General features: G+C 66.8%; 104 protein-coding genes (1 of these 104 running past the window's edge). 55 read left to right on the top strand and 49 right to left on the bottom strand.

The features are described from left to right. On the bottom strand, positions 1-275 hold the 5' portion of the coding sequence (locus BMZ45_RS08090) for a hypothetical protein (protein ID WP_139215440.1). 211 nt of this gene lie to the left of the window's left edge; 275 of the gene's 486 nt are visible here — the first part of the coding sequence; its start codon is at positions 273-275; its stop codon lies off the left edge, out of view. Positions 276-693: 418 nt separating this feature from the next. Here BMZ45_RS08090 and BMZ45_RS08085 point away from each other — a divergent pair, with 418 nt between their 5' ends. From BMZ45_RS08085 to BMZ45_RS08070, 4 genes are all read left to right on the top strand, one after another. After that, the gene (locus tag BMZ45_RS08085; RefSeq protein ID WP_139215439.1) at positions 694-2,685 is read left to right on the top strand and encodes a M13 family metallopeptidase; all 1,992 of its coding nucleotides are present in this window, start codon (positions 694-696) and stop codon (positions 2,683-2,685) included. A gap of 555 nt (positions 2,686-3,240) precedes the next feature. Continuing rightward, on the top strand, positions 3,241-3,786 hold the full coding sequence (locus BMZ45_RS08080; RefSeq protein ID WP_091634856.1) for a hypothetical protein: 546 nt from the start codon (positions 3,241-3,243) through the stop codon (positions 3,784-3,786). A 218-nt stretch (positions 3,787-4,004) separates the two neighbouring features. Then, complete coding sequence (locus BMZ45_RS08075; RefSeq protein ID WP_091634853.1) at positions 4,005-5,891, top strand: AAA family ATPase; 1,887 nt, start codon at positions 4,005-4,007, stop codon at positions 5,889-5,891. An 87-nt stretch (positions 5,892-5,978) separates the two neighbouring features. Further along, positions 5,979-8,042, top strand: coding sequence for an AAA-like domain-containing protein (locus tag BMZ45_RS08070; protein ID WP_091634850.1), 2,064 nt, complete (start codon positions 5,979-5,981; stop codon positions 8,040-8,042). Positions 8,043-8,654: 612 nt separating this feature from the next. On the opposite strand, the gene BMZ45_RS21965 is transcribed toward BMZ45_RS08070, so the two are convergent. Then, positions 8,655-9,134 carry a transposase gene (locus tag BMZ45_RS21965; protein ID WP_256374551.1) on the bottom strand — a complete coding sequence of 160 codons (480 nt, stop codon included), beginning with the start codon at positions 9,132-9,134 and terminating at the stop codon, positions 8,655-8,657. A 589-nt stretch (positions 9,135-9,723) separates the two neighbouring features. Between BMZ45_RS21965 and BMZ45_RS08060 the strand changes: the two genes are divergently transcribed. The 6 genes from BMZ45_RS08060 (at position 9,724) to BMZ45_RS08035 (ending at position 19,219) form a co-directional block, all read left to right on the top strand. Beyond that, positions 9,724-13,956: an RHS repeat protein gene (locus BMZ45_RS08060; protein ID WP_175488992.1), complete on the top strand. Its 4,233-nt coding sequence runs from the start codon at positions 9,724-9,726 to the stop codon at positions 13,954-13,956. A gap of 719 nt (positions 13,957-14,675) precedes the next feature. Continuing rightward, positions 14,676-15,050 (top strand): SCO4402 family protein, encoded by a 375-nt coding sequence (locus tag BMZ45_RS08055; RefSeq protein WP_091634848.1) that lies wholly within the window; start codon positions 14,676-14,678, stop codon positions 15,048-15,050. 133 nt (positions 15,051-15,183) lie between these two features. Further along, a complete protein-coding gene (locus BMZ45_RS08050) occupies positions 15,184-16,299 on the top strand; it encodes an XAC2610-related protein (RefSeq protein ID WP_091634845.1) in 1,116 nt (371 codons plus the stop codon). Positions 16,300-16,365: 66 nt separating this feature from the next. Then, entirely contained in the window at positions 16,366-18,009 is a 1,644-nt protein-coding gene (locus BMZ45_RS08045; RefSeq protein ID WP_091634842.1) for a peptidoglycan-binding protein, read from the top strand. Positions 18,010-18,162: 153 nt separating this feature from the next. Beyond that, positions 18,163-18,729 (top strand): hypothetical protein, encoded by a 567-nt coding sequence (locus BMZ45_RS08040; protein WP_091634839.1) that lies wholly within the window; start codon positions 18,163-18,165, stop codon positions 18,727-18,729. Between the two features lie 97 nt (positions 18,730-18,826). After that, on the top strand, positions 18,827-19,219 hold the full coding sequence (locus BMZ45_RS08035; RefSeq protein ID WP_091634836.1) for a GFA family protein: 393 nt from the start codon (positions 18,827-18,829) through the stop codon (positions 19,217-19,219). A 56-nt stretch (positions 19,220-19,275) separates the two neighbouring features. Here BMZ45_RS08035 and BMZ45_RS08030 read toward each other — a convergent pair whose 3' ends face one another. The 3 genes from BMZ45_RS08030 to BMZ45_RS08020 form a co-directional block, all read right to left on the bottom strand. Further along, positions 19,276-19,953: a DUF2306 domain-containing protein gene (locus BMZ45_RS08030; protein ID WP_091634834.1), complete on the bottom strand. Its 678-nt coding sequence runs from the start codon at positions 19,951-19,953 to the stop codon at positions 19,276-19,278. Positions 19,954-20,218: 265 nt separating this feature from the next. Next, on the bottom strand, positions 20,219-20,839 hold the full coding sequence (locus BMZ45_RS08025; protein ID WP_091634831.1) for an FMN-binding negative transcriptional regulator: 621 nt from the start codon (positions 20,837-20,839) through the stop codon (positions 20,219-20,221). A 60-nt stretch (positions 20,840-20,899) separates the two neighbouring features. After that, on the bottom strand, positions 20,900-21,256 hold the full coding sequence (locus BMZ45_RS08020; RefSeq protein ID WP_091634828.1) for a hypothetical protein: 357 nt from the start codon (positions 21,254-21,256) through the stop codon (positions 20,900-20,902). A 207-nt stretch (positions 21,257-21,463) separates the two neighbouring features. Between BMZ45_RS08020 and BMZ45_RS08015 the strand changes: the two genes are divergently transcribed. Next, a complete protein-coding gene (locus BMZ45_RS08015; protein ID WP_091634825.1) occupies positions 21,464-21,712 on the top strand; it encodes a hypothetical protein in 249 nt (82 codons plus the stop codon). Between the two features lie 153 nt (positions 21,713-21,865). After that, entirely contained in the window at positions 21,866-22,054 is a 189-nt protein-coding gene (locus tag BMZ45_RS08010; protein ID WP_091634822.1) for a hypothetical protein, read from the top strand. Positions 22,055-22,213: 159 nt separating this feature from the next. Here BMZ45_RS08010 and BMZ45_RS08005 read toward each other — a convergent pair whose 3' ends face one another. The 4 genes from BMZ45_RS08005 to BMZ45_RS07990 form a co-directional block, all read right to left on the bottom strand. After that, positions 22,214-23,731 (bottom strand): hypothetical protein, encoded by a 1,518-nt coding sequence (locus BMZ45_RS08005; RefSeq protein ID WP_139215438.1) that lies wholly within the window; start codon positions 23,729-23,731, stop codon positions 22,214-22,216. Positions 23,732-23,894: 163 nt separating this feature from the next. Then, entirely contained in the window at positions 23,895-24,365 is a 471-nt protein-coding gene (locus BMZ45_RS08000) for a hypothetical protein (RefSeq protein WP_091634816.1), read from the bottom strand. Positions 24,366-24,369: 4 nt separating this feature from the next. Beyond that, positions 24,370-24,591 carry a helix-turn-helix domain-containing protein gene (locus BMZ45_RS07995; RefSeq protein WP_057162955.1) on the bottom strand — a complete coding sequence of 74 codons (222 nt, stop codon included), beginning with the start codon at positions 24,589-24,591 and terminating at the stop codon, positions 24,370-24,372. Position 24,592: 1 nt separating this feature from the next. After that, positions 24,593-25,105 carry a DUF2975 domain-containing protein gene (locus tag BMZ45_RS07990; RefSeq protein ID WP_091634813.1) on the bottom strand — a complete coding sequence of 171 codons (513 nt, stop codon included), beginning with the start codon at positions 25,103-25,105 and terminating at the stop codon, positions 24,593-24,595. 369 nt (positions 25,106-25,474) lie between these two features. Between BMZ45_RS07990 and BMZ45_RS07985 the strand changes: the two genes are divergently transcribed. From BMZ45_RS07985 to BMZ45_RS07970, 4 genes are read left to right on the top strand one after another with little or no spacing between them, the layout of a single operon-like run. Beyond that, on the top strand, positions 25,475-26,662 hold the full coding sequence (locus BMZ45_RS07985) for an efflux RND transporter periplasmic adaptor subunit (protein ID WP_091636334.1): 1,188 nt from the start codon (positions 25,475-25,477) through the stop codon (positions 26,660-26,662). A 12-nt stretch (positions 26,663-26,674) separates the two neighbouring features. Continuing rightward, complete coding sequence (locus BMZ45_RS07980; protein WP_091634811.1) at positions 26,675-29,869, top strand: efflux RND transporter permease subunit; 3,195 nt, start codon at positions 26,675-26,677, stop codon at positions 29,867-29,869. Further along, entirely contained in the window at positions 29,862-31,301 is a 1,440-nt protein-coding gene (locus BMZ45_RS07975; RefSeq protein ID WP_091634808.1) for an efflux transporter outer membrane subunit, read from the top strand. The genes BMZ45_RS07980 and BMZ45_RS07975 overlap by 8 nt, the downstream gene beginning before the upstream one ends. Then, the gene (locus tag BMZ45_RS07970) at positions 31,298-31,915 is read left to right on the top strand and encodes a TetR/AcrR family transcriptional regulator (RefSeq protein WP_091634806.1); all 618 of its coding nucleotides are present in this window, start codon (positions 31,298-31,300) and stop codon (positions 31,913-31,915) included. The genes BMZ45_RS07975 and BMZ45_RS07970 overlap by 4 nt, the downstream gene beginning before the upstream one ends. 73 nt (positions 31,916-31,988) lie before the next feature. On the opposite strand, the gene BMZ45_RS07965 is transcribed toward BMZ45_RS07970, so the two are convergent. Next, positions 31,989-32,831: a class I SAM-dependent methyltransferase gene (locus BMZ45_RS07965; protein WP_091634803.1), complete on the bottom strand. Its 843-nt coding sequence runs from the start codon at positions 32,829-32,831 to the stop codon at positions 31,989-31,991. A 157-nt stretch (positions 32,832-32,988) separates the two neighbouring features. Further along, positions 32,989-33,564, bottom strand: a complete 576-nt coding sequence (locus tag BMZ45_RS07960) for a hypothetical protein (protein WP_091634800.1) — start codon at positions 33,562-33,564, stop codon at positions 32,989-32,991. 52 nt (positions 33,565-33,616) lie between these two features. On the opposite strand from BMZ45_RS07960, the gene BMZ45_RS07955 reads away from it, so the two are divergent. Beyond that, positions 33,617-34,027: a winged helix-turn-helix transcriptional regulator gene (locus BMZ45_RS07955; protein WP_175488990.1), complete on the top strand. Its 411-nt coding sequence runs from the start codon at positions 33,617-33,619 to the stop codon at positions 34,025-34,027. A gap of 79 nt (positions 34,028-34,106) precedes the next feature. Here the strand turns inward: BMZ45_RS07955 and BMZ45_RS07950 are convergent, their stop codons facing one another. The 9 genes from BMZ45_RS07950 to BMZ45_RS07910 all read right to left on the bottom strand — a co-directional run bounded on the left by BMZ45_RS07950 (position 34,107) and on the right by BMZ45_RS07910 (position 45,174). Further along, positions 34,107-35,288, bottom strand: a complete 1,182-nt coding sequence (locus tag BMZ45_RS07950) for a S1 family peptidase (protein WP_175488989.1) — start codon at positions 35,286-35,288, stop codon at positions 34,107-34,109. 190 nt (positions 35,289-35,478) lie between these two features. Continuing rightward, a complete protein-coding gene (locus tag BMZ45_RS07945; RefSeq protein ID WP_091634795.1) occupies positions 35,479-36,699 on the bottom strand; it encodes a S1 family peptidase in 1,221 nt (406 codons plus the stop codon). Positions 36,700-36,833: 134 nt separating this feature from the next. Next, positions 36,834-38,066: a S1 family peptidase gene (locus tag BMZ45_RS07940; protein WP_175488988.1), complete on the bottom strand. Its 1,233-nt coding sequence runs from the start codon at positions 38,064-38,066 to the stop codon at positions 36,834-36,836. A gap of 283 nt (positions 38,067-38,349) precedes the next feature. After that, the gene (locus tag BMZ45_RS07935; protein ID WP_175488987.1) at positions 38,350-39,225 is read right to left on the bottom strand and encodes a sialate O-acetylesterase; all 876 of its coding nucleotides are present in this window, start codon (positions 39,223-39,225) and stop codon (positions 38,350-38,352) included. A gap of 849 nt (positions 39,226-40,074) precedes the next feature. Next, a complete protein-coding gene (locus BMZ45_RS07930; RefSeq protein WP_091634788.1) occupies positions 40,075-40,995 on the bottom strand; it encodes a sialate O-acetylesterase in 921 nt (306 codons plus the stop codon). A gap of 88 nt (positions 40,996-41,083) precedes the next feature. Then, positions 41,084-42,805, bottom strand: a complete 1,722-nt coding sequence (locus BMZ45_RS07925; protein WP_091634786.1) for a sialate O-acetylesterase — start codon at positions 42,803-42,805, stop codon at positions 41,084-41,086. Between the two features lie 139 nt (positions 42,806-42,944). After that, positions 42,945-43,898 carry a sialate O-acetylesterase gene (locus BMZ45_RS07920; RefSeq protein WP_175488986.1) on the bottom strand — a complete coding sequence of 318 codons (954 nt, stop codon included), beginning with the start codon at positions 43,896-43,898 and terminating at the stop codon, positions 42,945-42,947. A 563-nt stretch (positions 43,899-44,461) separates the two neighbouring features. After that, complete coding sequence (locus tag BMZ45_RS07915) at positions 44,462-44,812, bottom strand: hypothetical protein (RefSeq protein WP_091634782.1); 351 nt, start codon at positions 44,810-44,812, stop codon at positions 44,462-44,464. Between the two features lie 131 nt (positions 44,813-44,943). Then, complete coding sequence (locus tag BMZ45_RS07910) at positions 44,944-45,174, bottom strand: DUF4287 domain-containing protein (RefSeq protein ID WP_091634779.1); 231 nt, start codon at positions 45,172-45,174, stop codon at positions 44,944-44,946. Between the two features lie 292 nt (positions 45,175-45,466). Between BMZ45_RS07910 and BMZ45_RS07905 the strand changes: the two genes are divergently transcribed. Continuing rightward, positions 45,467-46,387: a M14 family metallopeptidase gene (locus BMZ45_RS07905; protein WP_091634776.1), complete on the top strand. Its 921-nt coding sequence runs from the start codon at positions 45,467-45,469 to the stop codon at positions 46,385-46,387. A gap of 101 nt (positions 46,388-46,488) precedes the next feature. On the opposite strand, the gene BMZ45_RS07900 is transcribed toward BMZ45_RS07905, so the two are convergent. Then, entirely contained in the window at positions 46,489-47,394 is a 906-nt protein-coding gene (locus BMZ45_RS07900; protein ID WP_343124202.1) for a class I SAM-dependent methyltransferase, read from the bottom strand. Positions 47,395-47,414: 20 nt separating this feature from the next. Here BMZ45_RS07900 and BMZ45_RS07895 point away from each other — a divergent pair, with 20 nt between their 5' ends. From BMZ45_RS07895 to BMZ45_RS07885, 3 genes are all read left to right on the top strand, one after another. After that, positions 47,415-47,828 (top strand): helix-turn-helix domain-containing protein, encoded by a 414-nt coding sequence (locus tag BMZ45_RS07895; RefSeq protein ID WP_091634769.1) that lies wholly within the window; start codon positions 47,415-47,417, stop codon positions 47,826-47,828. Positions 47,829-47,950: 122 nt separating this feature from the next. Next, positions 47,951-48,385 carry a hypothetical protein gene (locus BMZ45_RS07890; RefSeq protein ID WP_091634767.1) on the top strand — a complete coding sequence of 145 codons (435 nt, stop codon included), beginning with the start codon at positions 47,951-47,953 and terminating at the stop codon, positions 48,383-48,385. Continuing rightward, positions 48,382-48,753 carry a cell envelope integrity protein TolA gene (locus BMZ45_RS07885; RefSeq protein WP_139215437.1) on the top strand — a complete coding sequence of 124 codons (372 nt, stop codon included), beginning with the start codon at positions 48,382-48,384 and terminating at the stop codon, positions 48,751-48,753. The genes BMZ45_RS07890 and BMZ45_RS07885 overlap by 4 nt, the downstream gene beginning before the upstream one ends. 122 nt (positions 48,754-48,875) lie before the next feature. On the opposite strand, the gene BMZ45_RS07880 is transcribed toward BMZ45_RS07885, so the two are convergent. After that, entirely contained in the window at positions 48,876-49,988 is a 1,113-nt protein-coding gene (locus BMZ45_RS07880; RefSeq protein WP_091634762.1) for an alpha/beta fold hydrolase, read from the bottom strand. Between the two features lie 213 nt (positions 49,989-50,201). Further along, positions 50,202-51,344, bottom strand: coding sequence for an extracellular native short-chain-length polyhydroxyalkanoate depolymerase PhaZ7 (locus tag BMZ45_RS07875; protein ID WP_175488985.1), 1,143 nt, complete (start codon positions 51,342-51,344; stop codon positions 50,202-50,204). A gap of 267 nt (positions 51,345-51,611) precedes the next feature. Between BMZ45_RS07875 and BMZ45_RS07870 the strand changes: the two genes are divergently transcribed. The 3 genes from BMZ45_RS07870 to BMZ45_RS07860 all read left to right on the top strand — a co-directional run bounded on the left by BMZ45_RS07870 (position 51,612) and on the right by BMZ45_RS07860 (position 56,869). Further along, positions 51,612-52,544, top strand: a complete 933-nt coding sequence (locus BMZ45_RS07870; RefSeq protein ID WP_091634756.1) for a hypothetical protein — start codon at positions 51,612-51,614, stop codon at positions 52,542-52,544. A 141-nt stretch (positions 52,545-52,685) separates the two neighbouring features. Further along, a complete protein-coding gene (locus BMZ45_RS07865) occupies positions 52,686-55,235 on the top strand; it encodes an MAC/perforin domain-containing protein (RefSeq protein ID WP_091634754.1) in 2,550 nt (849 codons plus the stop codon). Between the two features lie 176 nt (positions 55,236-55,411). After that, positions 55,412-56,869: a hypothetical protein gene (locus tag BMZ45_RS07860; protein WP_139215436.1), complete on the top strand. Its 1,458-nt coding sequence runs from the start codon at positions 55,412-55,414 to the stop codon at positions 56,867-56,869. Position 56,870: 1 nt separating this feature from the next. Here BMZ45_RS07860 and BMZ45_RS07855 read toward each other — a convergent pair whose 3' ends face one another. Further along, positions 56,871-57,713: an alpha/beta hydrolase gene (locus BMZ45_RS07855; protein WP_091634749.1), complete on the bottom strand. Its 843-nt coding sequence runs from the start codon at positions 57,711-57,713 to the stop codon at positions 56,871-56,873. Between the two features lie 186 nt (positions 57,714-57,899). On the opposite strand from BMZ45_RS07855, the gene BMZ45_RS07850 reads away from it, so the two are divergent. After that, a complete protein-coding gene (locus BMZ45_RS07850; protein WP_175488984.1) occupies positions 57,900-58,760 on the top strand; it encodes a restriction endonuclease in 861 nt (286 codons plus the stop codon). 42 nt (positions 58,761-58,802) lie between these two features. Then, positions 58,803-59,738 carry a lipase family protein gene (locus BMZ45_RS07845; protein WP_091634744.1) on the top strand — a complete coding sequence of 312 codons (936 nt, stop codon included), beginning with the start codon at positions 58,803-58,805 and terminating at the stop codon, positions 59,736-59,738. Positions 59,739-59,849: 111 nt separating this feature from the next. Here BMZ45_RS07845 and BMZ45_RS07840 read toward each other — a convergent pair whose 3' ends face one another. From BMZ45_RS07840 to BMZ45_RS07830, 3 genes are all read right to left on the bottom strand, one after another. Continuing rightward, a complete protein-coding gene (locus tag BMZ45_RS07840; RefSeq protein WP_091634741.1) occupies positions 59,850-60,359 on the bottom strand; it encodes a hypothetical protein in 510 nt (169 codons plus the stop codon). Between the two features lie 202 nt (positions 60,360-60,561). Further along, positions 60,562-61,608 (bottom strand): pyridoxal-phosphate dependent enzyme, encoded by a 1,047-nt coding sequence (locus BMZ45_RS07835; protein ID WP_091634739.1) that lies wholly within the window; start codon positions 61,606-61,608, stop codon positions 60,562-60,564. 112 nt (positions 61,609-61,720) lie between these two features. Then, positions 61,721-62,197: an Lrp/AsnC family transcriptional regulator gene (locus tag BMZ45_RS07830; protein ID WP_091634736.1), complete on the bottom strand. Its 477-nt coding sequence runs from the start codon at positions 62,195-62,197 to the stop codon at positions 61,721-61,723. Positions 62,198-62,313: 116 nt separating this feature from the next. Here BMZ45_RS07830 and BMZ45_RS07825 point away from each other — a divergent pair, with 116 nt between their 5' ends. Together BMZ45_RS07825 and BMZ45_RS07820 are read left to right on the top strand one after the other, a co-directional pair. After that, positions 62,314-63,786 carry a M20/M25/M40 family metallo-hydrolase gene (locus BMZ45_RS07825; RefSeq protein ID WP_091634733.1) on the top strand — a complete coding sequence of 491 codons (1,473 nt, stop codon included), beginning with the start codon at positions 62,314-62,316 and terminating at the stop codon, positions 63,784-63,786. Continuing rightward, positions 63,786-64,403: a glutathione S-transferase family protein gene (locus BMZ45_RS07820; RefSeq protein WP_091634730.1), complete on the top strand. Its 618-nt coding sequence runs from the start codon at positions 63,786-63,788 to the stop codon at positions 64,401-64,403. The genes BMZ45_RS07825 and BMZ45_RS07820 overlap by 1 nt, the downstream gene beginning before the upstream one ends. Before the next feature lie 48 nt (positions 64,404-64,451). Here BMZ45_RS07820 and BMZ45_RS07815 read toward each other — a convergent pair whose 3' ends face one another. The 3 genes from BMZ45_RS07815 to BMZ45_RS07805 are packed head-to-tail and all read right to left on the bottom strand — an operon-like array spanning position 64,452 to position 67,056. Further along, positions 64,452-65,039, bottom strand: coding sequence for a hypothetical protein (locus BMZ45_RS07815; protein WP_091634727.1), 588 nt, complete (start codon positions 65,037-65,039; stop codon positions 64,452-64,454). A gap of 22 nt (positions 65,040-65,061) precedes the next feature. Beyond that, a complete protein-coding gene (locus BMZ45_RS07810) occupies positions 65,062-66,519 on the bottom strand; it encodes a T6SS phospholipase effector Tle1-like catalytic domain-containing protein (protein ID WP_091634725.1) in 1,458 nt (485 codons plus the stop codon). Positions 66,520-66,531: 12 nt separating this feature from the next. Further along, positions 66,532-67,056, bottom strand: coding sequence for a hypothetical protein (locus tag BMZ45_RS07805; RefSeq protein ID WP_091634722.1), 525 nt, complete (start codon positions 67,054-67,056; stop codon positions 66,532-66,534). Positions 67,057-67,473: 417 nt separating this feature from the next. Here BMZ45_RS07805 and BMZ45_RS07800 point away from each other — a divergent pair, with 417 nt between their 5' ends. The 6 genes from BMZ45_RS07800 (at position 67,474) to BMZ45_RS07775 (ending at position 73,151) form a co-directional block, all read left to right on the top strand. After that, positions 67,474-67,740: a DksA/TraR family C4-type zinc finger protein gene (locus tag BMZ45_RS07800; protein WP_091634720.1), complete on the top strand. Its 267-nt coding sequence runs from the start codon at positions 67,474-67,476 to the stop codon at positions 67,738-67,740. A gap of 201 nt (positions 67,741-67,941) precedes the next feature. Further along, complete coding sequence (locus BMZ45_RS07795; RefSeq protein WP_139215435.1) at positions 67,942-69,009, top strand: hypothetical protein; 1,068 nt, start codon at positions 67,942-67,944, stop codon at positions 69,007-69,009. Positions 69,010-69,222: 213 nt separating this feature from the next. Further along, positions 69,223-69,708: a hypothetical protein gene (locus BMZ45_RS07790; RefSeq protein WP_091634714.1), complete on the top strand. Its 486-nt coding sequence runs from the start codon at positions 69,223-69,225 to the stop codon at positions 69,706-69,708. Between the two features lie 99 nt (positions 69,709-69,807). Continuing rightward, the gene (locus tag BMZ45_RS07785; protein ID WP_091634711.1) at positions 69,808-70,476 is read left to right on the top strand and encodes a hypothetical protein; all 669 of its coding nucleotides are present in this window, start codon (positions 69,808-69,810) and stop codon (positions 70,474-70,476) included. Between the two features lie 117 nt (positions 70,477-70,593). Continuing rightward, entirely contained in the window at positions 70,594-70,965 is a 372-nt protein-coding gene (locus BMZ45_RS07780) for a hypothetical protein (protein ID WP_091634708.1), read from the top strand. Beyond that, positions 70,962-73,151 (top strand): hypothetical protein, encoded by a 2,190-nt coding sequence (locus tag BMZ45_RS07775; RefSeq protein ID WP_091634705.1) that lies wholly within the window; start codon positions 70,962-70,964, stop codon positions 73,149-73,151. Before BMZ45_RS07780 ends, BMZ45_RS07775 begins: the two co-directional genes overlap by 4 nt. A 12-nt stretch (positions 73,152-73,163) precedes the next feature. Here the strand turns inward: BMZ45_RS07775 and BMZ45_RS07770 are convergent, their stop codons facing one another. Both BMZ45_RS07770 and BMZ45_RS07765 read right to left on the bottom strand, forming a co-directional pair. Further along, positions 73,164-73,364, bottom strand: a complete 201-nt coding sequence (locus BMZ45_RS07770) for a hypothetical protein (protein WP_091634702.1) — start codon at positions 73,362-73,364, stop codon at positions 73,164-73,166. A gap of 108 nt (positions 73,365-73,472) precedes the next feature. After that, complete coding sequence (locus tag BMZ45_RS07765; RefSeq protein ID WP_091634700.1) at positions 73,473-73,796, bottom strand: hypothetical protein; 324 nt, start codon at positions 73,794-73,796, stop codon at positions 73,473-73,475. Positions 73,797-74,190: 394 nt separating this feature from the next. Between BMZ45_RS07765 and BMZ45_RS07760 the strand changes: the two genes are divergently transcribed. From BMZ45_RS07760 to BMZ45_RS07745, 4 genes are all read left to right on the top strand, one after another. Beyond that, positions 74,191-75,333, top strand: coding sequence for an acyltransferase family protein (locus tag BMZ45_RS07760; protein WP_091634697.1), 1,143 nt, complete (start codon positions 74,191-74,193; stop codon positions 75,331-75,333). 83 nt (positions 75,334-75,416) lie between these two features. Continuing rightward, positions 75,417-77,966, top strand: coding sequence for an alpha/beta hydrolase family protein (locus BMZ45_RS07755; RefSeq protein WP_139215434.1), 2,550 nt, complete (start codon positions 75,417-75,419; stop codon positions 77,964-77,966). Between the two features lie 138 nt (positions 77,967-78,104). Continuing rightward, entirely contained in the window at positions 78,105-78,944 is an 840-nt protein-coding gene (locus BMZ45_RS07750; protein ID WP_091634692.1) for an alpha/beta hydrolase, read from the top strand. A gap of 8 nt (positions 78,945-78,952) precedes the next feature. After that, the gene (locus BMZ45_RS07745; RefSeq protein ID WP_254776579.1) at positions 78,953-79,675 is read left to right on the top strand and encodes a hypothetical protein; all 723 of its coding nucleotides are present in this window, start codon (positions 78,953-78,955) and stop codon (positions 79,673-79,675) included. Positions 79,676-79,754: 79 nt separating this feature from the next. Here the strand turns inward: BMZ45_RS07745 and BMZ45_RS07740 are convergent, their stop codons facing one another. The 6 genes from BMZ45_RS07740 to BMZ45_RS07715 all read right to left on the bottom strand — a co-directional run bounded on the left by BMZ45_RS07740 (position 79,755) and on the right by BMZ45_RS07715 (position 83,517). Then, complete coding sequence (locus BMZ45_RS07740; RefSeq protein ID WP_091634690.1) at positions 79,755-81,038, bottom strand: RNA polymerase sigma factor; 1,284 nt, start codon at positions 81,036-81,038, stop codon at positions 79,755-79,757. 29 nt (positions 81,039-81,067) lie between these two features. Then, positions 81,068-81,592: an SRPBCC family protein gene (locus BMZ45_RS07735; protein WP_091634687.1), complete on the bottom strand. Its 525-nt coding sequence runs from the start codon at positions 81,590-81,592 to the stop codon at positions 81,068-81,070. Positions 81,593-81,607: 15 nt separating this feature from the next. Next, positions 81,608-82,030 carry a YciI family protein gene (locus BMZ45_RS07730; protein ID WP_091634685.1) on the bottom strand — a complete coding sequence of 141 codons (423 nt, stop codon included), beginning with the start codon at positions 82,028-82,030 and terminating at the stop codon, positions 81,608-81,610. A gap of 151 nt (positions 82,031-82,181) precedes the next feature. Next, positions 82,182-82,601: a VOC family protein gene (locus BMZ45_RS07725; protein WP_091634682.1), complete on the bottom strand. Its 420-nt coding sequence runs from the start codon at positions 82,599-82,601 to the stop codon at positions 82,182-82,184. Positions 82,602-82,633: 32 nt separating this feature from the next. Beyond that, the gene (locus tag BMZ45_RS07720; RefSeq protein ID WP_091634680.1) at positions 82,634-82,984 is read right to left on the bottom strand and encodes a YciI family protein; all 351 of its coding nucleotides are present in this window, start codon (positions 82,982-82,984) and stop codon (positions 82,634-82,636) included. A 107-nt stretch (positions 82,985-83,091) separates the two neighbouring features. Next, positions 83,092-83,517 (bottom strand): YciI family protein, encoded by a 426-nt coding sequence (locus BMZ45_RS07715; RefSeq protein WP_091634677.1) that lies wholly within the window; start codon positions 83,515-83,517, stop codon positions 83,092-83,094. A 196-nt stretch (positions 83,518-83,713) separates the two neighbouring features. Between BMZ45_RS07715 and BMZ45_RS07710 the strand changes: the two genes are divergently transcribed. The 5 genes from BMZ45_RS07710 to BMZ45_RS07690 all read left to right on the top strand — a co-directional run bounded on the left by BMZ45_RS07710 (position 83,714) and on the right by BMZ45_RS07690 (position 87,087). Next, positions 83,714-84,292, top strand: coding sequence for a YceI family protein (locus BMZ45_RS07710; protein WP_091634675.1), 579 nt, complete (start codon positions 83,714-83,716; stop codon positions 84,290-84,292). 40 nt (positions 84,293-84,332) lie between these two features. After that, positions 84,333-84,818, top strand: a complete 486-nt coding sequence (locus tag BMZ45_RS07705) for a DUF1579 domain-containing protein (protein WP_175488983.1) — start codon at positions 84,333-84,335, stop codon at positions 84,816-84,818. A gap of 96 nt (positions 84,819-84,914) precedes the next feature. Further along, positions 84,915-86,336, top strand: a complete 1,422-nt coding sequence (locus BMZ45_RS07700) for a M20/M25/M40 family metallo-hydrolase (RefSeq protein WP_091634670.1) — start codon at positions 84,915-84,917, stop codon at positions 86,334-86,336. Positions 86,337-86,400: 64 nt separating this feature from the next. Next, positions 86,401-86,658: a hypothetical protein gene (locus tag BMZ45_RS21585; protein WP_091634667.1), complete on the top strand. Its 258-nt coding sequence runs from the start codon at positions 86,401-86,403 to the stop codon at positions 86,656-86,658. Positions 86,659-86,742: 84 nt separating this feature from the next. Then, a complete protein-coding gene (locus BMZ45_RS07690; RefSeq protein ID WP_091634665.1) occupies positions 86,743-87,087 on the top strand; it encodes a RidA family protein in 345 nt (114 codons plus the stop codon). A 32-nt stretch (positions 87,088-87,119) separates the two neighbouring features. On the opposite strand, the gene BMZ45_RS07685 is transcribed toward BMZ45_RS07690, so the two are convergent. Continuing rightward, positions 87,120-87,905, bottom strand: coding sequence for a gamma-glutamyl-gamma-aminobutyrate hydrolase family protein (locus BMZ45_RS07685; protein WP_091634662.1), 786 nt, complete (start codon positions 87,903-87,905; stop codon positions 87,120-87,122). A gap of 23 nt (positions 87,906-87,928) precedes the next feature. Continuing rightward, positions 87,929-89,062, bottom strand: coding sequence for a carboxylate-amine ligase (locus BMZ45_RS07680; protein ID WP_091634659.1), 1,134 nt, complete (start codon positions 89,060-89,062; stop codon positions 87,929-87,931). 135 nt (positions 89,063-89,197) lie between these two features. On the opposite strand from BMZ45_RS07680, the gene BMZ45_RS07675 reads away from it, so the two are divergent. Further along, positions 89,198-89,563 carry a DUF6164 family protein gene (locus BMZ45_RS07675; protein WP_091634657.1) on the top strand — a complete coding sequence of 122 codons (366 nt, stop codon included), beginning with the start codon at positions 89,198-89,200 and terminating at the stop codon, positions 89,561-89,563. 21 nt (positions 89,564-89,584) lie between these two features. On the opposite strand, the gene BMZ45_RS07670 is transcribed toward BMZ45_RS07675, so the two are convergent. Then, on the bottom strand, positions 89,585-90,100 hold the full coding sequence (locus BMZ45_RS07670; RefSeq protein WP_091634654.1) for a M48 metallopeptidase family protein: 516 nt from the start codon (positions 90,098-90,100) through the stop codon (positions 89,585-89,587). 106 nt (positions 90,101-90,206) lie between these two features. On the opposite strand from BMZ45_RS07670, the gene BMZ45_RS07665 reads away from it, so the two are divergent. The 4 genes from BMZ45_RS07665 to BMZ45_RS21580 all read left to right on the top strand — a co-directional run bounded on the left by BMZ45_RS07665 (position 90,207) and on the right by BMZ45_RS21580 (position 93,590). Further along, positions 90,207-91,268, top strand: a complete 1,062-nt coding sequence (locus BMZ45_RS07665; RefSeq protein ID WP_139215433.1) for a sel1 repeat family protein — start codon at positions 90,207-90,209, stop codon at positions 91,266-91,268. After that, the gene (locus BMZ45_RS07660) at positions 91,252-91,728 is read left to right on the top strand and encodes a hypothetical protein (RefSeq protein ID WP_139215432.1); all 477 of its coding nucleotides are present in this window, start codon (positions 91,252-91,254) and stop codon (positions 91,726-91,728) included. The genes BMZ45_RS07665 and BMZ45_RS07660 overlap by 17 nt, the downstream gene beginning before the upstream one ends. Positions 91,729-92,230: 502 nt before the next feature. Then, a complete protein-coding gene (locus BMZ45_RS07655; RefSeq protein WP_139215431.1) occupies positions 92,231-93,133 on the top strand; it encodes a sel1 repeat family protein in 903 nt (300 codons plus the stop codon). 16 nt (positions 93,134-93,149) lie between these two features. After that, the gene (locus BMZ45_RS21580; protein ID WP_091634642.1) at positions 93,150-93,590 is read left to right on the top strand and encodes a hypothetical protein; all 441 of its coding nucleotides are present in this window, start codon (positions 93,150-93,152) and stop codon (positions 93,588-93,590) included. A 25-nt stretch (positions 93,591-93,615) separates the two neighbouring features. Here BMZ45_RS21580 and BMZ45_RS21825 read toward each other — a convergent pair whose 3' ends face one another. Then, on the bottom strand, positions 93,616-95,442 hold the full coding sequence (locus BMZ45_RS21825; RefSeq protein WP_091634639.1) for an extracellular catalytic domain type 1 short-chain-length polyhydroxyalkanoate depolymerase: 1,827 nt from the start codon (positions 95,440-95,442) through the stop codon (positions 93,616-93,618). Between the two features lie 221 nt (positions 95,443-95,663). Here BMZ45_RS21825 and BMZ45_RS07640 point away from each other — a divergent pair, with 221 nt between their 5' ends. Next, positions 95,664-96,875, top strand: a complete 1,212-nt coding sequence (locus tag BMZ45_RS07640; protein WP_091634637.1) for a glycosyltransferase — start codon at positions 95,664-95,666, stop codon at positions 96,873-96,875. Between the two features lie 200 nt (positions 96,876-97,075). On the opposite strand, the gene BMZ45_RS07635 is transcribed toward BMZ45_RS07640, so the two are convergent. Together BMZ45_RS07635 and BMZ45_RS07630 are read right to left on the bottom strand one after the other, a co-directional pair. Then, entirely contained in the window at positions 97,076-98,479 is a 1,404-nt protein-coding gene (locus BMZ45_RS07635; RefSeq protein WP_091634634.1) for an MFS transporter, read from the bottom strand. Then, entirely contained in the window at positions 98,476-99,525 is a 1,050-nt protein-coding gene (locus tag BMZ45_RS07630; protein WP_217643171.1) for an NADP-dependent oxidoreductase, read from the bottom strand. Before BMZ45_RS07630 ends, BMZ45_RS07635 begins: the two co-directional genes overlap by 4 nt. Positions 99,526-99,588: 63 nt before the next feature. Here BMZ45_RS07630 and soxR point away from each other — a divergent pair, with 63 nt between their 5' ends. From soxR to BMZ45_RS07615, 3 genes are all read left to right on the top strand, one after another. Then, positions 99,589-100,038: a redox-sensitive transcriptional activator SoxR gene (gene soxR, locus BMZ45_RS07625; protein WP_256374549.1), complete on the top strand. Its 450-nt coding sequence runs from the start codon at positions 99,589-99,591 to the stop codon at positions 100,036-100,038. Positions 100,039-100,243: 205 nt separating this feature from the next. Continuing rightward, on the top strand, positions 100,244-100,753 hold the full coding sequence (locus BMZ45_RS07620) for a DUF1993 domain-containing protein (RefSeq protein ID WP_091634631.1): 510 nt from the start codon (positions 100,244-100,246) through the stop codon (positions 100,751-100,753). A 75-nt stretch (positions 100,754-100,828) separates the two neighbouring features. Continuing rightward, complete coding sequence (locus BMZ45_RS07615; RefSeq protein ID WP_091634629.1) at positions 100,829-101,125, top strand: DUF6916 family protein; 297 nt, start codon at positions 100,829-100,831, stop codon at positions 101,123-101,125. Between the two features lie 138 nt (positions 101,126-101,263). Here BMZ45_RS07615 and BMZ45_RS07610 read toward each other — a convergent pair whose 3' ends face one another. The 4 genes from BMZ45_RS07610 to BMZ45_RS07595 are packed head-to-tail and all read right to left on the bottom strand — an operon-like array spanning position 101,264 to position 103,486. Next, positions 101,264-101,827 carry a GNAT family N-acetyltransferase gene (locus tag BMZ45_RS07610; protein ID WP_091634626.1) on the bottom strand — a complete coding sequence of 188 codons (564 nt, stop codon included), beginning with the start codon at positions 101,825-101,827 and terminating at the stop codon, positions 101,264-101,266. Positions 101,828-101,831: 4 nt separating this feature from the next. Next, complete coding sequence (locus tag BMZ45_RS07605; protein WP_091634623.1) at positions 101,832-102,365, bottom strand: phage tail protein; 534 nt, start codon at positions 102,363-102,365, stop codon at positions 101,832-101,834. 35 nt (positions 102,366-102,400) lie between these two features. After that, positions 102,401-102,931, bottom strand: coding sequence for a phage tail protein (locus BMZ45_RS07600; RefSeq protein ID WP_091634621.1), 531 nt, complete (start codon positions 102,929-102,931; stop codon positions 102,401-102,403). Between the two features lie 30 nt (positions 102,932-102,961). Beyond that, positions 102,962-103,486, bottom strand: coding sequence for a phage tail protein (locus BMZ45_RS07595; RefSeq protein WP_091634618.1), 525 nt, complete (start codon positions 103,484-103,486; stop codon positions 102,962-102,964). 294 nt (positions 103,487-103,780) lie between these two features. On the opposite strand from BMZ45_RS07595, the gene BMZ45_RS07590 reads away from it, so the two are divergent. The 3 genes from BMZ45_RS07590 to BMZ45_RS07580 all read left to right on the top strand — a co-directional run bounded on the left by BMZ45_RS07590 (position 103,781) and on the right by BMZ45_RS07580 (position 111,745). Further along, on the top strand, positions 103,781-110,461 hold the full coding sequence (locus tag BMZ45_RS07590) for a putative Ig domain-containing protein (RefSeq protein WP_175488982.1): 6,681 nt from the start codon (positions 103,781-103,783) through the stop codon (positions 110,459-110,461). A 138-nt stretch (positions 110,462-110,599) separates the two neighbouring features. Then, the gene (locus BMZ45_RS07585; protein ID WP_217643170.1) at positions 110,600-110,974 is read left to right on the top strand and encodes an excalibur calcium-binding domain-containing protein; all 375 of its coding nucleotides are present in this window, start codon (positions 110,600-110,602) and stop codon (positions 110,972-110,974) included. Between the two features lie 159 nt (positions 110,975-111,133). After that, complete coding sequence (locus BMZ45_RS07580; RefSeq protein ID WP_254776578.1) at positions 111,134-111,745, top strand: HD domain-containing protein; 612 nt, start codon at positions 111,134-111,136, stop codon at positions 111,743-111,745. Positions 111,746-112,149: 404 nt separating this feature from the next. Here BMZ45_RS07580 and BMZ45_RS21820 read toward each other — a convergent pair. Next, positions 112,150-112,407, bottom strand: a 258-nt coding sequence (locus BMZ45_RS21820) for a hypothetical protein (RefSeq protein ID WP_217643169.1), incomplete at its 5' end; no start/stop codon positions are given.

The following is a 112,407-nucleotide window of genomic DNA, read 5'->3' as shown; positions in this document are numbered from 1 at the left end:
ACCATCTGGTCGTAATTCATCAGGCCGAACCACAGGGTGCAGTAGCGATTCGCGCAACGCGCACCGTCGATCTGCACGCCCTCCGGCAGCGGCACCGACTCAGGCCAGCCGTCCGGGCGCGCCGCGACTGCGGCACCCACGCCGACCTTGGTCACACGCTCCGACATCGGAACGCCAGCCTCGGCATCCCGTCCCGCCGACGCATAGCCCGTCAGCGCGCACAGCCCAACCGCCGCCATCACCGCCAGACCGCGGCCACTCAAGTATCGATTCATCTCATTCCCCTGTTGTATGCATCCACGCAAACGGCTGCCTGCGTAGCCTTACCTGTCGACAGCGGCAGCCAGTAGGCGCGGCCCGGAACGCCACGAGCTTAAGCGAGAAGCCAGCCCAGACGAGGCCGCTTCCCGTGCTCCCTGTAGGAGCGGCGCAAGCCGCGACCCGTCACCCCACACACCGCGCCCTTCCCATCTCGCAGCTTTGGGGTAGGAGCGGCGTAAGCCGCGACCGCCAACTCCATATGCCGACGCAAGCCTCCGCAGGCCCGGCTCCCGCCCCACGCCGCACCTACCCACAGCAAGGCCACCCCAGCCAGGACTTCTGGGACGGGCCCCCCTCCAGCCCCTGGCTATAGTGGCCCTACCTTCCAGCAGGGACGTTGCCGTGATCAGGTCTAGCCTTCCGCTCGTCGTATTGCTCGCCGCCTCCACCACCGCCTCCGCAGGCGCCGTGCACGGCATCCAGCCCGCCGACATCAATCGCGCCGGCGACCCCTGTACCGACTTCTTCGACTACGCCAACGGCGCCTGGCGCAAACAGAACCCGATCCCGGCCTACATGGACCGCTGGAGCCGGCGCTGGCAATCCGGCGAGGTCAACAAGGAGCACGTGCGCGACATCCTCACCGAACTGTCCGCGCGCACCGACTGGCCCAAGGGCAGCGCCGGCCAGCTGGCCGGCGATTTCTACGCCGCCTGCATGGACGAATCCCGCATCGACGCGCTGGGCGGCCAACCGATCCAGCCCTGGATGGCCGAGATCAGCAGCCTTAGCGGCAAGGACGGCGTGCAGCGCATGATCGGCAAGCTGCACGACGTCGGCGTGCCCGTGCCCTTCGGCGTCTTCGCCGGCGAGGACCTGCACCAGCCTTCGCGCACCATCGCCCACCTCTACGCCGGCGGCCTGGGCATGCCCGACCGCGACTACTACCTGAAACCGGAGCCGCGCTTCGTCGAAGCGCGCGCCAAGTACCTCGTGCACGTGGCCAAGCTGTTCGAGCTGGCCGGCTTGCCGGTGGAGCAGGCCAAGCAGAACGCCCAGGTCGTGTTCGACTTCGAAAAGCGCCTGGCCGAAGCGTCGCTGGACAACGTGCAACTGCGCGACCCGAAACTGCAGGACAACACCACCGCCTTCGCCGACCTGGCCAAGCTCGCGCCCAGCTTCGACTGGGGCCGCTACTTCGACGCCGCCGGCATCCCACGCAACGCCGTCAACGTGACCCAGCCCAAGTTCCTGCGCCAGTTCGAAAAGGAGCTGGCCACCACCTCGGTCGCGCAATGGCAAACCTACCTGGAGTGGCAGCTGCTCAACTACGCCGCCGACTCCCTGTCCACCCCGTTCGTCGAGGAGAACTTCGCCTTCAACGGCAAGTTCCTCACCGGCGCCACCGAGATCAAGCCGCGCTGGAAGCGCTGCGCCGAACTCACCGACAACCAGCTGGGCGAAGCGCTGGGCCAGAAGTACGTCGAAAAATACTTCCCGCCCGAAGCCAAGGCGCGCATGCAGGAGATGGTCAAGAACATCCTGCTGGCCATGGACGACACCATCCGCGAACTCGACTGGATGGACGACGCCACCAAGCAAAAGGCCCTGGAAAAGCGCGCCACCTTCTTCCCCAAGCTGGGCTACCCGGACAAATTCAAGGACTACCAAGGCGTGGTCGTCTCGCGCGCATCGGCCTGGGACAACCTCGTCGCCGCCCAACGCTGGAACGTCACCGACGGCCGCAGCCAGATCGGCAAGCCGACCGATCGCACGCGCTGGGGCATGACCCCGCCCACCTCCAACGCCTACTACAACCCGCTGCAGAACGAGATCGTCTTCCCCGCCGGCATCCTGCAACCGCCCGCGTTCGACGTCACTGCCACCGACGCCGTCAACTACGGCGCCATCGGCGTGGTCATCGGCCACGAGATCAGCCACGGCTTCGACGACCAGGGCGCCCAGTTCGACGCCCAGGGCCGCCTGGCCAACTGGTGGACGCCCGCCGACGGCAAGCAGTTCGCCGCCAAGGGCCAATGCGTGGTCGACCAATTCGAGGGCTACTTCATCGAACCCGGCGTCCACCACAACGGCAAACTGGTGCTGGGCGAATCCATCGGCGACCTCGCCGGCGCCAAGCTCGCCTACCGCGGCTACCTCAAGTCGCGCGAAGGCAAAGGCCCCGAACCCACCCTGGACGGCTTCACCCCCGAACAGCAGTTCTTCATCGCCTGGGGCCAATGGCGCGGCGACGAAACCCGCCTGGAAACCCAGCGCAGCATGATCCAGGGCGACCCACACCCCATCGCCAAGTACCGCGTCAACGGCCCGCTCTCCAACCTGCCAGCGTTCCAGCAGGCCTTCCAGTGCAAGGCCGACGCCCCGATGGTGCGCCCGGCCAAGGACCGCTGCGAAGTCTGGTGACCCGACCCAACGCGCACGGCGGGCCCCGCCCGCCTTGCGCCCCGTCATCGCCCCCAGGGTGGCCCCGGCCCGTCGCCGCCCCACCTTGCTTCCTGTGGGAGCGGCGTAAGCCGCGATTAGACCCACACACCGCGCCCCTCCCACCCAGCAAGCAGATAGGGAGGCGGCCCACCGGCCAGCGCCCGCCGAAATTTGATCGCGCGCACATTTCGTAGCAGCATGCGGCACTAGGGGTAACACCGGCATACACCACGCAACCCGGCTCCACACGGCCGGGCGGCACGCCGTCATCGAATCTAGGGAGGGGATCGATGCTCATGCGCCTCAACGGTCGGGCTGGACAGCCCGATACGCGTTCGGCGACCGGCTGCGCGGCCGCGCGCCGCACCGGTTCCCGCATCCATCACCACCCTCACCCCGCCGAACACCGCGCAGCCGCGCCATCCACCGCTGCGGCCAACGCGCCGGTCATCGGCCGGCGACGCGTGCCTGCCCACGTCTATCGGCGCTAAGCGCCACCTCCCTTAAAAATCAATCACTTACTCAGGACTCCCCATGCCCATCACCCTACGCAACACCACCCAGTACATCGCCCAGTTCGTGGTGCGCAAAGGCGGCCAAATCATCGCGCGCCTGCCCGGCATCGCGCCCGAAGCGCAGATGACGGTGCCCACCGCAGACAGCTACCAGGTCACCGCCATGACCATCATCGACGGCAACACCTACACCTCCGCCCCGATGGACGTGACCGGCGCCGTCAGCTTCCTGGCCCAAGTGCGGCAAGTGCGCGAGCAAGGCACCTACGAGTTCGAAGTAGTGCAGGGCTACAGCACCCGCCCTGACCAGATGCAGTTCCAAAAGACCACCATAGCGCCGGTCACCTTCACCATTGAAAAGGACGGCGTGCCCCTGCAGGCGGTGGTGGTGGCCGACAGCTTCAACATGCAGTCCCTGGATATCAGCGACACCTTCTATGTCTATGCGGTCGTGAACGGGGTCACCACCGACACGTTCAGCACGGCCAATCCCAATGCGACGGTGACGGCGGTTAGCGATACCAGCACGTTGGAGCAGGGGTACTTCACGCTTGAAACAAGTTGAGGTGGCGTAGGCGCGGCGGGCGGGAGGCGGCGTAGCTAGCCCGTGCTCTATCACTTTTCTCGCGTCGATCGTCAAAGCTATTGCTCAGGAAGGTTCGAGTAATGGCTGTATGGCCTGGATAGCGCAAGGAGCCTGCCAGTTTATCGAGCGAGCTTGATGCATCCTGCAGCACAGTGAAGTCTAGCGATCAAGACATTTGACTAAGTTGGGGGCGGCGTATGCGTTTTGTGAGGTTTAAAATAAATAACTTCAAAGGCATCAAGTCTGCTGAGCTGAATTTGGTTCCGGCAGGAAATAATGTATTTACTCTGATTGGGCTGAATGAAAGTGGTAAGACGACGGTTCTCGAGGCGATTGATGATTTTGGGGCGAATAGTGAAGGGACGGAAGCACTTTACGGAGCGGAAAGGGCATCAGAGCACGCATCGTTTGTGCCAAAGCACCTGAAGGCGAATTTTACGGGAGATGTGACAATTGAGGCTCTGTTGCGCTTTGATGATGGCGAAATAGATGCCGTGATCGAAGAGGTATACCAGAAGGCAGGTGCCAAGATATCAAAAGAGTCAGTTCCGAAGGAGCTCAAGGTCGTTCGTGGCTACAGGTTCGTGAATTCAGATTATGATTCGCGTATACATACATGGGCGACAAATCTTTATGGAAAGAAGAAAGGTGACCGCTCCGAGAAGGAAATACTAATAAATGATGTGGTCGGAAAAGTATTCGTCGCTTCTGTAAATCGACTTGTGCCAAAAGTCGTATATTTCCCGACTTTTTTGTTTTCAACGCCTGCCAAGATAGTTCTAAATCCGGATGGGGATGACGAGAGTGATGTCAATAGGTTGTACCGTCAGATAATTCAAGATATTGCGAGCTCATTGGACAGTCCGCTTGATGTAAAAACTCACATCGTGGATCGAATGCTAAGTGAGCAATCGGCTGTGCAACAACTCTTGAACATGATGATGTTGGCGCCTGATAAGCAACAACAAATTAATGCGACTTTGAATGCATTGTCGGCGCATTTAACGAAAACTGTTTTTGATAGTTGGGGGAAGATATTCTCTGGTAATTTTAAAGGCCGAGAGATATATGTTCGCCTTGGTGTTGATAACTCGGATGGGCGTCAGGAAGTTTATTTGTGGTTTGTGCTCAAGGATGGGGCAACTGAGTACGATGTCTCTGAGCGATCATTAGGATTTAGATGGTTTTTTTCCTTTTTGTTGTTCACTCTTTATCGCGTATATGCAAAAGGATCGCGAGGGTCGACGCTGTTTCTTCTGGATGAGCCTGCCTCAAACTTGCATGCGCGCGCGCAAATGCAATTACTCGATAGCTTTGCTCGAATCGCGGGCCGTTCAAATGGAATTATGTATTCGACTCATAGTCATTATATGATAAAGCCTGAGTGGCTTGATCAAGCTTTTGTGGTTTCAAATAAAGCAATTGATTACGAAGGGCAGGGTGAAGAAAATGGCTTTGTGTCGAACTCGCCAACTGAGGTGATTGTTGAAAGATATCGGGCATTTGTTGCAAAAAATCCGGGTAAGACGACCTATTTTCAGCCAGTTTTAGACAAGCTGGAGGTGGTTCCGAGTCGCCTCGATATTATGCGGCCATCGGTATTGGTTGAGGGGAAGGGGGATTTTTTTATTCTTGAGTATGGGCTTCGAGTTATGTTGAAGCCAAAAAAGAGTCACGTGTCCGTAGTTCCCACAAGGGGAGCTGCCGGTATGGATGAGTTGATCGGGTTATTCCTCGGTTGGGGGGTGAATTTTTTAATTTGCCTTGACGCTGACAAGGCTGGTAAGGAGGCTCGTAAGAGGTATCTGGCAGAATGGGGCCTCTCTTCAAGTAGAGTAATGACACTTGAAGAGGTTGAGGGGGTGCCGAAAGGGGCGAAAATTGAAGATTTGCTCTCGCCGGACGACATCAAGTTAGTGAGCGATCGTCTACAGATTGTTGGTAAACCTACGAAAAGTCAGATCCAGCTTTTTTTTAGCGAGGCTTTGGCTCGTGAAGAACGCTTGCCCATGTCGGATGCTTATTTGAAACGAATCGAAGCATTTCAGCGAGCCGTTAGCGGAGCTCTTATGCCGCCCAAATGAAAATTGGCGGCAAGCTAGAAGGGTTTTATGCCGCGTGAGCCTGCGCGCTAACGTTAGAACGTTGTGGCGAATGGATTGGGAGGGGGTATGAGGCAAGAGATTGTAGACTACGCACGTAGTAGGCCTAAGTGCGAGCGTCTTTTTCGTGCTTTGTCCACATCTTTCGATGTGACATTTGCGACGGATCGAAAATTCCATCGTGCAGAGTTTTATGTTTTCTTTCTAAAGCCTGATGTGGAGGTTGCGCAGGCTTTTGGTTTGAATTACGAGATTCTCGGTGTTTACTCGCCCTTTCCGACGGCACAGCCAAGAATGGCTCAAGCGATTGAGCAAATTATTAACGATGCGCCTGCAAAGGGAAGGGTAGATAGGATTGTTGTGTTCGTGTTTTCGGACGACTTTCAAGTAGCTGAATGGGCCGCCCGCTACGCCATGGACCACCCTGATTCTAGGATAATGATCGCTGCCCACGCGGCCTCTCTTGCGAGTGCCGTAAACCCAAAGAATGCTGTTCGTGACCTGCTGCAGAGTCGTCTGTACCACATCGATTTGTTCGATTATCGCCTCCCGCTCAATAGCGATGCATTCTATTTTGGTCGGAGCCATGATCTAACCAGGATTACTGGTGCGATAGATAGAGGTGAGAACGCTGGTATATTCGGCCTCCGCAAGACTGGGAAGACATCTTTTATTTTCAAACTTCGTAGGGTCTTGGAGGATTCGGATAAGGCCTGGTTCTTTTACTATGATTGCAAACTTCCTGAAGTCCGAAGCTTGCGATGGGACGCGCTTTTAACGCGCATTTCAAAGGATATTGCCCAGAAGTTAGGCGTAAAGTGGAAGGACCCTTCTGCTGATCAGGATGTGACAGTAGTTTTCCGGGATCTCGTGTTGAGGTCTAGGGTGAAGATCGTGCTCGCATTTGATGAAATTGAGTTCATTAGTCCGAATGCAATTCTTGATCCGCATTGGAGGCGAGACTTTGTAGATTTTTGGCAAACCATTTGGGGGGTGCAGTCGCAGATCAGAAAGTTGGTTGCGATTATTTCAGGTGTTATCCCTAAGGTTGCTGAAGTGGAACGCTTTAGTGGCGTTCAGAATCCCTTGTTCTCGATCGTTCGGCCGCATTTCCTTAAGGGCTTCCCAGAGGAAGATGTCGGGAAAATGGTAAAAGCCATCGGCGGCAAGGTTGGAGTGGTCTTTGATGATAATGCCATTAGTCACTTGGTTGGACGGTACGGTGGTCATCCATATCTTACGAGGCTTGCATGTAGCAGTGTCCTTGATGCGCTGGATCTCAAAGGCGCAAAGCGCCCCATCAAAGTTGCAAGCGAGGATTTGATTGCCAATCAGGACGGCCGCGAGCGGCAATTGCTTCCCTATGTTAGGCATATCGTGACGGAGTTGAAAGATTTCTACCCTGTTGAGTATGAAGTTTTAGAGATGCTGAGCCTCAACAAGTACTCTGAGTACCACGATCTGGCGGTTGATCCCGAGTTTGTTGAGCATCTCAGGTCGTTTGGAATTGTTGCTGAGGTGAACGGGCTTGATGAAATTTCTATACCTGTTGCAAAGAAATATATTGCCTCCGAGTGGGGTAAACGTAACGGAGTCAAGTATTCAGTTGAGGTGGTGCCTAATGGCGAGCGTGCGAATTGGTATAGATTGAAATCAAGGGCCATTCTGGACGGTATGCGTCAATTGGCCGACTATTTTAGGCAAACACTCAAGCAGCCATTTCTTCCTGTTGGAGGAGTGTCTGAAGCAGATAAATTTGTCGATGCCCCTTTAGCTAATGATGCCCATTCATATAGTGCTTTTTTCATTATTGCAAATAGATGCTTTGTTGAGTCGATCGAAGTGTTCATGAAGGAAAAAGGTGTGCAAGGCGCCGTCAATGGCCATCTGCATGATGTTCTGCCGCGGTTGGCGATTGCGCTGCAGCGGATAAGAGTTTATAGGCACGATGCCGGGCATATTGAGCTAAGTGTGCCAAATGCAATCAGGTTGCGCGATGACTTCCTGAAAGAAGACCTGGGGGGGCGCCAGCGCGGAACGGTTGAAGACGTCCATTTTGTTCTTCAGCAGTGCGCTGTCGACGGTTTGATGAATGCGATTCAAGCGGAATTAGTGGCTAATAGGCTCGTATAAACCAAGGGGGCGTAGATGCACGGGGGCGCGCGAGTCAGAGTGCATTTTCCAGGCCGGCTCAGGGCCGCTTTAGGCTTGGGCGATCAGAGGGTGTAATTACCGAGTGCTCTGGGCAAGAGTCGGATGTGAGCTCCGTAGTTTTCCCCTATTCGAGTTTTGAATATCGCCAAGGGCCAGATAGCGTTGACCTCACCCAAAGTGTTTGAGGACCACCATGCAAAACGGACGCAACGCCCAGGCAGTCGAACCCCTGAGCTACTCACTCCCCAGAAACAGGGGGCAGAGTGCACTTTCAGCTACAGCGCCCCCGCCAGCTCACGCCTTACGTGGCCGCCCGATTTTCGCCGGTCCGGCGGGACGCTGTAGTTGTTCCTCGATCATCAGAAACAAGGGGTCAGAGTGCACTTTCATCTGCAGCTCCCCGCCAGCTCACGCCTTACGTGGCCGCCCGATCTTCGCTGGTCCTGCGCGACGCTGTAGTTGTTCCTCGATCATGGTGCGGAAGCGATCTCCGCCGAGTGCATGCTGGCGTTGTAGGCGCAGTCGAATGACATCCAACTCTTCTGGGTCGAGCGCTTCTTCGACGAACTCGCGATACGCATGTGCGCGCCGTTAGGGCTGCGGGTCCAATGCTAGGTAGGCAGGGTGCGCGGTGATCAGTGGGGCGTGTTCGCCTAGCGCATTGGCGTGATAGCTAGACCAGCGATACAGGTCAGGCGTGGCCGCCAGCCCAGCCCGTACAGGGTTGAGCTCGATGTCGCGGTAGCACCGCAGTAGGTAATGGTCGCTGTCCACCGGGCAGGCCTTGTAACGCCCCTCCCAAAGCGTACCGGTGCGGTGGTATCGATCGTTCACGTAGCGGACAAAGCGTCGCCCCAGTGCTTGCATCATCGAGCCGACTTGACCCGTCTGGAACGGCGTCACTAGCAGGTGCACATGATTGGTCATCAGGACATAGGCGTGGACCGCGCAACCTATGCGCCCGGCGATATTGCTAAGTTCGCTCAGATAGCGAGTACGATCGATCTCCTCGAAGGAGCAGGGGCGGCGATCATTGCCTCGCTGTACGACGTGTTGAGGGACGTGCGGCAGGTCGAGGCAGGGCTAGCGGGGCATGCGACGTCTCCATGCGAGCTGCGTGCAGTCTCCGAGAATCGCCATTAGACATCCGTAGGCGGGCGTCGGCCGTTTGGGTAGGAAAAGTCCACACTGCCCCGGTTTTCTGGCTGACCTATGCATGCGATCGCGGGACTTGGACGTAGGCACCGGAGCCGAGGCTGCAGACATTCGGGTGATATGGCTAAAGCTGAGTGGGCGGCGGTAGGTTTTTTTACTCACCCGATACACCCCGGAGCGCCGCATACACCCGATTGAAGGCCGGCGCTGCGACCGAGTCCTCGATTCGGACACGGCCGCCCAGCAGGGTCAGCATCGGCGACCCCGCTCCGCCATAAATAGACAAGCCGCGCGCCTTGTGCCGCGTGGGCTCCGACCGCGATCATGTCTGCTGATCGCAACACTTCGGGGACTGGGGATGACACGGATTACACGGGCCTTCGCGCTCGCGCTGCTGCTGCTGTGCGCAACGGCCAACGTTGGGGCGCAGGAGCATACGCTGCCGTCCACCACCATGTACCAGGGCGGTATTGACGGGAAGACCACGTTCTTTACGAATGCGAACGTGGCCTGCCGACTGGTGGGCGACTCCGTCACCCGGAACTCGCCGCAGCCGCCGATCACCTATGCGAATGGTCGATTCGGCACCCATCCGACCGCCGGCATAGGGTGCTACTACGACGAGACCGATCGTTCGACCGGGCAGACGCAATACAACGTTTTCCGCCAGAACTGGGTGGCGCCCAAGCAGGTGTGCCCGGCTGGGTACAACTACCTGAAGAACCAGTTCACCTGTGTGCGCTACTCGTCGGTGGTGGCGCCCGCCAAGGCCTGCCAGCACTGCCCCACGGATGTCGGCAACCCCATCTCCGTCAACAGCGGCGTCAAGATCGAGCGCGCGCGCGATGAGCTGACCGCGCAACTGAGCCTGGCGCGCAGCTACAACTCGTTCCCCACCTTCATCGGCTCACCGAACCCGTATGGCGGCTCGTGGTTCTCCGACCTGACGCGCGAGTTGGTGGTAAGCGAGGCGCGGCCCTCGCAGTTCCAGGCGGCGCTGGTGATGCGCGCGGACGGGCGCTCGCTGGCGTTCACCCATGACGGCAATGGCCAATGGAAGCCCGAGGACGACCTGCGCCAGTACCGGCTCATTCCGTATCAGGTGGGCGGGCAAAGCTTCTGGGAGCTGCGTAAGCCGGGCAACGCACAGGAGATCTACGACGCTCAGGGCCTGATCCAGCGCGATCTGCGCGACGGCCGCGTGGTGGCGACCTACGCGCGTGATGCCAACGGCCGGGTGGCCTCCGTCACCGACGCCAACGGCCGCGTGTCCACGATGACCTACGGCGTCAACGATCAGCTCAGCCGCATCGACCTGCCCGACGGGCAGGCCATCGTCTACGGCTACGACGCCAACGGCCAGCTGGCCAGCGTCACCCAGGGCGCCTCGGTCACGTCCTACAGCTACGTCAAGATTGTCAACAGCTGGTACCTGACCGAAGTGGCGCACAACGGCGTGGCGTACGCCACGTTCACCTACGACGGCAGCGGCCGCGCCATCACTACCGAACATGCCGGTGGTGTCGACCGCTACGTGGTCAACTACGGCGCCGACGGCAGCAACGTCAACGTCACCACGCCGCAGGGTGGCAATACCCAGTTTCAGTTCCAGACCCGGTTCGGCGTGCGGGTGCCGAGCCAGCAGGTGGAGTCGGGGGCAGGTGGGGTGACCATCGCCGCGGGCACCGTCTACGACACCAAATCGAACGTCTCTAACCGCCGCCGCGGCGACTTGCTGACCTGTCTGTATTACGACACCGATTGGCTGCGCGTAATCGCGCGTTACGACTACCCGGCGGCCACTACGGCCCAATGCCCGGCCACCGACGTCTTGGCCGCAGCCAGTACCCGCCTTCGCAGCGAAACCACGGCCTGGGACACCGCCTTGGACCTGCCCACGCTGCGTCAGACCTACACCGCCAGCGGCGCCTTGCTGGCCAAGCAGGATTACAGCTATAACGCACGCGGCCAAGCGCTGACGTCGACCGCCACCGACCCGGCGACACCCGCTAATACCCGTACCGGCACCACCACTTACTGCGAGCAGGGCGACATCACCGCCGGCACCTGTCCGCTGCTGGGCGCGGTCACCTCGGTCAACGGCCCGCGCACGGACGTTGCCGACACCACGCAGTTCACCTACTACGCCAGCGACGACGCCACCTGCGCCAGCGCCCCGACCACTTGTCCGCACCGCAAGGGCGACCTGTGGAAGGTCACGAACGCGCTTGGCCAAGTCACCGAGACCCTGCGTTACGACGGCGCAGGCCGCCCGCTATCTGTTAAGAACCCCAATGGCGTCGTCACCGACATGGAGTACCACCCCCGTGGTTGGCTGACCGCCAGCAAGGTGCGGGGTCCCACTGCCGGCAGCGAAACCGACGACGCGATCACCCGCTACGAGTACACGCCCACCGGCTTGGTCAGCAAGATCACCCAGCCCGATGGCAGCTACACCACCTTCGGTTACGACGCCGCGCATCGCCTGACCACGGTCACCGATAACGCCGGCAACCAGATCGTCTACACCCTGGACAACGCCGGCCAACGCACCAAGGAAGACACCAAGGACAGCGGCGGCGTGCTACTGCGTACCCTGTCGTGGGTCTATAACCAGCTCGGCCAGCTCAGCACCGGCAAGGACGCCTACAACCACGCCACCGGCTACGTCTACGACGCCGCTGGCAACCTAGATACCGTCACTGATGCGTTGAGCACGATCACCGACAACAACTACGACCCGCTGGGCCGTCTGGTGAAGACCCTGCAGGACACCGCCGGGATCAACGCCCAGACCCAGTTTCAGTACGACGCGCTGGACCGCCTGACCCAGGTCACCGATCCCAAGGGCTTGAACACCCAGTACCAGTACAACGGCCTGGGCGACCTGACCCAGCTGAGCAGCCCGGACACCGGCGTCACCGGCTACACCTACGACAGCGCCGGCAACCGGAAGACGCAGACCGACGCCCGCAACGAGACGGCCACCTACAGCTACGACGCCCTCAACCGCGTCGTCGGCATCGCCTACAGCGATACCGCGCTAAACGTCGCCTACACCTACGACACCACCCAGGCCGTTTGCCAGAGCGGTGAGACCTTCAGCGCCGGCCGCCTGACCCGCATGGACGACGGCAGCGGCAATACCCGCTACTGCTACGACCGCCGCGGCAACGTGGTGCGCAAGGTCCAGACCACCAACGGCCAGGTGTTCACCCTGGTCTACGGCTACACCCTGGCCAACCAGCTGTCCTCGGTCACCTATCCCAGCGGAACGCGGGTCGACTACACCCACAACGCCCTGGGCCAGCCCAGCGGCGTGACCGTCACCCAACCGGGCCAGGCCCCGCAGGTGCTGCTGACCAGCGTTACCTACTACCCGTTCGGTCCGGCGGCCGAGCTGGAATACGGCGATGGCCGTCGCCTCAAGCGCACCCACAACCAGAACTACCAGCCGGGCGTGATCGAAGACGTGGGCCCGGACGGCCTGTCCCTGGGCTACGAGTTCGACGCCGTCGGCAATCTGATCAAGCTGCGCAAGGGCGACCAGTCCGAACCGCCGCTGCGCGCTTACGCCTACGACAAGCTCGGCCGCCTGACCGAGACCCGCGACGGCACGACCAATGTGTTGCTGCAGGGCTACACCTACGACGCCACCGGCAACCGCACCAGCAAGACCGACGCGGGCGCTACGCAGACCTACACCTATCCGACCAGCAACCATCGCCTGTCGCAGGTGGGTGCTACGGCTCGCACATACGACGCTGCAGGCAACACGGCGGCCATCGGGGGCACCGCCCAGGAGTTCATCTACACCGCGGCCAACCGCATGGGTCAGGTGAAGCAGGGCGGCAATGCGGTGATGAACTACGCCTACAACGGCCGCGGCGAACAGACGCGCCGTTACCCGACCAACACGTCAACGGCGCAGACCTATGCGAGCTATGACGAGGCAGGTCATACGGTTGGCGTGTACGACCATGCAGGCAATCGCGTCCAGGAAGTCATCTGGCTGGGCGATCTGCCGATCGGCTTGATCGACACCAACAAGCTGCACTACGTCCAAGCCGATCACCTGGGTACGCCGCGCAATGTAATTGATCCGGTCGCGGAGAAATCCGTATGGGCGTGGCAGTTGGGCAATGAGGCGTTCGGCGATAGCGCACCGAATCAAGATCCGGACAACAACGGTGCCGCGTTCGTGTTCGATCTGCGGTTCCCTGGGCAGCGCTATGACGCGATTAGCGGACTGAACTACAACTACTTTCGAGATTACGAGTCGATTACGGGTCGCTACGGCACCAGCGATCCAATTGGCCTCAATGGCGGAGTCAACACTTACTTATACGTCGACGCAGATCCTTTGTCAGTGATCGACAGGCATGGGCTGATGGGCCAGGTCATTGGTCAGGCGGTTTGTGAGTTTGTCGCCAGTATCGGTGGATACTGGCATAAGAGAAAGGAGGATCACTATTCAAGGTATAGCAGTGAGCGCAGGCAGAATGCTGAGAACGAATGCACGCAAATCTATCTAAGCTGCCAGTACAGCCCTAGTCCTTCTTGTGTTCCAGATGCGTTAAAGATATGCGACAAGATAAGGGCTGCTGTCGAGTGTGAGCTGCGCGGAGAGCAGAGAGATCTGGGGCTCGTTGACCCGGTCCCGTGGTGGGACATCGTCGGCGGGCTTTGCAATCTTGGAATAGTCGGTACTAAGCCGCCCAAGAGTCCAGTGCCATGAGGTCCTTGTTCATAATGTTTCTGTTTGGGCTGTGCGCATGCGCCGAGACTGGCGGGCCCGAAGGGTGTGAGCAGCTCTCTGTATTGATATCCGAGCAAAGTGTAGAAGTGGAAAAACTAGACGCTGCCTTTCGAAGGGGCGGGTTTGAATCCAATGAATTTGTTGCTCACATAGAATCTATAGAGGGCAGGCAGCTTCATGTCGTTGATCGTTGCATGTCTTATGCAATGAATGCGGGGGCTAAATGCAGCGAATACCACGATGTGAGGACGCTGCGCGATGTGGGCACAATCATGCGCGCATTGAGGATCGCCGTAGATGGCGAGAAGCCGCCAAGTCGAGTGTTTGTAAGTGGGATGCTTGATGCAGCGAGCGAGGCATTGGCAAGGCCGAAGAAGGGTTCTTCCTGCTTCAATCGAAAGCGATAGAAGAATGTGTCAGATCCGCTTTGGAGAACCGTCGGCGGTCGTTGTTGAAATGAGAGCGAGATTGGGATTGACGACGCCCGCCGAGACAGCGGTCAGTGTCGACTTTTTGAAAAGTCGACACCGGGGAACGGGGGCAGAGTGCACTTTCAGGTGCAGTTCCCCGCAAGCTCAAGCCTTACGCGGCCACCCGATCGCTATCGGTCCGGCGCGATGCATTAGCTGCTGCTCGATCATGGTGCGAAAGCGACCTGCCAAGCGGTGAATGGGTTAAGTGGAGCAGTGGAACAAGCCATGAATGACATCAAGTATCCGCATATGCGGCGGGAATTGATTGACGATCTATGGGCACTCTTCGAACCTACGCGCGCCGCGGATAAATTTGCGCTGCGCTCAACCGCACTAGAACATCTGATCCATTTCTTGTACGACGACACGTCGCTCGGCAGTGATGCTGACGCAGCAATAGGATGGTTTCTTAGAAGTCACGCCGAGGCCGAGGCGATAACGGTTCTGGTGAAGAGCTTCGATCGCTTCTTTTCCTTGTATGGGCTGGAGCCAGATTCCGAGGGGTACTTTGAACCGCCCGAATGGCTGGAAGTGGAGGGGAACGGATTGCTAGCACTGAGCCTGCTCAGAGATGGGGCGTCAAAGGGCAACGGCAGTTAGCCTAAGAAGGCCGGTCCATTTACTTGCCGCGTGGTGTTGTGGAGAAAGTCGAATTACGCCCGTCTTACGGCCGTCCCCAGTTGGTGTGCTATAAGCCCACTTAACCGTCTCTTCTACCCTAAGAAAAGCAGGAATGGCTCGTTACAAGGACGATCTAGCGCAGCGCCGTCGGCGCAGCCGTACACTCATGGTCAGCACGGTGCTGCTGGCCGTGCTGTCGGGCTGCCAAGGCCCGGCGCAGTCGCAGCCTGCGGCCGACGCTGCCGCGTCGGGCCAGGCCGAGAAGGCGGCCGCCACCGCGCCCGCAGCCGCTCCAGTCGCGGCGATTACACGGCTGGATCCGCCGCCCCCACAAGGCAGTCGCAAGTACCGCGATTGCTTGACCGCCGCGCGCGACGACACCCAAGCGCAATCACGTTGCCTGGACGACGAACTGGCCTATCAGGCCCGTGCCTTGGATCAATTATTTCAAGAACGCACCGTCGAGCTGGCCGGCGCGGAGCGTGAAGCGCTGCGCGCGCAACAAGCTGCGTGGGAGGACAAGACCGACCGTCTGTGCACCGCAACTACGCCGGCCTCGGGGCCTGGCGGCGCCGACGGTGGCGAGTGCCGGCTGGAACGCATCATCGAGCGCTTCGACGTACTGGCCGATGAATCGTTCTCTGCTGCACCGGCGCTGAGCGCGCGGGGCGTGCCCGACGCGCAAGGTGCGCTGCGCCTGAAGTTGGGCGATGCCGTCATTACCTTGAGTTCGGAGGGGTGCAGCGGGCAGGGGCGGATGGTGTGCCAAGGCCCCAGCCTGCAGATCAAGGCGCCGGACCTGGCTGAGCCGCAAACGCTGACGCCGGCGCAGGTGGTGGTGGCCTTGCCGCCGCAATCCGGCGCCACCGGCTATCGCGGCCCCCTGGACACGGGCTTTGCCGACGGTTGGCACAGCTTCGCATTGTCGGACCTCAACGCCGACGGGCATGAGGATCTGATGGTCTGGACCGGCTTGGACGGCACTTACGGCGATCCGTCCTACACCTACTATTTGTACGACGCCAGTACTCGGCGCTTGGTCGAAAACCGCGCGCTGGCGGAACTGGTGCGTGGGCAATCGGTGTCGCGCATCGCCGTGGGCCGGCTGTACGTGTGGTCCCGCAGCGGGGCCTGCGAGCGCGGCGAGCAAACCATCGACGCGCGCGCCGGCACGCCCAAGGTCGTGGAACGCAAGCAATACAACACCTGCACCAAAAACGCCCCGTAACACGGGCCGGGGCCGCGCACGACGCGCGGCCCCCAGGAGTTCAAAGACACAAGGAGATAGGACGTCATGAGCGATGGATACGGGCGCAGTGCCGCTTCCCCCATTACCCGCGATCAGGCGGTGCGCCTGATCGTGCAAACCTGCTTGAACGAGGGCGTCACCGACCAGCGCCAGATCGCCTACGTGCTGGCCACGGCCGAGCACGAAAGCCTCAACTTCACCAAGCCCGAGGAAGACTACGGCCGCCAGCAGGCCGCGCGCCTGGGCTACCAGGGCGGCGAGGAGTACTTCGGCCGCGGCTACGCTCACCTCACCCATCGCGACAACTACCAACGCCTGGGCGAAGCGCTGGGGCGCGGCAGCGAGCTGGCGGACACTCCCGCCTTGGCCGCCGATCCGCAAACCGCCTCGCGCGTGCTGGTGATCGGCATGCGCGACGGCCTGTTCACCGAGCGCCGCCTGGACCAATACGTCAACGCCAACACCACCGACTACGACGGCGCGCGCGCCATCGTCAACGGCAGCGACCGCGCCGCCCACATTGCCGGGCTGGCGCGCGGCTGGGAGGGCCAGGTCGCCGACCTGGTGACCTCCGTGCAGCGCGACGGCGTGGACCTCACGCCGGCAGCGCCGGCGCCTGCCGCCGACGCCGTTTTGCGCAGTGGCGACGCCAACGCGCGCGCGTTCGAAATGCAGCAGTACCTGGCGGCGCTGAACGTGCGCGGCACCAATGGTCAAGCGATTTCGCCTGACGGCGATTTCGGCCCGTCCACCGCGCAAGCCGTGCGCAACTACCAGCGCGACGCCGGCATCACCCCGCAGACCGGCACCGTCGACCAGGCGCTGATGGACCGCATGCGCGGCGACGTGCTGCAGGCCGACCCCAACTTCCGCCTCAAGAGCATCACCGACCTCTACGGGCCCTTGAACGACCGCGTGTTGAACACCGGCGACCGCGGCGATCCGGTCGCCGACCTGCAGGGCCAACTGCGCGGCCTGGGCTACCGCGACAACGACGGTCTGCTGGACGTGACCCGCCGCTACGACGCCAACACCCAGGCGGCCGTGCGCCGGTTCCAGCGCGACGAAAACATCGAGCCCGCCAACGGCATCGCCGACGAGCGCACCCGCGACGCGATCAACGCCCGCGCGGTGGAGCGCGGGCTGCCCGAAGCCGCCGAAGCGGTGCGCCGACGCCAGGAAAACGCCGCCGCGCCCGACCCGCAGGCGCCGGCCCAGCAAGCCCCGGGCGCCGCGCCCGTCGCGCCGCCGGCACAGCCGCCCGGCGACCAGCGCCAAGGTGCGGTCCAACCCACCGGCGGCGCGCAAAGCACCTATGCCTCGATGTTTCCGCAGGTGCTGGACCACGTGCACGGCGTCGAGCGCGAACGCGGCATCCCCGCCGGCCAACACAGCGCCAACCTCGCCGGCGTGCTCACCGTGGCCAGCCTGCGCGCGGACATCAATCCGGACCGCGTGGAGTTGAACAACGACGGCTCGCGCGCCCGCGCCGTCGAAGTCAGCCGCGTCAACGACCACCCCGCGTTCAACCGCAGCACCGAAGCGGTCCACACCGCCGCCGCGGTCGCCGTCCCGCAACGCCAGAGCGCCGAGGAAGGCGAGCGCGTGGTGGCCGAGCGCGAGCTGGCGCAACGCACGGCGACTCAGAATCAGACCCAGACGCAGGGCTCGGGCATGAGGATGGCCTAGCCGGGGCGGAGCGCGCTGTCCGAATCGCGCCCCTGTAGCCGGCGCTGCCGCCCGCGGATGCGGTGCGTCGTGCGTTGAGCCGGTGACGCGGCCTCGCGGCGGCGCGCTACAGTCGCGGGCGTGTGCCCTCATCGGATCAAGGAGCGCCGTCTCATGGAAGATGCCACGCGCAAATCGCTGCGTTTCGCAGCGGTGTTTCTAACCGGCGGCCTGTTGCTCTCGATGACCGTCTTGGCGAATCCGCCCGAAGACAGTCCCACCGCGCACTGGTATGCGCAGACCTACGGCGTGTCCATCGCCGAAGCCGAGCGCCGCACCATGCGCGAGCTCGAGATCGGCAAGCTGGGACAGCGCATCGAGGCCGAACGGCCGGACACGTTCGCCGGGCTGTACATCGAGCACCGGCCGACCTATCGCGTGGTGGTGCGCTTCACCGGCGACGCCAAGGCGCAACTCGCCGCCTACAGCGACGATCCTCTGTTCGTGGCGGAAACCGCGCCACGGTCGCTACAAATCCTGCACAGCACCCAGCAACTACTGACTCAGCGCCTGCACGAGGCGGGCATCGAGTTCCTGTCCGAAACCGATCTTAAGACGTCACATGTCGACATCTTCGTGCGAGACGTGGAGCAAGCCGCCGCGTGCCTGGCGGATCTGCCGGTGATGAAGGAAGGCTTCGTCCGGATACACAAGACCAGCGGATTCATCGAGCCGACCTAAGCCGGGTGCGGATCCCGAGCCGATACGCGTGGACACGCGCTTGACTCCGCCGGCGTTACCGTCCGCTGTGGCCGATCTTGCTTAGAGGAGATGCACCATGGAGCGAATCACCGGCAGTTGCCTGTGCGGCGACGTCCGATTGGTGGCCTCGGGCCACCCCTACCGGGTCGGTCTGTGCCATTGCCTCGATTGCCGGAAGCACTCGGGCTCGGTATTCCACGGCTCCGCGATCTTCCCCGAGGACGCGGTGACGGTGGAGGGCGACACCCGCGACTACGCGGGCCGCTTCTTCTGCCCGCGCTGCGGCTCATCGGTGTTCGCGCGCATGGGCGACGAGATCGAGGTGAGCCTGGGCGCTCTGGATGTTCCCGATCGATTGACGCCGACGTACGAGAACTGGACGATCCGCCGCGAGTCCTGGTTGCCGGCGTTTCCATTCAAGCGGCATTACGAACGGGATCGCGAGGGCACGGGGCGCTCCGAGGAGTAGCGCGCGCGGGCAGCGCTACTCGGGCAAGTGCCTGATCCTGTGCAGTACCCGGAGGCTTATGCCAATTCGGCTTGAGGGGTGGGGGCGCGACGTACCCAGCGCGCTATGGCGGACGTCAGCTCGTAGACCAGCAGCGGCGCGGCCCAGCTCAGCCACAGCAGCGTCGGGATCAGCACTGCCGGATGCGCCAGCGCCATCATGCCCGGCACCTGGATCGACAGGCGGAACACCATCGGCGCCAGGGTGACGATGTAGTTGCGCAGCATCCAGCGCCTGTGGTCCTGCGTGCGGCCGGCGCGGATTGCGATATAGCCGGGCAGGGCGGTGCACAGCCAGGCCAGCGCGGTCGCGGCGAACGCGGCCTGCAAGGCGAAACCGCCGGGCGTGGTGGCGATCAGGCCGGCGGCGCCGACGCAAGCCACCAGCATCGCGCTCAGGTATACGCGGCCGGTCCAGCGGTGCGCGCGCGGGTAGGCATTGCGCAGGCGCGCGATGAACTGCCACGGCCCCAGCAGCGCGGTCAGCGTGCCGCCGGCCAAATGCGTCCATAGCCAGGCGCGCCGCGACCAGAACATGCCGTAGGCGTTGGGGTCTTGCGGCGCGTACTTGTGGAAGGTACCCCACAGGAAGTGCAGCACCACGGCCAACGCGAGCAACCACAACACGGCCCACGCGACGCGACGGGCCACGATCGCGGCGGCGACTGAACCTGCTGCACGGCTGGATGGGGCCATGGTGCCTCGCTGGCGAGTAGTCGGTTAGTGCTTGCTGCCCGAATCATAGCCCGCGCGCCTGTAGGTTCCAGAGCGTCGGCGTTCGCTTCGGCGCACCTCGCGCACGGTCCATCGACGCGATAGTGCGTTAGCGCCTACGAGCTTGGCGATGAGGACCTTTCGATGCGGCCTATCGCTCGACCTGGATGAAGTACACCCAAGGCTGCGTTCCCGCACACGAATACTTCGATACGCGGGTTCCGCCACGCAGCGGATCGCGCTCCGCTCAATCGACCGAAGCGCCGGTCCTCAGCATGGCCTCCAGCAACGGCCGCTGTTGCTCCCGTTCCAGGCCGGCGAGGATCTCCGCGAGATCGACAGGCCGCTCGTTCTGGCCCAGCTTGAACTTGGCGTAAGCCGCGATCACGCGGGCGCGGAAGGCGACCACGTAGGGAGCGAGCTTGGCGTAGCGCACGCCCATCTCGGCGACCGACCAGGCGTTCGGGCGACCGCGCTCCATGTGGTCGACCAGGCGATTCAGCGCGTCCTGGGTGGCTTCGTCGCTGTCGTCGAACTCGACTTCGATCTCCAGTTGCACGCTCTCGTAGTTCCAGGTCGGCGCCTGGGTGCGGTCGCTCAGCCACGAGGGCGAGATGTAGCCGTGCTCGCCCTGGAACACCGCCAGCGCCCGCGGCTGCCGGCGCAGCAGCTCGGTATGCGGATGGGTGCGCGGCACGTGGCCCAGCAGGCTCAGCTCGCCGTCGGCACCGCGTTCCAGCAATAGCGGTACCGGCGTGGCCAGCGGTGCGCCCTCGGTGGAGCTGATGACCAGCGCAAAGGGGTGCGCGGCGATCATGCTGTCGATGTCGGCGAGGGAGGCGGGCTTGTAGACGGGATGGGTGTTCATGCGCTCGGGGCGTCGGTGCGATCGGCAATTCTAGAAGCAAAGCGGCGGCGCGGATGCCCGCTACTGCACGAAGATCAGCAGCACGCCGCACGGGTCCCAGACATGCAGCACGCTGGAGTCGTCCACCGGTTCGGGCGGCATGTAGCGCGCCGGCGCATAGCGGCCGCTGGCCACGACCTCCTTGGCGCGTTGGTGCCAGGCCTCGATGTCCGGCACGCCGATCACCATCATGAAGTTCTCGGCCCAGTCCTTGACGTAGTAGTTCTGCAACCGGAAGCAGTGGCCGTTCAAGTCGAAATCGGCGGTGCCGCCCCAGCCCTCGGACAGGGCGAACCCCATGGCCTGGTAGAAGCCTTTGGACACTTCGAAGTCCTGGGCGGGGACGTAGGCTTTGAGGTCGGTGATGCTTAAGGACATCTCTCTCGCTCCTGAGACATGATCTGAGGCCGCTGGCTCGCTTACGAACGCTATTCAACCATCTCCCACATCCGATTGCGTGGTTGCGTTACGTCCCTGTCCAACGCGCGAGGCCATCGGCTTTACGGTTCGATTACCCGCCTTTCACGGTCCCCTCCATGCGCCATGTTCGAATGCGCGCGTCCACTCGGGCACGGGAGAACGAGCATGAGGAAATACTCGATAACGACAGCGCTGGCGCTGCTGTTGATCTGCGGATCCGCCTTCGCGACCGTGGTGACCGTCAGCGGCCACGGGCAGAGCTACGATCCGGGCATCGCCCTGGCGGATGCGCGCGCGGATGCGAATGCCCAATGCATCGCGCAAGGCGGCACGCCGCTGGAAGAGGTCTACAATCACGTCACCCGCGCCAACCTGTGGCTGGCGAGTTCGATCTGGCGTTGCGACGTGCCTTGACGCGGGCGTCGCGACCCCACGTTCCTCGTGCATGGACGGCTAACGTTCGGTAACCGTGAAGAGCGGCGAGCAAGCGCTAGACCCTGCCTTAACCGCCCAACACGCAGCGTGCAGATTAGCCGGACCCCACCCGGCGCTTACGAGGCGATCGACATGGGCAAGGACAACAGCAAGCAAGGCGGCGAAGGCCCGCCGGACGGGCAGGGCCATCAGCCGCTGCCTGGCGAAAATCCGCACGACGGTGAAGGGCAGGCGCGCCGCAAGCATGTACAGAACGCGGATCTACCGGAAGGCGAGGGCCATCAGCCGTTGCCGGGTGAGGATCCGCCTTCGAAGGATTGAGGCCGGTCCGTTCGTTGCGCGCGTCCATTAGACGAGCCGGCGGTGCCGCGCGGCGCAGCCGGTTCGCTGGCGATGCATCGCTTATCGATCGTTTCTTAAGGAGCGGGGCAGAGGATTGCGCGCCCCGTCCTAAGCCCTAGGGACGGTCGGCCAACGCATTCAGTTCGGGCATCCAGTATCGGCCGGATCGATCTTGCAGCGCGCGATGAACTTCAAGATGGCGGTTGCGTTGGTGGCGACCGGCAGGGTGCCTTGGGTCATCCATCGCGGGTAATCGTCGACCTGCGCGCTGGTGACCTTTTTCCATTGCGCAATCATGCGCGGGTCGCTAGGCGGTCCGGGCACGGCGCCGGTGCCCAGTTGCAGCGGGCCGCGCAGGAGTTGGAAGAACACATCATCCGCATTGGCGGTTGGGGCGAGGTCGAGTTTGAAGCGCGCCAGCAAGCCCAGGCCGACGGTGTCGTAGGTGCTGCCGTAGTGATACGGCGCGCAGGCCGGACTAGCCACCCGGCACATGCGAAAGTAGCCCAGCAAGCTCAGGCTGACGTCGTAGTCGGTTTGCGGCAAGCCTTGCTTATCCAGCGCAGGCATGTCGATGAGCTCGGCATAGGCCTGCGTCAGGGCGACGGGATCGTAGCCGTATTCGTGCAGCGCGGCCAAGCCATATTCGGTGCCGTCGGTGCCGGTTGTGGCGTACATGCCGTCGACGCCGCGTGGGCACGGGTCGCCCGCGCGATGCCACTGGCCGTCGGAGTAGGGCGTGGGCGCGTGGCAGTCCGGGCTATAGAACACCTTGTTGACGTAGGGACTGTCCGGCAGGCCGCCGATGGCGTAGTAGTCGTACTGGCTGAGCGCCCCCTCTTTCAAACCGCGCACGATCTTGATGGCGCCGTAGTGGTAGCCGATAACGCCGGTCCGCGCGTACACCTCTTCCAAGAAGGGCGCAGCGGCCAGGTTCCAGGCGCGCATGTTGGCGCGCAGCACGTTCTGTTGCGTGCCGTCGATGGTCTTGCGGTACACGCCGTCGAAGATGCCGTCGCGGGTGGAGCGTCCAGACAAATCGACGCGACCGACATAGTGGGGGTCGGGGTTCTGAAGACGCAGCAGGAACTGCGCGATCTCGATGGCGCGGGTTTCCCACTCGGGCTCGTTCATCGTATCGCTGGCCAGCAGTAGGGCGCGACCGCACACGGCGTTGGGTAGGGTGTCGTAGTTGGCGGTCTCGGGCGAGTCGGGGACCGCGGCGATGGCGCCGTAGTCGAACATGGAAGGAGCGTTCGAGCGCAGGCTTAGGATCAGGCCGACATAGCGCCGCACGCCTAGGCGCACGTGGTGGCGTTCGGTATGACCGTCGTTCAACAGCACCGTAAAGTCCGCGCCGTAGCGCGCGTACAGGGCCAGGAACTCCAGACTTCTGCAGGCTGCGTGATTGTTCAGACGCTCGTAGTCGCTCAGGTCCTGCGCCGCGCCGGGTGCCGACTCGTTGAGCTGGACCGAGCGACGTGCGCCGTTGGGCAGGGCCGGCGCGGACGGATTAGCCGGATCGATGTGCTCTTCCAGCAACCAGGCCGCGGTGTCCTTCAGGACCTGTTTTCCGTCTTGGATCTCCGCGGGTGTTGGATTCAGCGCCGATGCGGCGGCGTGGGAACCGATACCCAGCAAAACGACGGCAAGCATGCAGCGAAGACGCGATACATTCATGACTTCCATGGCAGTTCCGAATGGCGGCGGCAGGCGAAGACTACCCTTCAAACCTGCGCAGCACGGAGTGTTGCAAGGATATTTTCGTCATGCCATCAAGAGTGTGCCGATGGTGAAAGTCGTGAGCACAGTAATGGTGTCAGACGGCATCGCTATGTCGAAATCTCGTCGGCGGCGCATGAGTATTGCGAGCTGGCCAAGCGAAATACGTCCGCCACGCGTAACCCCACGGCACCACCAAGGCCAGCAGCGGCAGCGCCAAAAACGATGCCGCGACTTCGCCGGTGGGCGTGCCCCACAAGGTCCCGGCCTGCCACAGCGGATAGGCGACGAAGCCCAGCCAGATCGCCTTGTAGCCGATGGTGAAGAACATCAGCGGCAACCAGCGCAGCGGACGCAGCAGGCCGAACAGGGCGAGCGCCGGGTAGGTGGCCCACACGGCGAACGCGACCGCGCGCACCGGGTCCCAAGGGCCTTCGTGCGTGAGCAGTGCGCTCCAGGCGGTCGGTGTGACGAAGACCAGCATCAGCCCGAAGAACAGGCGCAGGCCCCAGAGCTGGATCGGGCGCACGCCTTCGTGACGCGGGTCGGGTGCGAACGGGTTGCGCATGGCGTCAGTCCTCGGAGGGCAGCGTGGGATCGAACGCGAGCAGGTCGCCGGGTTGGCATTCCAGCACCGCGCAGATCGCTTCTAGCGTGGAGAAGCGGATGGCTTTGGCCTTGCCGGTCTTGAGGATCGACAGGTTGGCCAGAGTGATGTCGATGCGCGAGGCGAGCTCGGTGAGCGTCATGCGGCGCGCATGCAGTTGTTCGTCCAGGCGGACCAGGATCGCCATGTCACACCGTCCCTTCGAGATCGGCGCGCATGCGGGCGCCGTGGGCGAACACGCCCGACAGCACGAACAGCAGCAGCACCGACAGCCAGGGCGCGAAGGAGAAGGCTTCAATGCGGCCCGGCTCCCACACCGCGGCGGCGATCGCGGCGACGATCAGGCGCAGCACTTCCAGCGCGACCACGCTCCAGGCGATCCGGTCGAGGCGGCGCACGTTCTCGAGGATGAAGGGATCGCCGTTGCGCACGGTGTCGACGATGGCCAGCAACCGGCGCAGCACGGTGTGCACGATCGCGGCGCCGGCGATACCGACCATGACGATGCCGCGCAGGCCGTACGAAGCCTGCGGGTACTTGGCGACCAGGTCGAAACCCAGCGCGCGTTCGGGCCAGCCGTTCATCAGGAAGCTGGCGCTGAGCAGCACGATCAGGCAGGCCAGGTAGATCAGGTTCAAGACCGTCAGGCCCTGGATGACCGGGCGGGCGACGGCGAGGGCGCGGGCGGAGGTGCGGTTCATGGAAGGCTCCCTGCGAGTTATCGTGTAGCGATAATAGACATATCGTTTTACGATAAAAATAGGCCGGAAGACAGGGGCACTCGGCGCGGAGAGCCCAGCGGCAGGGCATTGCGACTGCCGCCGCGACCGCTGCCCGCGGCGTGCCCGAGGGGTCGCCGACGGCTTTGCGATTGTTGGCTGTTCGCTTCGGCCCTGCACAAGGGCACAGGAATTACGGCCAAAAAGGCACTCAAATCGCCGCCTAGCGAGGCGAGGCCGCTTGACCTCGCCTACCAAAGAAAAGAGAATGATCGTTCATTCTATAATGTGGCCGCGGTCTGTCCGACCGCAACAACGACCTGAGGCTCCCCCATGCCGTCGCGCAAGTCCATGACCCATAACGCTATTTCCCGCGTCCCCGCAGTGATCACCGTGGCCGTGCTGGCTCTGTCCCTGGCCGCCTGCGGCAAGGGCGGCGAGCCGCAGGGCGGCCCCGGTGGCCAGAAGGGCCAGGTCACCGTGGTGACCCTGAAGCCTGAGACCGTCACCCTGACCCGCGAACTGCCGGGACGCACCAGCGCCTCGCTGGTCGCCGAGGTGCGGCCGCAGGTGAGCGGCATCGTCCAGCAGCGTCTGTTCGTCGAGGGCGGGCTGGTGCGCGCCGGCCAGCCGCTGTATCAGCTGGACGACAAGACCTACGCCGCCGATCTGGAAACCGCCAAGGCCACGCTCGCACGCGGCGAAGCGGCGCTGAGCTCGGCGCGTTTGAATGCGCAGCGTTCCAGCGACCTGGTCAAGATCGACGCGGTCAGCAAGCAGGACGACGAAACCGCGGTCGCCACGCTCAAGCAGAGCCAGGCCGATGTGGCCTCGGGCCGCGCGGCGGTGCAAAGCGCCGGCGTGATCCTCGGCCGCGCGCGCATCACCTCGCCGATCAGCGGCCGCATCGGCAAATCGACGGTGACCCAGGGCGCCCTGGTCACGGCCAACCAGGCTGACGCCCTGGCGGTGGTGCAGCAGCTCGATCCGGTGCACGTCGACATCAGCCAGTCCAGCGCCGAGCTGCTGGCGCTGCGCAAGCAGATCGCCGCCGGCACGCTCACCGAGGCCGACACGCCGGTGACGATCCTGCTCGAAGACGGCAGCAAGTACCCGCTGCAGGGCAAGCTCGCGTTCTCGGAAGTCACCGTGGACGAAGGCACCGGCAGCTTCCTGCTGCGCGTGGTGGTGCCCAATCCCGACAACCTGCTGATGCCGGGCATGTACGTGCGCGCGCTGATCGGCACCGGCGTGCGCCAGAACGCGCTGCTGGTTCCGCAGCAGGGCATCAATCGCGACCCGAAGGGCAACGCGACCGCGATGGTCGTCAACGCCAAGGGCCAGGTCGAGCCGCGCGAAGTCCAGGTCGGTCAGGCCATCGGCGACAAGTGGCTGGTCGAGAGCGGCCTGAAGGCCGGCGACAAGGTGATCGTCGAGGGCCTGCAGAAGATCGGCCCCGGCATGCCGGTCGATGCGACCGAGAAGGGCGCCGCGGCGGCCAAGCCGGCCGCGGCCCCCGCCGCCGCGCCGAAGCAGTAATCGGAGAAATTCATGGCACGGTTCTTTATCGATCGCCCGATCTTTGCCTGGGTCCTGGCGATCATCATCATGTTGGGGGGCGCGATCGCGATCACCCAGCTGCCGATTTCGCAGTACCCGACCATCGCGCCACCGACCGTATCGGTGAACGCGTCCTACCCCGGCGCTTCCGCCAAGGCCGTCGAAAACTCGGTGACCCAGATCATCGAGCAGAACATGAAGGGCATCGACGGCCTGATGTACATGTCGGCGACCAGCTCGTCCGACGGTCAGTCCGGCGTCACCCTGACTTTCGAAAGCGGCATCGATCCCGATATCGCCCAGGTGCAGGTGCAGAACAAGCTGCAGCTGGCCACCCCTTTGCTGCCGCAGATCGTGCAGCAGCAGGGCGTGAGCGTGTCCAAGGCGAACTCGTCGTTCCTGCAGGTCATCGGCTTCGTGTCCGAGGACGGCAGCATGAACGGCGCCGACATCGCCGACTACGTGGCCGCCAATCTGGTCGATCCGCTCGCGCGCGTGGACGGCGTCGGCAGCACCCAGCTGTTCGGCACCAAGTACGCGATGCGGATCTGGCTGGATCCGGACAAGCTCAACACCTACAAGCTGACCCCGACCGACGTCATCAACGCCCTGAAGGCGCAGAACGCGCAGGTCGCGGTCGGCCAGCTCGGCGGCACGCCCTCGGTGAAGGGCCAGCAGCTCAACGCGACCATCACCGCGCAGGACCGCCTGCAGACCGCCGAACAGTTCCAGAACATCGTGGTGCGTTCCAACAGCAGCGGCGCCGTGCTGAAGCTGCGCGACGTCGCGCGCGTCGAGCTGGGCCAGGAGGACTACAGCACGATCGCCCGCTTCAACGGCAAGCCGGCCACCGGCATCGCGATCTCGCTGGCGACCGGCGCCAACGCGCTGGCCACCGCGCAGGCGGTGCAGGCCGAGCTGGAGCAGCTCAAGCCCTCGTTCCCCAAGGGCCTGAAGGCGGTGACGCCGTTCGATACCACGCCGTTCGTGCGCGTGGCGATCGAGGAAGTGGTCAAGACCCTGCTCGAAGCGATCGTGCTGGTGTTCCTGGTGATGTACCTGTTCCTGCAGAACTTCCGCGCCACCCTGATCCCGACGATCGCGGTGCCGGTGGTGCTGTTGGGAACGTTCGGCCTGCTCGCGCTGTTCGGCTATTCGGTCAACATGCTGACCATGTTCGCGGTGGTGCTGGCGATCGGTCTGCTGGTGGACGACGCCATCGTCGTGGTCGAGAACGTCGAGCGCGTGATGAGCGAGGAGGGGTTGTCGCCGGTCGAGGCCACGCGCAAGTCCATGGATCAGATCACCGGCGCCCTGGTCGGCATCGGCCTGGTGCTGTCGGCGGTGTTCGTGCCCATGGCCTTCCTGGGCGGCGCCACCGGCGTCATCTACCGCCAGTTCTCGGTGACCATCGTCTCGGCGATGGCGCTGTCGGTGCTGGTCGCGATCGTGCTGACCCCGGCGCTGTGCGCGACCATGCTCAAGCAGATCGAGAAGGGGCACCACGCGTCCGACAAGGGCTTCTTCGGCTGGTTCAACAAGAAGTTCGACGCCGGCAACAGCAAGTACCAGGGCGTGGTGCGTGGCATCGTCACCCGCTCGGGCCGCTTCATGATGGTGTTCGCGGCCATGGCGGTGCTGATGGGCGTAATGTTCTTCCGTTTGCCGTCCTCGTTCCTGCCGCAGGAGGATCAGGGCTTTCTGTTCACCATCGTGCAGGCGCCGGTCGGCGCGACCCAGGAGCGCACCGGCGAGGTGCTCAAGAAGGTCGAGGAGCAGTTCCTGTCCGACAAGGCCGTGGATTCGCTGTTCACCGTGCAGGGCTTCAGCTTCGCCGGTAACGGCCAGAACGCGGGCATGGCGTTCTCGCAGCTCAAGCCCTGGGAAGAGCGCGAGGCCACCTGGGGCGACCGCTGGCGCTGGCTGACCAGCTTCGGCAAGACCCCGATGCCGGACAACAGCGTCAACGGCGTGGTCGGGCGCGCGATGGGCAGCTTCATGCAGATCAAGGACGCGTTCGTGTTCGCGCTGGCGCCGCCGGCGGTGTTCGAGCTGGGCAACTCCAACGGCTTCGTGTTCTACCTGAAGGACAACGCCGGTTTGGGCCACGACGCCCTGGTCGCCGCGCGCAATCAGTTCCTCGGCATGGCCGCGCAAAACGAGCTGATGCAAAACGTGCGACCCAACGGCATGGAAGACACGCCGCAGTTCCGCGTCGACGTCGACAATCAGAAGGCGTCGGCGCTGGGTCTGAACATCGCCGACATCAACTCCACCCTGCAGGCGGCCTGGGGCGGTCAGTACATCGACGATTTCGTCGATCGCGGCCGGGTCAAGCGCGTCTACATCCAGGCCGACGCGCCGTTCCGCATGGTGCCCAGCGACTTCAACCGCTGGTACGTGCGCAACGACAAGGGCGAGATGGTGCCGTTCTCGGCCTTCGCCACCACGCGCTGGGAATACGGTTCGCCGCGACTGGAGCGCTACAACGGCGTCTCGGCGCTGGAAATCAACGGCGAGGCCAAACCGGGCGTGAGCTCGGGCCAGGCCATGGCTGAGGTCGAGAAGCTGGTGGCGCAGCTGCCGGCGGGCATTGGCCTGGAATGGACGGGGCTGTCGTTCCAGGAGCGCCAGGCCGGCGCGCAGACGCCGCTGCTGTACACGCTGTCGCTGCTGATCGTGTTCCTGTGTCTGGCGGCGATGTACGAAAGCTGGGCGATCCCGACCTCGGTGCTGCTGATCGCGCCGATGGGCATCCTGGGCACGGTGCTGGCGACCTGGCTGCGCGGCATGGAGCGCGACGTCTACTTCCAGGTGGCGATGCTCACCACGGTGGGCTTGTCGAGCAAGAACGCGATCCTGATCGTCGAATTCGCCAAGGAGAACCTCAAGAACGGCATGGACCTGATCGGCGCCACTCTGGCCGCGGTACGCGACCGCCTGCGCCCGATCATCATGACCTCGCTGGCCTTCGGCCTGGGCGTGCTGCCGCTGGCCCTGGCCACCGGCGCGGGTTCCGGCGCGCAGCGCGCGATCGGTACCGGCGTGCTCGGCGGCATGGTGGTGGGTACCTTCCTGGGTATCTTCTTCGTCCCGTTGTTCTTCGTGGTGGTCGAGAAACTGTTCGTGAGGAAGAAGCACGCGCCGGCTGCGCAGGCTTCGGAAGGAGTGCAGAGCCATGAATAAGCTGTCGATGCATGCCCTGGCGCTGGCGATCGCGTTGGCGACCGCCGGCTGCGTGAGCCTGGCGCCGAAGCTGCCGGTCGCCGACGCGGCGATCCCGGGCGAGTGGCCGCTGCCGCCGACCACCCAGGCCTTCGCCGGCGCGGCGCCGGCGGGCGAGGCCACCGAGGCGGTCTCCACCGCCGCGGTGGCCGACATCGGCTGGCGCGATTTCTTCGTCGACCAGAACCTGCAGACCCTGATCGGGCGCGCGCTGGAGAACAACCGCGATCTGCGCGTGGCCGTGCTGAACGTGGAGAAGGCGCGCGCGCAGTACCGCATCCAGCGCGCCGACCGCGTCCCCGCGGTGGGCGTGAGCGCGCAGCTGCAACGTACCGGCGGCGACAATCAGGTGGTCAGCGATCAGTACACCGCCGGCGTGGGCATCACCAACTTCGAACTGGATCTGTTCGGCCGCGTGCGCAACCTGAGCCAGTCGGCGCTGCAACGCTACTTCGCCGAGGAAGAGGCGCGCCGCGGCGCGCAGCTGAGCCTGATCGCCGAGGTCACCAACGCCTACCTGACCCTGGCCGCCGACCGCGAGCTGCAGTCGGTGTCCGAGGCGACCTTGAAGAACCAGCAGGCGGCCTACGACCTCACCGTGAAACGGCGCGAGCTGGGCGCGGTATCGGGCCTGGAAGTCAGCCAGGCGCGCACCCAGGTCGAGCAGGCGCGCGCGGACGCGGCGCGTTACGCGGGCCAGGTGGCGCAGGACGTCAATGCGCTGAATCTGCTGGTCGGCGAGCCGGTCGATCCGGCCCTGCTGCCGCAGCGCCTGAGCGACGAAGTCAGCGGCATCGCGGCGCTGCCGTCGGGCCTGCCGTCCGAGGTGCTGTTGCGCCGTCCCGACGTGCTGCAGGCCGAGCATACGCTGCGCGCGACCAACGCCAACATCGGCGCCGCACGCGCGGCGTTCTTCCCGTCGATCAGCCTGACCGGCTTGTTCGGCAGCGCCAGCACCGAACTATCGGGCCTGTTCGATGCCAATACGCGGGCCTGGTCGGTCAACCCGGTGATCAACATTCCGATCTTTCAGGGCGGCAAGCTGCGCGCGGGCCTGGACTCGGCCAAGGCCGATCAGCAGATCGCGCTGGCGCAGTACGAGAAGGCCATCCAGGCCGGCTTCCGCGACGTCGCCGACGCGCTGGCGCTGACCCAGACCCTGGCCCAACAGCGCGAGGCGCAACAAGCGTTGGTGGAAGCCGCGGCGCGCGCGGACCAGCTCTCGACCGCGCGCTACAAGGCCGGTCGCGACAGCTACCTCAATCAGCTCGATGCCCAGCGCACCTTGTACGGCGCGCAGCAGGGCCTGGTGACCACGCGCCTGAGCGAACAGGTCAATCGGGTGACGCTCTATAAAGTACTGGGAGGTGGCTGGAACGAGCGCAGCCAATGAGCACGCCCAAGCGTACCGTCAAGGCCGAGGAACGCGCGCTCGCCCAGCGCGAGCGCATCCTGGTCGCCGCGCAGAAATGCTTCGTGATGCATGGCTTCCATGCCGCGAGCATGGCCAATATCGCCGAGACGGCCGGCATGAGCGCCGGCCTGATCTATCGCTATTTCAAGGCCAAGAACGACATCATCCTGGCCATCATCGAGCGCCAGCTCGAGGAGGCCCGGGCCGATGTGGCCAAGCTGCACGCAAGCAGCGACCTGGTCGGCGGCATCGCCGAAGTGTTTCAGCAGTGGCAGGCCAACGATCCCGGCATCACCAATGCGGCGCTGTTTCTGGAGCTCACCGCCGAAGCCACGCGCGATCCCGAAATCGCCGCGGCCACGCATGCTTCCGACAAGGTGTTCCGCGCCGACCTGGCGGCATGGTTCGCGCGCAGCTGCGAGCAGGGCGGCCTGGGCGTGCCCGAGTGCGAGGTCGAAACCCGGGTATTGATCCTGCAGTCGCTGATCGAAGGGCTGGCGATGCGCTCGATCGCGCAACCGGATCTGACCGTGGCGCAGGTAAGGGTGGCGTTGGAACGGATCCTGCCGGGCCTGCTGTCGACCCAGGACTAAGCGGCGCGTGCCGCGGCCTATCGTCCAGCAAACAGCCGCCGTTGGGCGGCTGTCTTGCATTGCAGCGCGGGATTCAGCGCCGCATACCCAGCACGCCATCCAGCGCCAGCTTCGCCTTGAACCCGGCCTTCTCCAGGCGCTTGGCGACTTCGCGCGGGACATCGCGACCGCTGGTGAGCTTGTTTGGACTGCCGGTGTAGTGAAACAGACGGCCGCCGCGGCGCAGCACGCGCGCGAGGTGGTCGTAGAAAGTTTGCGAGTACAACTCGCCGGCGATGCCGAAGCGCGGTGGATCGTGGAGCAGAGCGTCCACCGAGGCGTCGCCGATCTGCGCAATCGCTTTCGACACGTCGGCTTGGGTGAGCTCCAGGCGTCCGCCGCTGGCGGGCGCGTCGGGATCCGGCGACCAGGGATTGAGCGTGCGCAGCCATAGCACGTTCTCGTTCTTCTCGAACGAGACGATGCGCGCGGCGCCCGCCTCCAGGCAGCAGGCGGCGAAGTAGCCCAGGCCGCCGCAGGTATCCAGCACCACCTTGCCGCGCGGTTCGACCAACGCGACTTTGCGCTGGGCGTCGTCGACAGGCGAGGTCTTGGCCGTGGGCAGCATCTTGATGCCGTCGATTTCGAACGTGGGCGCGCCCCATTCGGTCGGCACCAGTTTGATCAGCGAGCCGGCGTAGCGCGATACCGTCGCGTAGTCCTCGCCGTCCCAGTAATAGACGGTGCGGTCCTTGAGCGTGCCCGGGTAGGGATAGGCACGGTCGCGCCAATGCCAGGCGTCCGCTTCCAGCCGCATTGCTTGGTTGGAGCGGCCCAGATCGAGCGAGCCGGCCCAGGTGCTCGCCTTGGCGTCGCGTGCGGCCCGCAATGCGTCGGCGACGGGGCGGGTGAACAAGGGGCCTGAATAATGGGACACGACGGCGGCATCTCGGAGGGCGCGATGATGAGCGCATGCGTCCGGAGCGAGCAGGAGCAGTGCGGCTGTGAGCTGCGGATCGTACCGCGCGCCAGCGCCGTTGTGGCGAGGAAGGGGCGCCGAGCCCGCTATGCGCGTACCCGCGGCGCGCGTGCCCTCACTCGGATGCGCGGATGCGCGTGTCGACGGCGATCCAGTTGCTTTCCCAGGTCCGGCCGCCGTCGGCGGAGTAGGCCTGCTCGAAGCGCGCCGAGTCGGGCGTGATGTCGGAAATCACGAAGCGCACCAGGATCGCGCGGCCGTCCAGGTCTTCGGCACCGTAGAACTCGCCGCGCCCGCCCTGGAAGCCGCCGTACAACGGGCGGGTCAGCATGCCGTTGCCGGCGCTGGCGTAGTTGATGTTCCACTGCCGGGTCTGCGGGTTGTACAGACGCAGGCTGGTGCCGTGGATGCGGCCGCTGGGGCCTTCGATGCGCAGCTCGACCAGATTGGCGCGGTCGTCCAGCACGCCGCGCACCACGCTGGTGCCCGTGTATTCGACCCAGTCCCGCGATCCCGACAAGGGGCGCGTCAGCCGGCGCACCTGGGTCTTCCAGGTGCCGAACTCCCAGTCGAAATCGTGTTGGCCGTCGCGCTGCGCGGTCGCGGCCTGCAGCGGTTGCGCGGACGCCGTCATCGCCAGCAGGGCCAGCAGGCAGGCGCTGTGGCGCCAGTGTCGCAGGGCGTTTTGCATCGCGGGGCTCCGTTTCGCATGATGGCGCACAGATTGCGAGCGCGAGGCGGCCATGAACAAGAACGCACCTGCAGGTAACCGTGCCCGACCCAATCCGCTGCAGGGCTGTCCGCTGGCGGCGGCGTTCGCGGCCATCGGCGGAAAATGGAAGCTCACGATCCTGTACTGGCTGGCCCACGGCGAACTGCATTTCGCCGGCCTGACGCGCCGGGTCGCGCCGATCTCGCACAAGGTGCTGGCGCAGCAGCTGCGCGAACTCGAGGCCGACGGCATCGTGGAGCGCACCCCGACCGGCACGCCACCCGCGCCGGTAATCTATCAACTCACCGCGTATGGCCAGACGCTGCTGCCGCTTATCGAGGGCGTGCGGGTCTGGGGCGAAGGGCACCTACAGCGGAGCGCCATGTCGCCCGCCGCTGCGGAAGGCCTGAGGTGTGGCTCGGCGATCGGACGGGATGCCTAAGGAATAGTCGGTCTTGCGCGGCAGATTGCGTTGATTCGGCGAACCCCTGCGCGGCCGTCGGGCCGCGCAGGGGCGTCGATCACTGGGTCACCGTGAGGGTCAGTCCGTAGCGCTGCAACAAGGGGTTGATCGGCGCGAATCGAGTCACGCGCTGGTTGGCAGGCACGCCGCAATTATTGTCCTGGCCATTCATTTGGCCGCTCGAGGTCACGCCCTGGGCCTGGTCGCCGCTGAACCAGGCACCACCGGAATCGCCCTTGCCCGCGCAGGCATCGGATTCGGTCATGCCACGCGTCGTACCGAAGCCTGGGATGAAGACGGTGACGTTCTTGGCGCGGATATGACCGCATCGGTAGCCGGTCTTGTAGCCCGAGCGACAGACCGCGCCGCCGAGCGGGGTTTCGGCGCTGCCTCGTATCGGTATGAGCGCGCCGAACGCGAAGTAGTCGTTCACGTACGGCATCATGTTATGGCCCGGGAACACCGCAACCCAAGCGCTATCGAAGGCGTTGTCCAGCCGGCTGAAATGGCCGATCCACTCGCCGCCATGGTTCACGTAGCGATTGGGAGCGCCGCAATGCGCGGCGGTGGCAAAGCCGATGTGCGGGCCCTGGGTGACCGAAAAGCCGACCGAGCACGCGCGGGCATAGAAGTTTCCGTCAGCGGCGGTATAACCGTAAGGATTGCCGCCGGCGACGTTCTGTACCAGCAGTTCTTCGCGGCTTTCGGCGGTTTTGAAACGCACGGTGTCGATGTCCGCGCCGCTGGCGGCGACGAAGTCGATGCCGGCCTCGGTGGCGCCAGGCGCGAGGGCGACCACCACGGTGTTGCTTTGCGGGTCGACATGCCAGGATTGAATGCCTTCGGCCAGCGGCTTGCTGATGCCGGGGATGCGCGAACTCGCGTTGCGATCCAACGATTCCTTGGACCGCTCAAGCGCGGCCAGGCTGTGGCGCACCTTGCGTAGTTCCACGCCCGCGCGGCGCAGGCTGGGACCGACGCTGCCGGATGCGGCGACAACCTGACGATAGGAGCCATCGCTCTGTCGCTCGATCCAGGTGCCGGCGAAATTCTTGCCCAATGCGCTTCGCGCCAACGCCTCTTCGCCGGCGGCCGCCTGTTCTACGCTGCGCAGGGCGGTCACCTGTTGGGCGGTCAGGCCCAGGTCGCGTTGCATCGCCTTGCCGATCAGCGGGTGCAGGGGGCCGGCGGCAAGCGCCGTGCCGGAGACGAAGCCGATGCAGGCCAGAGCGGTGGCCATCGCGAGCGGACGGCGTAGCGATGAGCGAGGGGTGCGGCGTTGTGTATGTGACATGGCAAACCTCCGTTGAGTTCGAGTTGAATGTCGTGGCGCGGCGATGTCCTGTTCCGAAGTTCCTGCGCTAGGGGAACTACGTGGTGCGACTTGGATGAGCCCCAGGCATGGCCTCCTGCCATGCCTGGGCGGCCGTTCATTGAGTGACCGTCAAGGTCAGGCCGAAACGGCGCAGCAGCGGGTTGATCGGGGCGAAGTAGGTCTCGCGCCACGCCGCGGGCAGGCTGCAGTTGTCGTTGCCGCCAAGGACAGCGGCCGAAGACACGCCCTGGGCCTGGTCGCGGCTTAGCCAGGAACCGCCGGAGTCTCCCCTTCCGGCGCAGGCATCGGTCTTGGTCAGACCCGACCAGACTTTGCCGTTGGAAAGCGGAGCGGAAACGTTCTTGGCGCGGACGTAGCCGCAGCGGTAGCCGGTGGTCGCTCCAGAGCGGCAGACCGAGGCCCCGATCCCCACTTCGGCGCTGCCTCGGACGGGAAGCAGGGCGCCGAAGGCGAAGTAATCGTTGACGTAGGGCAGCAAGGTATGGCCGGGGAACACCGCTACCCAGGCGTTATCGCTGCCTTCGTCCAGCGCGCTGAAGTGGCCGATCGTTTCGCCGCCATGGAACACATAGCGATTGGGCGCGCCGCAATGCGCCGCGGTGGCGAAGCCGATATGCGGCCCTTGGGTAACCGAGAAACCGACCGAGCAGAACACGCCACCCTTGGCGGAGATCGCATAGCCGTTGCCGCCGGCGATCGTCTGCGCGAGCGGCTCCACCACGCCTTCCCTGGTCTCGAAGCGCACGGTCTGGATATCGGCGCCGCTCGCGGCGACGAAGTCGATGCCTGCCTCGGTAGCGCCCGGGGCCAGCACGATCACCACGGAGTTGGTCTGCGGCTCTACGTACCAGGAGTGAATTCGGCCCGCGATCGGCTTGCTGATGCCGGGGATGCGCGCAAGCGCGTTGCGATCCAACGCGTCTTTCGACCGCTCCAAACTGGCCAGACTGTGCCGTACCTGGCGCAGTTCCGTCCCCGCGCGGCGGACGCTGGGCTTGATGGCTCCGGACGCGGCGACGACTTGGCGATAGGAGCCGTCGGCCTGGCGTTCGATCCAACTGCCGGCGAAGTGAATGCCGAATGCGCGCCGGGCGAGCGCTTCCTCTCCAGCAGCGCCCTTTTCCAGGTTCTGCAGGGCGGTGACCTGATGGAGTGCGAGGCCGAGGTCGCGTTGCATGGCCTGGCTCATCAGCGGGTGCAGGGTATCGGCGGCAACCGCAGTACCGCAGGCGAAGCCGAAGCAGACCAGGGCGGCGGCTCTCGCTGCTTGCCGGCCTAGCGATGAACGATGGGGGTAGCGCTGTGCATGGGACATGGCGAACCTCTCTTACGAGTCGAAATGTCGATAGCGCGGCGATGTCCGTTGCGAAGGCCGCGCGCTTGGGGGCCACTGGGTGGTGCGGCGTCGAAAAGCCCAGGCATGGCCACCCGCCATGCCTGGGCGGCCGTTTACTGCGTGACCGTCAAGGTCAGGCCGTAACGCTGCAGCAAGGGGTTGATGGGAGCGAAGTAGGTTTTGCGGGTCGCTTCGGGCACACCGCAGTTGTCCGTCTTGCCCACTGGGATCTCGCCGCTCGAGGTCACGCCCTGTGCCTGATCGCCGATAAGCCAGGAGCCGCCGGAGTCGCCCTGGCCGGCACAGGTACTGGCTTGGGTCAGGCCCTGAACGACGCCGAAGTTCGTTACATTGAGAGAGACGTTCTTGGCGCGGATGTGGCCGCATTGGAAGCCGGTCTTGTAGCCGGAGCGGCAGACTGCGGAACCGATCCCCGCTTCAACGCTGCCACGTATCTCCAACAGGCGATTGAACGCGAAGTAGTCGTTGACGTAGGGCATCATGTTGTGGCCCGGGAACACCGCCACCCAGGCACTGTCGTAGGCATTGGTGATCTGACTGAAATGGCCGATCCATTCGCCGCCATGGGCCACATAGCGATTGGGGGCCCCGCAATGCGCGGCGGTAGCGAAGCCGATGTGCGGCCCCTGGGTGACCGAGAAGCCGACCGAGCAGCCACCGGTCTTGCCGTCGGGCCGCTGGAAGGCGTAAGGATTGCCACCGGCCACGTTCTGCGCCAGCAATTGCGGGGTGCCTTCACTAGTCTCGAAGCGCACCGTCTCGATGTCGGCGCCGCTGGCGGCGACGAAATCGATGCCGGCCTCGTCAGCGCCCGGCGCCAGCGCGACCACCACGGTGTTGGTCTGCGGATCGACGTGCCAGGAATGGATGCCTGCGTCCAAAGGCTTGCTGATGCCGACGATCTGCGAACGCACACTGCGGTCCAGCGATTCTTTGGACCGCTCTAGTGCGGCCAGGCTGTGCCGCACCTTGCGCAACTCCACGCCCGCGCGGCGGGCGCCGGGCTTCACCGGGCCGGATGCCGCCACGACTTGGCGGTATGAACCGTCGGCCTGTCGTTCGATCCAACTGCCGGCGAAATTGCTGCCCAATGTGCGCTTGGCCAAAATTTCTTCCGAGGCCGCCGCTTTCTCCACGTTACGCAGCGCCGTGATCTGGCGCAGCGTCAGGCCCAGGTCGCGCTGCATGGCCTGACTCATGACCGGATGCAGTTCGCTGGCGCTTACCGACGCACCGCAAGCTAAGCCGATGCAGACCAGTGTCGTGGTGGCGACCAGCGACTGCCGGAGCGCCCCTTTGCGATTGAAACGCGCGGTGTTCGACATGATGTCTCTCCTAAGTGAGGGTGAAGGATGCGAAAGCGCGGTGCCGAGCATCTGTTTTTGCTTGCAGCAAGTGAGGCGAAATTTTCCGATAAGAGAACCTGAGGACGTGGTGCTGCGATCCCGCGTTGAGCGACGCCGAAGCGCGGTTGTGGCGAAAACAGGGACTACGTCTTTGCGAGGTTGCCAGCGGCGCAACTGCCGGCCGGCGATCCGTGTCCGGTCGTCGTGGAGCGAAGACTCGGCATCGCGCCACAGGCGGCGCGATGCTGTTCTGCGGCTCTTACTACCAGGCGACCTGCCCCAGGTTGGCGATGTCGTACAGCGCTTGCAGCGCGAATCGCTGGCCCAGCACGACTTCGCCGCGGGCGGTGTAGTGCATGGGATCGCTGGCGTAGGTCTCCAGCGTCTTGGCATCGATCAGGTATACGTGGGGGTCGGCATCGGCCACGGCTTGCTGCGCGTCCCAGATCAGCTGCCGATAGGTCCAGACCGATGCGTCTTTGATGGTGGCCACGTAGATGTCCAGGTCCGGTTTACCGAGCTTGGTCCTTAGCGTTGAGATGAAGCGCAGCAGATTCGCCTTGTAGTTCTGCGCATAGTTCAGGTCCAACGAATCGCTCTCGCCCTGCATCCAGAACACGCCCTGGATATCGAGCGCGACGTTGCCGACGTTGGCCGCCTGGGTCGAGTTGACGATGGTGTTGATCAGGTAGTCGTAGCAGTTGTTGCCCGGGTTGGTCGGGTCCCAGTCCACCGCCAGCGAGGTGGCGCCCTTCGAGTACTTGATCAGCGCGATCTGCTCCCCGAGGTGGTGGGACAGCTCGCGTCCGATCGCCAGTTCGGGACCGAAGAAGTTGTTGTTGTGCTGATACAGCTCGTACTGGACGCCGAAGGAGGCCTGCAGGTTGCTCCATCCCGGCCCCACGCCGCTGTCGGGATGGCCCTTGTAGACCAGCGCGCGATCGGTATTGGTGAGGTAGTGGCCGTAGCCGAAGCTGTTCAAGTCCTGCTTGGGATTGACGTTGTAGGCCGCGGCATTGCGGCCGATGCCGATGCCCTCGGCATTGGATTGGCCGGCGACGATGTAAGTACGCAGCGTCTTGCTCGGGGCCTGCGCATAAGCGCCCAGACTCGTGGCGAGGATGCAGAGCGACAGCATCAGGCCGGGGAGGGAGCGAATCCGGGCCCGCGGATGATCGGGCCGGCGTTGACACGGCGATGCTTGCTCCAAGATGCGTGAGGCAGATTTTCCAATGAGAGAAATCGGGCTTGTCATACAAACTCACGAGAGGCGTTATGCCTGGCGGCGGGATCCAATGAAATGGCGTTCGAACGCTGGCCTGCGAGCCTGTTTTCTAGGCTCTGCGGTGGTTCGGTCCGCGTCCGTCGGACGAGATCGACGCTAGGAAGGTCGTCCATGACCGTCAAGGCGATCGGCACCTACGCGGAGCCTGAGGGTTATTCCTAGTGCTATGATTTAAATGGGAATTATTGGCACTGCATCGTTAAAACTCCGACCAAAGTATCAGGCTGGGTCAGTTGTTTTCATATTCTGAAATGTGAGCGTCGTACAGATTTGCGCCACGGCTGCGTGGTGCCCACAAAGATCGGCGCACAGAAGGAGTGGTCCCGACCTTCAGATCGAGTGTCCGTTGGTAGTGCCGCAGCACCGATTGTGCTGAAACGCCGATAGCGCTCAGTGGCCCATCATGCGTAAGAGTCACGAGTTCGCACTGCTGGAGTCGGCGGAGATCTGACCGGGCCGTCGACAGAAGAATGTGTCGACGCTCGGTCCCGCGTTGGATCAGGCGTGAAGCACCGAACCCTAGGCCAGCCTTTTTGGCCGGCCATTGGTCTTGTATCGCTGGCCAGGCCGATGAGGATCGTCGTCGTCACCGCGGCCAGAAGGATGCCGCGGCGACGATGCTCTCGCGCGGGTTCGATGTTGGAGTCCGTAAAGCGAGCCATTGCGGCTCGCTTTACGGTGGGGGTCTGGTTGGTTTGGAACTCAGAACTGCCCCAGGCCCCATGCGTCGTACAGCGCCTGCAAGGCGAAACGCTGGCCCAAGGTGACCTGGCCCCGGGCGGTGTAATGCATGGGGTCGTTGTTGTAGGCCTCCAGGTCGCGGCCGTTGACCAGGTAGACATTCGGATCGGCGTCGGCGACGGCTTGCTGCGCGTTCCAGATGTGCTGGCGATAGGTCCACACCGGCGTGTCGCGGATGGTGGCGACGTAGAAATCCAGAGTCGGCTTGTTGAGCTGGGTTCTCAAGGTCGCGATCAGCCGTTCGAGATTGGCCTGGTAGTGCTGGGCGTACTTGATGTCGCCCGAATCGCTTTCGCCCTGCATCCAGAACACGCCCTGGATATCCAGCGCGATGCCGCCTGCGGCCATGGCTTGGGTGGCGTGGTTGATGGTGTTGATCAGATAGTCGTAACGGTTGATGCCGGGATCGGTCGGGTCCCAATCCACCGCGAGCAAGGTCCCGCCTTTGCTGTACTTGATGATCGCGATCGGCTCCTTCAGGTGCGCGGCGACTTCGCGGCCGATTGCCAACTCGGGTCCGAACATGTTGTTGCGGTAGAGCGAATGTTCGTATCCGCTGCCGTAGGCGGGGCGCATCGCGTCCCAACCGGGGCCGACGCCGCTGTCCGGATGACCCTTGTAGATCAGGGCCTGGGTGTAGTCGCTGTCCCAATGGCCGAAGCCGATGGTGTAGAGATCCTGCTGGGGATTCAGGCCGTTGGCCGGATTGTTCCTGCGAACGCCGGTGCCTTCGGCATTGGACTGTCCGGCGACGATGTAGGTGCGCAGGGTCGGCATCGGGGCTTGCTGGGCTTGTGCGCTGGAACTGCCGCCGAACACGCACAGGGCGAGCATGAGGCCGGCACCGCGACGGGCGCGCTGGCGAGAGCTGGAATGCGACATGTGGGGTTGTCCTGTTTGAGGCGCAGACGCCAGCCGGGCACTACGATCGGCTGGCGTCCGACGCTGAGATCGAGATGACGAGACGGCCTTACCAGGGAACCTGGCCCAGGCCCCAGGCGGTGTAGAGCCCTTGCAGCGCGAACCGATTGCCCAGCGTGACCTGGCCTGCCGCGGTGTAATGGGCGGGGTCGTTGTCGTAGGCCTGCAGATCGCGGCCGCTGACCCAATTGACGTTGGGGTCGGCGTCGGCGACGGCCTGCTGTGCATTCCAGATCATCTGACGGTAGGTCCAATGCGGCGTATCGCGGATGGTGGCGAGGTGGAAGGGCAGTTGCGGCTTGCCCAGTCGGGTCCGCAAGGTCGCGATGAACTGCTTGAGATTGGCCTCGTAGGCCTGCGCATACGGCAAGGCGATGGAGTCGCTTTCGCCCTGCATCCAGAACACGCCCTGGATATCCAGTTCGACGCCGGCGGCCTGGGCGGCGGCGGTCGCGTTGGCGATGGCGACCAGCAAGTGGTCGTACTGGTTGGTGCCCGGATCGGCGGGGTTCCAGTCCACCGCCAGGGTGGTGCTGCCCTTGGATTGCTTGATCAGGACGATCTGTTCTTCGAGGTAGTGGGCCATGCTGCGCGCGATGCCCAGTTCGGGGCCGAACAGGTGATAGTTGAGCGGATTGCTTTCGTGCCCGAGGCCGTAGGTCGCGCGCATCACGTCCAGGCGTTGGCCGACACCGCTGTCCGGATGGCCTTTGTAGATCAGGGTCTGGCTGTAGGTGGTGTCGTAGTGGCCGAAGCCGATGGTGTACAAGTCCTGCTTCGGGTTCAGGCCATAAGCCGCGGCGTTTCTGCTGATGCCGACGCCCTCCGCATTGGATTGTCCGGCGACGATGTAGGCGCGCAGCGTCTTGACCTGGCCCTTGCCCCAGGCCGCGTACAGCGCCTGCCGCGCGAAGCGCTGGCCCAGGGTGACCTGGCCACGGGCGGTGTAGTGGGCGATGTCGTCGTTATAGGTTTCCAGGTCTTTGCCATGGACCAGGTAGGCATTCGGATCGGCGTCGGCGACGGCCTGTTGCGCATCCCAGATGAGCTGCCGATGCGTCCACAGCGGCAGATCCTTCAAGCTGGCGATGTGGAACGCCAGGTTCGGCTTGTTGAGCCGGGTCCTGAGCGCGGCGATCAGGCGTTCGAGATTGGCCTTGTAGTTCTGCGAATCCGCCAGGCTCCACGAATCGCTTTCGCCCTGCGTCCAGAACACGCCCTGGATGTCCAGGGTGATGCCGGCGGGCGCGATCGCCTGCTTGGCGTTCTCGATGGTCGCGATCAACTTGTCGTAGCAGTTGATCGCCGGGTCGTCGGGATTCCAGAACTGCGCCAGCGAGGTGCCGCCCTGGCCGTACTTGATGATCGCGATCTGCTCGTTCAAATGCGTGGCGACTTCGTGCCCGATCGCGAGCTCGGGGCCGAACTGGTTGTTCCGATAGAGCGCCTGATCGTAGCCGCCGCCGTAGGCCGGGCGCATGTTGTCCCAGCCGGGGCCGACGCCGGTGTCGGTATGGCCCTTGTAGATCAGCGCCTGCGGGAAATCGGCGTACCAGTGGCTGTAGCCGATGGTGTTGAGGTCCTGCTCGGGATTCCGGCCGCCGGGGTTCTTGCGGGTGCCGCCGCCTTCGGAATTGGATTGCCCGGCGACGATGTAGGCGCGGATGGTTCGGGTTTGCGCTTGCGCGGCCAGGCTGGCGCACAGCACGAACAGCACCAGCAGCAGGCTGCAGGCGCGGCGGAGGCTGCTTGAGGTGTTGGGATGAAACATAGGGACCCCTCTAGGGTGAAGTGCGTGCGCTACGGAACTGCCGGTGATCGGTTGGGCCCCCGTTACGGAGGCCGTGGGCCGCGCCGGGCACGAAGCGAGTTGGCTCGCGTTTCGCGCCCAGGTGGCGACCCGAAGGCGTTTACCAGGCGACCTGACCCAATCCCCAGGCGTCGTACAGCGCTTGCAAGGCGAAGCGCTGGCCCAACGAGACCTGGCCGCGGGCGGTGTAGTGGATGGGATCGCTGGTGTAGGTCTCCAGGTCCCGGCCGTGGACCAGATAGACGTTCGGATCGGCGTCGGCCACGGCCTGTTGCGCGTTCCAGATCTGCTGCCGATACGTCAGGTACGGCGTGTCTTTGATGGTGGCGACGTAGACGTCCAACTGCGGCTTGTTGAGGTCCCGCCGCAAGGCGGCGACGAACTTCTTGAGATTCGCTTCGTAGGCCTGCGCGCGCGCCTGGTCGATCGAATCGGCCTCGCCCTGCATCCAGAACACCCCCTGGATATCCAGGGCGATGTTGGCGGGGGCGATCGCATTTTTGCCGTTGTTAACCGCCGCCAGCAGGTGGTCGTAAAGATTCTGAGCCGGATCGTCCGCGTCCCACATCGAGATGGGCGAGCCGCCGAGGGTGTACTTGATGATCGCGATACGCTGGCCCAGGTGGGTGGACACTTCGCGCCCGATGGCCAGTTCCGGACCGAACATGTTGTTGTTGTACAGGTGCTGCTCGTAGTAGTAACCGTAATGGGCGCGCATGGAATCCCACCCCGGCGCGACGCCGGTGGAGGGGTGGGCTTTGTAGATCAGCGCCTGGTCGGTGGTGCTGTCCCAAGTGCCGAAGCCGATGGTGTACAGGTCCTGCTTGGGAACGACGCTGTTGATGTAGCGGTCCTGGTCGGTATTGTTCTTCGCGGAGAGGGCGATGTTGCGGATGCCGAAGCCTTCGGCGTTGGATTGCCCGGCGACGATGTAAGTACGCAGCGTCACCACCGGGGCCTGCGCATGAGCGCCCACGCTGGCGCCCATTACGCAGAGCGACAGCAGCAGACCGGCGAGGCGGCGGGCGGAGGTTGCGGCGGTGCGTGGCGGCATGTCGTTGCTCCTGCGTGCGAGTAGGCGGGCGGGTTGGCGCAAGCCGGCCGAGGCCTGCTCCGGCGGATGCGAAATCTGTTTTCCAATCGGAGAACGTGCGCCCGTCATAAAGCTCCCGCGCGGTGTCGAGGCAATGGTCTTGGGGTCCTGTGGGGTACCGCGCGAATGCTTGCCTGCGGCTGTGCCAGCGGGCCTGAGCGAGTCGTTCCGCGTCCGGCGGATGGGATCGACGCTAGGAATGCCCGCCCGGACTGTCAAGCCGAAATGGGCGGGTGGTTTTCCTGAGTGTTTTCCCTAGTCGTATGATTCTTATAGGTATTCGGACGTGTTGTGCCGCCACAATTCAGACCAAAGTATCAGGATCGGACAGCGAATTTCCGCGGAAGAAAATGACGGCGCCGGATCAAATGCGCAGCGGCTTCGCGTGGTGCACGAAGACCGGTTCACAGATTGCGTGCCAGCGCTCTGCGCAATCGGCGCCTACAAAACGCAGGCTCAGCACCGACTGCGCGTAGACGCCCAGGGCGCCCGCGCAGTCGGCGATAGGTGGTGGTGTAGCTGGATTACATGCCTGGAATCGGCAGGCACTCCATGACCTCGACGCCGTCGCCGGGGAAAATCGCGAAGTGTGGGTGGTTCTCGAACAGCTTGGCGGCGGCGTCCTGCGACTCGGCGCGCACCACCGTGTAGGCGGCCATGGCGTTGCGGATGTCGGCGATGCCGTCGCCGGTGACGCGCTTGGTTTTGCCCAGCGGGGCGCCGTGGTCGACGATGGCGTCGGCGTTGCGGGTCACCCATTCCTGCCAGGCCTGCATGCCGGCCTGCTCGCGCGCCGCGCGCGTGGCCTCGTCCAGGGTCTTCCAGACGTCCATCGAGGCGGGGGATCCGGTAAAGATCGCCAGATAGTTCTTCATCTTGTGCTCCTGTGAGGGTGAGGGCCCCACGGTGGACTCGGGGCCGCCGTGGAGAGGTGAAACGTCGTCGGCTCGCGGGTCGGTCGCGCCCCATGGCATCGCATCGACCGTGCGGGGGTCCTGTACGCGGCCTACTTGTCGCCTTCCTTCTTCGTGCCTTTCAGCAGCGCCACGATCGCCATCGAATGGCCGTGGCCCAGGTCGAAGTCCTGTTTCAGCCAGGCGATGATGTCGCCGGCCTTGACCCCCGGCAGCAGGCCCTTGGGGCCCGCATAGCCCTTCTTGGCGGCCAAAGCTCGAAAGTCGGCCGGGCGCTTGCCGGTTTTGGTCTGGATGTTGTCGAGATAGGCCTGGAAGGACATGGGGTGAGTTCCTGGAGGGTGGGCGAACGTGTGAGATCGAGGGCGATTCGGCCGCTCTTACTTGAGACGACGAACCAGGGCGGGCCAAATCGACATGGCGCGCGAACTTTTTTTTCGACCGGTCCAGGCGGAGCGGACCGCCCTCCAGCGGCCGGCCCGATTCCTGGCCTGCGACGGTTGCTGCGACGCGCATCGGGCGGGCCGCGAACAGCCCGTTGCCGACAGGCTGAGCGGTGGAATCGCGATGCTAAAATGTTGATCTTCCCAGCCAGCCTTCGGAGCGAGCGACGCGATGACCGCCACAGCCTTCTATCCCATCGGTACCCCCGGCCAGGCTTGGGGCGCCGCGGAAGTCGCCGAGTGGCGCTCGCGACAGGTTCGCCATCGCAGCTACGCGGACGATGTGCTGAGCAAGATCGATGCGCTGCGCTCGCGGTTCGACGTGCTGGAGTACGGTCGCCTGGACTACGCGCCCGACAGCTACCCGCTGTTCGCGATCAAGAGCCGCGACTGGCAGGAAGGCCTGCCCACCGCGCTGGTGACCGGCGGCGTGCACGGCTACGAGACCAGCGGCGTGCACGGTGCGCTGGAGTTCGTCGACCGCCACGCGGCGGACTACGCCGGCCGCGCCAATCTGCTGATCGCGCCCTGCATCAGCCCCTGGGCCTACGAGCGCATCCACCGCTGGAACCCGCAGGCGATCGATCCGAACCGCTCCTTCCGCGAGGACAGCCCGGCGCCGGAATCGGCCGCGCTGATGCGCCTGGTCGCGCCGTTGAGCGACAGCGTGCTGGTGCATATCGACCTGCACGAAACCACCGACAGCGACGAGTCCGAATTCCGCCCGGCCCTGGCCGCGCGCGACGGCAAGCCGTTCGAACCCGGCGAAATCCCCGACGGCTTCTATCTGGTCGACGATACGCAGGCGCCGCAGCCCGCGTTCCAGCAGGCGGTGATCGCGGCGGTGGCCAAGGTCACCCACATCGCGCCGGCCGACGACAAGGGCGAGATCATCGGCTCGACCGTGGTCGCCCCGGGCGTGATCAATTACGCGCTGCGCCCGCTGGGCCTGTGCGCCGGGGTCACCGACGCGCGCTACCGCACCACCACCGAGGTCTATCCCGACAGCCCGCGCGCCACGCCGGAGCAGTGCAATACGGCGCAGGCGACCGCGGTATGCGCGGCGATCGATTACGCGCTCGCGCATCCCTGATCGTTCGACGCACGCCCAGGCGTGCGCGTCGAGACGGGCGACGCGGCGTCTCCTTCGAAAGGCCGCTCGTCGAGCGGCCTTTTGTTTGCCCGGGCGCTGGCTCAGGCACCGGGTGCGCGTGCCCTGAGCAGCCAGCAGGCGGCGGTATAGCGCACTTCATCGCCGTGCACATAGGGGTCGAAAGCGGTGCGCACGGCAGCGATCACGCGTGCGCGGGTGCGCTCGTCGGAATCTTGCAGGCTCAGGCCCAGCGGACCGTGCCGGCCTAGGTAGGTAGCCAAGTCCGATTCTGGCAGGGAGCAGGGCACCTCGATCGGCTCGATCTCGATGCGGGTCCAGCCGGCATCTTGCAGGATGGCGTGCACGCGCGCCCGGTCGGCGAACGCGAACTGTCCGGGGCCGTCGGCGCGACGCGGCGGCAGCGTCGGCAGCAGCGCGGCCGCGGCGCGCTCGGCCGTGGTCATGAACGGATTCTCGGCGGCGCCGCGCCAGGCCACGCATCGCAGTTCGGCGCCTGGACGTGCGGCATGGCGCAGATTGCGATGCGCCGCGACCGGGTCGTCGAAGAACATCACGCCGAAGCGCGACAGCAGCAGATCGAACTCGCCGGGCGCGAAGGCGTGCGTTTGCGCGTCGGCGACGACGTAATGCGCCGCAAGCCCCTCGCGGGCGGCGCGGCTGCGCGCCAGCGCGATCATGGGTTCGGAGAGGTCGATGCCCAGGCTGTGGCCGGGAGCGCTCAGCCGCCGCGCGGCCGCCAGGCCGACCGCGCCCGTGCCGCAGCCGATGTCGAGCACGCGCATTGCCGATCCGAGCGGAATGTCTTCGGTCAACAACTGCTGGAACGGTAGGAACATCCGATCGAGCAGGGCCTGGGAGGCGACCCAGGCGTGTCCGGTCGGGCCGTTCCACAGGCTGGCCTGGCTGTTGTCGGATTGTGCGGTGGCGTTCATGCCGGTGTCCTGAGCTTGCCTTCGAAGGGCGGAAACCGCACTGTGCAACTTCAAGTCGACTTGAGGTCAAGGGCATGGGCGAGCTGGATATCGCGCAGGTCGTGCAGCGCTCCGGCGTTCCCGCTTCGACCCTGCGCTACTACGAAGAAAAGGGATTGATCGCTTCGATCGGCAGGCATGGCCTGCGCCGTCAATACGACGCGGCGGTGCTGGAACGATTGGCCTTGATCGCCGTAGGCCGCGCCGCCGGTTTCGCCTTGGACGAGATCGCGCTGGTGTTCGCGCCGGACGGTCGGCCGCGCATCGATCGGCAACGGCTGATCGCCAAGGCCGACGAGCTGGACGCGACCATCCGCAGGCTCAGCGGTCTGCGCGACGGCCTGCGCCACGCCGCCGCCTGTCGCGCGGCCAGTCACATGGAGTGCCCCAGCTTCCGCCGAATTCTGCGCGTCGGCGCGATCGGCGCCAAAGCCAAGCCGCGGGCCTAGCTTCGGCGCCGGTTCAGCGCGAGGGGCTCATCGCGATCGGGCGCGTCGCCACGTCCGACGCTGGACGCGCCTCGGCAGGGTCTGCTATCACTGCGCGAGTTCGTGGGCCTGGGGGAGGCCGAATGGATCCGAAGCTGCAACAGCTGGTGGCTCGCACCAATCTGGACGAGCTGCTGGCGCCGTCCGCGCCGGAGGTCGATCTGAATCAGCCCGTGGCGCCGCCCGCATCCGCGCCCATGGACCCGGCGCGGTCCACCGCCGATCCGTTCCAGGTCAACTTCGCCACCACCGACGTGATCGGCAAGCTGCACGACGGCGGCACCAGTTCCGGCGTGCGCTGGTTCGCGCTGGTGTTCCTGGGAGGACCGATGCTGATCTTCGGCCTGAGCCTGCTGTACCTGACCTGGTACGACCCGCAGCTGCAGCTCTTCAAGATCCCCAACGACCTCGGTTCGGCCTTGAAGGCGCTGTTCGGCACGGCGGCCGGGCTGGCGATCGGCGGTTTTTGGCCCTACGTCATTTTTAGGCGCAGGCCTGCGGCGACGGACAAGACGTGAGGCCGCTTGCGCTGGTCGCGGTGCTCGGTCTGAGCGTGGGCATCGCTTCCGCACAGGAACGCGCGTCCGAGTCGCCCGATCCGCTGGTGCACGAATACGCGCGCGCCGTGCAAAGCGCCATTCTCAAGCGTTGGACGCGGCCGCAGTCGGTGGCCGTCGGTCAGCGTTGCGTTCTGGACGTGCGCCAGCTCCCCGGCGGCATCGTCGCGAGCGTGGACGTGGCGTCGGACTGCGAATACGATGCGGCCGGCAGGCAATCCATCATGGCCGCCACGCTGAAGGCGCAGCCGCTGCCGTACGCGGGCTACGAAAGCGTGTTCCATCGTCGCTTGATCCTGAAATTCGTCGCTCAGGATCCCGCGCCATAGAAAAGCGAAGGCCGTCATTCGGGATAGGGCGACGACTGTTTAAGGATGGGCTTGGGCTTGCCAAAAATGAAAGCGGAGACGCTCTCATCCGAACGTCTCCGCACTTCAGCCGTGCTCGAGTGTCAACGCTTGTCGCCGGCGCCCTCGTCGGTCAGGGGCCGCACGTAGGTGAGCAGGCTGGTCAGCAGCTTGCCGGGCTCCTCCCAGGGCACCATGTGCGAGGAGCGCTCGAACCAGACCCCTTGCTTGTAGGGCGCCTTGACTCGCGACAGCCAGGCATCGGTCGGTTCCGACGGCGTGGTGTAGTCATGGCGGCCCATGAACATCAGCACCGGTATCGGGAATTCGCGCACGTCGCTCATGTTCACGGTCAGGAACTCGGGCAGCAGCCGGCCCAGCGAGAACACGTTGCCCTGGTCCACGGCGGCGCGGTCGCAGTCGTCGTAGTCCGGCGACAGCAGCGGCGCGCGGTAGTAGTACAGCGAGCTGTCGCGATAGGCGCTCAGGCCGCCGTAGTGCTGCGCCCATTTGCGTGCGGCGATGATGCGTTCGCGGGTGATGGGCTGGTCGCCGGGGTAGGGGGCGATAGCCTGCATTTCCTTGATCGCCTCCAGGTTGCCCTCGGCGGTGGCCTGGCGCAGGCCGTGTTCGAAGCTGATGCGCTCGTTCTCGCGCACGTTGATGACCTGGCCGATGCCGATGTAGGCGTAGAACAGGTCGGGCCGCTTCAGGGCCGCCCGCATGCCGACGATGGTGCCCCAGCTATGGCTCATCAGCACCAGCTTGCGCTTGCCGTAGCGCTTGCGCAGGTGCTCGGCGACCTCGATGGCGTCGTCGACGTAGCGCTCGATGCGCAGGGTGTCGGCGTAGCCGTTCGGATCCTGCTGAGTGTAGGTCTTGCCGGCGCCGCGCTGGTCCCAGTTGACGACGGTGAAGTATTCCTCGATCGGGCGCTGGAACTGCCACATGCCCGGAATCAGCGGCGAGGCGGGTCCGCCGTGCACGAACAGGATCATGGGGTTGGCCTTGTCCTGGCCGCGCACGTTGATCCATTGCTCGATGCCGCCGGCTTTCACGGCGTAGGCCTCCTGCACGCCATCGGGGTTGAGGATGCGGCCCAGGTCCTGGATGACGAGGCGGGCGTCCGCGTACTTGGAGGTGTCCTTGCATTCGGCCGCCTGAGCGACCGGACTCAGGAACAGCGACAAGGCGAACAGCAGCGACAGTGTTTTCATAGGCGGGCCTCATGCGTGGAAACGGAACGCGCGGCCGCACGATGTACTGGACTGAGGCGACGGGTGCAAGACCGGCCGCTCGTATCTGTGCGGTTAACCATGCAGATACGGCGAAGGCGAGCACGGTTGCGTCGACCGCTCGCGGTCGACGACGCAGGGGCGGCGTGGATGCGAGCGCGCCTTGTGCGCGCTCGCCTGCTGGACTGCCCGGGACTAGCGGTTCACCGAGGGCCCGTTCACGCCCACATAGCCGTTCGCGCACCCGGTAGTGCACGTGGTCGCCAGCATGTTGTAGACGATGCGGCCGGCATTGCTCTTGGACCGGAAGTGGCCGACACCGTTGCTGGTATCGCCGCCGCCGGCGTTGTAGGGGCTGCCGTCCGACCAGTCCCAGTCGTAGGCATAGGCGCTGCTGCCGGTGCCGATGTCGACCTGCGCCTTGACGTTGCTGGCGGCATTGAACAGTGCGCCGGAGCTGCAGCCACCCGAGTAGCTGGTGGTGAAGCAATGGACCTGGTCGTAGAGGCCGCCGGTGATGGTGTAGAACGAGATCGTGCTGAGCAGGGTCGGCATCGCGCGCAGGCTGTTGCTGCCGCTGCCGGTCCAGCGGTTGTAGCCGTAGTAGACCGCGCCGCTGCTCGGGTAGAGGCCGAAGGTGTAGTAGTCGTAAGGGAAGACGTAGGCCTCGGCGTTGCAGGTAGGCGCGTAGGGCGACTGGTAGCCCGTGCTCAGGCAGGTCTGCAGGCCGCGCAGGCCGCCGCCGATGTTGACGAAACGGCGCACGCTGCCCTGATAGCCGTAGTAGCGCAGCATGGCCAGGCTCATCGACGAGCCCAGCGAATGGGCGACGATATCGACCTGGCTGCGGCCGGTGTAGGCCTTCACCTTATCGATGAAGGTCTTGAGAATCTGGTACTTGGCCGGTTCGTGATAGTTGTACTGCGGGGCGGCGCGCTCGTCCGCGTCCAGGTAGGTCACGCCGAACAGTTCGCAGTCGTTGTAGCCGCGCGCCTTGAGCTCGTCGTAAATGGAGTTGGCCGGCGTGGTGTAGCCGGCGACCGCCGCGGGTGGCATGTCGAAACTGATCGCGCTGTCGCCGTTGCCGGCGATGAACACCACCGGCGTGCGCGTGGCGATGCAGCTGCCGCCGCCGAAACCGCCGCTGCCCACGCCCGGGCTGAATCCGCCCGCGTACTGGCTGGCCGTGCCCAGGCAGGTGTAGCCGTTGTTGCTGCCGCAATCCAGGGCTAGTGCGGTCGCCGGTGCGAGCAGGGCCGCGCCGCCGAGCGCCGGTAGCAGCGCCGCCAGGGCCAAGCCGGACAGGCGGGCGCGAGTGAGGGTGGATGTCAGGGCCACGGCGGCGCACGACCGGGCAAGACCGGAGCCAACGAACTTCAGCGTGCTGCGAAACATGAGAGCCCTCCCCAGGGTGTCAGTTCGATCACAACGAAAGCCGGATCGGATGATGGTGAACCTGCGGGACAGGGTTTGGGTATTGCACCTATGGGCAAGGCCGTGCTCTTGGACGCTCGCAATGAGCTTCATTTGCGCGTGATTGCCGCCTTTCGGTAGCGCCACCCGCCGCGTAGCATGAGGCTGCTAGATCCAAGGGGAGAGAGGAACATGATTTCCAGAGCGCGGGCGCTGGCCGTGCCGGCACTGCTTTTCGCCGCGGTTTCCGGCCTGGCCCAGGGGCAGGACAAGCCGGCCGTGCTCATGTTCGATGCTTCCGTAAGCTACGTCGCGGGCGCGCGCGGACGAGTCGGCTTCGATCGGCTTCCGGCCGAAGGCGAGCTCGCTGTCTGGGTGGAGGAGGGAGGTCGCAGGGGCGATATAGCGGCCACGGTGCTGGGCGGCCTGGCGGGTGGTGCGATGGGTGCGGCGGCCGGCGCCGGTTATGCCGAAGGACGCATGCAGGCGCTGCGTAACGATTCCATCGCCGGACTGCGTCGCGCGATGGAACGCGACGACAGACTGCGGCAACGTATGGAAGAAGCGCTACGCGCATCGATGCAGGCCAATGGCTATGCCGTGAGCCGGACGGTACAGGTCCCGACTCTCCGGCAGGGCGCGGTGTCACGGGTGCTCAGCAAGCCCGCGGACGGTGTTTGCGTTGCCGTGCAGACGTACCCGGCCGCTCATCTGGTCACGCTCAGCTGGGACGACCGCCATTTGCTGTTGTCCCTGGATGTCCGCTTCTACAGGCATAACGGCAGCGAGCGTATGCCGATACGCGAGGTGAGGCGGCGCTCGGTTCGCTTCGTCGGCCAGGGCGCGCCCGCGGGCGTCGATGCCTTGGCTTACTGGTCGGACCACGACGGTGCTGCATTCATCGCTCAGCTCGAATCGGGCCTGCAGCAGCTACTGCCGATGGTGTGGGACGAGACGCTCGAGGTGCCTCAGGTTCCCGGCAAGGAGGTGGCGCGCCTGCAGGTAGGCGGAACGGTCCGGACTTTTCCCGGCCGCGTATGGAAGCAGGAGGGCGGTTACGCCTATCTCTACAACAAGGATGGCGGCATCACCGTCGTCTCCACGCAGGCGCTTCCGGCCGGATGACGTCTGGCGTCTGAACCGGCTGCGCCAAGACGGCGCGGCTATGGGCATCGTCGCAGTTCACGCCCGCGGCGGCGCGACGTTCGTAACTGAAGAGGTGCGCAATCGCGCACCGCCGCTTCAGTCACGAATCGAGCGATTTCCATGCCCACTCCCGCCAAGAAGACCGACGAAGCCCAGCTCGAGGATTACCTCAAGTCGTTGGGCCTGAAGAACCAGATCAAGGTCATCAAGGCCTACGGCATCGATTCGCTGGAGTTTCTCAAGGCGGTCTGCGCCAATTCGGCCGAGCGCAAGGGATTGGCGCAGCAGATCCGCGGCGACAATCCGGATGGGCCGGCACGGATCGCGGCTGGCATCGTCGAGAAGCTGACCGCCAAGCAAGTGCAGACGCGCATCGACCAGTTGGCCAGCGAGACCGAGGAATCCGGCAGCGCGAACTTCGACCAGAAGAAGCAGCAGCTGGCCGACGCGATCGAGGCGGTCGAGAAGCTGCGCAAGGAGACCGCCGACGCGGCCGCCGCCGACCGCGAGGCCGCGACCAAGCAGGCTCAGGCACAGCTCGATCGGATCCTGGCCAAGGTCAACGCCAAGGACCTGCTCAAGGGCGGCGAGACCAGCTTCGCGACCATCGCCAGCGCCACCGCGCTGATGGAACGCATCCAGGAGGGCCTGCAGAGCAAGATCGCCGACAGCCTCAACGGTTACCTCGATCAGCGCCCGCGCAGCACAGCCGAACTGCTGGAGGAGAACCAGCTGCTGCGCGGCTACTGCGCCAGCGCGGCCGGTCTGGCGCGCGCCAGCGGTTCCAATCTGCTCGACATGGCCGCGCTGCTGGGCAAGCCGGCGCCTATCCAGACCCAGGATTTCGAGTTCAGCAGCGAGGCCGCCTACAGCGAGGCCTCGCAACAGTTCGAGACCTCGGCCAGCTCCTACGCCACCGCCAACAGCGCGCGCGGCGCGATGTTCATGGGTACCGGCATCGGCGCGGCCAGCCTGATGGTGCAGTACGCGACTGCCGGCCAGCGCCAGCGGGACGAGGCCGCGATGAAGCGCTCGCAGAAGGCGACCAAGCTGCGCGTGCACTACCAATGGGCGCCGCAGGCGACCCTGACCCTGCCCAGCAACCGCTTCGCGCTGAGCGAGGACGCGCTGGATGCCCTGCGCGCGATCGAGGCCGCGCCGCCCGCACAGAAGGCCGCGGCGGCGGCCGAGTTCCTGCGCAGCTTCGGCAGCCATGTGTTCTGCACCGCGGTGCTGGGCGGCTGGTACAAGCACGTGGCCAAGGCCAGCTGCAGTTCCTCCGAACAGATGAGGACCCTGGACGAAGCCCTGTCCACGGCGACCAACTGGGCGGTTTCGGCGTCGGCGTCCTACGTGGGCCTGAGCGGCGCGGGCTCGGTGTCGAGCGCGCATGCCGGCGGCGTCAGCGCCGCGCGCGCGACCTCGACCGCGATGTCGTGCGTGGTCAAGGAGCAGCAGGTGTCGGTGGCGACCAGCGTGTTCGGCGGCCTGCCGGAGCTGCCCAGCGACCTGTGGCTGACCAGCGTCAAGGCCAACGCGCATTGGCAGGTGATCGACCGCAGCGACGAACAGCCGGTGTGGAAGATCGTGGGCCTGCTGTCGGCGAAGACGCTGGGCTTCGATCGAAAGGCCATGGCCGAGCTGCTGGAGCGGGCCTGGGTCAACGAGGTGTTCATCCCCTCGATCGCCGACGCCAAGGTGCGCGAGGCGATGCGGCCGAAGGCGCTGGCGAGCGCCGCCGCGCTGACCGAGGCGTTGCTGGCGCTGACCCGGCCGCCGGCCATGCGGCTGACGGTGATCCAGCGCCGCTGGGACCAGGCCGAGCAGCACTTCGGCAAGGAGGTCGCGTTGCCCAAAGGCTACAAGATCCTCGCCGGCGGCGTGTCCGCGGTGACCCAGGCGGCCGGCAACTTCGTCGTCGCCAGCTATCCCAAAGTCAGCGGGCAGGGCGCGGATCAGCGTTGGAGCTGGTGTGCGCGCATGAAGGACATCAAGCATGTGTCCAAAGTCCGGCATGCGCTCACCATCGTGGCCTTGCACGACCCCGACGACGTCTGGGACGTGCAGGTCTTCGTCAAGGAGGCGACCGCGCACCAGACCCTGCACGAGATCACGCTGCAACCGCCGGGCGACTTCCTGCTGACCGGCTGCGGCGGCGAGGTCGACGTGTTCTCGATGGCCGCGCTGAAGGCCTGCGGCTTCGCCCAGCTGGACGGCAAGCCGCCTGCCGCGAGCGAGCGCCGATGCCAGGTGGTGGTGCGAACGACCGATCTGGTGCTGGCCTGCCCGCACACGGCCAAGGCCTATGCGATCGGCGTACGCGCGCGCGCCGGCACCGCCCTGGACGCCGACTACCAGTACCACCGCTTCGGCGCCACCAGCAATCACGACCACACCGTCACTCATGCGCTGCATCCGGGCGGTGACGAGAGCAAGCGCAGCGTGATGATCGCCGGTGGCGCCTGCCTGACCGACGCCGACATGCATCACGGTCTGACCGGTTCGCGCCCGGTGGTCTCCGATGCCTGGCGTGGCGGCGCGGCTCAGGTTTATGGCTGGCTGGCGACCAGCAAGGATCACGAGATCAAGCAGACCAGCGCGATGACCCTGTACACGCTGGGGCTGTCGAACGTCGACATCGTGTGGGAGGCGGAACCCGCGGGCGGCTGACGGCTCGGAACGAAGCAGTGCCGGTGGCGCGGAGCGCCGGGCAACCCGGCATTCTGGCCGGCGTCGGCGCGCGCCGCATCGCCGAAAACGGGTAGGACGCGCGCGCTCGCGTGCGTCGTCGCGGCGCTATCCTGGCGCGCAAACGGGGCCAGCCCGGCGCGATCAAGGACGAAGCCGTGAACGACGAACGCAGCGGTCGTGAGGAGGTGGAGCTGCGGCCCGCGGACGCCAACCTGCAGGCTTACCGCGCCGAGGCGAAACGCTTGTTCGAGCGCGACATCCTGCCGCGCTGGGTCGCGGCCGACAACGTCTGGCGCAGCGCCTGGGCGATGGACAGCATCCTCGACTATTTCCTGGTCAGCGGTGCCGACAGCGCGCCCTACGGCGACGCCGCGCTGGAAGCGCTGGACCCGACCCGGCTGGGCAACTGGTGGGACGACTTCGGTTGGATCGGCATCGCCGCGCTGCGTGCCGCCGAGCAGGGTTTCGCGCCGCAAAGCCGCGACGATTTCCTCAAGATCGCGATCAACGCCTGGGCTTACATGTACGGCCCGGGCTGGTCCACGCAGGCCGGTGCCGCGATCTATCCGTTCCGGGACTTGCCGGGCTGGGCGACCTTCGCCAGTGAGCACGCGAACAACATCGGCGCGCCCAACGTCGGCAAGCGCATCGGCCAGACGCGTCCGAATCCGCCGCCGCCGTTGCCGCCGAATGCGTGGATGATGCCGCGCCGGATTCCCGGCGGCGCGTGGAACTCGCCGATCACCTTGGACGCCTACCCGGACCCGGTGCCGACGCGCCAGACCGATTGGTGGCGCAGCTACCTCAACCCGGTGCAGAACACCGTCACCAACGGTTTGTATGCGCTGTTGAGCCTGCGCCTGCATCGCGCCTCGCAGAACCCCGCGTTCGCGCAGGTGTTCCGCGCCAGCAACTTGAACACCTCGGCCTGCAGGGTCGCCTGGACCGAACAGATCGGCTGGTTCAACCAATGGATGATCGGCACGCCACAGGCCGACCAATCCTTGCTGATGTCCTTGCCGTCGGGTGCGCTGGTGCGCGAGCGCGTGTCCACGTTCCAGCCGGTCGGGCCGAATGCACAGCTCTACTGGGATGCGATGTACCGCAGCAGCCTGGCCTGGACCGGCGACCAGGGCCTACTGCTGGGCGCCTTGCGCGAGGCGCAGGCGGTCTGGCCCGGCGGTGTCGCGCCGCCCAAGGTGCTGAGCCTGTATCCGGCCTTGATCGAGGGCGTGTTCAGGAACGCCTACCAGCCGCGCCGCTACGGCTCGGTGTCCGGCAGTTTTCCGATGCCCTGGCTGGACACGTCCTCGCCCAGCCCGTACTACGCGCCGTCGCCCGGCAACGACGACGGCGACTACCAGACCGGCGTGGGCGTGTTCATGCGCTATTTGCTGCAGGCTTGGCGCGCCAAGCCGACCCTGGTACTGGCTTATCGTCCGCAGATTCTGGCCAACGCCGATGCCATCGTGCAGCCCGGCTTCGGCGAGCAAGCGTATCCGGGCGGCGCTTGCGACGCGTTCACGCCGAGGCAGGGCAGCGTCGCCGATACGATGACGGCTTACGTCAATCGGTTGTCGGTGCTGGTGCTGGCGATCGAGATGGGCCGCTGACTTAGCGGGTGGATCGCAGCGACGCCAGGAAGGCTTCCACCTTGGCGGTGTAGTCGCCCGGCAAACCGAGGTCGGCATTGATCTGCGCATGATTCAGGTCCACCCGCAGCACCTCGGCGCGCCCACCCAATTCGCTGGCGCGGCGGGCGAAGGCGTCGGCCTGCACGCAGGACAGGCGACGCTGGCTGGAGCACACCAGCAGCATCGGCGCGGGTGCGGCGCGCAGGCGCAGCGTGGGCGAAGCCCGGCGCCAGTAGTCCGGTTCGCGGCCGAAGGCCTGGTCGTACAACGGCAGGTGCGGCCGACGCATCAGCGCGTCCACATCGTAAGCGGCGCTGTCCAGGGCCACCGTGCCGCGCCAGGCTTGGGCGCCCTGGGCGCGCGCGATGTCCGGTGCGGCGGCGAGCAGGGCGACCAGATGCGCGCCGGCGGAATGGCCCATCAGCACCACCTGCGCCGGGTCGCCGCCCCAGCGCGGCGCTGTGCGTTGCACATAGGCCAGGGCGCGCGCCACGTCTTCGGCCTGGCTCAACGGATCGGCCCCTGGCAGCAGGCGGTAATCGATGGAGACGAATATTCTGCCGTTGGCCAGGGAACGCTCGGCCTTGTGGCCGACCACGCCGCGCGCGTCCTTGCTGCCGATCCGCCAGCCGCCGCCGTGAACCATCACGACGATCGGCGCCTTGCGCGCCCGCGCCGGACGGTACACGTCCAAGCGGTGGGCGGGATCGGGGCCGTAGCTGAGATCGGGCAGGTCGGCGCGCGGAGGGCCGGCGGCGGAGGCGGTGGCGACCGCGACGAGCAATAAGGCTAGCGTGGCCAGACGGATCGGGCTGAGGCGCATGGTGATCGGGTCCTGGGGCTTTGCTCGTCCAACGCGCCGCCGGGCGCTCGGATGACAAAACGCCACGGGGCTGCGCACCCAGCTTGCGGTACTGACCAGCAACGGACGCGGCGGCGCGATACTCTGGACGGGCGGATGCGGCTCTATGCCCGTCGGCATGCACGGATGCGGTCCGAGAGGGGGCTCATGAGCGGACTCAAGCCAGTAACGCAACGCTATAGCGACGCCTTGTCCCGCTTGCGATGGGACCAGTTCGAGGCCTTGCTGGCGGCGTACTACCGTGGCCAAGGCTATCTGGTCGATCACGTGGGCACGGGCGCTACCGGTGCCCGTTTCGACGGCGGCATCGATCTCAAATTGCGTCGCGACGACGCCTACCTTCTAGTCCAGTGCAAGCACTGGAACGCCAATCAGGTCACCCATAATGCGGTGCACGAGCTGCTGGGCCTGATGATCAACGAGGGCGCCACCGGTGCGATCCTGATATCCAGCGGGGAGTTCACGCGCGCCGCGCGGGACGCGGCCATGCGTCAAGGGCATGTGCAATTGATCGATGGCGTGGCCCTGCGCCCGATGTTGGCGCCATTGCTGGAAGCCGCGACCCTCTTGTCGACGCAGGCTGGCGCGTCGTCGCCCGACTCCGCTGGCGGCTGGGGCGATGATCCGGTCGCGGCGTTGTCCGGGCCGCCATCGCCGCGTACTCCATTGCGGGTACGTAGCGGATCGGTGCCGCGCCAGAGCAATGCAGGCTGGTGGATCGTAGCCGTGGTGGGCACTCTGGTTTTCGTGCTGCTGGTGCGTCTGTTGCTGGGGCGCACGGAGTGGAGCGCCGGGCCTAGCGTCGAGCCGTCCGAGCGCCAGTCCGAGGCCAGCGCGCCAGCCGAACCGATAGCGGAATCCGAACCGGTGGTCATCGAGTGGCCGGCCGAGCAGGGTGCGCCGCCCGTGGAAGCCCCGAAGCCGCAAACCGAGGCCGAGCTGCGCGAATCGCAACGCAAGGCCGACGAGGCCATGAAGGTCATCGAAGCCACGACTCCGGAAATGTAATCGCCCGATTTTCGCCACTACCCCATCACAAGGACGGATGCCGTGAACCAGAGCCTCAGTACCCCGACCCAGCCCACGCTCGACGACAGCCTCACGATCGCGCTGGCCATCGCCTCCAAGGCCGCTTACGACTACTACAGCGGCACGCCGTTCACCTCGCCGCAGGGCTACGATCAGATCGATGCCTGGACCGGCTGGGACGCGTTCCTGTTCACCGGTTCGGAGGAGAAGTACGGCCTGGTGTTCCAGTCCATCCTGGACCCCGGGACTTTCATCTTCGCGTTCCGCGGCACCGACTCGGACATGGATGCGTACGAGGACGTGCATTTCCTGACCGAGGACTTCGTGCCCAGCCGCGGCGGCATCATTCCCGCGCCGCGTGTGGCCTCGGGGTTTTACGGCATCTACGACGGCAGGGGCGACGGCATGAGCCAGTCGATGCGCGAGCAGCTGTTCTCGCTGATCGACCAGTACCAGCCCCAGCAGCTCTACGTCACCGGGCACAGCTTGGGCGCGGCATTGAGCCAATTGTTCAGCCTGGACCTGGCGATCAGTCAGCCGATCGCATCGACCAACATCAACTTCTCCAGCCCGATGGTCGGAGTCGACAGCTGGCAGGCCGCTTACAACGGCATGATCCCGGCCAGCGGCAGCATCCGCGTCTACAACTATTGGGACTACGTGCCCTCGCTGCCGCCGTCGGATGTCGGTTATGCAGCGGTCGGCAGCGGCTTCCGTACCGCGTTCTACGTGCAGGGCGAGTGGTACCCGCATGTGCTGTCGCGCCATTCCATCGTCAATCTGACCACGGTGTTGAGCCACGCCCTGACGCAGAGCCCGCAGCAATGGGCCGGCACCTTCGCGGATTATGTGGACGCGTCGCTGACCATGGTCAGCACGGCGCCGCCGATGGGTGCGGATGTGCCGTGGGCCGATCGCGTCGGCGGTTACATGGCCTCGGAGAGCGCTCTGCGCTGATGTCGCACTCGTCGGCGGCCAGGGTGTTCGCCAGGGCCGCACGAGGAAACGGCTACGCAGCAAGGGCGGCCTCGCCGCCACCCTTGCTGCGAGCCTTACTGCGAGGAGCGCTTACGGCAGCGGCGTGCCCTGATCGGCGATCGCCAGCCACTTGCCGCGATCGTAGGTATAGGTGACGCCGGTGAGCGCGCGCGAGCGGAAGCCGATGCGCGGGATCTCGTACACGGTTTCGTACAGGATGAAGGCGGAGCTGCAGCCGTCGACCACGCGATAGCGTTCGGTCCAGCTCCAGCGGGCTTCGCGGTTGCCGAAGTGGCCGGTGAAGGCGTTCATGATCGCGTCGATGCCGATCAGGGTGGTGCCGCTGCCGAACACCGTGATCGCGCGCTCGTCGTGCACGGCGCGGAAGGTTTCGGCGTCGTAGTCGCGGAAGGATTCCATGTCCATGCGCTGGGCGACTTCGAACTGGCGGGCGCAGATGCGGGTGATGATGTTGTCCTTCCAGTCCATGCCGACGTGCTGGGCATCGCCGGCGACCGCGCTGGCGGATGAGCACAGGGTGATCAGCGTGGCGGCGGCGAGGGTCGACAGCGGGCCGGTGCGGAACGTGCGGGTCTTCATCGTGGGTACCTCCTTGTGGTGGACAGGGCGGACCTTAGGCCGGCTGCCGGCCGACTTGGAGTGCCAATTACCCTGCGGCGGAGAGGGCCAATTCGCCGGCCACGGGCTGCGTGCGCCGCGCGGCCGACAGAAGCGATCCGAATCGGAGGCACGATCTGTGCGCGGCGTCTCGAGCTCGCGCCGAAGTAAGCGCCGCCGACCTTCAGTCCCGCGGTTGTTCGGTGGCGATCAGCAGGATCGTGCTTGCGGCGGACAGGCCGTGCGCGCTGCGGGTGCGGTCGTCGACCGTGGCTTGCAGCAACCCGGCCAGGCCGGCGGCGCCGGAAGAACTGGTGCGCGGGCCGCCATGTTCATGCAGGCACGCGATCGCGTTGACCAAGGCCGACTCGTCGACGGCGATGGCGGCCGCACCGTGGCCTCGCAGCACGCGCAGGGCGGGCGCCGACGCCAGGCCGCAGGAGAGCATTTCGGCGCTGGTGCGCAGGTCGCCGGGGATGCGCGACGGCGCGCCTTGCGACAGCGCATGCGCCACGCAGGCGGCCGCCTCGGGTTCCACCACGACCAGGCCCGCGGGCTGCGCGAGACGGTCGTGCAGCCCTTGCGCCATCGCCGCGGCCAGGCCGCCGACGCCGGCCTGGACGAAGGCGTGACTGATGCGGCCATCGCCGTGCTCGTGCAACTGCGCGCGCAGCTCGTCGACCAGCAGGCCGTAACCGGCCATCACATCGCGCACGACCGGGTCGTCGGGATCTTCGCTGGTGTCGGCGATCAGCAAGCCGTCGCCGCGCGCGGCCGCGACCTGGGCCGCATCGACGGCGTCGTCGTAAGTGCCGTAGACGCGCACCACCTCGGCGCCCAGGCGGGCGATGCGGCGGGCGCGGCTGGCGTCTACGTCGGCAGGCAGATAGACCGTGGCGCCGGCGCCCGCGCGCGCGGCCGCGGCGGCCACGGCCAGGCCGTGATTGCCGTCGCTGGCGCAGATCAGGCGATAGGCGCGGACCGCGCGCCTGCGCGTCTCGAGCTCTTGCAGCGATGCGGCGCCAATCGCGCGCGCGAGCGCGCGCAGGCCGGCGTACATGCCGCCCAAGGCCTTGAAGTTGCCCAGCGGACGTTCGCCTTCGCACTTCACCAGCACCTGGGCGACGCCGGTGCGACGGGCGAGGGCGGGCAAGGCGATCAGCGGGGTGGGGCGATAGTCGTCCCAGAGTTCGGCGATGTTCCAGTGGGCGGCAGCGGTGTCGGCATTCATGACTGCAGTGTGCGCGTCGCGCCTGCGGCCTGGCCGCGTTGTGGGGGCGCGGATGCGGGAAAAACGCGCGTAGGCCTGCGAGTACGCGAAAATCCGGCGCCGCGCCGGGGCTTCATTCGTCTTCGTCCAAGGGTATCGGTATGGTCAGCCCGCGCTTGACCACGCCCAGGGCGACATTGGTGGTGAAGCGCTTCACGTTGGGGTTGTCGCCGACCAGGCGCGCCATCAGCGCGTCGTAGGTTTCGGTATCGGGCGCGGTGATGATCAGGACGAAGTCGGCTTCGCCGGTGACGTAGAAGGCCTGCTGCACGTGTTCCTGCGCTGCCAGCCATTGCCGCAACTGGGCCAGCAATTCGGGACGCTCGCGCTCGACCTGCAGCGAGACCACGAAGAACGTCGGGCGTCCGACTTTCCTGGGATCGACCACCGCCGCGTCGCGCACGATCACGCCTTGCTCGCGCAGGCGACGCAGCCGGCGCTGCACCGCCGACGGCGACAGGAACACTTGTTCGGCCAGGCGCTCGGCGGTCTGGCCGGCGTCCTCCTGGACCAGGTTCAGGAGTTGGCGATCGAATCGGTCTAGGGACATGCGGAGCTCCGGAGCTTGCCGACAACGCGGAAAAAAAGCGCTGGACGCCATCGGTTTGCGGCCAAACCGCCAGGTTGCGCTCCTAGGATGCTAGCTCCAAAACACAGACCCGGGCCATGGATTTCTCCGCATTGCACCGTTTCATCGAGCGCCGCTGGCAGGACGACCTGCTGCCGGTGCTGACCGACTACATCGCCATTCCCTGCCAGTCGCCCGCGTTCGAGCCGGACTGGGCCGAGCGCGGCCACATGCAGCGCGCGGTGACGCTGATGACCGACTGGGCGCGCGCGCGCCTGGCGGACGTACCCGGCGCGCGCGTGGAGGTAGTGACGCTGCCGGGACGCACGCCGGTGATCTACATCGAGATTCCAGGCGAAGGCGCGGCGCCGGTGCTGATCTACGGGCATCTGGACAAGCAGCCGCCGATGTCGGGCTGGACCCAGGGGCGCGAGGCCTGGACGCCGTCGCTGGAAGGCGAACGGCTGTACGGTCGCGGCGGCGCCGACGACGGTTACGCGATCTTCGCCGCGATCCTGGCGATCCAGGCCTTACGCGATCAGGGACTGGCGCATGCGGCCTGCACGGTCCTGATCGAGGCCTGCGAAGAATCCGGCAGCGGCGATCTGCCTCACTACGTCGAACACCTGGCGCCGCGCATGGGGGCGCCCGCCGTGGTGATCGCCCTGGACGCCGGTTGCGGCAACTACGAGCAGCTGTGGCTGACCACGTCCCTGCGCGGCCAGGTTGCCGGCGCGCTGAGCGTGCGCGTGCTGGAGGAGGGCGTGCATTCGGGCGATGCCTCGGGTGTGGTGGCGTCGTCGTTCCGGATCGCGCGCATGCTGCTGTCGCGTCTGGAGGATCCCGACAGCGGCGAGATCGTCGGTGAGTTCCATGCCGCGATTCCACCCTCGCGCCGCGCGCAGGCGCACATCGCCGCGAGTGCGCTGGGCGACGGCCTGCACGCGCAGCTGCCGCTGTTGCCGGGGATGCGCCCCGTACATACCGACTCCGCCGAAGTCCTGCTCAATCGCGCATGGCGGCCGCAACTGGCGATCACCGGCGTGGACGGTCTGCCCGCGGTGGCGGACGCGGCAGCGGTCATGCAGCCGGCGACCACGCTGAAACTCAGCCTGCGCTTGCCGCCGACGCTGGATGCGCACAACGCCGCGGTGCGGCTGCAGACGCTGCTGGAGTCGGAGCCGCCCTACGGCAGCGAGGTCGCCTTCCGCATCGACATGGTGTCGCAGGGCTGGCATGCGCCGGAGACCGCGGACTGGCTGGAGGCGAGTCTGGAGCGTGCGTCGCAGGCCCACTTCGGCGCCGGCCTGGCCCTGATCGGCGGCGGTGGCGGCATCCCATTCCTGGCGATGCTGGGCCAGCGCTTTCCCTCCGCGCAGTTCGTGGTGACCGGCGTGCTCGGCCCGCAATCGAACGCGCACGGCCCCAACGAGTTTCTGCATCTTCCGACCGCGCAACGCATCACCGCCGTGGTCGCGCGGCTGTTGCACGATGCGCGCCTGGCCCCGGTCGGCGATGCGGCGTCCGCCGAGCGCGCTCGGATGCTCCCCCTGACTTCCGGAGTCCTGTGATGAAGCTGCTCTACCAAACCCACTCCCCGTACGCGCGCAAGGCGCTGGTGTTCGCCCACGAGGCCGGCATCGCCGATCGCATCGAGGTCGTGCACCACGAAACCAGCCCGACCTTGCGCAACGAGGAGGTCTACGCGGAAAACCCCTTGGGCAAGGTGCCGGTGTTGTTGCGCCCCGGTCTGCCGGCCTTGTTCGACTCCGACGTGATCTGCGCTTATCTGGACACGGTGCACGCCGGTCCACGCCTGATCCCGGACCAGGGCGAGGCGCGCTGGCAGGCGCTGCGCGTGCAGGCGATCGCGCAGGGCCTGGGCGATGCCGGCATCAAGGTGCGTTGGGAAACGGTGCGGCGGCCGGAGGCGTTGCGCTATCCGGCCCTGCGCGAAGGCTATACCGAGAAGCTGGTCGCCAGCTACGACTGGCTGGAAAGCGAGCTCGATACCGACGGCGCCCTTCACGTCGGTCACATCGCGCTGGCGACGGTGCTGAGTTGGCTGGAGTTTCGCGCCTTGCCGGACTTCCGCGCCGGGCGCCCGCGTTTGAGCGCCTGGTTCGATGCGTTCGAGACGCGGCCGTCGATGCGGGCGACGCCGTTGTCGGGCGAGACCCACGACTGAGTCGTGCGCGGGGGCAGGGCGGTCGTCTGGCGCCGCCCTGGGGCGGGCTTACTGCTCCAGCAGCAGGTACTCGCCCTTCGGGCCGTAGCGTTTGGCGTTGGCGTCCACGCGCGCGCACAGCGCCTGGCCGCAACGGCTCAGCGCGCCGGATTTGGTCGCGCGCAGGATGTCGCTGGCGAACTCGGCGCGTTTGACCTCACGGCCGCTCTGCCAGATCAGATAGCCGGCACCGCTGGCGGCGAGCAGGGCGCCCAGGCCCAGGCCGATCAGGCCGGTCCAGATCAGCGACTTCTGCTCGCGCTTGAGCGCCTGGCGCTGCTCGTCCATCTGCTGCAGGGTCTTCTCGGCGTTGCGCGACACCTCGCGCAGCGCCGCGGCGGTGTTCTGCAACTGCTGGCCGTACTGCGCCGAGGCCGAGCCCACGCCCTGTTCGATGGCGCCGCGGGTCTGCTCGCCGACGCTGGCGACCAGGTCGCGAGTCAACAGTTGAGCGTTGGTCTCCCAGATGTCGGCGGTGCGCTTGAGTTCGGTCGCGCTTTGGGTGAAGCGTTCGGTGGCCTTGTCGCAGACCACCTCGAACATCTTGGCGACGCCCATCAACTGGACGGCGAACAACTCCAGATCCTGTTTCTCCATCGTGCGCTTTCTCGTCCTGCTGTCAGAGCCGCGGCGTCATGCGGCGTTCGGGGCCGTCGTGGCCGGTCGGCGGCAACGTGGGCGGCGTGGGCGTTGTCGGATCGGCCGGCTTGTCCTGCTGGCGTTCGGGCGGTGCGGCCGCGGCCTGGGCCTGCTCGCCGCCGCGGCGTTGCAGGCTTTGGCCCTGCTCGGAAGCGAGGAAGCTGCCGCCGACCGCGCGCGCGCCGTCGACGTCGCCGTTCACCGCGGCCTGGCCCAGGCGCTGGAACAACGCGCGGGTGTCCGCGGCGGCGATCGGCGCGGGCTCGGCGGTGAGGCGCGGCTCGGGCGAGGGCCGTTCCGGCGGCACCGGCCCGATCGCGACCGGACGCTGCGGGAAGCGTTCGTTCATGGCTTCGTTGCGCGGCTCGTTGTTGTGCTGGTCGGCCACGCGCTTGTTCGGGGTCAGCTGGGTCATGCGGTCGCGCTGACCGTCCTTGTCGAAATCCGAGGTGCGGTAGAACCACTGGTGCTCTTCGGAGCGATGAACGACGTTCATCTCCGGCGCCGTGGGCAGCGGGCGCTTGGCCAGGAAGGGCTGGTCGCTGAGCGAGTTGAGGTAATCCACCATCAGGTTGCCGCTGCGCACCGACAGGCCGTTGAGCGCGTAGCTGCCGCCGATGTCGCTGTGGGCGCCGCCGACGGTGACGTTGAGGAAGCGGCCGTTGTCGCTCACGCCCGGGTCCAGAATGCTGGTGGACTTGAACAGGTTGCGGCGTTCGTCCTCGGCGGTGATCTGGAAGCCCGACAGCACCGACGGCGGCTGGCGACGGTCGTGCTTGCGCGGCTCGCCGGTGCCGACCGGGTCGAACAGGGCCACGGCCTGCGGCACTTCGTGCGGGGGCACCAGCGGCTCGCCGCTGTAGTGCACGCCCTTGAGCTTGCCGAACAGGTTGCGATCCTCCACGCGCTCCTTCGGATCGCCGATGCCGCGCTCGTCGACCAGGCGGGTGAAGCCCGCCGCCTGTTCGGCGCCGCGGCTGAAGCCGACGCTGACCACGCGGATTTGCGCGTCGGGATCCTCCGCCAGCCACTTCTTGCTCTGGGTGGTGAGGCGCACGTACATCTCTTCGACGCGGTCGTCGTAGGTGCCGCCGGTCATGCTGTCCAGGCCGCTCTTGATCGCGCCGTCCTGGGTACCCGGACCTTCCATATAGTCGACGCGGATGTTGGACATGCCGCGGCTGTTGGCCGCCGCGGTCTGGCGCACCACGTCGGCGATGTTGGTGTGGTTGCTCGGCGCGTCCTTGAGCATGCTGTTGCCGGTGCCGTCGAAGGCGGCGATGAACAGCCGCTCGTGCGGGTTCGAGCTGTGCAGCAGCACCGGCGTGGACAAGCGCGACAGCGCCTCGCTGGCCTGCTCGTAGCTGGCCAGGTCGTGCGCGTCGGCGGGGTAGGTGCTGACCCCGTCCGGGCCTTTCTTCTTCTTGTCGTCCGTCATCGCACTACTCCTTTAGTACGTATGGCTGAACACCAGGACCGGATCGTTGCGGAAGTCGCTGTGTTTGTTGCCGGGGATCTGCAGCTCGCGGGTATGGACCATGGCGCGCATGTAGACGTTGACGGTGCGGTCGTTGATCTCGATCAGGATCTCCGGGTCCTCGGCGATCACGCCGGCGCCGGCGAGCTCGGCGCTGGGCACGTTGTGGCGGATCACGCGGTCCTCGAACAGGCCGGGGATGTCGATGGTGGCCTCATGGGCGCTGCCGTCCTTGGACCGCCAGTTCAACTGCGCCGGCCCGGGGAAGTTGCGGATCGCCGCCCAGGGCGCGGCGATGTGCTTGCGGTAGTCGCTGCCCAGCGAGGCCGAGGACGGCGTCTTGGTCTCATCGGAGTCGCGCAGGGCGTACTCGCCGTTGTAGAGCACGCTGCAGCCGAAGGTGTCGTAGGCCGCGGCGCCGAAATCGTGCTGGGCGAAGGTCAACGGCCGGCTGGCGTCGGTCTTGTTGGGCGCGACGTAGGCAGGTTGGGTGGACATGGCGGGTTGGCATCCTGTTACGAATAGGACGGAAAGCGCGAGCGCGCGGACCAGGGCGGCCAGACGCGGACGAGGGGGCGGCATCGGAGTGCGGCGGCGGGCGGCGCGGTCCGGATCGGGACCGTCGTGACGGCCTGGGGCGCAGGTGCATCCGCGCGAGCGGGGCGCTGCGCCCTGGCCTGGTATTGGACCCATTTCCCTCCTCCCCTGGAGACCGTCGCCGCGGTCCATCGCCGGCATGAGCATCGCCCGATGGTAGCGCAGGCACGCTGTCGACACACGCCGGCGTATCGTAAGAGGAGACCCAGGTCCGCTTGCGCAGTCGCGCCCGCCCCCGGGAGCGGGGTCCAGAGTGGTGCGGCGCTCAGCTACGCTCGGCTATGCTGGTTCCCCCTTCCACCGTACCCGGAGGCGGCCATGGCAACCGGCTGGGCAGGCGACGGCGCCGTGCAGGACCAGATCGACGCCACCATCAAGGACGCGATCAAGCGCGCCCGCGACCAACTTCCGCAGGGCCCCGGTCTGGAGCGCTGCGAGGAATGCGACACGCCCATCCCCGAAGCGCGCCGCAAGGCGATCCCGGGCGTGCGTCTGTGCGTGAGCTGCCAGGAAGCGCGCGACCGCGAGCAGGGCGGCGTCGGTGGCTACAACCGACGCGGCAGCAAGGACAGCCAGCTGCGCTGAGGCGTTGCCGGCCCGCGCGTCTTTCCGCGCCGCAACAAGGCCGCGCGCATGCGCGGTGATAATCTGAACACGCTGTCCATCCAAGCATGGGAAGGCGGCGCCGTCCGTGCACGCGCGAGCTCGCGCCGCATCGGCCGCATGGCACCGCGAACACAGGGGGAAAGTATGGGCCGTAACGCACGCGCGAGGGCGTCCGCTCTCGTGTTCCTGGTCGTAGCCGCAGCGAGCCCGACGGTGGGAGCGCACAAGCTCTCGCCCACCGGAACCTCGGAAGAGCGCCGCCTCAGCGGCGTGCAGGGCAGTTGGATATCCAGCCTGGAGCGCAGTGCCGCGAGCTTCGGACTCAAGGCGTTCGGCGAGCCGGTGCATGAGGAAATCACCAACCGCATCTACGGCTGCGACGGGAATATCTGCGACGGCCTGGACAGCACGCGCGCCCCCGCCGGGGTGCTGGCGGGAGTGCGCTGGAACGACGACCCGCCTTTCCGCATCAGCAGCGGCGAAGGCAAGGGCACCAATTGCAAGGTGACTCAGACCATCCGTTTCCAAACCCAGCCCTATTGCTGGTACCAGCTTTTCGACGACGCCAACGACCGCGCCGCAACCGGGGCCGTGTTCGACGCCCAGTCGCGCTCGGCGATGCTGTACCGCACGCATTTCGGCGACCTGCAGTTCCTGCACGCCATGGCCGCTGCGGACGGTGTGTCGGCCGCGCAAACCCGCGGACTGATGATCGATTGGGCCGAATTCAACTGGCGCGTGATGCGCGGCGAGTATCGGCTGGAAACCCGCCTGAAGGACGTGCCCAACGAAACGATACGCAGTCGTTTCGGACGCACGGACTGGTACGTGCAGGATCTTTACACGCTGGGCAGTCCCGGTTTGCGTCAGCACGTCCGCGATATGGCCTTCGGCAGCATTCTGCACACGCTGCAGGACAGCTTCGCGGAAGGGCACGTGGATCGGGCTAGCGCGGTGCCCTCGCGTGCGTGCTCGATAGGCGGCGCCCAGATGGACGCTCCAGGCCTGATTGTCGAGTTCCATGCTTACAACCGCCAGGATCACGACCTGCATGCGCAGGCCGACAGCCGAGGCGCGCTGGAGGCCCACTTGCAGGACGACCCCGATGTCGTGGACTTGGGGCGTCAGCTGTTGAAGGCGTACAAGCAAGAGCGGGCCTGGGAAGAGGTCAAGCCGTTCTTCGAGTGCGTCTACGCCTTGAACGAAGCGCCGCGCGATGCGACTTCAGGGGACCGCTTCGCCAAGTGACGGCGTTTCGCTGGGGCGAGACGGTGAGCTAAGGCTACGCCGGTTGATGGCCGTGCAGACGCGAGCGTGGAGACACGTCGGAGCACGCGTTCGTCCAGTGCCCTGACGGGCTTGCGCCGGTGGCCGCTCGCCCGAACCCCTGCCTTCGGCACATACGCGCGCGCCGATCGGCCCCTATGATCCGGCCACCATCCGAACGTGGGGAGTTCCGGCATGCCTTCCAGTCTCAATCACGCCTCGCGCTCGCCTGCCTGGGCGCAGGTCCTGCTGGGCGGCCTGCTGGTGGCGCTGGGCGACATGAGCTTCGCGGCCACGCTGTGGTTCGGCTGGGATGCCGCCGGCATGGTGCGTCTGTTCCAGACCATCGCGGTGGGCGTGCTGGGGCCGGCCAGCTTCGACGGCGGCCTGCAGTCGGCTGGGTTGGGCGCGGTGTTGCACCTGTTCATGGCGACCCTGTTCGTGCTGATCTACACCCTGGTCGCGCGCCGCTACACCGGCCTGGTGTCGCGCATCTGGGCCTACGGCCTTCCCTACGGCGTGGTCCTGTACCTGGTGATGAATTTCGTGGTGCTGCCGCTGTCGCGCGTCAACGCCACGCCATCGCTGAAGCATCCGGACTGGATCGCCTGGAGCGTGCTCGCGCACATGCTGTTCGGCGTGATCTGCGTGGTGTTCGCCAGGCGCGCGCTGCGGCGCTGAGGCGTCGAATCCCGCGGTCGCCGCCGCGCGGTCGCCGGGTGGCATCGCGACGAGCTTGAGGCTTACCATCGGTGGCGCCCGAACCGGAGTCGTCATCGCATGAACCCGCCCCGTCATCCTGGCGCGCGCAGCGCCGGCCGTCGCCGTATCGCGCGGCCGTCGCGCCGCGCTGAAGTGCGCGCCCAACGGCTGATGCCGGGCGAACTGGCCTGGTACGCGACCGGGCGCTTTTATCTGGACAACGATAACCGCCTGGCCGACTACGGCTACTTCCTGCATCTGTCCGGCATCGACGCGCCGCTGTTCGACGGCGCGCAAGGCGACACCACCGCGCACTTCACTTTCGCCGCGCGTCCCTTCGAAGCGGGCAGCGTGGTCAACGGCGCCTTGAGCCTGGGGCTGGATCCGGTCGGCGAGTTCTCGGTGTACCTGCAACGCGAGCCGGCGGCCAGTTTCGACGATCCGGCCTCGTTCGCTCTCGGCGAGCGCATCGCCACGCTGCGCAGGACCGGCCTGGTCGTGGGCACCACCGTGGAGCAGGGCATCGGCCCGGCGCAGACGCCGTTGTTGGCGTCGAACGTGTTTTCGGCCTGGTTGCTGGAAAGCCGCTCCTTCGAATTCGGCGGGCGCCGCTACGATCTGGCCCAGATCCTGGGCGCGGGCGTGACCCAGTTCGGCACCGCCGCCGCCACCTCGGCGCCGGTGCCGGTCGGCTACAAGCTGGCGGTGCCGTTCACCGGCTCAGCCCTGGCGTTGGGATCGAAGTAGCCCCGGCAGGCATGGTCCGCTGCCTGGCCTGATTGTCGCGCGCGGCGCGTTGATGATCGATGGCGCCGTGAACGGCGCGACGCGGGCTGTCGGCCTGCCATCACAGGGAGTGTGACCATGAAGAAGGCGTTCTGGCTGTTGTTGATAGCGCTGCTGGGCCTGCTCGGTTACTGGTTCTGGCGCGGGTCCGCATCGCGGCCAGAGCCTTCGCCGGCTTCGGTATCGACGTCGGTCATCGCGGGCGCCGACGGCGCCAGCGCGCCCTTGGCACCGGGCTGGCCGCAAGGCGACGCGCTGCGCGTGGCGTTGAAGCCCGATCCTGGCGCGGTGTCGCTGAGCAAGGCCCTGTACCGCGACGGCGACGAGGTGCTGGAGCAACGCTGGCCCGACGGCAGCCTCGAGCGCTGGTGGCACCCGCGGTCCGCGCCCTCGCGTTACATCGGCCGCGACGGGCGCGAGACGGTGGCCGACGCCGGAGCGGCGCCGTGAGCGCGGGCGCCTGGCGCGCAGTGCTGCTGGTCGCGTTGGCGCTGGCCTGCGTGCCTGCGTATGCGCAGGTGCAGTGTCCGTCGCCGCGTGCGGCCGGCGACAAGCTGCGCAAGATCAACGAAGGCTTCACCCAGAACGTCACCGAACCGCTGGTCCGCAACAACGTGGGCGGTCTGGGGCCGGTGCTGTGGGCCTACATCGCCGGCCAGGCGCGCGCGGAAGGCCTGGGCGGCAAGGTCGATCAGGCCGGCAATCACACGATCAAGCCGAGCTACAACCTGTGGAACGTGCAGCACGACGCGAAGAAGGGCTGCGCGCAGTCCACCGTCGTCAACTGCAAGGCCAGCAACCAGTCCAAGCCCTTGGCGGGGTCCAAAAAGGAGGCCCTGGCATCGCCCGTGGCCACGCCGTGCTGGATCGAGAACGGTCAATCGATGCAGATGGTCACGGTGTGCTTTCCCTCTTATCCCAGCCTGAAAGATGCCGCCAACGAGTACCTGGCATTCCGCCCTTCCTATACCGAGAAACTCAAGGCCATGGCCCAGTCGGGCACGCCGGGCATCGACGAGTTCCTGCAACACCTGGGCGCGACCGGCTGGTCGTCGCGAATGCGTGCCGACCCGGACAAGTACAAGCAGGAAACCCGCGACAACATCGACGAGGCCTTGCGCGGCATCGCCGAGCGTCGCGACACCACCGAGCGCGAGCTGGCGCAGAACCAGCAGGCGATCGCGGCCTGGTGCGGGGAGCGCGACGGCGCCGACGATCCGGCCCGGCGCGAGGCCCTGAAGCGGCAGCAGGACGCGCTGCTGGAACGGGTGGCGCTGTACGACCAAGTCTGCCTGCGGCCCGCGGCCAACGGCAGCCCGACGCCCGCGCCGACGCGCAACAACGCGATCGACGAATGCCGCAAGCCGACCGCCGCGGCGCCTCCCACGCCGCCGACCGTGCCGGCCTCCACCGCCACGCCCGATGCGCATGCGACCAAGCGCCGCCGCGGCGTGCTCGGCGAACCGCACTACATCGCGCCCAGCGGCGCGGTGTTCAGCACCCAGCGCGCGGGCGAGTTCTGGTTGTTGCGCAGCACGCGCGACGCCCAGATCCAGGTGCGCCAGGAGCCCTGGCACGGCAGCGACTCGGTGGCCGCGGTCACCGCAGTGGCGATGCGGATCGGCGCGCGCCGCGTCGGGGTCTATGCCGACGGCGTGCGCGTGGACGGCCGACCGCTGCAGTGGCAGGGCGCGTTCGTCCAGCACGATCTGGGCGACGGACACGCGCTGGGCGTGTGGGGTGCGCCGGCCCAGCCGGAGGTGGTCGCGGTGATGTGGGCCGACGGCAGCAGCCTGCGCGTGGTCCATCACGGCAGTTGGCTGGACGTCGACTACCGGCTGATGGCTGGCGTCGATACGGCCGGCGACGCGGGCCTGATCGGGCGCGTCGACGACGAGCCGCGCCACGATTTCGTGTCGCGTTCCGGCGACGCGCTCGCGCAGCCCGACGCGGCCGGCATCGACGGCTTCGTGCAGAGCTGGCGCATCCGGGCCGACGAGTCGCTGTTCGACTACGCACCCGGGCGCAACGCGGCCAGCTACGAGCTGCGCGACTTCCCGCGCACGCCGGCCGCGCCCACGGCCGCCGCGCTGGCGCAGGCACGCGAGGCCTGCGCCGCCGCCGGGGTGGCCGCGCTACTGCTGGACGCCTGCGCCTTCGATCTGGCGGTCACCGGCGAGCGCGGTTTCCTGCGTTCGCATCAGTTGGGGTCGCAGGCCCTGGGCCGGATGACCAAGCCGGCGACCACGCCGGCGCGCAAGACCGGCCCAACGGTGTTCTTCGAAGCGCAATGGACACCGGAGGTGGAGGGCGCCGAGGCGCTGGCCAACGGCAACACCCGCAGCGTCGCGGTCGCGGCCGGACAGCACACGACCTACCTGATCGATATCGGCAAGCCCGATGTCGGCGACCTGTTCGTGCTGTCGCATCAGATGAGCTGCATCGGCGACCCTTACGACGGCAAATCGCCGGGCTATCAGTTGTTCGATGCCGACGGCCGCGCCTTGTCCAAGGCCTTGGCGATCTGCTCGGACCTGTACTCGGGGCCGATACGCCCGGGCAAGTACTACCTGGTGCTGGTGGGCGCCGCCTCGGGCGAGCCCGTGACGGTGAAGTTCGAGGCCTTCCACCACTGACGGGCGCGGTCCTCAGCGCCGCGCCGGCTCGGCGGCGCAGCGCGCGCAGACCTGGGCCGGGGCGTAGTGGCGCTGCGCGAGGTGCAGGGCGTCGCGGGCCTGCGCGAACTCGCCCAGGTGGACCCGATACAGGGGCAGGCGCGGGCAGCCCAGCGCATGCACTTCGTAAGCGCCATTGGGCTGCGGCGTCCGGTTGAGGTAGTAGCTGGGCATGACGGCGCTCGGTCGGACTCGACCCCTCACGATGCGTCGCCTGCGTCTCACCGGCTGCGACCGCGCAGCCGCGAAAGACGACTGGCGCCTATCCAGCGGCCGCAGTGCTCAGTCGCCGCCGCCGCCGTCTCCACCGCCGCCGCAGTCGCCACCGCTGTCGCCGCCGCCATCGCTGTCGTTGGCGCTGCAGTCGCGGTTGTCGTCGTTGCCGTTGCTGGACGCGTTCCAGTCGCTGCTGGAACTGTTGCTCCAGCTGCTGCCGCCGTCGTAGCCCGAGCCGGTGTCGGCGGCCAGGGCCGGCGAGTTGCGGCGCGCGCTGTTGGCGATCAGCACGCCCACGATCAGCACCGCCAGGCCGATCAGCCAATGGCTGGCCAAGGCGAGCAGGGCGCCTACGACGATCGCTATGAATCCCACCAGCATCCGCTGCATCGGTGTCTCCCCTCCGATCCGGCACGGGCCGCGGTCGCGCCGCGGTTGCGCGCATTGTCCATGGTTTTGCGGTTAGCGGAGGTACCGGCCGGCGGATCGGTGCCGCCGCCGGTGGCCCGGATCCGGGCCTGGCCTGAGGGCTGTCCGGGGCGGTAGGGCGCCTCGTCATCGCGGTTGCCGCGCGAGCCGCCCGGGAGGGCATCGGCAGCGCGTCGTTATCCGCGCCGAAACGATTTGCCGCAACGCCGTCGTCGGGGATAGGCAGGATCGCGCCGCGGTTCTATGCTGATGCCGCGGACGCAGCCGGTGCTTGCGACGGCGCCCGCAATCCCCCAATCCCTCCCACTGTCGCGCGCCGCGATCGCTGCGCGCCGCGACGCTATACGAGTCTTCGATGGGTCGTCTTCCCGGTCTGGATCTGCTGCGCGCCATCGCCATCGTCTGGGTGATGCTGTTCCACTCCTACCTGGTCGGCGGAATGGGCGAGTTCTGGCAGGCGGGAATCACGCACGGCTGGATGGGCGTGGACCTGTTCTTCGTCCTCAGCGGCTACCTGATCGGCGGCCAGTTGCTCAAGCCTTTGAGCCAGGGCCAGCCGTTCCGGCCCGGCGACTTTTACCTGCGCCGCGCGTTCCGCGTGCTGCCGGCGTTCCTGGCGGTACTGGCGCTGTACTTCACCGTGCCGGGCTTCCGCGAGGCGCCGGGCATCCAGCCGCTATGGCAGTTCCTGACCTTCAGCCTGAACCTGCTGATCGACTACCAGCACAACAAGGCCTTCTCGCACGCCTGGTCGCTGTGCGTGGAAGAACACTTCTACCTGGTCTTCCCCTGGCTGGCCTGGTGGATGACGCGGCGCCCCTCGACCGCCAAGTTCGTGAGCGTGTGCGTCGCGGTCCTGATCGCCGGGCTGGCCCTGCGCGGCTATGTCTGGTTGTACGAAATGGCCCCGGTGCGCGGCCTGGAGCAGGTCGAGCGCAGCTTCGGTCAGCGCTTCGTCGAGGACATCTACTACCCGACCTGGATGCGCCTGGATGGCCTGCTCTGCGGGGTGGTGCTGGCCAGCATCCAGGTCTACCGCCCGCAGCTGTGGGCCGGCCTGCAGCGCCGCGCGAACCTGCTGCTGATCGCCGGCCTGGCCGTGGTCGCCGTGGCGATCGCCTTGTTCGACGAGCGCACCGCCTTGCTGCCGACCGTGATCGGCTACCCGCTGCTGTCGATCGGTCTGGCCCTGCTGGTCGCCGCCGGCGCCAGCACCAGCGGTTGGCTCGGCCGCTGGCGCGTGCCCGGCGCGGGCTGGATCGCGCTGACCTCGTTCAGCCTGTACCTGATCCACAAGCCGGTGTTCCGCCTGGTGGAGACCCATTTGGGCGCGCAGTTGGAGGGGAAGGGCTTGCTCGCGTTTGCGGTGTACGCGGCAGCGACCTTGGTGGCGGGCGCCTTGCTGCACTATTCGGTCGAGCGGCCGTTCCTGAGGTTGCGGGAGCGCTGGTTGCGGCGCGAGGCGCGCGCTGCGGCCGCGATCGCGCCTGCCGGCTGAGCCGGGTCGTGGGCTATGCTTCGATGAGGGGTGGTAGCGGATATACGCGTGGACAGGGGGCGCCCGTTAGGGCGTGCGTAGCGATGGCGAAACTGGCGGATGGCCGCGGCAGCGGTCGAGTGAAGGCGCGCGGCCTGCGGCGGGCATGGAAATGGGGCGCGTATTGGCTGGCGGCCCTGCTGTTGATGTCGCTGGCGCTCGACGCCGCGGCGATGCGCAAGATCGATCCGGGCGAAGCGCCCAAGCTGGCGCCGGACGAGGGCCTGCTGGTGTTGGTGGTGGATACCAGCGCCTACATCAGCAGCGTGCACGTGCGCAAAGCCGGGCATGGCCCGATCGAGGGCGTGCTCAACCGCATGGAGGGCGGCCGCAACCTGCAGCTGTATGCGCTGAAAGCCGGCGAGTACGAGTGGGCCGAGGTCAATCTTTACGGTGGCGACTACCACGCGCGTTACTCGATCACCGATCCGGAGTACCGCTTCAAGGTCGAGGCCGGCAAGTTGAACTACGGCGGCGATCTGGTGCTGCGCGCGACCGGCTTTCTGCGCATCTTCATGCACGTGTCGAATCGCTCGCTGCCGGTGATCGACTGGCTCGAGGCCCAGCATCCGGCCGTTTACACGCAGCACGGCCTGTCCTTCGTTGGCCGCTATCCCGATCCGTTCCCCGCCTTGTACCGCAGTGCGCGAGCGTCCAACGCCGAAGAGCCGGCCAAACTCAATGCCGGCCGCGAACCGCCCAAGCCGGGGACGTTGCCGATTCCGGCCGAGCAGATGTGGAAGCCCGACCGGGTGGTCGATATCGCGCTCAATCCCGGCGGCGACCTGCTGGCCGAAGTGGTGCGCGAAGGCGAGGACCGCTACGGGCTGGAGTTGATCGACCTGGTCGCCGGCAGCGTGCAGCGCCTGACGACCCGCAAGGAAGCCATCGACTCCCTGGTCTGGGACAGCGATCGCATCCTCCTGGCCGGTAACGGCAGCGGCAGCTACACCGTGGCCCGCATCGGCGAGGCCAAGGACGGCAAACGCACCGCGCAGGTGCTGGCGCTGGACGGCAAGGGCGCCATCGTCGATCTGTTGCCCGACGAGCCCGGCGCGATCCTGTTCGAGGGCTACGACAGCCGCGGCACTCTGGTGGTGCATCGCATCGACCTCACCGTCGGCGATCGCGACATCCGCAGTTTCTCCACCGCCGCCTCGCGCGATCGGCTCAACAAGGGCATGAGCAACGATCTGGGCTGGTACGCCGACGGGCAGGGGCGCTTGCGCGCGGCCATCGTCAAGCGCGAGGAGCGCATGGTGTTGCTGCACGGCATCGCCGGGCAGTACCAGGAGGTGCTGGAGCTGGGCAAGGAGGGTGGGTTCCAACCCTTGGCGCTGTCCTACGACGGCAATCTGATCTACGGGCTCAGCGACGAAGATCGCGACCAGCGCGACCTGGTGGTGTTCGATCCGGCGACCAAGAAGATCGCGCGCACCTTGTTCAGCAAGCCGGGCGTGGATGTGGCGGCGCCGGTGCTGGACCGCCGACGCGAGCCGGTGGCGGTGCGCTACTACCAATCCGGCCGCCTGGTCACCGAGTATTTCGACGAGAAGGACCGCGCGCTGGGCGCGACCCTGCAGGCGGCGTATCCCGGCCGTACCGTCGCGGTGATCGATCGCAGCCTGGACGGCAAGCAGCTGATCCTGTGGGTGGACGGCAACGATCGCCCGCCGCAGATCTATCACATGGACGTCGCTGCCAAGCGCGCCTCGCTGATCGACGAAGTGATGCCGTGGCTGGCGGAGAAACGCTTCGCGCCCGCGAAGGTGCTGTCGGTGAAAGGCAGCGATGGCCTCGCGATCGAGGCGTTCCTGACCCTGCCCGAGGCGCCGGGCAAGCGGCCGCTGGTGGTGCTGCCGCACGGCGGCCCGATCGGCGTCGGCGACCGCCTGCATTTCGACCGCGAAGTGCAGTACCTGGCCTCGCTGGGTTACGCGGTGCTGCAGGTGAACTTCCGCGGCTCCGACGGCTACGGCAAGGCTTTTCGCGAGGCCGGTCACCGCAACCACGGGAAGATGATCGAGGACGACATCGACGCGGCGGTGCGTGCCGCGATCGCGTCCTATCCTGTCGACGGCACCCGCATGTGCATGGTCGGTGCGAGCTATGGCGGTTATTCGGGCCTGGTGTCGGCGATGCGCTGGCCCGGGCGTTTCCGCTGCGTGGTGTCGATCTCGGGCGTCAGCGATCGGGCCTTGTTCTTCACCGCCAGCGACAGCGCGCGCTCGGCCAAGACCCGCGCCTTGATGGAGCGCATCATCGGCGACCCGAACAAGGACCTGGCCGAGATGGAAGCGACCTCGCCCCTGTACAACCTGGACAAGCTGCAGCTGCCGATCATGCTGGTGCACGGTCGCGAGGATCTGCGCGTGGACTTCGAACACACCCGGCGCCTGGTGCGCATGCTCAATCTCAAGGGGCGGCAGCCGGTGGTGCTGGCGTTCCCGAACGAGGGGCACAGCTTCGACCAGCCGCTGGCACGGGAGATCACCTGGTCCGGGATCGCCGGCTTCCTGCGCGAGCATTTGGAGGGTATCGCGGCACCCAAGACGGATTCCGCCGGTACCGCTCCCGCTGCGGCGACGAAATGAGGCCGCAACTCGTGCGCACGACGCGGCGCCTGCCCGTCGCCGGGCGGATGCGTCGATAATCGAACCATCCGCTCTCGTGCCTGTCGCCGAGGCCGATCCATCTCAACGGGACACCGCATGCATACGCTTTTGAAGAGGATGACGACTGGCTGCTTGGCGATCTGTGTCTGCGCCTCCGCGCTGGCCGCGGAACCGGTCGTCGTCACCGAGCCCGTGCCCGCGCACGAGAGCTTCGCCATGGACGCCTCGGCGCCGAAGGAAACGCGGCGCATCAACGTCTATACGCCGCCGGGTTACGACGCAGCCAAGGGGCCGCGCTATCCGGTGCTGTACGTGCTCGACGGCGGCTTGCAGGAGGACTTCCCGCACGTGGCCAGCGATGTCGACGCGGCGATCCGGGCCGGGGAGATGCGGCCGGTGCTGGTGGTCGGCATCGAGAACACCCAGCGGCGGCGCGACATGACCGGGCCGACCGAGTTCGCCGAGGATCGCAAGATCGCGCCGGTGGTGGGCGGCTCGGCGCAGTTCCGCGCCTACATCGCCGACGAGCTGATGCCGCTGATCCGCAAGCGCTACCGGGTCGGCGACGAGACCGGGATCATCGGCGAGTCGCTGGCGGGCCTGTTCGTGGTCGAGACCTTCTTCGAGCAGCCCAAGCTGTTCGACGTCTACATCGCGATGAGCCCCAGCCTGTGGTGGAACCAGGATGCGCTGGTGCTCGGCGCGCAGTCGCGCTTGAAGGCCGGCGGGTTCGGGCATCGGACCCTGTTGTTGTCGTCGGCCAACGAGGACAACATCGCGCCGCAGAGCGCGCGCCTGGCCGCCGCGCTGCGCGCGGTCGCGCCCGAAGGTTTGACCTGGCGCTACGATCCGCGTCCGGACCTGCAGCACAGCACTATCTATCGGACCCTGTCGCCGCAGTTGCTGCGCGATGCGTTCCCGCCGGAGACGGGCGCGGCGACGCGGCCGGCGAAGTGAGCGGCGCGATGGTCAATCGGCGGGTGCTGATCGGTTGGGGCCTGGCCGGCCTGGTGTGCGGCGTGTCGGCCTTGGCCGCGCCGCCGAAGTCCGCGGCTGCTTCGGCGGTGCTGCCCTTGGACGCCAAAGTCGAAGGCCTGGGCTATGCCGAGCTCAGCGCGCACTGGTGGCGTTGGACCGATCGCTTTCCGGGCGGGATGGAGCCTTATCGCGACCCCGACGGCCGCTGGTGCAAGCTCGCGCAGTCCGGACCGGTGTGGTTTCTCGCCGGCACCGACGGCAGCGAGAACGTGCGGCGGCGCTGTTCGGTACCGGTCGACAAGCACGTGTTCCTGCCGATCATCAATCTGTACCAGCGCAGCCGCTACCCGGTTCCGGCCAGGCTCAGGCCCGCGCATTGCAAGTCGCTGCTGGACGGGCTGGCCCTGAGCAACGACGCATTGCGCAGCGCGGTGGTGTTGATCGACGGCGTGCGGGTGGCCGATCCCCAACGCTATCGGGTCCGCACCGAGCGCTGCTTCGATGCCTTCGACGACGATGAAGGCGGTAACGCCGACGCGGTGATCGCCGCCAGCGACGGCTACTGGCTGCTGCTGCCGCCGATGAAGCCGGGTCGCCACACCCTGGTGGTCGGCGCGAACTACGGACGCGGCGCCGAGGACGACGACGGCTACGGCAACATGGTGCAGAACTTCGAGTACGTGCTGGACGTGGGTGGTCCGACCTACTGAGGCCTGGCGCGTCGCATCCGGACGCTCTGCGCTCTGCTTGATCTATGCCGCGTGTGCTTCAGCGTCAGCGCGCCGCTATTCAATCCCGCTTGAGCGTGGCGATGCTGCGCGCGCACGCGGCCGCGCGCTCGGTCAGAAAATCGCGTTCGCGCGCATTGCGGGTCAGCGAGGCCGCGCGCTTGAATTCGGCATGCGCCTCGCCATAGCGGCCGAGCTTGGCGAGGAAGTCGCCGCGCACGCTGGGCAGCAGGTGGTAGTTCTTCATCGAGGGTTCGTCGAGCAGGCTGTCGGCCAGCTCCAGGCCGGCGGCGGGGCCGAAGGCCATGGCCAGGGCGACGGCGCGATTGAGTTCGACCACCGGCGAAGGCGCGAGCTGGGCCAGGGCATCGTAGAGCGCGGCGATGCGCGCCCAGTCGGTTTCGTCGGCGGTGCGCGCACGGGCGTGACAGGCGGCGATCGCGGCCTGCAGGGCGTAGGGGCCGCGCGCGCCGCCGAGTTTTTCCGCGCGCTCCAGCGCGGTCAGGCCGCGCCGGATCAGGACCTGGTCCCAGCGTGCGCGGTCCTGGTCCAGCAGCAGCACCGGCGTGCCGGCGGCGTCGACGCGGGCGCGGGCGCGCGAGGCCTGGATTTCCATCAGCGCGGCCAGGCCGTGCACCTCGGGCTCGCGCGGCACCAGCTCGGCGACGATGCGGCCCAGACGCAGCGCTTCCTCGCACAGCGCCGGGCGCATCCAGTCGTCGCCGGCGGTGGCCGAATAGCCTTCGTTGAAGATCAGGTAGATCACCGCCAGCACCGAGGCCAGGCGTTCGGCGAGTTCGTCGCCGCGCGGCACCTCGAAGGGCACGCGCGCTTCGGCCAGGGTGCGCTTGGCGCGCACGATGCGCTGGGCCACCGTCGGCTCCGGCACCAGGAAGGCGCGCGCGATCTCATCGGTGGTCAGGCCGCCGAGCAGGCGCAGGGTCAGGGCGACGCGTGCCTCGGTGGACAGCACCGGATGACACGCGGTGAACACCAGCCGTAGCAGGTCGTCGCCGATGTCGTCGTCGATGGCCGCCTCGAACGCGGCCTCGGCGTCGTCCTGCCAGTCCTCCAATTCGTAGCCCAGCTCCTCGTACTTGCGCTGCTGCAGTTTGCTGCGGCGCAGGCGGTCGATCGCGCGGTGCTTGGCGGTGGCCATCAGCCAGGCGCCCGGATTGTCGGGCACGCCGGTCTCGGGCCAGCGTTCCAGCGCCGCGACCAGGGCGTCCTGGGCGAGCTCCTCGGCCAGGCCGACGTCGCGCACCATGCGCGCCAGACCGGCGATCAGGCGCGGCGATTCGATCCTCCAGACGGCGTCGATGGCGCGATGGGTGTCGGTGGTCATGCGGTGCGTCGTCGTGAGGAGGGAGGGGCTCAGCGTTCGGAGACGGTCTTGAGCGCGGCCAGGCCGGTCTCGAAATCGCGTCCGATCATACGATCCATGTTGAAGAAAACGCCCATGAGTTTGGTCATGTAGGCGGCCGGGCCCTGCATGCTCCAGGTCACCCGGGTGCCGTCGGGCTGCGCGACCGCGGCGAACTCGGCGATGTTGCGGCTCACAAATGGCTTGCTGAAGTCGAGCTGGATGGTGGTGCGATCCGGGCGGGTGCCGGTGATCTCCATGCGGCCGGCGCCGGCCTTGCCTTTGCCTTCCCAGGCGTAGGTCGCGCCGCGTCCGCTGGCGGCGCCGCCGATCTCGCGGCGCATGTCGGGCTCGAGTTTTTCGTAGGGCGACCAGTCGCGCCAACGGTGGAAGTCGTTGACGTGGGACAAGATGGTATCGGCGGGCGCGTGGATGAGCAGGCTGCGTTCGATGTGCAGGGTGCTGGGTCGGGTCGCGGCGTAGATCAGCACGGCGACGACGGCCAAGGCGAGCAGCGACAGAATGAGTGCGAGCATGACGGGGGTTCCGGTTTAGTTGCGCTGACCGATGCCGGTCTGCATTTCGCGCAGGCCGGAGGCGGCTTCCTGTACGTCGGCGGGGAAATCGGCCAGCTCCTGGACCTGGCGGATTTCGATGGTCTCGTTGTCGGAGCCTGGGCAGCGTCGAGCCCAGGCGATCGCCTCCTCGCGCGAGGCGACGTCGATCATCCAGTAGCCGCCCAGCACTTCCTTGGCTTCGCTGAAAGGACCGTCGGTGACCTTGGGCTTGCCGCCGGCGAAGGACACGCGCGCGCCCATCGACGGCGGATGCAGGCCATCCAGCGCGATCAGTACGCCGGCCTGCTGCAGGGCCTGGTTGTATTCCATCATCGCCGCGACGCGGTCGGCGGGTGGGGAGGTGCCGGGCTCGGCCTGTTCGTAGCCCTGGGGAATCATCAGCATCATGAAGCGCATGGTGCGTCTCCGGTGGTGGCGGATAGTTGGGAGCGGCGGGCGACGTCGCAAGGCTACGCCGCGCGCCTGGGGGAGGGTGTAAATAATGGGGGGCGCGCGTGCGGGGCGCGACGCGAGCGCGAGAGCGCGGCGCTCGCGCTCGTAAACGGACTCAGGCCGTCTTTTCGAAGTTGATCAGCCAGGTCACGCCATAGGCATCGGTCACGCAGCCGAAGCGTTCGGCCCAGAAGGTCTGCTGCAGCGGCATGGTGATGCGGCCGCCCTCGGCCAGGCCCTCGATGATGCGCTCCGCATCGGCGACGGAGTCGACGTTGAGCGAGATCGAGATGCCGTGCACGCCCTGGTAGGGGTATTCGGGCGTGGCGTCGGAGGCCATCAGGATCCAGCCTTTGCCGACCAGGCGCACATGCATCACCTTGTTCTTGACCGAGGCGGCCATCGATTCGGAGCTGCCGTCCGGCGCTTCGCCGTAACGCAGCAACAGTTCGATCTTGCCGCCCAGTACCTGGGCGTAACGTTGAAAGGCTTCTTCGGCGTTGCCGTCGTAGCTCAGATAGGGGCTCACGTACATGGAAGACTCCGGTGTGGTTTGGGGGACTGGGATCAGGGGCAGCCGGCGCCGCCTTCGACGATGCGATGGATCTCGCTTACGCCGTCGCCGGCGATGGCGAGGAAGCGTCGAGCCTGCTCGATAGCGGCCTCGGGAGACGCGACCTCGATCAGGGCGTAGCCGGCGATCACTTCCTTGGCTTCCGCATACGGGCCGTCGGTGACGGTGAACCGGCCCGTATCCAGCCGGACCCGCGCGCTGCCTTGCGCGAGCAGGCCGCCGGTGTGCAGCAGGCTGCCGTCCTTGAAGCCTTGCTCGATCAGGGCGCCCATGCGCTGCTGTTGCTCCGGGCCGAAATCGGCGGGCTTGTCCGGATCGGGCGTGTAGATGGTGAGGAACTTCATTGCGGGCTCCGTGGCGGTGATGCGGGTTGGGTTTAGACGCTGTATGGAAGTGCGACGAACGAGGGCGGGCGAAATCGACAGGCGCGCCGAATCGATTTCGTCGCGCGTCAGTGGCGGGCGGCGCTCTCGGCGCGCAGGCGCTGTTCCTGCTCGCGCAGTTCGGGGGTGAGTTCGGCGCCGAAGTCCTCGGCCTCGAAGACCTGGCGAATCTCGATCTCCGATTCGCCCTCGCAGGGATTGGGGCAGCGCTTCACCCACTCGATCGCTTCTTCCTTGGACTTGACCTGGATCAGCCAGAAGCCGCCGACCAGCTCCTTGGTTTCCGGGAACGGGCCGTCGATCACGCTGCGCCGCTTGCCGAAGAAGCGCACGCGCGCGCCCCTGGAAGAGGGATGCAGGCCTTCGCCGGCCAGCAGCACGCCGGCCTTGACCAGCTCCTCGTTGTACTTACCCATCGCGGTCAGCAGTTCTTCGCTGGGCATTTCGCCGGCTTCGCTGGCGGCGTTGGATTTGACTATCACCATGAATCGCATCGTCGTGTCTCCTGGTCGAGTGAGGAGCGTCGTCCGCGTTTCGGCGGGGTCGATCGGCGCTCTTACTCAGGACGACGAACGCGGGCACGCGGAATCGACAAGGGCCGCGAAATGAATTCGCGATGGGCGCGGTTGCCCCTGGGCGGGCCCCGGTGCTAGCGTGCCGGCTCCCGCCACGGACCCCAGGCCCGCTCCGATGAAGTCGCTCAAGTACCTGATCCCGCTTGCTTTTCTGGCCAGCACCGCGGCGGTGGCCGCGCCCGAGACCTACGAGATCGACCCCTCGCACACCTATCCCAGCTTCGAGGCCTCGCACATGGGCGTGTCGCTGTGGCGCGGCAAGTTCAACTCCTCCAGCGGCCAGGTCGTGCTGGACAAGGCCAAGGGCGCGGGTACGGTGGAGGTGACGGTGGACGTCAACAGCATCGACTTCGGCCACGACCAGATGAACGAGCACGCGCGCGGCGCGGATCTGTTCGACGTCGCCAAGTACCCGACCGCGACCTACAAGGGCAAGCTCGAAGGCTTCGTCGACGGCAAGCCGACCAAGGTCGTCGGCGAGCTCACTTTGCACGGGGTGACCCAGCCGCTGGAACTGAAGATCAATTCCTTCAAGTGCATCCCCCATCCGATGCTCAAGCGCGAGCTGTGCGGCGCCGATGCGCTGGCCACCTTCCAGCGCGACGCGTTCGGCATCTCCGCGGGCAAGGACTGGGGTTTCAGCATGGACGTGACCTTGCGCATCCAGGTCGAAGCGGTGGCCAAAGCCAAATAAGGACGGCCGTCTCCCTCCCTCTCGTTGCAGGAGCATGAGCATGGAAATGAACAACCAACCGCAAGCCGAACACCGCTGGCTGCATCGTCTGGTCGGCGAATGGGAAGGCGAAGGCGAGATGCCGGCGGCGCCCGGCGAGGCGCCCAATACCTGGCGTTCGCTCCAGAGCGTGCGCAAGATCGGCGAGCTGTGGATCCAGTGCGAGGCGCGCATCGAAATGCCGGACGGCGGCGCGGATATCATGCAGATCACCCTGGGCTACGACACGGCCCAGGGCCATTACGTGGGCGTGTTCGCCGGCAGCATGATGTCCAATATGTGGATCTACCGAGGCAAGGTCGAGGCCGACGGGCGCACGCTCACGCTCGATACCGAAGGCCCGGACTTCGGCAGCGGGCAGACCCGCAAGTTCCAGGACATCGTCGAGCTGATCGACGACGACCACCACGAGTTGCGTTCGCGCATGCTCGGCGACGACGGCCAGTGGCAGCCGGTGATGACGGTGCGTTACCGGCGCACCGGCTGAGCGCCTTTCGCGGTCGCGACTGCGGTCGCGGCCGCGGCACTTGTCAGCGCCGCGGCCGGGCGGCAGTGTCGGGGCTTTGCACAGGAGAGCCCCGGCATGTCGCGTGCGCTATCGGCCTTGAGCCTCGTTGCGGCGATCGCCGCGTCCTTGTGGTCCGGCCCCAGCCCGGCCGCGCCGGCGGCCGACGAGGCCGCGTTCCGCGCCTTGTACCGCGAGCTGGTCGAGATCAACACCACCCGCTCGGTCGGCAGCTGCACGCGCGCGGCGCAGGCGATGCAGGCACGCCTGCTGGCGGCGGGATTGCCGGCCGAAGATGCGCGCATCCTCGCGCCGGCCGACCGCCCGCAGGACGGCGCCCTGGTCGCGGTGCTGCGCGGCCGCGAGCGTACGCTCAAGCCGCTGTTGCTGCTGGCGCATATCGACGTGGTCGAGGCCCGGCGCGAGGACTGGCAGCGCGATCCCTTCACCCTGGTCGAAGAGGACGGCTGGTTCTACGCGCGCGGCGCCAGCGACGACAAGGCCATGGCCGCGATCTTCACCGACAGCCTGGTGCGCTACCGCCAGGCCGGCTATGTGCCGCGTCGCGACATCAAGCTCGCCCTGACCTGCGGCGAGGAAACCCCTGACGTATTCAACAGCGTCAAATGGCTGATGCAGACCCAGCCCGAAGCGCTGGCCGCCGAGTTCGCGCTCAACGAAGGCGCGGGCGGCGAGCTGCGCGACGGCAAGCCGCTGGCGCTGCAGATCCAGGCCGGCGAGAAGGTCTATCAGGACTTCGCGCTGAGCACCCAGGACGGCGGCGGCCACAGCTCGCGGCCGACCCGCGACAACCCGATCACGCGCCTGGCGATCGGCCTGGAGCGGCTGGGCGCCTACCGTTTTCCGATCGCCCTGAATCCGACCACGCGCGGCTACTTCGAGGCCCAGGCGCGCCTGTCCGCGCCGGCGATCGCCACCGACATGCGCGCGGTGCTCGCCGATCCGGCCGACGAGGCCGCGGCCGAGCGGCTGTGGACGATCAATCCGGGCTGGAACAGCTCGCTGCGCACCACCTGCGTGGCGACCCAGATCGAGGGCGGCCACGCGCCCAATGCGCTGCCGCAGCAGGCGCATGCCAACGTCAACTGCCGCATCCTGCCCGGCGTGCCGGTCGAGGACGTGCGCCAGACCCTGGTGCGCGTGCTCGGCGACGAGCGCATCGCGGTCGTCGCGCGCGGCGAGGCGGGCATGACCACCGCCGCGCCGCCGCTGTCGCCGCGGATCCTGGGCCCGGTGCGCGACGTCGCCGATACGATCTGGCCGGGCGTCGCGATCGTGCCGACCATGTCCACCGGCGCCACCGATGGCCGTTTCCTCAATGCCGCCGGCATTCCCACCTACGGCATCTCCGGGCTGTTCCACGATGCCGAGGGCAGCCGCGCGCATGGGCTCAACGAACGCATCCGGGTGCGCTCGCTGCTGGACGGGCGGCGTTTCCTGCACGAGATCGTGCGCCGTTACGCCGACGCCGCGGATTGAACGGGCGAGGGCATGATGCTGGGCCGCGGCACGACGCTGCGGCCATCCGACCACCGGGGACGCCATGGAAATCCTGCTGCACACCAGCGAGCTCGGCGACGGCGTGACCGTCGCCAACGCCAGCGTCGACGATTTCGCCGAACTCATCGCGCAAACCTCGCACCTCGGGCTTGTGCATTACGTCGTCTACGACGAGCGCGAGGTCCGTCTGGTCGCCAGCAGCGATCCGGGCATCGCGGCGAAAATCGCGCAGTCGGACGTGCCGGACAACCTGTTGAGCTTGCTGAGCGCGTTGCGGGCCGCGGGCGCTTCCGCGTCCTAGCCCAGCGCACGCATCGCCGCCGCAGGCGCCGGTCCTATCCGCGTCGGGCGATAATGACCGCCTCCCCAGCGAACGAGGTGCAGCATGATCCAGCGTTTCGAGGTCGGTCCGCGGATGTCGGAAATGGCGGTGCACAACGGTACGGTCTATCTGGCCGGCCAGATCGCCGACGACGAGCATGCCGAGATCGGCGAGCAGACCCGCCAGGTGCTGGCGTCGATCGACGCCCTGCTGGCGCAGGCCGGCAGCGACAAGTCGCGCATCCTGCGCGCGCAGATCTATCTGGCCGACATCGCCGATTTCGCCGGCATGAACGCGGTCTGGGACCAGTGGGTGGTGGCCGGCCGCACGCCGCCGCGCGCAACCGTGCAGGCGGCGCTGGCGAATCCGAACTGGAAAATCGAGATCGTGGTGACCGCCGCGGTCTGAGGGTTCGCGTGCCGCGACGGCGCGGCTCAGCGCTAGTCGCGGCGCCCGGCCTCGGCCGCGGCCAGGAACGCATCCAGCAAGGGGCGCCCGGGCATCAGCTCGGGAAAACGCGCGTCGTGGAATTCCGGATGCCATTGCACGCCGACCACGAAGGCGGCGTCGCGCGCACGCACGCATTCGGGGATGCCGTCCTCGGACCAGGCCTCGACCTCCAGGCCTTCGCCGAGCCGGCGGATGCCCTGGTGGTGGATGGAGTTCACCCGCGTGCCTTCCTGCGGCGGATACAGGCTGGCCAGCCAGCCATCGGCTTGAACGCGCAACGGGTGGGCATGCTCGTCGTAGCGATCGGGCAGGTAATGCACGCTGCGGGTGGCGCCGCCGGCGACCAGGTCCTGGTACAGACTGCCGCCGTAGGCCACGTTGATCAGCTGCATGCCGCGGCACACCCCCAGCACCGGCTTGCCGGCGGCGACGAAGGCGCGCAGCAGCGACAGCTCGAAGCGGTCGCGGTCCGGGTCGGTGCTCTGCAGCATCTCGCTGGGCTGCTCGCCGTAGGCGACCGGGTCGATGTCGGCGCCGCCCTGCAGGATCAGGCCGTCGAAGGAATGCGCATACTCGCGCACCGACAGGTCGCTGCGCTGGACGTCGCCGTGCGGGTCGACGGTGGGAATCATCGCCACCAGCGCGCCGGCCGACATCACCCAGTGCGCCATCGACTGTTCCAGGTACTGCAGGGTCTTGTTGCGGAAGCCATATTGCGCGGGCAGGTTGCGCATCAGGCGCGGGGACAGGCCGATCAGCAGTTTGCGAGTGGACATGGACGGCCTCGTGTAAGGAGCGATCAGTCGCTAGCGACGGTGGCCGCGCGCAGCCAGTCGACCACCGCGTCCAGCGAGGCCACCCGGGTCAGACCGCGTTCGCGCTGCTCGCGGTACAGAGCCAGCTGCACGTGCGCGCTGCTGCCTTCGGCGATGATCGCATCCAGCGGCGCCAGCGCATCGGCGCAGTCCAGGGCGCGGATGTCGTCGGCGCACAGCACGCGCAGGCGCGCCAGGGCCTGCGGCAGCGGTTCGGGCTCGGCGCCGCTCTCGTCGAAGAACTTGGCTTCGGTGCCGAAACGCTTGGCGCGCCAGCGGTTCTCGTCGATCACGCGCCGGGTCAGGGCGCTGCGCGGCGGGTCGTCCTGCGGCGTGCGCACCAGATAGCGCAGCAGGCAGCGGTACAGCGCGGCGATCGCCAGCGCGTCACGCACCCGCGTGCAGCAGTCGGCGATGCGCAGCTCCAGGGTGGGGTAGCGCAGCGAGGGCCGGATGCCCCACCACAGCGAGCGTGCGTCGTTGATCGCGTTGACCCGGGTGAGCAGGGCGGCGAAGGCGTCGTACTCGGCCTCGTCGGCGAAGAAATCCGGGATGCCGGTGCGCGGCCATTCGTCGTACACGGCCTGACGATAGCTGAGCAGGCCGGTGCGCGAGCGGTTCCAGAACGGCGAAGAGGTCGACAGGGCCAGGAACAGCGGCAACCACGGCATGACCCGGTTCATCACCCGCACCCGGTCCACGCCCGGCGGCAGTTGCACGTGCACATGCAGGCCGCAGACCAGGCTGCGGCGGGCGACGATCTGGAAGTCCTCCATCATGCGCCGATAGCGCGAGCGCGGGCTGCGCTCCTGCTCGCGCCATACGCCCAGGGGATGGGTGCCGGCGGCGACCAGGCCCAGGTCGAAACGCGCGGCCACCTGCGACAGCGCGGCGCGCAGGTCGGTGAGGCAGCGCTGCGCGTGCGCGGCGTCGCGCAGGATCGGGCTGGAGATCTCGATCTGCGATTGCAGCATCTCGTTGGCGACCGAGTCGCCGAGCTCGCGCCGAGCCTGCTTGAGCAGTTCGGCCGGCACCCGCGTGGCCAAGCCGTGCGCGCCGGGGCGCACCAGGAAGTACTCCTCCTCAATGCCGTAGGTGTAGTCGTGGCCCTCGCTCACGCGCGACGACCGCGCTGCGGGGACGGAAGGGGGGGCTGGCGTCGGCGCATGCGGCGCTCCTTGCGATCGCGGGAGGGCTCAAAGTAGCGCGGGCGATGTAAGCGCCAGTTGAAGACGACGCGCTATCATCGACGCATGTCGAAACTGCTGCTGAATCTGCGCCAGGTGCCCGAGGACGAGGCCACCGACGTGCGCGCGATGCTGGACGCGCACCGCATCGAGTACTACGAGACCCAGCCCAGCCGCTGGGGCATCTCCTATGGCGGCATCTGGATCGCCTCCGACGACGACGAGGCCGCCGCGCGCGCGCTGATGGCGCAGTACCAGGCCGAGCGTCAGGCGCGTGCGCGCGCCGAGCACGCGGCGGCGCAGCGCGACGGCAGCGCCGAGACCTTCGCCGGAATCCTGCGCCGCGAACCCTTGCGGGTGCTGGCCATCGTGGCCGCGATCGTGGCCCTGCTGGCGGTGCTGGCCTTGCCGGCGTGGCTGCTGCGGCCCTGAGCCGGCGATCCCGGCGCGCGCTCAGCCCTGCGATGCCGCGGCGGCGCCCTCCAGATCCAGCGCGGTGAGGTAAAGGCGCAGATCGAACTCGAGCTGGTGATAGTCCGGCTCCATGTGCGTGCACAGCTGGTAGAACGCGCGGTTGTGCTCGCTTTCCTTCAGGTGCGCCAACTCGTGCACCACGATCATCTTGAGGAATTCCGCCGGCGCGTCGCGGAACACGCTGGCGATGCGGATCTCGCGGCTGGCCTTGAGTCGGCCGCCCTGCACGCGCGAGATCGCGGTGTGCGTGCCCAGGGCCTGGCCGATCACCTGCAGGCGGTTGTCGTAGATCACCTTGTGCAGCGGCTCGGCCTTGCGCAGATAACGGGCCTTGAGCTCGGTGGTGTATTCGTACAGCGCGCGGTCGCTGCGGACCTCGTGCGCTTGCGCGTAACGCTCGCGCAGCACCGCGCCCAGTCGGCCTTGCGCTAGCAACTCGCGCACGCGCGCCAGCACGGGTTCGGGATAGCCGCTCAGATAGGTCAGTCGTTGCATCGATAGACGATACGGCAGTCGCGCTGCGCAACGGCCAGCGTGCGGGGTCCCTGCGCGTGGAAACACGCAAATTCTGCGTACTTCATCACCGAATGAGGCGCCTTCGATGCGTGCAAAGCGCGTCGATTTTCATCGCAACTTTAAATTGGTCTTGATTGTCAATTTAGGATTGTGTTTTATCTTTCGGCAACTCGAAGTGGCGCGCTTCTCCGATGCGGACCGGCGAGTGCATGCCGGCGATGGCCGGGGACGAATAAGACGGCGTAGGAGCGAAGGAATGCAATCCAATCCGCGCGGGTCGCGTATCGCGATCGTGCTCATAACCCTGCTGGCGGTGGGTCTGGCGGCGGGCTGGTGGTGGGGCCGGCGCGGACAGGACGCGACGCCCGTCGCGCGATGGGCCGAGCTTTCGCCCGTGCCGATCGCAGGTGTCGACCCGCCGGCCGACCTCGGCGGCGGCGATCCCGCTGGCGATATCGCGCGCGCACGCCGTCCCGGTGCGGCGAGACGGGATCTGAGCACCGAGCGCAGTTACGACCTGCCGCGCGGGCGCGCGCTGGACGTGATCGCAGCCCTGCAGCCGCGTGCCGAGGCCGGCGACAACGACGCAGCGTTCTACCTGTTTCTCAAGATCGAGGGCTGCCGTTACCAGCTCTATCACAGCGGCGACAACCGCCGTGCGGCACCGACCAGCGGCGACAGTATCGAGTCGCAATTGATCGCGCGTACGTCACCGGATTGCCACGGCCTGACGCCCGAGCACTACCGGAACAACCTGCGTTGGCTGGAGCAGGCCGCCGACAGCGGATTGATCATGGCGCAGCTCAGCTACGCCGGAAATGCCGAGGCTGTGGTCGGGAACTCCTCGCAGATGCTGGCGAATCCCGAAAAGGTCATCGCCTACCGGCGCAAGGCGATGGGCTACCTGCATCGGGCGGCTGCCAACGGCAGCGTCGGTGCCTTGCACAGCCTCGGCGATGCCTACCACTACGGCGTGCTAGCGCCGCGCGACCCGGCCCGCGCCTACGCCTATGCCTACGCGGAAAGCCTGGCCTTGCCGCAGTACGGGCAGTTCCGCCTGGGCAATTACGCGAAACCACTCGATCCCTCACAACTGGCTGCGGCCACTCAACAAGGAAGGAGAATCTACGATGCATGCTGCAAGTAAACACAAGGCGTGGCTGGTCGCTGCGCTGGCGATTCCGCTACTGGCTGCCGGCACTTGGCTGGTGGCAGCCGAGCGCGGGCCGTTCGAATGCGACAACGGCTGTCAGATCGGCTATCCCAAACCCGACCCCGCCACCTTGGACTACATCGAGCGCATGAAGCCCTTGTTCAACCAATGGTTCGGCGACGTGTTCTGGAACAAGGGCGATATCTACATCATCTGCAACGCGGACTACTGCGCGAAGTACTACATCACCGACGACTTCGGCATCTTCGGCACCAACGACGGACGCATCCCGCGCACAGACGGCGGCGCCGGCAGCGGCTACGGCGGTGGCGGCGGCGCCGAAACCGGCGGCAGCGGCGGCTACAACCCGGGTTGGAGCAGCGGCGGTAGCGGTGGTGGGGTCGGCGGTTCCGGCAGGGTGAACGTGGGCGATCCTTCGGTGGTGGAGAACTAAGCCCCGCACGGCGCCCGCATCGTGCGGGCGTCGCTTTCGGTTTGCTGCGAAACCTGAGCGATGGGTGTCGTATTCGGGCGATTGGCGCCGTCGGCACTGCGGCCTCGTGTGCCCGCGCGTAAGGCGCGGGCAGTGTCGTACCCGGGCGCGGACCTGACGGCGATAGCTCGCGCACCCGCGCCAACGCGGGTTAGGGATTGCCGCTCAGAGAAGTCGGTCGTCGCATCGTTGGACGATGCGGCAGCCGCGATGCGCAGCGGATAGCGCGTGAGATCGCCGCGAAAGGGTTGGCGCAGATTCTGCGCACCTCATCAGCTAAGGAGATGCCTTCGGTGCGCGTGAAGCACGCCGCTCCATCGGCGCTTCAATTTTGGATTGATTTTCATATCAGGGCGCTGTTTTACTTTTTGATAAATCGTAGGCCAATTTCATCGAATGCGAGCCGGCGGGAGCATGCCGGCCTGCTCGCCGGCGACTTGAATGGAACGAAAGGAGCGAGGGAATGCAGTCCAATCAGCGCCGGTCGCGTATCGCGATCGTGCTCATCGCTTTGTTGACGGTGGGCCTGGCGGCCGGCGGGTGGTGGAGCCGGCGTGCGCCAGAATCGCATGCGGCCGCCGCGGAGCGCCCTGCAGAGGCCGTTGAGTCACCCAACATGACCGCCGCCCAAGCGCCCGCCACCGGCGGACCAGCCGCCGAGCTGTTGCGCGCGCGTCGGCCGAACACGGTGCCGCGCGTGTCGACCTTCACCCGCAGCTACGATCCGCCGCCCGGACGCGCGGTGGACGTGGTGGCGGCACTGCAGCCGCGCGCGGAAGCGGGCGACAACGACGCCGCCTTCTATCTGTTCGTCAAGGTCGAGGGCTGTCGCTACGCGCTCTATCACGGCGGCAGCGGCAGCGGCACGCGGGCTGCGCCGGTGGCAGGCGACGACCTGGAGGCCCAGCTGATTGCGCGCACGCCGCCGCAATGCCACGGCCTCACCCTCGATCAGTACCGGAACAATGTGCGCTGGCTGGAGCAGGCCGCCGACAGCGGCATCGCCATGGCCCAGCTCAGCTATGCACGGAATGCGGAAGCGGTGATCGGCAATTCCTCTCAGATGCTTTCCGATCCCGAGAAGGTCATCGCTTACAGGCGTAAAGCCATGCACTACATGCAGCAGGCCGCTGCGGGCGGGAGCATCGAAGGGCTGATGAGTCTCGGCGATGCCTACCACTACGGCGTGATTACCCGGCGCGATCCGATCAGGGCCTATGCCTACTACTACGCGAAGGACCTGGCCGCACCCAGCGCCTACGGCCAGAAGCGTCTTCAGGCCTATGCCGATCTATTGAATTCAACGCAACTGGCGACGGCTACCCAACAGGGAAGGGATATCTACGATGCGTGCTGTAAGCCTTAAGAAATGGTGTCTGATCATGGGCGTCGCCGTGCCGCTGGCGATTGCCGGGGTCTGGCTGGTTGCTGCTGAGCGCGGCCCCTTCATATGCGATAACGGCTGCCAAATCGCGCATCCCTTGCCGGATGAAGAAACGGCGGAGTATGTGGAGCAGATGAAACCCTTGTTCAACCAATGGTTCGGCGAGGTGTTCTGGAACAAGGGCGATATCTACATCATCTGCAACGCGGACTACTGCGCGAAGTACTACATCACGGACAACTTCGGCCTCTACGGCACCACCGACGGCCGCATGACGCGCACAGACGGCGGCGCCGGCAGCGGCTACGGCGGCGGCGGCGGCGCCGAAACCGGCGGCAGCGGCGGCTACAACCCGGCTTGGAGCAGCGGCGGTAGCGGCGGTGGGGTCGGCGGGTCCGGCAGGGTGAACGTGGGCGATCCGTCGGTGGTGGAGAACTGATCGCCGCATCGCGCCCGCCGTTAGCTCAAGGCATCACATACTCCACCCGCAGCTTCGCGCTCGCCCCGCGATCGATCCACAGATAGTTCGTCGCCGTCTGCGGGCTGGCGTAGCGCAGGCGCAGCTGGGTGCGGCCGCCGCGGTTGATCGCGGCCAGGCCGGCGGCGTCGAAGGCGGTGCTGGCCTGGCTGCCGCCGGTGAAGGGCGGCAACTGAGCGACCGCGGTGGCGCTCGCGGCGGCGGCGTAGTCGGCGGCCTCGATGGTGCAGGCGCCGTAGCAACCGTTGCGCACGTCGATCAGCAGGGTGTTGCCGGCCGGATTGCTCCAGGGGTCGCCGTAGGCGCTGCGATAGACCACGCTGACGGTGGCGGACACGACGGTGGCGCCGTCGGGAATCGCGGCGGTGTCGAAGGACAGCAGGCTGCGGTTGTACTTGCCGTCGGCGCCGCGGCCGGAAGCCAGGCCATAGCTGGCTTCCAGCGTGCCCACCGCGGGCGCGCCGCCGTTGGCGTCGGCTTTGACGTAGCCGTCGTTGGCGTCTTCGTTGTCGAAGTTCAGCACGCCGCCGCTGCCGCCGCCGGTTCCACCGCTGACGATGACGCCGACCGCGACCGAACTGCCGACGTTGCCGGCCAGGTCGTAGGCGCGCGCCTGCAGGCTATGCGCGCCGTCGCTGCTGCTGGCGCTGTTCCAGGCGCCGGTGTACGGGGTGCTGGCGTCGCTGGCGATCAGGTTGCCGTCCAGCAGGAACTCGACCCGGTCGACGGCGACGTTGTCGCTGGCATCGGCGGCGAGCGCGACGTTGCCGCTGACGTTGGCGCCGTCGGCCGGCGCGGTCAGCGCGACCTGCGGCGCGATCCCGTCCAGGTTGTCCAGGCCCCAGAAGCGCGCGATGTAATAGCTGGAGCAGATGTTGACGTCGAGGAGGTAGGCGCCGGCGGTGCCGCACTGGCTTTCGCCGCTGCCGGGATCGACCGGGGTGCCGTGGCCCATGCCGGTGATCGTGTAGGTTTCGACCAGGGCGCGGCCGGCGGCGTCGCGATAGACCTTGTGCGGATAACCGGCGATGGTGTCCTGCACGTCCGGGGTCTGGTCGATGCCGTGCACGTTGGTCCATTGCTGCAGGCTTTCGGTCTGGTTGGCCGGGCGCACGGTGTAGTCGGCGTCGCCGTGCCAGATCGAGACGATGGGCCAGGGGCCGGCGTGGGGGCTGGCCGCGCGCACCTTGTCGCCCCATTGCGCGGGCGTGAGGTCGCTGCCGGGGTTCATGCAGCCGAAGGCCGCGCTCTGGCTGGTCGCGCAGCGATAGGGGATGCCGGCGACGATGGCGCCGCCGGCGAACACGTCGGGGTAGGTCGCCAGCATCGCCGAGGCCATCGCGCCGCCCGCCGACAGGCCGGTGACGTAGACGCGGTCGGCCGCGCTGGCGTGGTCGCTGCGCATGCGGTCGACCATCTGCTTGATCGACAGCGCTTCGCCCTGGCCGCGGGTGAGGTCGCCGTTCTCGAACCAGTTGAAGCAGCTGCTGGCGTTGTTGCCGCTCTGCTGTTGCGGCAGCAGCAGCGCGAACTGCCAACGCTGGGCCAGCAGTTCCCAACCGGTTTCGGCGTCGTAGCTGGCCGCGCTCTGGGCGCAGCCGTGCAGGGCGACCACCAGCGGCGCGTTCGCGGGCAGGCCCGGCGGCACGAACTTGAACATGCGCAGGTTGCCGGGGTTGCTGCCGAAGCCGGTGACCTCGGTCAGGGCCAGGGCCGGGGTGCTGATCGCGAGCGCGAACAGGCCGGCCAGCGTGAGGGTGAGGCGGCGGGCGCGACGCGTGCGCGCGGCGGCGGCGAGGGCTGGGACGGACATGCGGTCGACTCCTACGGACGAGGATCCTGCGGATGACGCGGAGCGGGCGGCCATGGGGCCCCCGGATGCGCCCGATGCCGGCGGAGTAGGCCACGCCGGTGCGCGGCTCACCATCGTCCGATGGGGCAAGCTGCGCTGCAGCATGAGGCGAGGCAGGGGCACCGAAGCTGGTTCAGGCGGCCGCCATAAATCCGTCATCGCCCCGCCATAGTCTGGCGGCCATGAACATCCTGATGCTGTCCGACGTGTACTTCCCACGGGTCAACGGCGTCTCGACGTCGATCCGCACCTTCGCCCAGTCGCTGGCACGCATGGGGCATGCGGTGACTCTGGTGGTGCCGGACTACGGCCCCGACAGCGGCCAGGAACAGCACGACGGCCACGGCGAGTTCGAGATCCTGCGGCTGCCGTCGCGGGTGATCTTCTTCGATCCCGAGGACAGACTGATCCGCGCGTCCGCGCTGCGCGAGGTGCTGGAGACCCTGGCCGCACGCGATTGGGACGTGATCCACATCCACACGCCGTTCCGCGCCCACAGCCTGGGCGTGCGCCTGGCGCGTCGGAGCGGGCGGCCGACGGTGGAGACCTATCACACCTATTTCGAGGAATACGTGGGCCACTACCTGCCGTGGCTGCCGGCGCCGCTGCTGCGCGCGTTCGCGCGGCGCGCATCGCGCTCGCTGTGCCATGGCGTGGATCATCTGATCGTGCCGACCGCGCAGATGGTGGACGTGCTGAACCGCTACGGCATCACCACGCCGTCGACGGTGCTGCCGACCGGCATCGACCTGAGCGAGTTCGCGCGCGGCGACGGCGCGCGCTTTCGCGCCGAGCACGGGATCGCGCCGCAGCGGCCGACCCTGGTAACGGTGAGTCGGCTGGCGGTCGAGAAGAACATCGCGTTCCTGCTGCGGGTGACGAAGCGGCTGATCGACGAGTTTCCGCAGCTGCTGTTCCTGATCGCGGGCGAGGGCCCGGATGCCGAACGCCTCAAGCGCCTGAGCGTCGAACTGAAGCTGCAGGACCACGTGCGCTTCTTCGGCAATCTCGACCGCCGCACCACCTTGTTGGACGCCTATCGCGCCGGCGACGTGTTCGTGTTCGCCTCGCCCACCGAAACCCAGGGCCTGGTGTTGATCGAAGCCATGGCGCTGGGTGTGCCCATCGTCTCGACCGCGGTCATGGGCACCGCCACGGTGTTGCGCGACGTGCGCAGCGCGGTGGTCAGCGCCGAGGACGAGGCCGCGTTCGCGGGCCATGTGGCCGAGGTGTTGCGCTCGCCCGAGACGCGTGCTGCCTTGTCGGCCGCGGGGCCGCAGGACGCGCGCGCCTGGAGCACCGACGGGCTGATGGAGCAGGTGGTCGCCTTGTACGAGCAGATCGCGCGCCCGCGCGCCGTCGCCGCGCCGATGACCGCGGAAGCCAGTTCGTGAACCCATCGCTACGCAGGATGCGGTAAGCCGTAAGCGCGCCGCATCGCATCGCCACGAGCGAACGCAATGAAGCCGATGCGGTTATCACCGCATCCTACGGTTTATGCGCAGCGTTCTCGTAGGATGCGGTAAGCCAAAGGCGCACCGCATCGCAACTCCACGCACGAACGCGACGAAGCCGATGCGGTGGTCGCAGCCGCCTACGGCTGCACGCGCCGCGCCAGCAGCGCGCCGAGCACGGCCAGCGCCAGCGAAATCGCGAACCCAGCCAGGTAAGCCCCGGCGTGGCCGTGCGGCAACAAGGCCGCGAACAGCGATCCGCCGATCGCCAGCACGCTGGCGGTGAACAGCGCGTCGCACAGCTGCAGTGCCGAGGAGTTGAGCCCTTGCTGCGCCGGTGGCGACAGCTCCAGGGTCAGCACCGACAGGCTGGGGAAGGTCACGCCCATGCCCAGGCCGGCCAGCACCCAGCCCGACACGCCGACGGCGGTGGGCACCGTCGGCACCAGTATCGCGACGATGGCCGCGATGCCGATCGCGATCAGGCTCATGCCGATCTGCAGCAGCCGCGCCGGGGCGTAGCGCTGCACCGGACGTCCGCGGTACCAGGAACCCGTCGACCAACCGACCGCGCCGACGGTAAGCGCGAGCCCCGCCGCGGTCGGCGACCAGCCACGCTCGTGCGAAAGCAGCAGCGGCAGGAACACCTCGGTGCCGAAGAACGCCGACGAGGCGATGCCGCGCAGTGCGATCACGGTCGGCAGGCCGCGCGCGGCGCGCAAGGTGCCGGTCGGCAGCAGGCGCAGCGCGCACACCACCAGGCCGAGCGCGGCCAAGGCGAGCAGGACCGCCGCGAGCGCGCCGCGCTGCTGGCCGGCGATATGCAGCAGCAGCGCGCTGGCGGCGGCGCCGATCGCCCAAGGCATGCGCGCGGGCGTGGCGTCGTCGCAGGCGTCGGCGTGTTCGGGCGCGCCCAGATCGCGCACCGCGGGCAGCACCAGCGCCGCCGCGGCCAGCGCGATCAACGGCACCGACAGAAACACCCAGCGCCAGCCCCAGTGTTCGACGATGGCGCCGCTGATCGCCGGTCCGATCACCGCCGGCACCACCCAGGCCGCGGCGAACGCGGCGAAGATGCGCGGGCGCAGCGCTTGCGGATACTTGCGGCCGACCACCACGTAGAGCGCGACCGACATCAGTCCGCCGCCGAAACCCTGGACGACGCGGCCCAGCAGCAGCCACGCCATCGACGGCGCCAGGCCCGCCAGCAACAGGCCGATCGCGAACCAGACGATGCCCTGACGCAGCGGCGCGGCCGGGCCGCGCGTATCCGCCCAGCGTCCTGCCGCGACCATGCCGACCACGCTGGCCGCCAGCGCGCCGCCGAAGGCCAGCGCATACAGCGGCAGACCGTTCAGCGCTTCGGCCACGGTCGGCATCGCGGTCGCGACCGCCAGCGCCTCGAAGGCGGCAAGCGCGACCAGGGCGATGGCGCCGACGGTGAGCGCGCGGTAGCGGCGATCGAACAGGCCGCTCGCGGCGCCGTCGGCGTCGTGCGCGCGCAAGGGCGCGAGAGCGTCGGCCGCGGTGTCGGCGTCGCTCATGGGCCGAAGCCGCTGTCGCCGGTCTGATAGACCATCAGCACCACCTTGCCGCGGCCGTGGCCGGTCTCGACGTCGCGGTGCGCGACCGCGGCGTGCGCGAGCGGGTAGATCTCGCGCACGTGCACGTGCAGGCGGCCGTGTTCGTACAGCTCGACCAGCTGGCGCAGGCGGTCGCGGTCGCATTCGCCGCGCAGGCGCAGCACGCCGTGTTCGCGCGCGCCGTCGGCGTCGACCAGGGTGCCGATGCGTTCGCGCGCGGCGCCCAGCGCCAGCGAGGCGGCGATCGCGCCGCGCCCGGCCGCATCCAGGGCCACGCTCACACCTTGCGGCGCCAGCTCGTGCACGCGGGCGACCAGGCCTTCGCCGTACAGCACGGGTTCGACGCCGAGGGTGCGCAGGTAGGCGTGGTTCTCGCGGCTGGCGCTGCCGATCACGCGCGCGCCGGCCAGGCGCGCGAGCTGCACCGCGATCGAGCCCACGCCGCCGGCCGCGCCGTGCACCAGCAGGGTGTCGCCGCGGCCGACGTTGAGCGCGCGCAGGGCGACCTGGGCGGTCTGGCCCGAGGCCGAGAGCGCGCCGGCGACCGCCCAGGACATCATCGGCGGCTTGGCCACGACCTGGGCGGCCGGCACGGCCAGGACTTCGGCGTAGGCGCCGCCGTCGCACCAGCCCAGCACTTCCTGGCCGTGGTAATAGCCGCGCACGCCGTCGCCGATCTGGTCGACCACGCCGGCGAATTCGTAGCCCAGGCGCTGCGGGAAGGCGGCGTCGGCATCGATGCCGCGGCGCGCGAATTCGCCGTTGCGGCGCGCGATGTCGGCCGGCTGCACGCCGGCCGCGCGCACGCGCACGCGCAGTTCGCCGCGTGCGGCTTCGGGCAGCGGCAGCACGGTGGGGTAGAGCACGTCGGGGCTGCCGTAGCGATCGAAGTGCACGGCCTGCATCAGGCCGTCGTCGCCGCGGTCGTCGCCGCCGAGGTCGGCGTCGCGATCGAGGCGGGCACTGGAGCGGTCGAGGTCGTCCTCGCGCGCGTTGCGGTTGTCCATGGCTTGACCGGAAAGAGTGGGGACGCGCAGGATAGGACCTCAACTTAACTTCAGGTCAAGCGGTTGGGCGCGACTACCGAACTGAGCGTGGGGCAGATGGCGCAGCGTAGCGGGGTGGCGGTGTCGACGCTGCACTTCTACGAGGCCAAAGGCTTGATCCACAGCCAACGCACCGCCGGCAACCAGCGCCGCTACGGGCGCGACATGCTGCGCCGGATCGCGATCATCCGGGTCGCCCAGCGCGTGGGCATGCCGCTGGCGACGATCCTGGCGGCGTTCTCGACCCTGCCCGACGGACGCACGCCCACGCGCAAGGACTGGGAGCGATTGTCGGCGACCTGGCGCGAGGAACTGGATGAGCGCATCCAGAGACTGAGCCAGATGCGCGACACCCTGGACGACTGCATCGGCTGCGGCTGCCTGTCGATCGACCGCTGCCGCCTGGCCAACCCGGGCGACGTACTGGCCGAGGACGGGCAGGGCGCGCAGCGCTGGGAGCATGCGGGGGAGTAACGGGCAACTTCCCCCTTCGGAAAAGGGGGATTGAGAGGGATTTGCTTCACAGCCGCTGCGTAGACGATCCGCCCACGCTTCGATGCGCTCGCCCCAGCGCGCATCCCATACGCCACCGCCCGCAGGACGCATCGATCCATCCTTGCGGGCGTGGTCGGACGCCGGCGCCGTCGTACCATGGCGGATTCACCCCACGAGTCCCGCCATGACCGTTTCCATGCACGCCGCCTCCGTTCCCGTGTTCAAGCAGTTCCTCGGCAGCCTCAGCGCGCTGCTGGACAAGGCCCAGGCCTATGCGACCGAGAAGAAAATCGATCCGGAGGTGCTGCTGCAGTCGCGCCTGTACCCGGACATGTTTCCGCTGCTGCGCCAGGTTCAGATCGCCTGCGACTTCGCCAAGGGCGTGAGCGCGCGTCTGGCCGATGCGGAAGTGCCGGTGTACGACGACTCCGAGCGCACCCTGGAGCAGTTGCAGGCGCTGGTCGCCAAGACCACCGCCTTCATCGACAGCCTGGAGCCGGTGCTGTTCGACGGCGCCCACGAGCGCGAGGTGGTGCTGCGCCCGGGCACGCCCAAGGAGCGTCGCTTCGTCGGCCACGGCTATCTGCTGCACTACGGCCTGCCGCAGTTCCAGTTCCATGTGGTGGCCGCCTACGCGATCCTGCGCCACAACGGCGTCGAGGTCGGCAAGCGCGATTACATGGGCCAGTACTGAGCCTGGCGCGCCGCGCGCGCTTGCATCGCGCGTGCGGCGCGGCGACCATGGTTCCCAGGTTTTAGGGGAACCCGCATGGAATTGCTGACGCTGGATCATTTCGCCCGCTACGTGAACGAGACCTTCTCGGCGGCCTTGAACGACGGCGAAGTGCCGTTCGTACTGGTCGAGGCGCGGGCGCTAGACCCACGCCAGGCCATGCCGGGGGCGGCGCGCGCGCCGTTCTCGCTGCTGTTCCGCAATACCTCCTCGTTCCTGTTCCCGCAGCAGACCTATCTGATGCGCCACGACAGCGTGGGCGAAATCGGGATCATGCTGGTGCCGATCGCGCGCGAGCGCGAAGGCTTTTTGTATCAGGCGATATTCAACTGAGGGCGGAGCGGGCCCAGGGTCCGTTTGGCGGTTGGATGCCCGCAAGCCTGATCTGAGTCATCGTGAGCGCGGGCGCCGATCGTGCGGCACGGTGCGCGGTCGCGGCTTACGCCGCCCATCCTGAGCGGATCGCGAGGGTCAGGGCGCCGGCCAGCACAGGCGCCGGTGAGCGCCGCTGTCTTCGATCTGGACGAAACCCAGGCGCCGATACAAGCGCTGCGCGCCGATGTTGTCCGAGGCCACGTGCAGGTGCAGGCCGCGGCCCAGCGCGGCGGCATCGCGCTGGCTGTGTTCGATCAAGGCGCTGGCGATGCCGTGGCCGCGCGCGGCGGGCAGCAGGCTGATATCGACGATCAGGTGATAGGGCGCGCCCCTTTGCAGGTAATAGCGGCCGACCGGAGCGCCGTTGCGTTCGATCGCGAGGAAGTCGGCATCGGCGTAGTGCAGCAGATAGTGCTGGTGCTGCAGCGCGAACTGGCTGTCGAGAAAGGCGCGCTTGGCCTCGTCGGGCCAAGGGATCGTGGCGAGCTCTTCGGCGCGGGTGCTGGCGTACAGGGCGCGCAGCCAGGGCAGATCGTCGTCGCGCGCGGGGCGCAATGCGAACCCGCGCTCGCTCAGGAGCGCGGGTGTCGCCAGGCGGCCGTCGCGGCCCTGCCTATCGTCGCTGCGCGGGAACGGCAGCGGCTGCGACGGTGCCTGCATGGCCTCAGCCGAAGCTGGGGAAAATGCCCTGCAACGCGATGCAGAAGTTCGACGCGAGGTAGGGCTGACGGTTCTCGTGCGGCTGGCCGCCGCCGGTGGGACCGCACATATTGGGGGCGAACTGCGCGTTGGCGGTGGGGTTGGTGACGAACGGATTGCTGGCCGTCGGCACGCCCAGGTAGTTGCCGGCTGCCGGCGTGTTGGTGCGCTTGTTGCTATCCGGCTGGTTGTACAGGGTCAGCGTATGGCTATGCGAAGGCATCGTGGACTGGGTCAGGGTCACGCTGTTGGAGCCGAACACCTCGCCCGTGGTGCGCGGGGTGAGGCCGCCGCCCTGGCCCTGGTTGCAGCCGGCGCGGTTGACGAAGTTGGGCAGCTGGAACGTGGTCTGGCCGTTGCCGCCGTACTGGGTGCCCAGCAGCGAGAACAGTGCGGTGTTCTGCTGGATGGCCAGGGTGGCGCCGTTGCAGGAGGCCCAGCCGCGCGGGGCGAAGTTGAATCCGAACAGCTGGATTTCGCCGATGAAAGGTTCGGTCATGTCGTAGTCCTCGATTCTGTATGCGCGACGGCCGCTCAGCTCTGCGACGGGAAGACGCCCGCCCAGGCGATGCAGTACTGCACCGTGAGGGTCGGCATCAGGTTGTCGTGCGGCTGGTTGCCGCCGATCGCCGTGGTCGCGAGGGGAGACATGACGGCGGGGGTGGCACCGGCGATGTCGGTGACGTACATGGTGTCGCCCGCCACCGCGGCGGGTAGCACGGTGGCGCCGACGGTGCCGGTGGTGGCCGCGGCGGTGGTCGCCATCAGCGGGTGGTTGTGCTGCGGCAGCTGGGTCTGGATCAGGGTGACGCTCTCGGTGCCGCTCATCTCGCCGATCACGCGGGTGCTCAGGCCCGGGCCGGTGCCCTGGTGCAGCGGCACGCGGCCGCGCAAATCGGGCACGGCGAAGGTGCTCTGGCCGTCGCCGCCATAGGTGGTGCCGATCAGGGTGTACAGCACTTCGTATTCGGCGATGGACTTCAACGAACCGTCGCAGTTGAACCAACCGTTCGGGGTGCGCCCGAAGCCGAACATGCGGATTTCTCCGACGTAAGGGGTGCTCATAGGAAACTCCTGTAAAGGTTGGCCGGAGGCTCAGTTACGCGACGGATAGATGCCGTTCAGTGCGATCACGAAATTGATCACGGTGTAGGGCTGCATGTTCGCGTGAGGCTGATTGCCGCCCGCCATTCCCATGCCTTGCAGCGGCACCAGAGCGCCGTTGGAGGGGCCGAAGATAGAGGTGCTGTTGGTGCCGTACAGGCCGTTGGTCGGGTTACGGATGGCGCCGGTGGCGCTGGTGCCGTTGACCAGATGGTTGTGGCCGGGCATCTGGGTCTGCAGCAGGGTCACGCTCTCGACGCCGCCGATCTCGCCCTGCTGGTAGGGCGCCGGGTTCCAGCCGCCGTCGACCGAGTTGCCGAAGCCTGCCGGCGTCCGCGACTGCATGTTCGGCAGCTGGAAGTTGGTGGTGCCGTTGCCGCCGTAGGTCGTGCCGAGCAAGGAAAACAACGCTTGGTTCTGAGCGATCGGCAGGAGTTGTCCGTTGCACAGGGCAAAGCCCTTGGGCGCAAACGCAAACCCCGTGAGCATGATCTGCCCGAGGAAGACTTCGGTCATACCTTTTCCCCCAAAAGGATGGTGGCACGGGACGTCATGTCCGGTGCGGCCGTTACTCTCGCTCACAGGCCGCATGCGGTACAAGCTAATTTTTTGTGGCAGTGCAACATGCGAATCTGTGAAGTGGTAGGCACTTTCTTTGCTGATCGAATCCTGATTGAATGGGCGGGAGCAGTTCGCAAGGGGTGCGGCTCGGGTGCAAGCCCGATGTCCGCGGACAGGGATTCGAGTCTCGCCGGACGGTTCGACAGCCAGCGGCCGATCGAGCTCGTGCGGTGTCAACAGGGGCAGAACATGCATCAGCATTTTGCGCATAGCGTGGAGACGCCGCGTGCGCCTTCGCACGTCTTCTTTTCCTGGTTCTCGTGGCTAGCCACCGCGCTGCTATGCCTGGCGAGCGTGTGGCCGCAGGCCGCGATGGCGGCGCCATCGACGTTCTGCCCGACCCTGAGCATGTCGGTCGCGCACAGCGGCTCGCAGACCATCAACGTCAATCACTGCCATGGCGGCTTCGGCATCACCGCCGGCACCGCGGCCACGCCGCACGGCACCCGCACGGTGGGCGTGCAGAGCGGCAGCAACCTGCCGCTGACCTACGCCCATAACGGCGACAGCGCGACCACCGACACCTTCGTGATCCAGGACGATCTCGGCGGCGACATAACCGTCACCGTGGCGATCGGCCCGGCCTCGACCATCGTGATCGGCCCGGCCACGATCAGCCTGACCGCCGGCACGCCCTTCAGCGTGACCCTGACCGCCACCGGCGGCAGCGGCGGCTATACCTATGCGCTCGACAGCGGCACGCTGCCGGTCGGGCTCAGCCTGACCAGCGGTGGCGTGCTCAGCGGCACCCCGACCCAGCGCGGCGCGACCGCGTTCTCGATCCGCGCCACCGACTCCAGCAGCGTCAGCGGCGTCAAGACCTACACCCCGAACGTCGCCAACCCGACCCTGCAGATCGCACCGACCACGCCGCCGAACGCGGCCCAGGGCTTTCCGTATTCGGTGACCTTCAGCACCACCGGCGGCGTCACCCCGCACAGCTACGCCCACGAAGTCGCATCCGGCCCGCTGCCGCCAGGCCTGAGCCTGAGCGGCGCGACCCTCAGCGGCACCCCGACCACCCTGGGCACCTACACCTTCGGCATTCGCGTCACCGACGGCAGCACCGGCCCGGGCACCTATTTCGAAGTCGAGACGGTCACCCTGACCGTGGTGGTCGCGCCGACCATCGTGGTCAACCCGGCCAGCATTCCGGGCGCGACCGTGGGCGCGGCGTATAGCCAGACCTTCACCGGCAGCGGCGGTACCGCGCCTTACACCTTCGCGATCACCGCCGGCGCCTTGCCGGCCGGCTTGAGCCTCAACACCACCTCCGGCGCCCTGACCGGCACGCCGACCGCGGCCGGCACCTTCAACTTCACGGTGCGCGCGACCGACGCCAACAACTTCTCGGGCACTCGTGCCTACACCCTGGCGGTGGCACCGCCGGTGATCGCGATCGCGCCGACCACCTTGCCCAACGGCACGGTCGCGGCGGCCTACAGCCAGGCCATCACCGCCAGCGGTGGCATCGCGCCGTACAGCTACGCGATCACTGCGGGCGCGTTGCCCGCGGGCATGACGCTGAGCGGCACCGGCACGCTGAGCGGCACGCCCACGGCGGGCGGCCTCTTCAACTTCACGGTCACCGCCACCGGCAGCAGCACCGGCACCAGCGCGCCGCACACCGGTTCGCGCGCCTACGCGCTGACGATCGCCGCACCGACCATCTTGCTGCCGGCGACCACGCTGGCCAACGGCACCCAGAACGTGGCTTACAGCGCCACGCTCAATCCGGCCAGCGGCGGCATCGCGCCGTATGCCTACGCCGTCACCGCAGGCGCCTTGCCGCCGGGCATCGCCCTGAGCAGCAGCACCGGCGCGCTGTCCGGCACGCCGACCGCCGCGGGCACGTTCAACTTCGCCGTGACCGCGACCGACAGCAGCACCGGCACCGGCCCCTACAGCTCGGCGCCGCGTGGCTACACGCTGCAGATCGTCAACATCCCGCCGGTCGCCAACCCGGTCTCGGCGACGGTGGCCTACAACAGCAGCGCCAACCCGATCACGCTGAACATCACCGGTGGCGTTCCGACCTCGGTGGCGATCGGCACGGCGGCCGCGCACGGCACCGCGATCGCCAGCGGCACCACGATCAGCTACACGCCGACCGCCGGTTACGCCGGTCCGGACAGCTTCACCTATACCGCGACCAACAGCGCCGGCACCTCGGCGCCGGCCACGGTGACCATCACCGTCGGCAACCCGACCATCACCGTGACCGCAGGCGGCCCGCTGACCGCGCAGATCGGCGTCGCTTACAGCCAGACCTTCAGCTGGAACGGCGGTACTCAACCGTTCTCCGGCTACAACGTCACCAACCTGCCGGCGGGCTTGAGCATCACCGGCAACACCGCCAACAGCGTGACCGTGTCGGGCACGCCGACCGCAGCGGGTTCGTTCGCGCTCAACGCCAGCGCCACCGACTCCAGCACCGGCAACGGTCCGTTCACCGTCGGCCAGGCCTTCACCCTGAGCGTGAGCGCGCCGACGCTGAGCATGACGCCGGCGGCCGGTACCTTGAACGCGACCTACGGCACGGCCTATAGCCAGACCTTCGTCGCCAGCGGCGGTACGCCGGCTTACACCTATGCGGTGTCGGCGGGCGCCTTGCCGGCCGGCCTGAGTCTGGACGCCAACACCGGCGTGCTCTCGGGTACGCCGACTGTCACCGGCTTGTTCACCTTCTCGGTGCGCGCGACCGACAGCTCCACCGGCACCGGCGCACCGTTCGCGCGTACGCAGAACTATGTGCTGCAGGTGGCCGCGCCGACGATCACGATCACGCCGGCGACCGTGCCGGGCGCGCAGATCGGCGTCGCCTACAGCCAGGCCGTGAGCGCGGCGGGCGGCATCGCGCCGTACACCTATGCGGTCACCGCCGGCGCCTTGCCGGCCGGGGTCAGCCTGAGCGGCACCGGCACCCTCAGTGGCACGCCGACCGCGGGCGGTACCTTCAACTTCACCGTCACCGCCACCGACAACCATGGCCAGACCGGTTCGCGCGCCTACAGCCTGACCGTGAGCGCGGCGACCATCACCGTCGCCCCGGCGACCCTGCCCAACGGCGGCGTGGCCCAGGCCTACAGCCAGACCATCACCGCCTCGGGCGGCACCGCCGGCTACAGCTTCGCGGTCACCGCCGGCGCCTTGCCGGCCGGCCTGAGCCTGGCCAGCAACGGCACGCTGAGCGGCACGCCGACGGCGGGCGGTACCTTCAACTTCACCGTTACCGCCACCGACAGCAGCACCGGCAGCGGCCCGTACACGGGCTCGAACTCCTACACTCTGTTGATCACGGCCGCGACGGTGATCCTGCCGCCGACGACTCTGCCGAACGCGACCGTGACCAACGCGTATGGCGTGGCCGTGACCGGCGCCACCGGCGGCGTCTCGCCATACACCTACGCGCTGGTCAGCGGCGCGCTGCCGCCGGGCCTGTCGGTCAGCAGTTCCGGTGGCATCACCGGCACGCCGACCGCGCCGGGCAGCTACAACTTCAGCCTGACCGCGACCGACAGCAGCACCGGCAGCGGCCCGTACACGTCGGCGCCGCAGAGCTACACCCTGCTGGTCAACGACATCGTGCCGGTGGCCAACCCGGTCTCGGCGACGGTGGCCTACGACAGCAGCGCCAATCCGATCACGCTGAACATCACCGGCGGCATTCCGTCCTCGGTGGCGGTGGCGGCAGCGGCGGCGCATGGCACGGCGACGGCCAGCGGTACCACGATCAGCTACACGCCGACCGCCGGTTACGCCGGTCCGGACAGCTTCACCTATACCGCGACCAACAGCGCCGGTACTTCGGCGCCGGCCACGGTGACCATCACCGTGTCCAACCCGACCATCACCGTGACCGCGAGCGGTCCGCTGACGGCGCAGATCGGTGGCGCCTATAGCCAGACCTTCACCTGGAACGGCGGTACTCAGCCGTTCTCCGGCTACAACGTCGCCAACCTGCCGGCGGGCCTGAGCATCACCGGCACCACCGCCAACAGCGTGACCGTGTCGGGCACGCCGACCGCGGCGGGTTCGTTCGCGCTCAACGCCAGCGCCACCGACTCCAGCACCGGCAACGGTCCGTTCACCGTCGGCCAGGCCTTCACCCTGACCGTCGGCGCGCCGACGCTGAGCATGACGCCGGCCGCCGGCAACCTGCCGATGAACTACGGCGTCGCCACCACCATCAACTTCGCCGCCAGCGGCGGCACCGGTCCGTACAGCTTCTCGCTGGCCGCCGGTTCGCTGCCGGTCGGGGTGAGCTTCAGCTCCGCCGGCGTGCTCAGCGGTACGCCGACCGTGCCGGGCAACTACAACATCGCCGTGCGAGTCACCGATGCCAGCACCGGCGCGGGCGCGCCGTTCGCGTTGCAGCAGAACTACACCATCGTGGTAGCGACCCCGGCGATCACGATCGATCCGCCGAGCCTGCCCAACGGCACCGCGGCCGTGTCGTATAGCGTGCAGTTCAGCTCCACCGGCGGCGTCGCGCCTTACAGCTACGCGCTGACGTCCGGCGCGCTGCCGGTCGGCATGAGCTTCACCTCGGGCGGTGCGCTCTCCGGCATCCCGCGTTCGGACGGCAACTTCGGCATCACCGTGCAGTCGACCGACGCCAACAGCCAGACGGCTTTGCGCGTGTACACCTTCACCATCGCCCCGGCGATCGTGACGATCTCGCCGGCGACCTTGCCCGGCGGCACGGTCGGTGTGGCGTACACCCAGAGCCTGAGCAGCAGTGGCGGCATCGCGCCGTACACCTACTCGATCGTCTCGGGCAACCTGCCGGTCGGTCTGGCCTTCAGCTCGGCCGGCGTGCTCAGCGGCACCCCGACCACCGCCGGCAGCTACACCGCCGCGATCCGTTCCACCGACGACGCCGGCTACAACACCACGGTGAACTACACCATCGTGATCGCCGACGCCGTGCCGGTGGCCAACAACGACACCGCCACGACCCTGGCGCAGCAACCGGTGACCATCGCCGTCACCGCCAACGACACCGGCGTGATCACGTCCATCGCGATCGCCTCGGCGCCGGCGCACGGCACAGCGACGGTCAGCGGACTGAACATCGTCTACACCCCGGCCACCGCGTACTTCGGTCCGGACACGCTGACCTACACCGCGATCGGCCCGGGCGGCACGTCGGCTCCGGCCACGGTCTCGATCACGGTCACGCCGCTGCCGGTGCCGGTCGGACAGCCGCGCGCCGCGACCACGCTGGCCGGCCAGCCGGTGACCATCGACACCACGGTCGGCGCCACCGGCAGTCCGTATACCGGCGTCACCATCGTGACCGCGCCGGCCACGGGCACCACCACCGTGGCGGGCACCAACATCACCTACACCCCGCTGGCCAGCGCCTCGGGCTCGGTGTCGATCGTCTACACCTTGAACAACGCCTTCGGCCCCTCGGCGCCGATCACCTCGACGGTCACGGTCAATCCGTTGCCGGTCGCGGTGTCGCGCCGGGTCGCCGCGATCGCCGGCACGCCGGTCACGGTCGAGCTCACCACCGGCGCGACCGGTGGGCCGTTCACCGCCGCCAACCTGGTCTCGCTGACGCCGGCCGGTGCCGGCACCGCGACCATCGCGTCCTCGGGCAGCGGCGCCAGCGCGAGCTACCGCCTGACCTTCACTCCGGCGGCCTCGTTCTCGGGCACGGCCACGGCCACGTTCACGCTCAGCAACGCCTATGCGACCTCGGCCCCGGCGACCATCGACTTCGACGTCGCCGGCCGTCCGGATCCGACCCAGGATGCGGAAGTCATGGGCCTGCTCGGTGCGCAGACCTCGGCCGCGCGTCGCTTCGCCACCTCGCAGATCGGCAACTTCCAGCAGCGCATGGAGGGCATGCACGGCGGCAACGGCGACGGCGCGCGCTTCCAGAATCGGATCAGCTTCGGCGTGGATCGCCGTTGCGCCGACGACGTGCGCCGCACCCCGGGCAGCGACTGCCGTCAGGTCGCCACCCGCGACGAGGCGGCGCCGGTGGAAACCGCCGCGCCTGCGTCGGGCGGCGGCGATGCGAGCTCGTTCACGATCTGGACCGGTGGCGCGCTCAACAGCGGCGACCGCGACAGCCGTTCGGGCAGCGCCGGTTTCGACTTCGAGACCACCGGCATCAGCGCCGGCATCGACACCCGCGTCAACGATGCGTTCGCGATCGGTGGCGGTATCGGTTACGGCCGCGACAACACCGACATCGGCCGCAACGGCACCCGCAGCGACGCCAAGAGCTACACGCTCGCGCTGTACGGCAGCTACCACCCGGGCGAGACCTTCTTCCTCGACGGTCTGCTCGGCTACCAGTGGCTGTCGTTCGACTCGCGCCGCTACGTGACCGCCAACGGCGGCCGCGTGCGCGGCGAGCGCGACGGCACGCAGTGGTTCGCCTCGTTCTCGGCCGGCGGCGACTACCAGCGCGACCGCCTGCACATCTCGCCCTACGCCCGCGTCGATATCGCCCGCGCGCGTCTGGACGGGTACACCGAGCAGGGCGACGCGGTGTATGCGCTGCGTTACCAGGATCAGGACGTCGACACCACCACGGCCAGCGTCGGCCTGCGGCTCGACTACGAGATCCCGGTCAGCTACGGCACCTTCTCGCCGCAGCTGCGTTTCGAGTACCAGCACGACTTCCAGGACGACAGCGCGGTCACCATGAACTACGCCGACCTGCTGTCCGGTCCGTTCTACCGGGCCGAGATCGAAGGGCTGGAGCGCAACCGTTTCGTGTTCGGACTGGGTGCGATCCTGCACACCGAGCGCGACTTCACCCTGCGCTTCGAGTACCGCGGTTTGTTCGGCAGCGATGACGACAGCGACCATGGCATCCTGCTGAACCTGGAGAAGAAGTACTGATCGAGCAGGCGGAGGCGGCGACACCGCATCCGCCTGTTCTCAGGAACGCCGGCGCGACGTCACCGTGAACGTCGCGCCGGCACTTTATTCCGGCGCCTCCGGCCCGAACGGGCCGGGGGCGCGCTGACGGAGGCGCGCATGCGCTGGCGGTCGTGGGGCTGGGCGATGCTGCTGATGTCGGTGCTGTGCTCGCCGGCGGCGCAGGCGCACGGCGGCGGTCTCAACCGCGACGGCTGCCACAACGACCGCCGCAACGGCGGTTACCACTGCCACCGCGGCGCGCCCGCGGCGGAATCGCGAACGCGGTCCGCTCATACGAATCCCGATGCGAACGCTGACGCACCCGCGCGTGCGCAGGGCTACGCGCCGGCGTCCGGCTCGGGCGCCTATCGCAATTGCAGCCAGGCGCGCGCCGCCGGCGCCGCGCCGGTGCGGCGCGGCGATCCCGGCTACGGCCCGCATCTGGATCGCGACAACGACGGCATCGGTTGCGAGCCGTATCGCGGGCGCTGAGCGGTCCGGGCCCGCGTGGCGACGAGCTTGCGCGGCGGTGCGGGGCAGGGGCGCTTCCTGCCGGTCTTGCCGCGTAGCCGCCGATTCGCGCGCCGCCGACGCGTTCGGTGCCAAGATGCGCGCAGGCCCTCCGTCACCGTGTCGTCGATGTCGCCCTCATTGCCTGTCGATCTGCCCATCGTCCTGCCGCCCGAGCTCTGGGCCGAGCTGGAAGCCGCCTATGCGACGCCGCCGCGGGCGTACCACAACTTCGATCACGTGCGCGAAGTGCTGCGCCACTACGGCGAGGTCGCGGCCGGTCCGGGCTGGAGGCAGCCGGTCGAGGTGGCGTTGGCGGTGCTGTACCACGATGCGATCTATCAGGCCGGACGGCGCGACAACGAGGCGCGGTCGGCCGAGCTGGCGGCGGCGCATATCGCGCGCTATCTGCCGGAGGCGGGCATCGAGGTGCGGCGGGTGGTCGAGTTGATCGATCTCACCGCGCGCCATGGGCAGATCGATCCGAGCCAGGTCGACGAGGAGGCGGCGCTGTTTCTGGATGGCGACATGGCGATCCTGGGGGCGGCGCCGGAGGCGTTCGATGCTTACGATCGGGGGATCGCTTCGGAGTATCGGGGGCAGGTGCCGGGGCCGTTGTTCCGGCTCAATCGGCGCCGTTTCCTCAAGGGGCTGCTCAAGCGCGAGCGCATCTATCTGAGCGAGTTTTACCACCTGCGTTACGACGCGGCGGCGCGCAACAATTTGCGGCGGGCTATCACTACTAAGCGCTAGCGCCTCGCTCGGCTCTTCATTGTCGGCCGATTTGATATTCGGTGCTTTGGCTCTAGCTCTCTCCTTTATCCAAGGATGAAGCCGTGCGGCTTACGAACCGCAGGTTCGTGCACGGGTGAACGCCGGCAGGCTGTGCCTGCTGGCCGGGCGGGTTGGGGAGGATTTGCTTCTGTTTTGCTGTTGTCACTTCTGGACGAAGTCAACGGCTTCCGCCTGCTGCGCATGCTGGTCACTTGCCGTTGCTTCTAGCTCCCTCCTTTGCAAAAGGAGGGTTGGGGAGGATTTGCTTTTGCCTTGCTGTAGCTTCTTCTGACCGAAGGTCAAAGGCTTCCGCCTGCTGCGCATGCGGGTCACTTTCTCTTGCTCCTAGCTCCCTCCTTTGGAAAAGGGTGAAGCTGTGCGGCTTACGAACCGCAGGTTCGTGCACGGGTGAACGCCGGCAGGCTATGCCTGCTGGCCGGGCGGGTTGGGGAGGATTTGCTTTTGCCTTGCTGTTGCTTCTTCTGACCGAAGGTCAAAGGCTTCCGCCTGCTGCGCATGTGGGTCACTTCCTCTGTGCTTCTAGCTCCCTCCTTTGTAAAAGGAGGGTTGGGGAGGATTTGCTTTTGCCTTGCTGTCGCTTCTTCTGACCGAAGGTCAAAGGCTTCCGCCTGCTGCGCATG

Source organism: Lysobacter sp. cf310 (genome assembly GCF_900114355.1).
Classification (GTDB): Bacteria; Pseudomonadota; Gammaproteobacteria; order Xanthomonadales; family Xanthomonadaceae; genus Lysobacter.
The sequence above is the reverse complement of the archived record's forward strand: the minus strand, read 5'-3'. Positions and strand labels throughout refer to the sequence as shown.

Excerpts from the sequence above, each read along its gene's own strand:
- BMZ45_RS07755 (WP_139215434.1), top strand. The coding sequence starts at position 75,417 with ATGGCGAAACTGGCGGATGGCCGCGGCAGCGGTCGAGTGAAGGCGCGC.
- BMZ45_RS08080 (WP_091634856.1), top strand. The coding sequence starts at position 3,241 with ATGCCCATCACCCTACGCAACACCACCCAGTACATCGCCCAGTTCGTG.
- BMZ45_RS07870 (WP_091634756.1), top strand. The coding sequence starts at position 51,612 with ATGATTTCCAGAGCGCGGGCGCTGGCCGTGCCGGCACTGCTTTTCGCC.
- BMZ45_RS07920 (WP_175488986.1), bottom strand. The coding sequence starts at position 43,898 with ATGCCGCCACGCACCGCCGCAACCTCCGCCCGCCGCCTCGCCGGTCTG.
- BMZ45_RS07835 (WP_091634739.1), bottom strand. The coding sequence starts at position 61,608 with ATGAATGCCGACACCGCTGCCGCCCACTGGAACATCGCCGAACTCTGG.
- BMZ45_RS07800 (WP_091634720.1), top strand. The coding sequence starts at position 67,474 with ATGGCAACCGGCTGGGCAGGCGACGGCGCCGTGCAGGACCAGATCGAC.
- BMZ45_RS21580 (WP_091634642.1), top strand. The coding sequence starts at position 93,150 with ATGGGCGTCGCCGTGCCGCTGGCGATTGCCGGGGTCTGGCTGGTTGCT.
- BMZ45_RS08075 (WP_091634853.1), top strand. The coding sequence starts at position 4,005 with ATGCGTTTTGTGAGGTTTAAAATAAATAACTTCAAAGGCATCAAGTCT.
- BMZ45_RS07765 (WP_091634700.1), bottom strand. The coding sequence starts at position 73,796 with ATGCAGCGGATGCTGGTGGGATTCATAGCGATCGTCGTAGGCGCCCTG.
- BMZ45_RS07940 (WP_175488988.1), bottom strand. The coding sequence starts at position 38,066 with ATGTCGAACACCGCGCGTTTCAATCGCAAAGGGGCGCTCCGGCAGTCG.
- BMZ45_RS08015 (WP_091634825.1), top strand. The coding sequence starts at position 21,464 with ATGAGGAAATACTCGATAACGACAGCGCTGGCGCTGCTGTTGATCTGC.
- BMZ45_RS07740 (WP_091634690.1), bottom strand. The coding sequence starts at position 81,038 with ATGACCACCGACACCCATCGCGCCATCGACGCCGTCTGGAGGATCGAA.
- BMZ45_RS08070 (WP_091634850.1), top strand. The coding sequence starts at position 5,979 with ATGAGGCAAGAGATTGTAGACTACGCACGTAGTAGGCCTAAGTGCGAG.
- BMZ45_RS08005 (WP_139215438.1), bottom strand. The coding sequence starts at position 23,731 with ATGCTTGCCGTCGTTTTGCTGGGTATCGGTTCCCACGCCGCCGCATCG.
- BMZ45_RS07720 (WP_091634680.1), bottom strand. The coding sequence starts at position 82,984 with ATGAAGTTCCTCACCATCTACACGCCCGATCCGGACAAGCCCGCCGAT.
- BMZ45_RS07665 (WP_139215433.1), top strand. The coding sequence starts at position 90,207 with ATGCGTGCAAAGCGCGTCGATTTTCATCGCAACTTTAAATTGGTCTTG.
- BMZ45_RS07770 (WP_091634702.1), bottom strand. The coding sequence starts at position 73,364 with ATGCCCAGCTACTACCTCAACCGGACGCCGCAGCCCAATGGCGCTTAC.
- BMZ45_RS07915 (WP_091634782.1), bottom strand. The coding sequence starts at position 44,812 with ATGAAGAACTATCTGGCGATCTTTACCGGATCCCCCGCCTCGATGGAC.
- BMZ45_RS07690 (WP_091634665.1), top strand. The coding sequence starts at position 86,743 with ATGATCCAGCGTTTCGAGGTCGGTCCGCGGATGTCGGAAATGGCGGTG.
- BMZ45_RS07960 (WP_091634800.1), bottom strand. The coding sequence starts at position 33,564 with ATGCAAAACGCCCTGCGACACTGGCGCCACAGCGCCTGCCTGCTGGCC.
- BMZ45_RS08000 (WP_091634816.1), bottom strand. The coding sequence starts at position 24,365 with ATGCGCAACCCGTTCGCACCCGACCCGCGTCACGAAGGCGTGCGCCCG.
- BMZ45_RS07635 (WP_091634634.1), bottom strand. The coding sequence starts at position 98,479 with ATGAGCGACGCCGACACCGCGGCCGACGCTCTCGCGCCCTTGCGCGCG.
- BMZ45_RS07865 (WP_091634754.1), top strand. The coding sequence starts at position 52,686 with ATGCCCACTCCCGCCAAGAAGACCGACGAAGCCCAGCTCGAGGATTAC.
- BMZ45_RS07985 (WP_091636334.1), top strand. The coding sequence starts at position 25,475 with ATGACCCATAACGCTATTTCCCGCGTCCCCGCAGTGATCACCGTGGCC.
- BMZ45_RS21825 (WP_091634639.1), bottom strand. The coding sequence starts at position 95,442 with ATGTCCGTCCCAGCCCTCGCCGCCGCCGCGCGCACGCGTCGCGCCCGC.
- BMZ45_RS07890 (WP_091634767.1), top strand. The coding sequence starts at position 47,951 with ATGGATCCGAAGCTGCAACAGCTGGTGGCTCGCACCAATCTGGACGAG.
- BMZ45_RS07790 (WP_091634714.1), top strand. The coding sequence starts at position 69,223 with ATGCCTTCCAGTCTCAATCACGCCTCGCGCTCGCCTGCCTGGGCGCAG.
- BMZ45_RS07825 (WP_091634733.1), top strand. The coding sequence starts at position 62,314 with ATGGATTTCTCCGCATTGCACCGTTTCATCGAGCGCCGCTGGCAGGAC.
- BMZ45_RS07700 (WP_091634670.1), top strand. The coding sequence starts at position 84,915 with ATGTCGCGTGCGCTATCGGCCTTGAGCCTCGTTGCGGCGATCGCCGCG.
- BMZ45_RS07780 (WP_091634708.1), top strand. The coding sequence starts at position 70,594 with ATGAAGAAGGCGTTCTGGCTGTTGTTGATAGCGCTGCTGGGCCTGCTC.
- BMZ45_RS07975 (WP_091634808.1), top strand. The coding sequence starts at position 29,862 with ATGAATAAGCTGTCGATGCATGCCCTGGCGCTGGCGATCGCGTTGGCG.
- BMZ45_RS07935 (WP_175488987.1), bottom strand. The coding sequence starts at position 39,225 with ATGCTGTCGCTCTGCATCCTCGCCACGAGTCTGGGCGCTTATGCGCAG.
- BMZ45_RS07750 (WP_091634692.1), top strand. The coding sequence starts at position 78,105 with ATGACGACTGGCTGCTTGGCGATCTGTGTCTGCGCCTCCGCGCTGGCC.
- BMZ45_RS07910 (WP_091634779.1), bottom strand. The coding sequence starts at position 45,174 with ATGTCCTTCCAGGCCTATCTCGACAACATCCAGACCAAAACCGGCAAG.
- BMZ45_RS07810 (WP_091634725.1), bottom strand. The coding sequence starts at position 66,519 with ATGACGGACGACAAGAAGAAGAAAGGCCCGGACGGGGTCAGCACCTAC.
- BMZ45_RS07675 (WP_091634657.1), top strand. The coding sequence starts at position 89,198 with ATGTCGAAACTGCTGCTGAATCTGCGCCAGGTGCCCGAGGACGAGGCC.
- BMZ45_RS07850 (WP_175488984.1), top strand. The coding sequence starts at position 57,900 with ATGAGCGGACTCAAGCCAGTAACGCAACGCTATAGCGACGCCTTGTCC.
- BMZ45_RS07830 (WP_091634736.1), bottom strand. The coding sequence starts at position 62,197 with ATGTCCCTAGACCGATTCGATCGCCAACTCCTGAACCTGGTCCAGGAG.
- BMZ45_RS07785 (WP_091634711.1), top strand. The coding sequence starts at position 69,808 with ATGAACCCGCCCCGTCATCCTGGCGCGCGCAGCGCCGGCCGTCGCCGT.
- BMZ45_RS07620 (WP_091634631.1), top strand. The coding sequence starts at position 100,244 with ATGACCGTTTCCATGCACGCCGCCTCCGTTCCCGTGTTCAAGCAGTTC.
- BMZ45_RS07815 (WP_091634727.1), bottom strand. The coding sequence starts at position 65,039 with ATGGAGAAACAGGATCTGGAGTTGTTCGCCGTCCAGTTGATGGGCGTC.
- BMZ45_RS07685 (WP_091634662.1), bottom strand. The coding sequence starts at position 87,905 with ATGTCCACTCGCAAACTGCTGATCGGCCTGTCCCCGCGCCTGATGCGC.
- BMZ45_RS07615 (WP_091634629.1), top strand. The coding sequence starts at position 100,829 with ATGGAATTGCTGACGCTGGATCATTTCGCCCGCTACGTGAACGAGACC.
- BMZ45_RS07610 (WP_091634626.1), bottom strand. The coding sequence starts at position 101,827 with ATGCAGGCACCGTCGCAGCCGCTGCCGTTCCCGCGCAGCGACGATAGG.
- BMZ45_RS07655 (WP_139215431.1), top strand. The coding sequence starts at position 92,231 with ATGCAGTCCAATCAGCGCCGGTCGCGTATCGCGATCGTGCTCATCGCT.
- BMZ45_RS07745 (WP_254776579.1), top strand. The coding sequence starts at position 78,953 with ATGGTCAATCGGCGGGTGCTGATCGGTTGGGGCCTGGCCGGCCTGGTG.
- BMZ45_RS07735 (WP_091634687.1), bottom strand. The coding sequence starts at position 81,592 with ATGCTCGCACTCATTCTGTCGCTGCTCGCCTTGGCCGTCGTCGCCGTG.
- BMZ45_RS07760 (WP_091634697.1), top strand. The coding sequence starts at position 74,191 with ATGGGTCGTCTTCCCGGTCTGGATCTGCTGCGCGCCATCGCCATCGTC.
- BMZ45_RS07715 (WP_091634677.1), bottom strand. The coding sequence starts at position 83,517 with ATGCGATTCATGGTGATAGTCAAATCCAACGCCGCCAGCGAAGCCGGC.
- BMZ45_RS07605 (WP_091634623.1), bottom strand. The coding sequence starts at position 102,365 with ATGACCGAACCTTTCATCGGCGAAATCCAGCTGTTCGGATTCAACTTC.
- BMZ45_RS21585 (WP_091634667.1), top strand. The coding sequence starts at position 86,401 with ATGGAAATCCTGCTGCACACCAGCGAGCTCGGCGACGGCGTGACCGTC.
- BMZ45_RS07710 (WP_091634675.1), top strand. The coding sequence starts at position 83,714 with ATGAAGTCGCTCAAGTACCTGATCCCGCTTGCTTTTCTGGCCAGCACC.
- BMZ45_RS08010 (WP_091634822.1), top strand. The coding sequence starts at position 21,866 with ATGGGCAAGGACAACAGCAAGCAAGGCGGCGAAGGCCCGCCGGACGGG.
- BMZ45_RS07640 (WP_091634637.1), top strand. The coding sequence starts at position 95,664 with ATGAACATCCTGATGCTGTCCGACGTGTACTTCCCACGGGTCAACGGC.
- BMZ45_RS07925 (WP_091634786.1), bottom strand. The coding sequence starts at position 42,805 with ATGTTTCATCCCAACACCTCAAGCAGCCTCCGCCGCGCCTGCAGCCTG.
- BMZ45_RS07660 (WP_139215432.1), top strand. The coding sequence starts at position 91,252 with ATGCATGCTGCAAGTAAACACAAGGCGTGGCTGGTCGCTGCGCTGGCG.
- BMZ45_RS07880 (WP_091634762.1), bottom strand. The coding sequence starts at position 49,988 with ATGAAAACACTGTCGCTGCTGTTCGCCTTGTCGCTGTTCCTGAGTCCG.
- BMZ45_RS07630 (WP_217643171.1), bottom strand. The coding sequence starts at position 99,525 with ATGGACAACCGCAACGCGCGCGAGGACGACCTCGACCGCTCCAGTGCC.
- BMZ45_RS07950 (WP_175488989.1), bottom strand. The coding sequence starts at position 35,288 with ATGGCCACCGCTCTGGCCTGCATCGGCTTCGTCTCCGGCACGGCGCTT.
- BMZ45_RS07855 (WP_091634749.1), bottom strand. The coding sequence starts at position 57,713 with ATGCGCCTCAGCCCGATCCGTCTGGCCACGCTAGCCTTATTGCTCGTC.
- BMZ45_RS07705 (WP_175488983.1), top strand. The coding sequence starts at position 84,333 with ATGGAAATGAACAACCAACCGCAAGCCGAACACCGCTGGCTGCATCGT.
- BMZ45_RS08025 (WP_091634831.1), bottom strand. The coding sequence starts at position 20,839 with ATGAACACCCATCCCGTCTACAAGCCCGCCTCCCTCGCCGACATCGAC.
- BMZ45_RS07805 (WP_091634722.1), bottom strand. The coding sequence starts at position 67,056 with ATGTCCACCCAACCTGCCTACGTCGCGCCCAACAAGACCGACGCCAGC.
- BMZ45_RS08050 (WP_091634845.1), top strand. The coding sequence starts at position 15,184 with ATGGCTCGTTACAAGGACGATCTAGCGCAGCGCCGTCGGCGCAGCCGT.
- BMZ45_RS08055 (WP_091634848.1), top strand. The coding sequence starts at position 14,676 with ATGAATGACATCAAGTATCCGCATATGCGGCGGGAATTGATTGACGAT.
- BMZ45_RS07930 (WP_091634788.1), bottom strand. The coding sequence starts at position 40,995 with ATGTCGCATTCCAGCTCTCGCCAGCGCGCCCGTCGCGGTGCCGGCCTC.
- BMZ45_RS07725 (WP_091634682.1), bottom strand. The coding sequence starts at position 82,601 with ATGTACGTGAGCCCCTATCTGAGCTACGACGGCAACGCCGAAGAAGCC.
- BMZ45_RS07730 (WP_091634685.1), bottom strand. The coding sequence starts at position 82,030 with ATGCGCTTCATGATGCTGATGATTCCCCAGGGCTACGAACAGGCCGAG.
- BMZ45_RS07955 (WP_175488990.1), top strand. The coding sequence starts at position 33,617 with ATGAACAAGAACGCACCTGCAGGTAACCGTGCCCGACCCAATCCGCTG.
- BMZ45_RS07970 (WP_091634806.1), top strand. The coding sequence starts at position 31,298 with ATGAGCACGCCCAAGCGTACCGTCAAGGCCGAGGAACGCGCGCTCGCC.
- BMZ45_RS08030 (WP_091634834.1), bottom strand. The coding sequence starts at position 19,953 with ATGGCCCCATCCAGCCGTGCAGCAGGTTCAGTCGCCGCCGCGATCGTG.
- BMZ45_RS07980 (WP_091634811.1), top strand. The coding sequence starts at position 26,675 with ATGGCACGGTTCTTTATCGATCGCCCGATCTTTGCCTGGGTCCTGGCG.
- BMZ45_RS07820 (WP_091634730.1), top strand. The coding sequence starts at position 63,786 with ATGAAGCTGCTCTACCAAACCCACTCCCCGTACGCGCGCAAGGCGCTG.
- BMZ45_RS08045 (WP_091634842.1), top strand. The coding sequence starts at position 16,366 with ATGAGCGATGGATACGGGCGCAGTGCCGCTTCCCCCATTACCCGCGAT.
- BMZ45_RS07600 (WP_091634621.1), bottom strand. The coding sequence starts at position 102,931 with ATGAGCACCCCTTACGTCGGAGAAATCCGCATGTTCGGCTTCGGGCGC.
- BMZ45_RS07895 (WP_091634769.1), top strand. The coding sequence starts at position 47,415 with ATGGGCGAGCTGGATATCGCGCAGGTCGTGCAGCGCTCCGGCGTTCCC.
- BMZ45_RS07590 (WP_175488982.1), top strand. The coding sequence starts at position 103,781 with ATGCATCAGCATTTTGCGCATAGCGTGGAGACGCCGCGTGCGCCTTCG.
- BMZ45_RS07670 (WP_091634654.1), bottom strand. The coding sequence starts at position 90,100 with ATGCAACGACTGACCTATCTGAGCGGCTATCCCGAACCCGTGCTGGCG.
- BMZ45_RS07990 (WP_091634813.1), bottom strand. The coding sequence starts at position 25,105 with ATGAACCGCACCTCCGCCCGCGCCCTCGCCGTCGCCCGCCCGGTCATC.
- BMZ45_RS07995 (WP_057162955.1), bottom strand. The coding sequence starts at position 24,591 with ATGGCGATCCTGGTCCGCCTGGACGAACAACTGCATGCGCGCCGCATG.
- BMZ45_RS07945 (WP_091634795.1), bottom strand. The coding sequence starts at position 36,699 with ATGTCCCATGCACAGCGCTACCCCCATCGTTCATCGCTAGGCCGGCAA.
- BMZ45_RS08035 (WP_091634836.1), top strand. The coding sequence starts at position 18,827 with ATGGAGCGAATCACCGGCAGTTGCCTGTGCGGCGACGTCCGATTGGTG.
- BMZ45_RS08020 (WP_091634828.1), bottom strand. The coding sequence starts at position 21,256 with ATGTCCTTAAGCATCACCGACCTCAAAGCCTACGTCCCCGCCCAGGAC.
- BMZ45_RS07905 (WP_091634776.1), top strand. The coding sequence starts at position 45,467 with ATGACCGCCACAGCCTTCTATCCCATCGGTACCCCCGGCCAGGCTTGG.
- BMZ45_RS07585 (WP_217643170.1), top strand. The coding sequence starts at position 110,600 with ATGCGCTGGCGGTCGTGGGGCTGGGCGATGCTGCTGATGTCGGTGCTG.
- BMZ45_RS07840 (WP_091634741.1), bottom strand. The coding sequence starts at position 60,359 with ATGAAGACCCGCACGTTCCGCACCGGCCCGCTGTCGACCCTCGCCGCC.
- BMZ45_RS08040 (WP_091634839.1), top strand. The coding sequence starts at position 18,163 with ATGGAAGATGCCACGCGCAAATCGCTGCGTTTCGCAGCGGTGTTTCTA.
- BMZ45_RS07595 (WP_091634618.1), bottom strand. The coding sequence starts at position 103,486 with ATGACCGAAGTCTTCCTCGGGCAGATCATGCTCACGGGGTTTGCGTTT.